The sequence below is a fragment of the Enterococcus sp. FSL R5-0957 genome (assembly GCF_038008005.1).
Classification (GTDB): Bacteria; Bacillota; Bacilli; order Lactobacillales; family Enterococcaceae; genus Enterococcus_B; species Enterococcus_B faecium.
In genome coordinates this window covers 2055172-2170514 of sequence record NZ_JBBOYG010000001.1, presented here as the reverse complement: position 1 = coordinate 2170514, position 115343 = coordinate 2055172, and the positions used below count along the sequence as shown (strand labels likewise).

The 115343-nt window shown below is 37.2% G+C and carries 107 protein-coding genes, 3 tRNA genes, 9 pseudogenes and 1 other annotated feature (2 of these 120 only partly in view); of the genes and pseudogenes, 81 read left to right on the top strand and 38 right to left on the bottom strand.

The genetic code is table 11. From position 1 onward, the window contains the following. From feoB to MKX69_RS10575, 11 genes are all read left to right on the top strand, one after another. Positions 1–871 carry the end of a ferrous iron transport protein B gene (gene feoB, locus MKX69_RS10625; protein ID WP_341010120.1) on the top strand. Its footprint begins 1262 nt before the window's first position, so only the last 871 of its 2133 coding nucleotides appear in the window; its start codon lies beyond the left edge, outside the window; its stop codon occupies positions 869–871. A gap of 1 nt (position 872) precedes the next feature. Further along, the gene (locus MKX69_RS10620; protein ID WP_002339871.1) at positions 873–1007 is read left to right on the top strand and encodes a hypothetical protein; all 135 of its coding nucleotides are present in this window, start codon (positions 873–875) and stop codon (positions 1005–1007) included. Between the two features lie 93 nt (positions 1008–1100). Then, positions 1101–1745 (top strand): GntR family transcriptional regulator, encoded by a 645-nt coding sequence (locus MKX69_RS10615; RefSeq protein WP_002287801.1) that lies wholly within the window; start codon positions 1101–1103, stop codon positions 1743–1745. A 186-nt stretch (positions 1746–1931) separates the two neighbouring features. Further along, positions 1932–3125, top strand: coding sequence for a quaternary amine ABC transporter ATP-binding protein (locus MKX69_RS10610; protein ID WP_341010116.1), 1194 nt, complete (start codon positions 1932–1934; stop codon positions 3123–3125). Continuing rightward, a complete protein-coding gene (locus MKX69_RS10605; protein WP_002327274.1) occupies positions 3118–4845 on the top strand; it encodes an ABC transporter permease/substrate binding protein in 1728 nt (575 codons plus the stop codon). Before MKX69_RS10610 ends, MKX69_RS10605 begins: the two co-directional genes overlap by 8 nt. Before the next feature lie 185 nt (positions 4846–5030). Further along, a complete protein-coding gene (locus MKX69_RS10600) occupies positions 5031–5990 on the top strand; it encodes an IS30-like element IS6770 family transposase (protein ID WP_002293280.1) in 960 nt (319 codons plus the stop codon). 316 nt (positions 5991–6306) lie between these two features. Beyond that, positions 6307–6504: a class II bacteriocin gene (locus MKX69_RS10595; protein WP_002304799.1), complete on the top strand. Its 198-nt coding sequence runs from the start codon at positions 6307–6309 to the stop codon at positions 6502–6504. A 1-nt stretch (position 6505) separates the two neighbouring features. Next, entirely contained in the window at positions 6506–6817 is a 312-nt protein-coding gene (locus tag MKX69_RS10590) for a bacteriocin immunity protein (RefSeq protein WP_002287810.1), read from the top strand. A 103-nt stretch (positions 6818–6920) separates the two neighbouring features. Then, a complete protein-coding gene (locus MKX69_RS10585; RefSeq protein WP_002294600.1) occupies positions 6921–7067 on the top strand; it encodes an EntF family bacteriocin induction factor in 147 nt (48 codons plus the stop codon). Positions 7068–7105: 38 nt separating this feature from the next. Then, positions 7106–8389 (top strand): sensor histidine kinase, encoded by a 1284-nt coding sequence (locus tag MKX69_RS10580; protein ID WP_010723651.1) that lies wholly within the window; start codon positions 7106–7108, stop codon positions 8387–8389. 14 nt (positions 8390–8403) lie between these two features. Next, the gene (locus MKX69_RS10575) at positions 8404–9156 is read left to right on the top strand and encodes a response regulator transcription factor (RefSeq protein WP_002325334.1); all 753 of its coding nucleotides are present in this window, start codon (positions 8404–8406) and stop codon (positions 9154–9156) included. A 703-nt stretch (positions 9157–9859) separates the two neighbouring features. Here the strand turns inward: MKX69_RS10575 and MKX69_RS10570 are convergent. Further along, complete coding sequence (locus tag MKX69_RS10570) at positions 9860–10075, bottom strand: Blp family class II bacteriocin (RefSeq protein WP_002307138.1); 216 nt, start codon at positions 10073–10075, stop codon at positions 9860–9862. 18 nt (positions 10076–10093) lie between these two features. Then, positions 10094–10330, bottom strand: coding sequence for a bacteriocin (locus MKX69_RS10565; protein ID WP_341010111.1), 237 nt, complete (start codon positions 10328–10330; stop codon positions 10094–10096). Between the two features lie 257 nt (positions 10331–10587). On the opposite strand from MKX69_RS10565, the gene MKX69_RS10560 reads away from it, so the two are divergent. Both MKX69_RS10560 and MKX69_RS10555 read left to right on the top strand, forming a co-directional pair. Next, positions 10588–12741, top strand: a complete 2154-nt coding sequence (locus MKX69_RS10560; protein ID WP_080306255.1) for a peptide cleavage/export ABC transporter — start codon at positions 10588–10590, stop codon at positions 12739–12741. A gap of 16 nt (positions 12742–12757) precedes the next feature. Then, a complete protein-coding gene (locus MKX69_RS10555; protein WP_341010106.1) occupies positions 12758–13408 on the top strand; it encodes a bacteriocin secretion accessory protein in 651 nt (216 codons plus the stop codon). Positions 13409–13692: 284 nt separating this feature from the next. Here MKX69_RS10555 and MKX69_RS10550 read toward each other — a convergent pair whose 3' ends face one another. The 4 genes and pseudogenes from MKX69_RS10550 to MKX69_RS10535 form a co-directional block, all read right to left on the bottom strand. Continuing rightward, on the bottom strand, positions 13693–14904 hold the full coding sequence (locus MKX69_RS10550) for a tyrosine-type recombinase/integrase (RefSeq protein ID WP_341010104.1): 1212 nt from the start codon (positions 14902–14904) through the stop codon (positions 13693–13695). A gap of 109 nt (positions 14905–15013) precedes the next feature. After that, positions 15014–15685 (bottom strand): DUF5067 domain-containing protein, encoded by a 672-nt coding sequence (locus MKX69_RS10545; RefSeq protein WP_320999145.1) that lies wholly within the window; start codon positions 15683–15685, stop codon positions 15014–15016. A gap of 133 nt (positions 15686–15818) precedes the next feature. Further along, a complete protein-coding gene (locus MKX69_RS10540; RefSeq protein ID WP_002293175.1) occupies positions 15819–16472 on the bottom strand; it encodes a hypothetical protein in 654 nt (217 codons plus the stop codon). Between the two features lie 103 nt (positions 16473–16575). Continuing rightward, positions 16576–16719 (bottom strand): annotated as a pseudogene (locus tag MKX69_RS10535) (DUF4177 domain-containing protein); the annotation flags it as partial. Positions 16720–16791: 72 nt separating this feature from the next. Here MKX69_RS10535 and MKX69_RS10530 point away from each other — a divergent pair. Next, positions 16792–17918 (top strand): IS3 family transposase gene (locus MKX69_RS10530; RefSeq protein ID WP_094850654.1). Its coding sequence is split into 2 segments (ribosomal slippage): positions 16792–17020 and positions 17020–17918, totalling 1128 coding nucleotides; the frame shifts between segments, so codons are not numbered across the junction. Positions 17919–17951: 33 nt separating this feature from the next. On the opposite strand, the gene MKX69_RS10525 is transcribed toward MKX69_RS10530, so the two are convergent. The 3 genes from MKX69_RS10525 to MKX69_RS10515 form a co-directional block, all read right to left on the bottom strand. Then, the gene (locus MKX69_RS10525; protein WP_341010101.1) at positions 17952–18239 is read right to left on the bottom strand and encodes a hypothetical protein; all 288 of its coding nucleotides are present in this window, start codon (positions 18237–18239) and stop codon (positions 17952–17954) included. Beyond that, positions 18236–19195: an IS30 family transposase gene (locus MKX69_RS10520; protein ID WP_002330482.1), complete on the bottom strand. Its 960-nt coding sequence runs from the start codon at positions 19193–19195 to the stop codon at positions 18236–18238. Before MKX69_RS10520 ends, MKX69_RS10525 begins: the two co-directional genes overlap by 4 nt. Positions 19196–19265: 70 nt before the next feature. Beyond that, positions 19266–19433 (bottom strand): hypothetical protein, encoded by a 168-nt coding sequence (locus MKX69_RS10515; RefSeq protein WP_341010099.1) that lies wholly within the window; start codon positions 19431–19433, stop codon positions 19266–19268. A gap of 79 nt (positions 19434–19512) precedes the next feature. Here MKX69_RS10515 and MKX69_RS10510 point away from each other — a divergent pair. After that, positions 19513–19608 (top strand): annotated as a pseudogene (locus MKX69_RS10510) (N-acetylmuramoyl-L-alanine amidase); the annotation flags it as partial. An 826-nt stretch (positions 19609–20434) separates the two neighbouring features. Beyond that, positions 20435–20508 (top strand) — tRNA-Ile (locus MKX69_RS10505). Between the two features lie 61 nt (positions 20509–20569). On the opposite strand, the gene MKX69_RS10500 is transcribed toward MKX69_RS10505, so the two are convergent. Both MKX69_RS10500 and MKX69_RS10495 read right to left on the bottom strand, forming a co-directional pair. Then, entirely contained in the window at positions 20570–21529 is a 960-nt protein-coding gene (locus MKX69_RS10500; protein ID WP_000222573.1) for an IS30 family transposase, read from the bottom strand. Between the two features lie 226 nt (positions 21530–21755). Beyond that, positions 21756–21828, bottom strand: a tRNA-Lys gene (locus MKX69_RS10495). Positions 21829–22208: 380 nt separating this feature from the next. Between MKX69_RS10495 and MKX69_RS10490 the strand changes: the two genes are divergently transcribed. The 7 genes from MKX69_RS10490 to MKX69_RS10460 all read left to right on the top strand — a co-directional run bounded on the left by MKX69_RS10490 (position 22209) and on the right by MKX69_RS10460 (position 29406). Continuing rightward, positions 22209–22778 (top strand): DUF1836 domain-containing protein, encoded by a 570-nt coding sequence (locus MKX69_RS10490; RefSeq protein WP_002322652.1) that lies wholly within the window; start codon positions 22209–22211, stop codon positions 22776–22778. Next, positions 22765–23625, top strand: a complete 861-nt coding sequence (locus tag MKX69_RS10485; protein WP_002299785.1) for a DegV family protein — start codon at positions 22765–22767, stop codon at positions 23623–23625. The genes MKX69_RS10490 and MKX69_RS10485 overlap by 14 nt, the downstream gene beginning before the upstream one ends. 189 nt (positions 23626–23814) lie before the next feature. Then, on the top strand, positions 23815–24519 hold the full coding sequence (gene yycF / locus MKX69_RS10480; RefSeq protein WP_002288850.1) for a response regulator YycF: 705 nt from the start codon (positions 23815–23817) through the stop codon (positions 24517–24519). A 4-nt stretch (positions 24520–24523) separates the two neighbouring features. Next, positions 24524–26359, top strand: coding sequence for a cell wall metabolism sensor histidine kinase WalK (gene walK / locus MKX69_RS10475; RefSeq protein WP_341010095.1), 1836 nt, complete (start codon positions 24524–24526; stop codon positions 26357–26359). Then, complete coding sequence (locus tag MKX69_RS10470) at positions 26356–27672, top strand: YycH family regulatory protein (protein ID WP_002318504.1); 1317 nt, start codon at positions 26356–26358, stop codon at positions 27670–27672. The genes walK and MKX69_RS10470 overlap by 4 nt, the downstream gene beginning before the upstream one ends. Next, on the top strand, positions 27673–28542 hold the full coding sequence (locus MKX69_RS10465; protein WP_002288853.1) for a two-component system regulatory protein YycI: 870 nt from the start codon (positions 27673–27675) through the stop codon (positions 28540–28542). 54 nt (positions 28543–28596) lie between these two features. Beyond that, positions 28597–29406, top strand: a complete 810-nt coding sequence (locus MKX69_RS10460) for an MBL fold metallo-hydrolase (protein WP_002288854.1) — start codon at positions 28597–28599, stop codon at positions 29404–29406. Between the two features lie 102 nt (positions 29407–29508). Here the strand turns inward: MKX69_RS10460 and MKX69_RS10455 are convergent, their stop codons facing one another. Then, positions 29509–30138: an NAD(P)-dependent oxidoreductase gene (locus MKX69_RS10455; protein ID WP_002288856.1), complete on the bottom strand. Its 630-nt coding sequence runs from the start codon at positions 30136–30138 to the stop codon at positions 29509–29511. Between the two features lie 169 nt (positions 30139–30307). Here MKX69_RS10455 and MKX69_RS10450 point away from each other — a divergent pair, with 169 nt between their 5' ends. Then, on the top strand, positions 30308–31600 hold the full coding sequence (locus MKX69_RS10450; protein ID WP_341010089.1) for a PTS sugar transporter subunit IIC: 1293 nt from the start codon (positions 30308–30310) through the stop codon (positions 31598–31600). Between the two features lie 75 nt (positions 31601–31675). Here the strand turns inward: MKX69_RS10450 and MKX69_RS10445 are convergent, their stop codons facing one another. After that, positions 31676–32338 carry a CPBP family intramembrane glutamic endopeptidase gene (locus tag MKX69_RS10445; RefSeq protein WP_002299792.1) on the bottom strand — a complete coding sequence of 221 codons (663 nt, stop codon included), beginning with the start codon at positions 32336–32338 and terminating at the stop codon, positions 31676–31678. 224 nt (positions 32339–32562) lie between these two features. On the opposite strand from MKX69_RS10445, the gene groES reads away from it, so the two are divergent. From groES to MKX69_RS10425, 4 genes are all read left to right on the top strand, one after another. Then, on the top strand, positions 32563–32847 hold the full coding sequence (gene groES, locus MKX69_RS10440; RefSeq protein ID WP_002318508.1) for a co-chaperone GroES: 285 nt from the start codon (positions 32563–32565) through the stop codon (positions 32845–32847). Between the two features lie 50 nt (positions 32848–32897). Next, entirely contained in the window at positions 32898–34523 is a 1626-nt protein-coding gene (groL, locus tag MKX69_RS10435; protein WP_002290607.1) for a chaperonin GroEL, read from the top strand. Between the two features lie 469 nt (positions 34524–34992). After that, positions 34993–35265, top strand: a complete 273-nt coding sequence (locus MKX69_RS10430) for a hypothetical protein (protein ID WP_002297679.1) — start codon at positions 34993–34995, stop codon at positions 35263–35265. 14 nt (positions 35266–35279) lie between these two features. Beyond that, on the top strand, positions 35280–36203 hold the full coding sequence (locus tag MKX69_RS10425; RefSeq protein WP_255343023.1) for a LacI family DNA-binding transcriptional regulator: 924 nt from the start codon (positions 35280–35282) through the stop codon (positions 36201–36203). A 139-nt stretch (positions 36204–36342) separates the two neighbouring features. Here MKX69_RS10425 and MKX69_RS10420 read toward each other — a convergent pair. Beyond that, positions 36343–37103, bottom strand: a pseudogene (locus MKX69_RS10420) (MerR family transcriptional regulator). Between the two features lie 221 nt (positions 37104–37324). On the opposite strand from MKX69_RS10420, the gene MKX69_RS10415 reads away from it, so the two are divergent. From MKX69_RS10415 to nadE, 3 genes are all read left to right on the top strand, one after another. Further along, positions 37325–37687 carry a DUF1827 family protein gene (locus MKX69_RS10415; protein WP_002297684.1) on the top strand — a complete coding sequence of 121 codons (363 nt, stop codon included), beginning with the start codon at positions 37325–37327 and terminating at the stop codon, positions 37685–37687. 638 nt (positions 37688–38325) lie between these two features. Then, on the top strand, positions 38326–39798 hold the full coding sequence (locus tag MKX69_RS10410) for a nicotinate phosphoribosyltransferase (RefSeq protein WP_002297685.1): 1473 nt from the start codon (positions 38326–38328) through the stop codon (positions 39796–39798). A gap of 11 nt (positions 39799–39809) precedes the next feature. Next, a complete protein-coding gene (gene nadE / locus MKX69_RS10405; RefSeq protein WP_002307174.1) occupies positions 39810–40634 on the top strand; it encodes an ammonia-dependent NAD(+) synthetase in 825 nt (274 codons plus the stop codon). Between the two features lie 59 nt (positions 40635–40693). On the opposite strand, the gene MKX69_RS10400 is transcribed toward nadE, so the two are convergent. Next, the gene (locus MKX69_RS10400) at positions 40694–41653 is read right to left on the bottom strand and encodes an IS30-like element IS6770 family transposase (protein WP_002293280.1); all 960 of its coding nucleotides are present in this window, start codon (positions 41651–41653) and stop codon (positions 40694–40696) included. A 370-nt stretch (positions 41654–42023) separates the two neighbouring features. Here MKX69_RS10400 and MKX69_RS10395 point away from each other — a divergent pair, with 370 nt between their 5' ends. Further along, a complete protein-coding gene (locus MKX69_RS10395) occupies positions 42024–43184 on the top strand; it encodes an NAD(P)-dependent oxidoreductase (RefSeq protein ID WP_002318646.1) in 1161 nt (386 codons plus the stop codon). Here the strand turns inward: MKX69_RS10395 and MKX69_RS10390 are convergent. Further along, a complete protein-coding gene (locus MKX69_RS10390; protein WP_002321042.1) occupies positions 43161–43301 on the bottom strand; it encodes a hypothetical protein in 141 nt (46 codons plus the stop codon). The two genes, MKX69_RS10395 and MKX69_RS10390, sit on opposite strands and share 24 nt — an antisense overlap. Here MKX69_RS10390 and MKX69_RS10385 point away from each other — a divergent pair, their 5' ends adjacent. Together MKX69_RS10385 and MKX69_RS10380 are read left to right on the top strand one after the other, a co-directional pair. Then, positions 43302–45161: an LTA synthase family protein gene (locus MKX69_RS10385; RefSeq protein WP_002318647.1), complete on the top strand. Its 1860-nt coding sequence runs from the start codon at positions 43302–43304 to the stop codon at positions 45159–45161. Positions 45162–45269: 108 nt separating this feature from the next. Further along, positions 45270–45704 carry a hypothetical protein gene (locus MKX69_RS10380; RefSeq protein WP_002297703.1) on the top strand — a complete coding sequence of 145 codons (435 nt, stop codon included), beginning with the start codon at positions 45270–45272 and terminating at the stop codon, positions 45702–45704. Between the two features lie 258 nt (positions 45705–45962). On the opposite strand, the gene MKX69_RS10375 is transcribed toward MKX69_RS10380, so the two are convergent. Both MKX69_RS10375 and MKX69_RS10370 read right to left on the bottom strand, forming a co-directional pair. Beyond that, a complete protein-coding gene (locus MKX69_RS10375; protein WP_002287277.1) occupies positions 45963–46124 on the bottom strand; it encodes a hypothetical protein in 162 nt (53 codons plus the stop codon). An 18-nt stretch (positions 46125–46142) separates the two neighbouring features. Continuing rightward, on the bottom strand, positions 46143–47165 hold the full coding sequence (locus MKX69_RS10370) for a lactonase family protein (protein WP_002318648.1): 1023 nt from the start codon (positions 47163–47165) through the stop codon (positions 46143–46145). A gap of 127 nt (positions 47166–47292) precedes the next feature. Between MKX69_RS10370 and MKX69_RS10365 the strand changes: the two genes are divergently transcribed. Together MKX69_RS10365 and MKX69_RS10360 are read left to right on the top strand one after the other, a co-directional pair. After that, the gene (locus MKX69_RS10365; protein ID WP_002294113.1) at positions 47293–47646 is read left to right on the top strand and encodes a PTS glucitol/sorbitol transporter subunit IIA; all 354 of its coding nucleotides are present in this window, start codon (positions 47293–47295) and stop codon (positions 47644–47646) included. 11 nt (positions 47647–47657) lie between these two features. Beyond that, positions 47658–48824 carry an AI-2E family transporter gene (locus MKX69_RS10360; protein WP_341010080.1) on the top strand — a complete coding sequence of 389 codons (1167 nt, stop codon included), beginning with the start codon at positions 47658–47660 and terminating at the stop codon, positions 48822–48824. Between the two features lie 91 nt (positions 48825–48915). Here the strand turns inward: MKX69_RS10360 and MKX69_RS10355 are convergent, their stop codons facing one another. Both MKX69_RS10355 and MKX69_RS10350 read right to left on the bottom strand, forming a co-directional pair. Continuing rightward, positions 48916–49536, bottom strand: a complete 621-nt coding sequence (locus tag MKX69_RS10355) for an NAD(P)H-dependent oxidoreductase (protein ID WP_002287272.1) — start codon at positions 49534–49536, stop codon at positions 48916–48918. A 191-nt stretch (positions 49537–49727) separates the two neighbouring features. Continuing rightward, positions 49728–50024, bottom strand: coding sequence for a rhodanese-like domain-containing protein (locus tag MKX69_RS10350; RefSeq protein ID WP_002287271.1), 297 nt, complete (start codon positions 50022–50024; stop codon positions 49728–49730). 203 nt (positions 50025–50227) lie between these two features. Between MKX69_RS10350 and MKX69_RS10345 the strand changes: the two genes are divergently transcribed. The 9 genes and pseudogenes from MKX69_RS10345 (at position 50228) to MKX69_RS10305 (ending at position 62217) form a co-directional block, all read left to right on the top strand. After that, positions 50228–50878: a TetR/AcrR family transcriptional regulator gene (locus MKX69_RS10345; RefSeq protein ID WP_002287269.1), complete on the top strand. Its 651-nt coding sequence runs from the start codon at positions 50228–50230 to the stop codon at positions 50876–50878. Between the two features lie 15 nt (positions 50879–50893). Beyond that, positions 50894–52621, top strand: a complete 1728-nt coding sequence (locus MKX69_RS10340) for an ABC transporter ATP-binding protein (protein ID WP_002287267.1) — start codon at positions 50894–50896, stop codon at positions 52619–52621. After that, positions 52618–54510 (top strand): ABC transporter ATP-binding protein, encoded by a 1893-nt coding sequence (locus MKX69_RS10335; protein ID WP_002287265.1) that lies wholly within the window; start codon positions 52618–52620, stop codon positions 54508–54510. Before MKX69_RS10340 ends, MKX69_RS10335 begins: the two co-directional genes overlap by 4 nt. 332 nt (positions 54511–54842) lie before the next feature. After that, a complete protein-coding gene (locus tag MKX69_RS10330) occupies positions 54843–55712 on the top strand; it encodes a VOC family protein (protein WP_002318651.1) in 870 nt (289 codons plus the stop codon). A 208-nt stretch (positions 55713–55920) separates the two neighbouring features. Beyond that, positions 55921–56946, top strand: a complete 1026-nt coding sequence (locus tag MKX69_RS10325; protein WP_010723700.1) for a serine hydrolase domain-containing protein — start codon at positions 55921–55923, stop codon at positions 56944–56946. Between the two features lie 38 nt (positions 56947–56984). Beyond that, positions 56985–57935: a mannose-6-phosphate isomerase, class I gene (manA, locus tag MKX69_RS10320; RefSeq protein WP_002287262.1), complete on the top strand. Its 951-nt coding sequence runs from the start codon at positions 56985–56987 to the stop codon at positions 57933–57935. A 93-nt stretch (positions 57936–58028) separates the two neighbouring features. After that, positions 58029–59731 (top strand): annotated as a pseudogene (locus MKX69_RS10315) (PTS transporter subunit EIIC). 1 nt (position 59732) lies between these two features. Then, complete coding sequence (locus MKX69_RS10310; RefSeq protein ID WP_341010072.1) at positions 59733–61766, top strand: BglG family transcription antiterminator; 2034 nt, start codon at positions 59733–59735, stop codon at positions 61764–61766. Positions 61767–61776: 10 nt separating this feature from the next. After that, the gene (locus tag MKX69_RS10305) at positions 61777–62217 is read left to right on the top strand and encodes a PTS sugar transporter subunit IIA (RefSeq protein ID WP_002287254.1); all 441 of its coding nucleotides are present in this window, start codon (positions 61777–61779) and stop codon (positions 62215–62217) included. A 199-nt stretch (positions 62218–62416) separates the two neighbouring features. On the opposite strand, the pseudogene MKX69_RS10300 reads toward MKX69_RS10305, so the two are convergent. After that, positions 62417–63241, bottom strand: a pseudogene (locus MKX69_RS10300) (ABC transporter permease); the annotation flags it as partial. Between the two features lie 97 nt (positions 63242–63338). Here MKX69_RS10300 and MKX69_RS10295 point away from each other — a divergent pair. Continuing rightward, on the top strand, positions 63339–64298 hold the full coding sequence (locus MKX69_RS10295) for an IS30-like element IS6770 family transposase (RefSeq protein WP_002293280.1): 960 nt from the start codon (positions 63339–63341) through the stop codon (positions 64296–64298). A gap of 8 nt (positions 64299–64306) precedes the next feature. Here MKX69_RS10295 and MKX69_RS10290 read toward each other — a convergent pair. Together MKX69_RS10290 and MKX69_RS10285 are read right to left on the bottom strand one after the other, a co-directional pair. Further along, positions 64307–64612: pseudogene (locus MKX69_RS10290) on the bottom strand (ABC transporter permease); the annotation flags it as partial. Between the two features lie 2 nt (positions 64613–64614). Next, entirely contained in the window at positions 64615–65292 is a 678-nt protein-coding gene (locus MKX69_RS10285) for an ABC transporter ATP-binding protein (protein ID WP_341010069.1), read from the bottom strand. A 263-nt stretch (positions 65293–65555) separates the two neighbouring features. Here MKX69_RS10285 and MKX69_RS10280 point away from each other — a divergent pair, with 263 nt between their 5' ends. The 3 genes from MKX69_RS10280 to MKX69_RS10270 are packed head-to-tail and all read left to right on the top strand — an operon-like array spanning position 65556 to position 68938. Then, positions 65556–67361 (top strand): PTS mannitol-specific transporter subunit IIBC, encoded by a 1806-nt coding sequence (locus MKX69_RS10280; protein WP_341010067.1) that lies wholly within the window; start codon positions 65556–65558, stop codon positions 67359–67361. Continuing rightward, positions 67337–67774 carry a PTS sugar transporter subunit IIA gene (locus MKX69_RS10275; RefSeq protein WP_002291499.1) on the top strand — a complete coding sequence of 146 codons (438 nt, stop codon included), beginning with the start codon at positions 67337–67339 and terminating at the stop codon, positions 67772–67774. The genes MKX69_RS10280 and MKX69_RS10275 overlap by 25 nt, the downstream gene beginning before the upstream one ends. A 12-nt stretch (positions 67775–67786) precedes the next feature. Next, complete coding sequence (locus MKX69_RS10270) at positions 67787–68938, top strand: mannitol-1-phosphate 5-dehydrogenase (protein ID WP_002318658.1); 1152 nt, start codon at positions 67787–67789, stop codon at positions 68936–68938. A gap of 61 nt (positions 68939–68999) precedes the next feature. On the opposite strand, the gene MKX69_RS10265 is transcribed toward MKX69_RS10270, so the two are convergent. From MKX69_RS10265 to MKX69_RS10255, 3 genes are all read right to left on the bottom strand, one after another. Continuing rightward, positions 69000–69698 carry a type 1 glutamine amidotransferase gene (locus MKX69_RS10265; protein WP_002287245.1) on the bottom strand — a complete coding sequence of 233 codons (699 nt, stop codon included), beginning with the start codon at positions 69696–69698 and terminating at the stop codon, positions 69000–69002. Continuing rightward, the gene (locus MKX69_RS10260; protein ID WP_002318659.1) at positions 69691–71043 is read right to left on the bottom strand and encodes a Mur ligase family protein; all 1353 of its coding nucleotides are present in this window, start codon (positions 71041–71043) and stop codon (positions 69691–69693) included. The genes MKX69_RS10265 and MKX69_RS10260 overlap by 8 nt, the downstream gene beginning before the upstream one ends. Before the next feature lie 222 nt (positions 71044–71265). Continuing rightward, positions 71266–72666: a TrkH family potassium uptake protein gene (locus MKX69_RS10255; RefSeq protein ID WP_341010064.1), complete on the bottom strand. Its 1401-nt coding sequence runs from the start codon at positions 72664–72666 to the stop codon at positions 71266–71268. Positions 72667–72826: 160 nt separating this feature from the next. Between MKX69_RS10255 and MKX69_RS10250 the strand changes: the two genes are divergently transcribed. The 4 genes from MKX69_RS10250 to lepB all read left to right on the top strand — a co-directional run bounded on the left by MKX69_RS10250 (position 72827) and on the right by lepB (position 75731). After that, complete coding sequence (locus MKX69_RS10250; RefSeq protein ID WP_002287242.1) at positions 72827–73564, top strand: epoxyqueuosine reductase QueH; 738 nt, start codon at positions 72827–72829, stop codon at positions 73562–73564. A gap of 124 nt (positions 73565–73688) precedes the next feature. Next, positions 73689–74168 carry a hypothetical protein gene (locus tag MKX69_RS10245; protein WP_002294107.1) on the top strand — a complete coding sequence of 160 codons (480 nt, stop codon included), beginning with the start codon at positions 73689–73691 and terminating at the stop codon, positions 74166–74168. Beyond that, entirely contained in the window at positions 74165–74932 is a 768-nt protein-coding gene (locus MKX69_RS10240; protein ID WP_002302142.1) for a DUF6681 family protein, read from the top strand. Before MKX69_RS10245 ends, MKX69_RS10240 begins: the two co-directional genes overlap by 4 nt. Before the next feature lie 229 nt (positions 74933–75161). Beyond that, entirely contained in the window at positions 75162–75731 is a 570-nt protein-coding gene (lepB, locus tag MKX69_RS10235) for a signal peptidase I (RefSeq protein ID WP_002294105.1), read from the top strand. A gap of 103 nt (positions 75732–75834) precedes the next feature. On the opposite strand, the gene MKX69_RS10230 is transcribed toward lepB, so the two are convergent. Beyond that, entirely contained in the window at positions 75835–76437 is a 603-nt protein-coding gene (locus tag MKX69_RS10230; RefSeq protein ID WP_002318661.1) for a class I SAM-dependent methyltransferase, read from the bottom strand. Positions 76438–76542: 105 nt separating this feature from the next. Here MKX69_RS10230 and MKX69_RS10225 point away from each other — a divergent pair, with 105 nt between their 5' ends. The 9 genes from MKX69_RS10225 (at position 76543) to upp (ending at position 84116) form a co-directional block, all read left to right on the top strand. Continuing rightward, positions 76543–76965 (top strand): GNAT family N-acetyltransferase, encoded by a 423-nt coding sequence (locus MKX69_RS10225; RefSeq protein WP_002339735.1) that lies wholly within the window; start codon positions 76543–76545, stop codon positions 76963–76965. Between the two features lie 147 nt (positions 76966–77112). Further along, positions 77113–77697 carry a thymidine kinase gene (locus tag MKX69_RS10220; RefSeq protein WP_002289675.1) on the top strand — a complete coding sequence of 195 codons (585 nt, stop codon included), beginning with the start codon at positions 77113–77115 and terminating at the stop codon, positions 77695–77697. Positions 77698–77699: 2 nt separating this feature from the next. Next, positions 77700–78773, top strand: a complete 1074-nt coding sequence (prfA, locus tag MKX69_RS10215; protein WP_002289676.1) for a peptide chain release factor 1 — start codon at positions 77700–77702, stop codon at positions 78771–78773. Beyond that, positions 78766–79605, top strand: a complete 840-nt coding sequence (gene prmC, locus MKX69_RS10210) for a peptide chain release factor N(5)-glutamine methyltransferase (RefSeq protein ID WP_002318663.1) — start codon at positions 78766–78768, stop codon at positions 79603–79605. Before prfA ends, prmC begins: the two co-directional genes overlap by 8 nt. After that, positions 79598–79777, top strand: coding sequence for a hypothetical protein (locus tag MKX69_RS10205; protein WP_341010059.1), 180 nt, complete (start codon positions 79598–79600; stop codon positions 79775–79777). Before prmC ends, MKX69_RS10205 begins: the two co-directional genes overlap by 8 nt. 21 nt (positions 79778–79798) lie before the next feature. Next, positions 79799–80824 carry an L-threonylcarbamoyladenylate synthase gene (locus MKX69_RS10200; protein ID WP_002318664.1) on the top strand — a complete coding sequence of 342 codons (1026 nt, stop codon included), beginning with the start codon at positions 79799–79801 and terminating at the stop codon, positions 80822–80824. Between the two features lie 174 nt (positions 80825–80998). Then, positions 80999–82243, top strand: a complete 1245-nt coding sequence (glyA, locus tag MKX69_RS10195) for a serine hydroxymethyltransferase (protein WP_002294099.1) — start codon at positions 80999–81001, stop codon at positions 82241–82243. A 162-nt stretch (positions 82244–82405) separates the two neighbouring features. Next, positions 82406–83353 carry an alpha/beta hydrolase gene (locus tag MKX69_RS10190; protein WP_002318665.1) on the top strand — a complete coding sequence of 316 codons (948 nt, stop codon included), beginning with the start codon at positions 82406–82408 and terminating at the stop codon, positions 83351–83353. Between the two features lie 133 nt (positions 83354–83486). After that, positions 83487–84116: a uracil phosphoribosyltransferase gene (gene upp, locus MKX69_RS10185; protein WP_002294095.1), complete on the top strand. Its 630-nt coding sequence runs from the start codon at positions 83487–83489 to the stop codon at positions 84114–84116. A gap of 138 nt (positions 84117–84254) precedes the next feature. On the opposite strand, the gene MKX69_RS10180 is transcribed toward upp, so the two are convergent. Next, entirely contained in the window at positions 84255–84497 is a 243-nt protein-coding gene (locus MKX69_RS10180; RefSeq protein ID WP_002294094.1) for a hypothetical protein, read from the bottom strand. Between the two features lie 120 nt (positions 84498–84617). Between MKX69_RS10180 and MKX69_RS10175 the strand changes: the two genes are divergently transcribed. Further along, positions 84618–84690, top strand: a tRNA-Thr gene (locus tag MKX69_RS10175). Between the two features lie 118 nt (positions 84691–84808). Here the strand turns inward: MKX69_RS10175 and MKX69_RS10170 are convergent. Both MKX69_RS10170 and MKX69_RS10165 read right to left on the bottom strand, forming a co-directional pair. Then, positions 84809–85447, bottom strand: a complete 639-nt coding sequence (locus MKX69_RS10170; RefSeq protein WP_002326001.1) for a CPBP family glutamic-type intramembrane protease — start codon at positions 85445–85447, stop codon at positions 84809–84811. Between the two features lie 122 nt (positions 85448–85569). Continuing rightward, positions 85570–86202, bottom strand: coding sequence for a pentapeptide repeat-containing protein (locus MKX69_RS10165; RefSeq protein ID WP_010723712.1), 633 nt, complete (start codon positions 86200–86202; stop codon positions 85570–85572). 350 nt (positions 86203–86552) lie between these two features. Here MKX69_RS10165 and MKX69_RS10160 point away from each other — a divergent pair, with 350 nt between their 5' ends. Together MKX69_RS10160 and acm are read left to right on the top strand one after the other, a co-directional pair. After that, entirely contained in the window at positions 86553–86852 is a 300-nt protein-coding gene (locus MKX69_RS10160; RefSeq protein WP_341010053.1) for a bacteriocin immunity protein, read from the top strand. Positions 86853–87351: 499 nt separating this feature from the next. Next, a pseudogene (gene acm, locus MKX69_RS10155) lies at positions 87352–89116 on the top strand (collagen-binding MSCRAMM adhesin Acm); the annotation flags it as partial. A 42-nt stretch (positions 89117–89158) separates the two neighbouring features. Here acm and MKX69_RS10150 read toward each other — a convergent pair. Beyond that, positions 89159–90285 (bottom strand): IS3 family transposase gene (locus tag MKX69_RS10150; RefSeq protein ID WP_094850654.1). Its coding sequence is split into 2 segments (ribosomal slippage): positions 89159–90057 and positions 90057–90285, totalling 1128 coding nucleotides; the frame shifts between segments, so codons are not numbered across the junction. Positions 90286–90364: 79 nt separating this feature from the next. On the opposite strand from MKX69_RS10150, the pseudogene MKX69_RS10145 reads away from it, so the two are divergent. Continuing rightward, positions 90365–91330 (top strand): annotated as a pseudogene (locus MKX69_RS10145) (Cna B-type domain-containing protein); the annotation flags it as partial. Between the two features lie 271 nt (positions 91331–91601). Here the strand turns inward: MKX69_RS10145 and MKX69_RS10140 are convergent. Then, complete coding sequence (locus tag MKX69_RS10140; RefSeq protein ID WP_002318671.1) at positions 91602–92087, bottom strand: prolyl-tRNA synthetase associated domain-containing protein; 486 nt, start codon at positions 92085–92087, stop codon at positions 91602–91604. 89 nt (positions 92088–92176) lie between these two features. Then, positions 92177–92411 (top strand) — a binding site (T-box leader). A 155-nt stretch (positions 92412–92566) separates the two neighbouring features. On the opposite strand from MKX69_RS10140, the gene MKX69_RS10135 reads away from it, so the two are divergent. The 7 genes from MKX69_RS10135 (at position 92567) to MKX69_RS10105 (ending at position 100824) form a co-directional block, all read left to right on the top strand. Continuing rightward, positions 92567–93208 carry an amino acid ABC transporter permease gene (locus tag MKX69_RS10135; RefSeq protein WP_002289240.1) on the top strand — a complete coding sequence of 214 codons (642 nt, stop codon included), beginning with the start codon at positions 92567–92569 and terminating at the stop codon, positions 93206–93208. An 18-nt stretch (positions 93209–93226) separates the two neighbouring features. Continuing rightward, the gene (locus MKX69_RS10130; protein WP_341010050.1) at positions 93227–93862 is read left to right on the top strand and encodes an amino acid ABC transporter ATP-binding protein; all 636 of its coding nucleotides are present in this window, start codon (positions 93227–93229) and stop codon (positions 93860–93862) included. Between the two features lie 17 nt (positions 93863–93879). Continuing rightward, the gene (locus tag MKX69_RS10125; protein ID WP_002318672.1) at positions 93880–94695 is read left to right on the top strand and encodes an amino acid ABC transporter substrate-binding protein; all 816 of its coding nucleotides are present in this window, start codon (positions 93880–93882) and stop codon (positions 94693–94695) included. A 563-nt stretch (positions 94696–95258) separates the two neighbouring features. Further along, positions 95259–96695, top strand: coding sequence for a glycoside hydrolase family 1 protein (locus MKX69_RS10120; protein ID WP_002289243.1), 1437 nt, complete (start codon positions 95259–95261; stop codon positions 96693–96695). 188 nt (positions 96696–96883) lie between these two features. Further along, a complete protein-coding gene (locus tag MKX69_RS10115; protein ID WP_002377145.1) occupies positions 96884–99331 on the top strand; it encodes a DNA translocase FtsK in 2448 nt (815 codons plus the stop codon). A 229-nt stretch (positions 99332–99560) separates the two neighbouring features. Continuing rightward, positions 99561–100628, top strand: coding sequence for a 23S rRNA (adenine(2503)-C(2))-methyltransferase RlmN (gene rlmN / locus MKX69_RS10110; protein WP_002293986.1), 1068 nt, complete (start codon positions 99561–99563; stop codon positions 100626–100628). Then, the gene (locus MKX69_RS10105) at positions 100618–100824 is read left to right on the top strand and encodes a hypothetical protein (RefSeq protein WP_002307236.1); all 207 of its coding nucleotides are present in this window, start codon (positions 100618–100620) and stop codon (positions 100822–100824) included. Before rlmN ends, MKX69_RS10105 begins: the two co-directional genes overlap by 11 nt. On the opposite strand, the gene MKX69_RS10100 is transcribed toward MKX69_RS10105, so the two are convergent. After that, positions 100821–101924 carry an iron-containing alcohol dehydrogenase family protein gene (locus MKX69_RS10100; protein ID WP_002339745.1) on the bottom strand — a complete coding sequence of 368 codons (1104 nt, stop codon included), beginning with the start codon at positions 101922–101924 and terminating at the stop codon, positions 100821–100823. The two genes, MKX69_RS10105 and MKX69_RS10100, sit on opposite strands and share 4 nt — an antisense overlap. A 552-nt stretch (positions 101925–102476) precedes the next feature. Here MKX69_RS10100 and MKX69_RS10095 point away from each other — a divergent pair. Then, a complete protein-coding gene (locus MKX69_RS10095; RefSeq protein WP_002293989.1) occupies positions 102477–103025 on the top strand; it encodes an aminoglycoside 6'-N-acetyltransferase in 549 nt (182 codons plus the stop codon). Positions 103026–103319: 294 nt separating this feature from the next. On the opposite strand, the pseudogene MKX69_RS10090 reads toward MKX69_RS10095, so the two are convergent. After that, a pseudogene (locus MKX69_RS10090) lies at positions 103320–103394 on the bottom strand (ribonuclease P); the annotation flags it as partial. A gap of 178 nt (positions 103395–103572) precedes the next feature. Here MKX69_RS10090 and MKX69_RS10085 point away from each other — a divergent pair. Continuing rightward, positions 103573–105237 (top strand): peptide ABC transporter substrate-binding protein, encoded by a 1665-nt coding sequence (locus MKX69_RS10085; RefSeq protein ID WP_002339749.1) that lies wholly within the window; start codon positions 103573–103575, stop codon positions 105235–105237. A gap of 69 nt (positions 105238–105306) precedes the next feature. Here the strand turns inward: MKX69_RS10085 and MKX69_RS10080 are convergent, their stop codons facing one another. Then, on the bottom strand, positions 105307–105654 hold the full coding sequence (locus MKX69_RS10080) for a DUF3899 domain-containing protein (RefSeq protein WP_002293992.1): 348 nt from the start codon (positions 105652–105654) through the stop codon (positions 105307–105309). 83 nt (positions 105655–105737) lie between these two features. On the opposite strand from MKX69_RS10080, the gene opp3b reads away from it, so the two are divergent. From opp3b to MKX69_RS10055, 5 genes are read left to right on the top strand one after another with little or no spacing between them, the layout of a single operon-like run. Continuing rightward, positions 105738–106679 (top strand): oligopeptide ABC transporter permease, encoded by a 942-nt coding sequence (gene opp3b, locus MKX69_RS10075; RefSeq protein ID WP_002293573.1) that lies wholly within the window; start codon positions 105738–105740, stop codon positions 106677–106679. Further along, entirely contained in the window at positions 106680–107723 is a 1044-nt protein-coding gene (locus tag MKX69_RS10070) for an ABC transporter permease (RefSeq protein ID WP_002293994.1), read from the top strand. It abuts the gene before it with no gap. 5 nt (positions 107724–107728) lie between these two features. After that, positions 107729–108799 carry an ABC transporter ATP-binding protein gene (locus tag MKX69_RS10065; RefSeq protein WP_002289332.1) on the top strand — a complete coding sequence of 357 codons (1071 nt, stop codon included), beginning with the start codon at positions 107729–107731 and terminating at the stop codon, positions 108797–108799. Then, positions 108789–109742 (top strand): ABC transporter ATP-binding protein, encoded by a 954-nt coding sequence (locus MKX69_RS10060; protein ID WP_002289330.1) that lies wholly within the window; start codon positions 108789–108791, stop codon positions 109740–109742. Before MKX69_RS10065 ends, MKX69_RS10060 begins: the two co-directional genes overlap by 11 nt. An 11-nt stretch (positions 109743–109753) precedes the next feature. Further along, positions 109754–110764 (top strand): RNA-guided endonuclease TnpB family protein, encoded by a 1011-nt coding sequence (locus tag MKX69_RS10055; RefSeq protein WP_002319647.1) that lies wholly within the window; start codon positions 109754–109756, stop codon positions 110762–110764. A gap of 284 nt (positions 110765–111048) precedes the next feature. Here MKX69_RS10055 and MKX69_RS10050 read toward each other — a convergent pair whose 3' ends face one another. Both MKX69_RS10050 and MKX69_RS10045 read right to left on the bottom strand, forming a co-directional pair. Beyond that, positions 111049–111870: an NUDIX domain-containing protein gene (locus MKX69_RS10050; RefSeq protein WP_002293995.1), complete on the bottom strand. Its 822-nt coding sequence runs from the start codon at positions 111868–111870 to the stop codon at positions 111049–111051. 96 nt (positions 111871–111966) lie between these two features. Further along, positions 111967–112245 carry a hypothetical protein gene (locus tag MKX69_RS10045; protein WP_002289337.1) on the bottom strand — a complete coding sequence of 93 codons (279 nt, stop codon included), beginning with the start codon at positions 112243–112245 and terminating at the stop codon, positions 111967–111969. A gap of 267 nt (positions 112246–112512) precedes the next feature. Between MKX69_RS10045 and metG the strand changes: the two genes are divergently transcribed. Next, positions 112513–114522 carry a methionine--tRNA ligase gene (metG, locus tag MKX69_RS10040; protein ID WP_002289325.1) on the top strand — a complete coding sequence of 670 codons (2010 nt, stop codon included), beginning with the start codon at positions 112513–112515 and terminating at the stop codon, positions 114520–114522. Between the two features lie 483 nt (positions 114523–115005). Here the strand turns inward: metG and MKX69_RS10035 are convergent, their stop codons facing one another. Further along, positions 115006–115343: the 3' portion of a hypothetical protein gene (locus MKX69_RS10035; RefSeq protein ID WP_002307249.1), read on the bottom strand. Its footprint extends 250 nt past the window's final position; the window shows 338 of its 588 coding nt (coding positions 251–588); its start codon lies off the right edge, out of view — the gene reads right to left on this strand; the stop codon is at positions 115006–115008.

Here is a 115343-nt window from a genome sequence, read left to right as displayed (position 1 = left end):
GATCATGGTCACAACCTTCATGCCTTGTTCTGCAAAGTTGCCGATTATTGCCTTAGTAGCAGGGGCCTTTTTTCCTCATCAATCTTGGGTAGCTCCTTCTGCCTATTTTCTTGGTATGACTGCAATTATTTTCACTGGAATCAGCTTGAAAAAAACACGTTTGTTTGCTGGAGATACAGCTCCTTTTATCATGGAATTGCCCGCATATCATTTTCCTCAATGGTCAGCGGTCCTAAGACAAACCTATGACCGCAGCAAGTCTTTTGTTAAAAAAGCAGGAACGATTATCTTTGTTTCTAGTATCGTGATCTGGTTCAGCTCTTCTTATAATTTTTATGCTCAACCTGTTTCTGAAGACCAAAGTATCTTAGCCTTTTTCGGGCGAATCCTGGCAGTTGTTTTTCAGCCGCTTGGTTGGGGAAACTGGCAAGGAACAGTCGCAGCGATTACAGGATTGGTCGCTAAAGAAAATATTATTGGCACATTTGGTATTTTGTTTGGTCATGCGGAAGTATCCGAAAATGGCAGAGAAATCTGGCAAGTGCTACAACACACATATACTCCCGCAGCAGCTTATTCATTGTTAGCCTTCAATTTACTTTGTGCGCCTTGTTTTGCGGCAATTGGGGCTATCCATCGGGAAATGAATGCCAAGAAATGGACTTGGATCGCCATAGGCTATCAATGCGGTTTAGCTTATTTAGTTAGTTTTGTGATTTATCAGTTGGGACACTTATTGGAGGGTGGACAGGTAGCGTTAGGGACGTATCTTGCTATTTTACTGATGATAGGACTCGTTTATGTTTTGTTCCGTCAGCCAAAATCCAAGAACCAGTTTTATACTATATTGTCATTAGAAGGAGAGGAATAGGATGGCGACATTTTTATTAAGTGTGTTAATCTTTGGAAGTGTAGGCGCCATTGTCTATACTCGTTTAAAATCCGGTAAGAATTGTGATGACTGTCAAACAGCTTGCCCAGTAAAAAAGGAACAGATCAAGCGATGATCAGTCGTTGCAAGAGGCTATTCTCCCCTTTTTTGCTTATTTTGCTAGAGCATAGTAAGATGAGGGAAAGTAAAAAAAGAAAGAGGAAAGAAAATGTCTGGAAAGAAAAAAATCGTCCGCCCGCGCTACCAGCAGATTGCTGTTGATTTAGCCGAACGTATCGTTGAAAACCGATATAAAGTGGGTGAGAAGATCCATGCCCGCTCAACACTTGCCAGTACGTACAATGCTTCTCCTGAGACTACCCGCAAGGCTATCAATGTGCTGGTAGATCTTGGAATCATGGAAGTACGGCATGGAAGTGGGGCATTTGTTGCTTCGAAGGAAAAAGCAAAAGATTTCCTATTGCAATATCAAGATGTACAATCCATCCAAGATACAAAAGCAGAAATCATGGCAAGTGTGGAGAAGCAACAAGATGAGCTGAATCATTTTTCTCAATTATTGGATCAGCTGGTCAATCAAACGAAGCGAATACATAAGATGAATCCTTTACTTCCGTTTGAATTATCTTTATCAGAAAAAGCAATGCATCTGGACCGTTCGATTAGCGAGTTGAATATCTGGCAGGCGACTGGCGCCACAGTTATCGCAATTTCTCATAATGAAGAACTGCTTGTTTCACCTGGCCCCTATGCTAAATTTACGGCAGGGGACATCGTTCATTTTATTGGAAATGAATATACGCTACAGCGTATGACAAACTTTTTTTACCCGGAGCATCAGCTTGCAGAATGATTGTGTGAAATATTAAAAAAATATTAACTTGGCTAAACCTTTTATTTACAAAGATTTAGCCAAGTTTTTTTCAGTTTGGACAAGCAAATTTCTTTCATTTTTGACAAAGTGACTACATGATGTTAACATAGTGTGGTCACTTTTTTCAGAAAGAAAAATGAATTTACATAAAAAAGGAGAATTTGTTTGGTAAAAGTAGAAGTAAAACATTTAACAAAGATATTTGGTAAAAAGACACAAGCCGCTTTAGATATGATGAATGATCACCAGCCGAAAACGGAGATTTTAAAGAAAACCGGTGCAACGGTTGGTGTGTATGACGTGAATTTTGACGTAAAAGAAGGAGAAATCTTCGTGATCATGGGGCTTTCCGGGAGTGGGAAATCCACATTGATCCGTCTATTGAATCGTCTGATTGAGCCAACTTCGGGCAGTATCTATATTGATGGAGAAGATGTATCGAAGTTAAGCAAAGAAGAATTGCGAGAAGTCCGTCGTCATAAAATCAATATGGTTTTCCAAAACTTCGGTCTGTTTCCACATCGAACGATCTTGGAAAATACAGAATACGGGTTAGAAGTCCGTGGTGTACCTAAAGAAGAACGACAAGAAAAAGCAGAAAAAGCATTAGAAAATTCTAGTTTGCTTTCATTTAAAGACCAATATCCTAGTCAGTTATCTGGTGGGATGCAACAACGGGTTGGCCTAGCCAGAGCTTTAGCAAATGATACTGAGATCTTGCTGATGGACGAAGCGTTCTCGGCTCTTGATCCGCTGATCCGTCGAGAAATGCAAGACGAATTACTGGACCTGCAAGCCAATGTTCAAAAAACGATTATTTTCATTACCCATGATTTGAATGAAGCTTTACGGATTGGGGACAGAATCGCCTTGATGAAAGACGGCGAAATCATGCAGATCGGAACAGGTGAAGAAATATTGACCAATCCAGCAAATGATTATGTACGTGAATTTGTGGAAGAAGTCGATCGTTCCAAAGTGCTTACGGCTCAAAACATCATGGTACCTGCATTGACGACGAATATCGAATCTGATGGACCAAACGTTGCATTGACAAGGATGCGTAATGAAGAAGTCAGCATGCTGATGGCTGTTGACAGAAAGAGACACCTGAAAGGGATCATCACTGCAGATCAAGCGTTAGAAGCTAGGAAGCAAAAACGTCCATTGATCGACTTCCTAGATGAAAATGTGACGGTGATCGGGAAAGACATGGTGGTAAGTGATATTTTCAATATTATTTATGACTCACCGACTCCACTTGCAGTTGTAGAGGATGGAAAATTAAAAGGTGTCGTCATCCGAGGTAGTGTGATTGAAGCATTAGCAGAAACAAGCGAGGTGAGTGAACATGAATAATCTATTGAACTATCAATTACCAGTGGCAAACTGGGTAGAAAATATCACAGAATGGTTTACGACAACTTTTTCTGGCCTATTTTCATTTTTACAAACGATCGGACAGGCAGTGATGTCGGGGATTACAAATTTACTGTTAGTGATTCCAGCTCCTTTGTTTATCTTGTTATTGACGATAGCAGCTTTCTTTATTTCTAAGAAACGTCCAGGACTTACGTTGTTCACATTAATCGGTCTATGGTTTATTTATAACCAAGGTCTATGGAATGATTTGATGAATACTGTCACACTTGTTCTTTTATCTAGTGTGATCTCGATCATCATTGGGGTACCATTAGGGATCTTGATGGCAAAAAGCAGTAAAGCCCAAAGTATTATCAAACCGATCCTTGACTTTATGCAGACAATGCCAGGATTCGTTTATTTGATTCCAGCAGTTGCATTTTTCGGTATCGGGATGGTTCCAGGGGTATTTGCCTCAGTCATCTTTGCTTTGCCACCAACCGTTCGTTTTACGAATTTAGGGATTCGACAAGTTCCTAAAGAATTAGTAGAAGCTTCTGATTCATTCGGGAGCACAAGTCGTCAAAAACTATTCAAACTAGAATTGCCTTTAGCTAAAAGTACGATCATGGCAGGGATCAATCAAACAACAATGCTGTCACTTTCAATGGTCGTTATTGCCTCTATGATCGGTGCACCCGGCTTAGGACGCGGCGTATTATCAGCATTGCAAAGAGCACAAGTCGGGAATGGATTTGTCAACGGCGTTGCATTAGTTATCTTAGCAATCATCATTGACCGTTTTACACAGCATTTGAACCAGCCAAACAATAAAAAAGCTGCAGGAGCAGCAACACAGAAAAGTAAAAAACGTCAAGGATTGATCATTGGTGCTGTAGTAGTAGTGATCTTAGGTGCGATTGGTATAGGGAGTTTTTCATCTGCCAAAGAAACAAAACGTATCAACTTATCTTATGTTGAATGGGATACAGAAGTTGCTTCAACAAATGTAGTCGGTGAAGTATTGAAACAAATGGGCTATGATGTAACGATGACGCCATTAGATAATTCAATCATGTGGAAATCTGTTTCAAATGGCGAGTCAGATGCCATGGTTTCAGCTTGGCTACCTAAAACTCATGGTTCACAATATGCACAATATAAAGATCAAGTCGAAGACCTAGGTGCCAATTTGACAGGAGCAAAAGTTGGTTTAGCAGTGCCAGCCTACATGGATGTAAATTCGATCGATGAGTTAACCGATCAGGCAGGTAAGAAAATCATAGGAATCGAGCCAGGAGCTGGTGTAGTTACGGCTGCTGAAAACACGATCCAAAAATATGACAACTTGAAAGACTGGAAAGTAGAGACATCTTCTTCAGGAGCAATGACCGTTGCACTAGGTCAAGCGATCAAAAAACACGAACCAATTGTAGTTACAGGATGGACACCTCATTGGATGTTTGCCAAATATGATCTGAAATACTTAGAAGATCCTGAAAACGGAATGGGAAGCGAAGAGCAGATCCATACGATGGTTCGAAAAGGATTGAAAGAAGACCAGCCAGAAGCTTACAAAGTATTAGACAATTTCCATTGGTCAGAAAAAGATATGGAAAAAGTTATGTTGGAAATCAACAATGGAAAAGATCCACAGCAAGCAGCAAAAGACTGGATCAAAGAGAACCAAGAATTAGTCGAAAGCTGGAAAAAATAAAAAGACAGACACGAAATAAATGGAGCTTCCAAAATTGGATCAAATATCCAAATTTGGAAGCTCCATATTCGTCTCTCTCTTTTTTGTCTCGCGAATTGTAAAATTAAGTTAGAAAAATAAAAAGGCATTTATGGTACACTCAAATTGTATTTCCGACGAAAGAAAACAAAGGAGTGTAACCATAAATGACCTACAAACATCTTACCATAGACGAACTGACAATGATAGAATCATATTATCTTCAACATAATAAGCCGGTTGAAATCGCTAACCGAATGGGACGTGCTATACAAACTATTTATAATGTAGTCAATAAGTTCAAGCAAGGCAAGACTGCTCTTGATTATTGGCACCAGTATAAAGAAAATAAGAAAAAATGTGGGAGAAAAGTCATTCAATTACCTGCTCATGAAGTAGATTACATTAAAGAGAAAGTCACTCTTGGTTGGACGCCTGACGTCATTATCGGGCGAAAAGAAAGGCCTGTTTCATGCGGTATGAGAACACTTTATCGTTTATTTTCTAAAGGAATATTTGATATTGACACACTACCGATGAAAGGTAAAAGAAAACCCAATGGCCATCAGGAAAAACGGGGAAAACAACAGTATCAGCGCTCAATCCATGATCGACCTGATAATTATCCTGATTTCAATTCTGAGTTTGGTCACCTTGAAGGTGATACGATCGTTGGCATTCATCATAAAAGTGCCGTCATTACTTTAGTTGAAAGATTATCTAAAGTCATTATCACGATTAAACCCAACGGCCGTAAGGCATTAGATATTGAAACTGCCCTTAATCAATGGTTTTCTCGCTTCCCTAAAAACTTCTTTAAATCTATTACGTTTGACTGTGGAAAAGAATTTTCTAACTGGAAAGCCATTAGTAACCAACATGATATTGATATATATTTTGCGGACCCTGGAACACCTTCTCAACGCCCATTAAACGAGAATTCTAACGGGATTCTGCGTCGTAATGGACTGCCGAAATCAATGGATTTTAGAGAAGTGAATCAGACATTTATTTCCAGTGTCAGCAATCAACGTAATCATATTCCAAGAAAATCATTGAATTACAGAACACCAATCGAAATATTTTTGAGCTATGTACAAGAAGCATTTTATTCTAGCTTAATTTGACAAATCATATCTATAAAAGAAGAGAATGCGTAGCTCATCTTCGAAACGTCCAAAGACGCCGACAAACTATTATGAATTTATGGGTGCGAGTCAAAGAGATCGATCGTAGGTATGAAAGACTAATGTGATTAAAGTTTATTATGTACGAAGTGCATTCTCAAAAAATATTAAAGAATATACATAGTTTATATACTTAAAAGTGATTAAATTCTTATTCAGGAATTATTTTGCTACGTTTCAAGAAGGAATTGTTTTTTGAAATTTAATGAATGTTAGAATAATAGTCTAAAAACATTAATTTAGGGGTGATTAGATTATGAAACATTTAAAAATTTTGTCTATTAAAGAGACACAACTTATCTATGGGGGTACCACTCATAGTGGAAAATATTATGGAAATGGAGTGTATTGCACTAAAAATAAATGTACGGTCGATTGGGCCAAGGCAACTACTTGTATTGCAGGAATGTCTATAGGTGGTTTTTTAGGTGGAGCAATTCCAGGGAAGTGCTAAAATGAAAAAAAATGCTAAGCAAATTGTTCATGAATTATATAATGATATATCTATAAGTAAAGATCCTAAATATTCTGATATTCTTGAGGTTTTACAAAAGGTATATTTAAAATTAGAAAAACAAAAATATGAATTAGATCCCAGTCCTTTAATAAATAGATTGGTGAATTATCTATATTTTACTGCTTATACTAATAAAATAAGATTCACTGAATATCAAGAGGAATTAATAAGAAATTTGAGTGAAATTGGAAGAACTGCTGGAATAAATGGTTTATATCGAGCAGATTATGGAGATAAATCTCAATTTTAATGATACTTATAATATTAAATATGTCTCAAAATTTTTTGATTAGAAAAATAGGTATATTGAATCAGTGCCATAAAAGTATTTATAGTTTGTAGGGGGAATCGTAATGGAAGAAAAAAATAGACTAAATGCTAAACAATGTTCAGATCAAGAGCTTAAAAAAATTAAAGGAGGTGCTGGAACAAAACCTCAAGGAAAACCGGCATCAAATTTAGTGGAATGTGTTTTTTCATTATTTAAAAAGTGTAACTAAAATTTTTTTATGATATCCTAAAATCAGGAGGGGATCTCTTGATTACTATCGATACAAAAGCTTATCTATTAAGAATGTTCGTGGGAAACTTTTTCTTTTTTCTCTTATTTTATATGACTAATACTGATCTTAACAAAAGAAAATATCTTTTTGTATGTTTATTGATACCACTCACTTTTTTTGTTGAATTATTTACTGATGTTTCCGCAGCTATACCTATAATCGGAAGTTATTTTATATTAAAGGAAAAGAAGAAAACTAATATAGTGCTTTTAAATAAATTACTATTATGTATGCTTATTGATGATTTCAGATCTATTATTACTTCCATGGTTATGACGTATATGTTTTCATTTGAAGGGATAAAAGGGTATGGTTATGTAGTATTCCAAATAATGCTTGATTCTTTGTTTTTGCTGATGTTTATTTGGTTATATAGAAAATTAGCTATAAATAGGATTGTTGAACAGTCCAGTTCTAAACTTACTGCTATATTCATGATTTATTTACTTACAATTGGTTTATTTGTTTCTTATGTTGCTCATCAATATCAAGTATTTGATCATTTTGTGTTTGGTGTCTTAATATTTTTAATCATTCAAATGTTTGTTGTTCTATTTTTATTTATTAGAATAACTATTAGGCAACGAGAACAATATGAACAGCAATTGAAAAGAAAAGAATTGGTTTATCTAAAAAAATATACTGATTTACTGGAAAAAGATCAAGAAAAATTTGCCAGATTTAGACATGACTATAAAAATTTATTGCTGAGTTTAAAAGAAATCGCTAATCAAAACCATGATTCGATATTGGAAAAAGAAATAAAAGAATTAGAGATCTATTCTAATTCTTATCTAACCAATAAGTTTGAATATCGTTATTTAAAAAATATAAAAAATGAATATTTGAAAAGTTTGTTGATAGCGAAGCTATACCAAGCAAATAACAATAAGATTTGTTGTAAATTCGAATGTCCAAGTACTATTATTGAAGTTCCTGTTCCAATATTTGACTGTATTAGGGTGCTTGGAATTATTCTCGATAATGCAATTGAAGCATGTATAGAGAGTCAAGATAAAGAACTGTCTCTAGCTATTTACCGAGATGACAAACAGATAGAAATTTCGATATCGAATAGTTGTAGAGAGATACTACTATCTATAGATACTCTAATGAAAAAAGGAATAACAACAAAAAAGGGACATCAAGGGTTAGGTTTATCTAGTATAGAGGAAATCAATAAAAAGAATCCCAATATGTTTGTGAACTATCAAAACGATCCGTATCAATTTACTACTCAAGTTATTTTGTTATTTTGAGGGAAGGAGGATTTATGAGTTATCCAATAATATTATGTGAAGATCAAATTATACAATTAAATCAGTTAGAACGAATTATTGATAATTTCATTCTTTTTCACGATGAAGTATTTAAGATAGTATTGAAAACACAAAGTCCGTTAGAAGTTAAAAAATACCTCAAACAATTCCGACCAAAGCAAGGAATATATTTCTTAGATATTGATTTAAATCATGAAGTTAACGGTATAGAATTAGCAGAAGTAATCAGAAAATATGATGTTCAAGCAAAAATCATTTTTACAACTACTCATGATGAGATGTTACCCGTAACAATAAAAAGAAGAGTTGAAACGTTAGGATTTGTAACAAAAGATCAAACACTAGATGAGTATCGAAACGAGATTGTTGAGTTATTGTTATTAGCGCAAGAAAGGATAGATGCAACAAAACAGGTTACGAATCAAGCATTTGTTTTTTCCATAGGTTCTCAAACATTTACTTTTGATATAAATGACATTTATTTTGTAGAAGCTTCAAAATTACCACATAGATTATCATTGTGTACTAAAGATGGGCAGTACGAATTTTATGGAAGAATTAGTGAGCTTGAAAAGAAATATCCTATGTTAACAAGAATTAGTCGAGCGTGTTTAGTAAATATCTTTAACGTTAAAGAAATAGATTTTAAAAAACGTTCACTATATTTTGATTCAGAGTTGGCCAGAAACTTTACTTTAGGGAAAGCACAAAAAATTAAGGAGAAGTTGAAAGAAAGCACTGTTTAGTGGTTTTTTCTTTAGGGAGATTGCATTTTTCTAATAAAATAAATTCCTTCACTAGTGCAAATTTTTCTGAATCCTATTAAAGTTGTACCAATTTTTATAGCTGTTATTAGTTACGTGCATAACAGCAATATTAGTTACTGGAGGAATATTTCTATGGTCTGGAACCAAAAAAGGGCCAAATGAATAGTTCTTTTCTTGTTTTTATTAAGTACCATAAAGGGGAATTAAAATTAAATGTATGGTGGAAGATGCGAAAGATTTGGCAAATTCTACTAATTTTTAGAAAGTGTTTTTCATTTTTTAGTTAAAAAATTTGTCCTGTCAAGTGCAATCCTATGATTGTACTTGATAGGATTTGAGATAATTACTTTCCTGTTTTTATAAATTTAACTTGCAGGAACAGGCTTTAATGCACATCCGACAAGTACATTACCAATACCTCCTGTAACGGCCGAAATAGGTCCTCCTGCAGCACCAACTACAGCGCTGCCAAGTCCTTTTGTAAAAATATCTCTACCATTACATTTTCAAAGAATTTTTATCTGACTTTAATAAAAGATAAAAATTTAATATAATTATAAAAACTAGCACAAGAAGCTTTAGTAAAAAGTTCTGTCCATTCCAAACTTTTGAAAAGATAAAGAACATACCTATGTTCGTAATCGACACAAACCAATCTTGAGGTTTGATATTTTTTAATTGTTTACGCACCGGTCCACATGCCGAATCCAGCACCTAATAAAGCTCCACCTACACCACAAGCAGCTATTGCATAAGGTCCTCCGGCTGAACAAAGTTTTACTCCTGCTGTTGCCCCAGAAAAAGTAGTGCCTAAAACTCCCACGGCACTCCCACCTTGAATATTTTTCAACTCTTCTGAAGATAATATAAATGTTGTTTTTGTGTTTTTAATATGCATAATACTTATTCTCCTTTTTTATTTTTTTCGAGCATCCCAGCCAGCTGCAGCACCTCCAGCGACAGCTCCATATAACCCTCCAACAACACCGCAAGCTGGTCCGCAAATTGCTGTTCCTAAACCTGCACCACCTACTGCCCCTTTGGTAAGTCCACCTACAACTTGCCCCAATTTTCCCCAAGCATTATTGCCTCCACCAACAGTTTGTGCATTTCCACAATACTTAGTTCCTTTACATTTTGCATGTTTAAACACGCTTCTTTAAATAATATTTTTTACGGTGCTACTGTAACATACGTATTTGATTAACAGTAAAAATCTTCCTGAAACTTATCAAGTTTATTCTTGAATAGTAAAATTTCCAAAATAAATTTGATTCAGGAATGAAAAAGTTAGTGTTCAAGAACTGTTTTCAAAGTTTTTGTGGAATTATGAGACAATATTTTCACTGTATTAAAGCTATATTGAGAATTTTTCTATAAAAATTTTTTAGAAGGAGTTGTGTTAGATAAGTGATAAAATCATTTCCTTTTGTGCAGCAACAAGATGAAAAAGATTGTGGTGTTGCTTGCCTTTCGATGATTTTAAAATATTTTAAAACTGATATCCCAATTCATAAATTACGGGACCTATCTGGGACTGATTTAGAGGGTACTTCAGCATTTGGATTGAAAAAGACATTTGAAAAATTGTCTTTTGATTGTATGGCTATTCAAGCAGATAGTGAGATCTGGAAAGAAAGAGATCTTATCTTACCATTAATTGCACATATATTGGTTGATAACAGCTATATGCACTACGTTGTAATTTATAAAACGAAGGGAAACGTACTATGGATTGCAGATCCCGCTAATGGAAAAAATAGAAAAACGATTGAAGCGTTTCAAAAAGAATGGACAGGTATTCTTTTATTACCTATGCCTAGAGAAACTTATATTCCTATTAAAGAAAAAGTAGCTGGATTAAGTTCTTTTTTGCCTATAATTTGGAAACAAAAAGGATTAGTATTCCACATCGTTTTAGCATCGATTTTCATTACGTTTTTTGGCATAGGAAGCTCATATTATTTTCAAGGTATTCTTGATTTTTTCATCCCTAATCAAGCACGTTCAACTTTAAATATAATTTCCATTGGCTTGATCGCTGTCTATTTATTTCGGGTATTGTTTGAATATAGTCGTAGTTATCTTCTTATTATTTTAGGACAGCGAATGAGTATGGCAATTATGCTTCAGTATTTCAAACATGTGTTAACTTTACCAATGAATTTTTTTGCTACGAGAAAATCAGGGGAAATTATTTCTCGTTTTCTTGATGCCAGTAAGATTATTGATGCTTTAGCAAGTGCTACGTTATCAATATTTTTAGATATTGGTATGGTGTTGCTTGTTGGGGTTACGTTAGCTATTCAGAATAGTACGTTGTTTTTAATCACTCTATGCTCTTTGCCTTTTTATGTAGTTGCAATATTCGCTTTCGTGAAAAGCTATGAAAAATCGAACAGGGAAGAAATGGCAGCCGGTGCAGCTGTAAATTCTAGTATCATAGAAAGTCTTAAAGGAATAGAAACAATTAAAGCATATAGCGGTGAAGAGAAAGTATATAACCGTATAGACCATGAATTTGTTAAATTAATGAAAAAATCATTTCGTACGGTTACGCTTGATAATATTCAACAAGGAATTAAACATTTGATTCAATTAATTAGCAGTGCATTAATTTTATGGCTAGGTTCTTATTTTGTTATGGATAATAGAATTAGTCTAGGTCAACTTATCACATACAATGCTTTACTAGTATTTTTCACAGATCCTTTACAAAACATTATTAATTTACAAGTGAAAATGCAAACGGCTCAAGTTGCAAATAATCGTTTAAATGAAATTTTCGCGATTGATTCAGAAAAATCGAACCAGTCTTTTGAATATATGCTTTCTGAACAATTATTTCAACAAGATATCACTGTAAAAAACGTTTCATTCTCGTATAGCATGAAGGCCCCAACGTTGAACGAAATTTCATGTACAATTCCTTCGCACAGTAAAACGGCTATAGTTGGAGTTAGTGGTTCTGGAAAATCAACTCTTGCAAAGTTATTTGTTCGTTTTTATGAAGCATCAGAAGGATCGATCCATTATGGAAACATTAATCACTTAGACATTCCTTTTCAGATATTACGCGATCGAGTGACATATTTGCCTCAAGAGTCATTTTTCTTTAGTGGAACAATCATTGAGAATCTTATATTCGGTTTAGATAGCCCACCAAGTTTCGAACAAATAATAGAAGTTTGTGAGATAGTCCAACTAAATGAATTTATTAATCAACAGCCATTACGTTACGAGACATTGTTGGAAGAAGGTGGAAATAATCTTTCAGGAGGGCAACGACAACGATTAGCCATAGCACGGGCTTTATTAAAAAATCCGGACATATTAATTTTAGATGAAGCAACTAGTGGATTAGATACCTTGTTAGAACATGCAATTATGAATTATCTCCTCAATTTAAAAGAAAAAACGATTATTTTTATTGCACATCATTTACCAATAGCAAAAACATGTGATCAAATTTTAGTTCTCCATGAAGGGCATTTGGTAGAAAAAGGAACGCACGATGAACTTCGTTTTGCCGATGGTATCTATCAAAAATTATGGGAAATCTAGGAGAGGGAAACAATTTATGCAGAATAATAATTGGTTCGAACATTCTAGTATCTATACTAAACAACATCATAGCTTCTACCATTGGGTGTTATACCCTGTAATTCTTTTTTTATGTATTATTGGATTGTTTTTAACCTTTGCTAAAAAAGAGGTTGTTATTCGGACAACGGCTCAATTGAACCCCGAAAAAATAGAGAAGTTACAAGTGCCATTAGAAGCTAAAATAATGGAAAACTTCCTAAAAGAAAATCAATTTGTTCATAAGGACGATGTGTTGGTTAGATTGGATTGTTCTTTAATAGAGAATGAAAAGGCTCAGATAGAACAAGAAAACCAACGTATTACTCAACAAATAAAGATGGCTCAGCTATTTATTGAAAGTATAAGTAAAGGAAAAAATTTGTTTTCAACGGATGACAGTTTTGGCTACAGTAATCAATTAAAGAGCATGTTGTCAGAAAAAGAATCACTCCGCTACGCTTTGAAGCAAAGTGAATTAAATGATCAAAAGCAATTAGAAGTATACGAAAAGACAAAAAGACAACTAGAAAAACAAATTGAGAGTTCAGATAGTAAATTACAAGAATGGCAACAAGTACAGGTAGCTTGGAGTAATAATCAATCATTAAAAGATTTTTCAAAAGAAATGAGCTACAGTGGACTTTGAGTTAAAAATAAAGAGCCCTAGTTATTTTGAAAAATAAAAAAAGAACAGCGTAAATGTTTTCGAAATGCTTTAGCACCAACATTTACCTGTTCCGTGGGTTTGGCACCCAATGGGCCGTGAGGGGCTCGAACCCGCGACCCGCTGATTAAGAGTTCGTTATTTAATGGTATTTTAAATGAAGATAAGCGAATTTACAGCATTTTTACATGCTTATATACCGCAAATTATCCCAAGTTTTTATATATCCTACCCGAGTTTATACCCGAAAATATAATTTTTTAATGTTATTTTATATCTTTTTTTAATAGTTTTTCAAACGCTGTAGTTGCTGTATCTTTTTCTTTGCGTAAGACATGGCCATAAACATTCATTGTAGTATTAAAATCTCGGTGTCCTAATCGTTTTTGAAGCTCTTTTGGGGTCATATTAGGGTCACTAAGCAAATAGGTAGCTGATGTATGTCTAATGTCGTGAAAACGAATGTGACGCAAATTGTGACGTTTGGTGAATCGTTTGAACTTCTTATACAGATAACTTCCACGTGGCAAAGTTCCATCTTGTTTTGTATCAAATATAAAATAGTGTTTTAATTTCTTTATATTTAATTTCCAACGAATTTTTTTATTCTCTTTGATTAATTCATCTAACATATCAAATAGATAAGCAGGACCGGTTACTATTTTTTCATCATCATCATTTTTCAAACCTGGAAGCAACCGAATATCTGATTTTCCATCTACTTCTGAAATCCGCTGATGAAATCTTATTTCTTGTTTGCCAAAGTCAATATCTTTTTCTTCTAAAGCTGCAATTTCTCCTTGTCTTGCTCCTGTAATAAATGCTAGAACAATTAAAGTTTTAATTTCTATGCTTTCCTCAAATGCTGCTTTTAACATTGCATGAATTTCTTCTTCCGAATAAGGTTCTTCGATATTCTTTTTTACGCCTTTTTCTTTTGGTATTTTTACATTTTCCACAGGATTTTCTTTAATTACTCCGTACTCATTTTTAGCCATCAAAAATAAGTTGTTAACGGCGTATAACATACGAAGCTTTGTATTTCTTGATAAAGGTTTATCAGAGTTTCTTCCAGGATCTTTTGTATTGATTCTTTGAGCATTAACAACAATTTTCTTTATCATGTATGGTTTGATATCGATTAGAGGGATAAAATCAAATTTATCAAGAAATCTATTCTCGATCATTCGCTTATAGTTATGATAAGACTTTGGCTCTAAATTTTTTTCGGCCTCTGAAAGCCATATTTTTCTATAAAATTCACCAAAAGTTATATTGAATAAATCCAACGAATCATCGGTCATTCCTTCGAATTGCTCTAACCAGATGTTCAATTCTTTATATGCCGCTCTTTTACTATTCGCTTTTATAGTTTTGCTTTTTCTTTTTGCCGAGCCATCAGGTTTGTATCCTAATACAGCTCTTAGTCTATATGTTTCGTTGTCTACTTGTTCTAAGTATCCTGTTACTTCCGACATAATTGAATCTACTCTCTTTCTCTGATACAATAGACACGTGAATAAGCCTATTGTGTAGGTTTGTTTTTTCTTAGAACACGCTAGCTTTGGTCGGTGGGCGTGTTTTTTGTTAATTTAGACTAACTATCAGTTCTTGATTTTCGCTTGCGGGGAAGTCTTCTCCGAGCTTAATTTTTACTTCGCCTTGAGTATTATTTAAAACGACTCCCGTGACGCATTGTACACTTTTACCCGGCAACAGTTCAGCGTCAGATTTAGCGTCTACTTCATCCGAAAAGTTATTTTGATTAGTTACAGCTTCATCATAAGCAGCGTCATCTTCGAGTGGGCTTCCGTCTTCGTTGTACATAGGATAGAGCGCCTCAGACACGTCAAAAGTACCTACACTAGATGTTAGATCATATTCGGACGTATCATCTTGCTGGCTAAAAGTGAGCATTGAAAACATATCGCTAGGCACCATATTTGCTTCTGTCTGATTGTCTAGCGTGTACCAAATAATCAATCCGTCTTCTCCGGAAAAATTGTCTTTTCCGACCTGCGTCTTATCGATAGTGAGTTTGTAACCAGGTCCAGTCAACGTTTTGTCTTTAAACGACATTTCAATCACATCTCTTTCGGATGTTTGTTGAGCCGATGCTTGGATTTCCGTAGTGATAGAGCCTGAAATTGTTGTAGTTGATTCCTCAGCGGTTTTATTGCCACCATCATTAGACGAGCAAGCCCCTAAAACAGCTAAACTCAAACCTAAAACCCCAACGCATAAAATAGACTTTTTCATTTTGTTTCCCTCTTTTCTGGTATAATATATTTGTGATCTCAGAAATGAGGTATGAGTCCGTGTTGCAGCACGGGCTTTTTTCTTTATAACTTTTTTAGAGATTATAGGCAAAATAGTAGGGCATAAAAATATATTATTGAATTCCGTATTTAGAAAATCCTAATTGAACTTCACCGGAAGTCTTTTGCTGTGTTGTACGCAATGCTTCTTCTTCAGACATTCCATTCTGTACTTTCCATGCAACAGGCGACATCCCGTATTTGTTAACAAAATCAGTAAGTGATAAAGTGTCAGCGTCTTGCTGAGCGCTTGTTTGTTGGTCTTCTGGATTTTGTTGAGATGCTGCTTGTTGTTCTTTCTGATCTTGACTGATAATATTGCCAGCATCATCTGTAGTCAATCCATTTTCATAAAGGGCCACGCCGAAAGCTTCCCACTCTTTGTTGGACCAATTTGCACGATCAGCTGGAGTTGACTGTAAAGTGCGTTGTTTCATCTGTTCATATGTTTCTTCTTGAGGTGCGGTTTGGATTGTACTCTGACTGGAGCTTATAACTGTTGGGCTAGGTTCCGCCGTAACTTGGTTGGAGCTTGTAACTGTTGAACTAGAATCTGTTTTAGATGTAGATTTGCTAGTAGATGAACTGGTTTCAGTTGTTTCTTTTGTTTTACTTATTTTTGTTTCTTGGTTAGAAGTGGCATCTGTTGATTCAGCTTTTTTATTATTTGAACAAGCTGAAAGTAGCAGAGCAGTACTTAACAACAACATAACGCTAACTTTTTTCATTTTTTACCCCTCTTTTCTTTGATTAATAAGCTGTAAATAAGCCTACTATAGGTTTAACATCCCACGTCCACAAACTTTGGTCGGTGGGGCGTGTTTTTTTATTTTAAAGACTTTCGAAAACTAAAGTAGCTTGGATTCTATCGCCACCACCGAAACCTTTACTACCACCGTTTGTAGTGGAAATAGTGTGTAATCGATAACCTTTAGAACACTGTCTATTTATAGTGTTTTCAAGTTCTGTGGTGTTAGTATCAAATCTTAGACAGCTTTTCGTAGAGACAAGAATAAATTAAACTTATCTACGAGAGGATGAATTTTTATGACCCGATATGAAGAAAATTTTAAACAAATGATTGTTGAACTGAATCAAACTGGACGTTCTGTTCGAGGGTTAGCGAAAGAATATGGCTTATCTGAAGCAACGATTTACAAATGGAAGAATTTATATTTACCTGATCAGTCCACAGGACTGACTGGAAAAGAAGTAGCTGAACTGAGAAAAGAAAATGCTCGTTTAAATGAGGAACTTGAAATCTTAAAAAAAGCCGCAGCCATATTCTCTCGGAAAACCTAAATTCGCTTGTTCAATTTATTGAAAAATGGTGTAAGGATTACACTGTTTCTTTGTTGTGTCGGTTATTAGAAATCCCTAGAAGTGTCTATTATTTTTATAAGAATAAACCGTTGACAGCTACAGAAATCAGAAATAATAAGTTGAAAAAGAAGATTTCAACAATTTTTTTTACGAATAAACAACGCTATGGTGCCACAAAGATCCATCAAGTTTTATTAAAAGAAGGGATTTCAGTATCTCTTAAACATGTCCAAAAGCTAATGAAACAATTAAATTTAAGGTCGATTGTAGTTAAAAAATATAGACCTCAAAGGTCTAATAAACCGATCATTTCAAAAGAGAATCTCTTAAATCAGGACTTTTCTACTGAAACGATCTGTGAGAAATGGGCAGCTGACATTACGTACATTCCTACTAAGAAAAATGGTTGGTGTTACTTATCTTCAATCATGGATTTACACACGAAAAAAATTATTAGTTATACATTTTCAAAACGAATGACTGTGGATTGTGTCATTCAAACATTGAATAAAGCAAAAATACATTATCACATTCCAGAAGGAATGATTCTACACACTGACTTGGGCAGCCAATACACAGCAAGAGAAGTGGAACAATGGCTTAAAACCAACAAAATAAGGCATTCTTATAGTAGAAAAGGAACACCTTATGATAATGCTGGAATCGAATCTTTCCATGCCTCATTGAAAAAAGAAGAAGTCTACACGACTAGCTACTCAGATTTTGAAGAAGCAAATCGAGCGCTATTTAGCTACATTGAAGGATTTTATAACCGAAATCGAATCCATAGCTCGATTCACTATCTAACCCCACAGGAATTTGAAGAATTAGCAAAAGAAAAAATGGCTTAACCGTCTCTACTAAAATGTGTCCAAGATATTGACTCAAATCCATTCTGTATAGGCAATTTTTAGTGCATCACCAGGCTCAATAGTTTTAGAGTAACCCATAGATTTATATATAAGTTCACTATCGTTTTTCATATCTTTAAATTTCATGATGTCAACTTTCATGGGCACGTTTGCAGGGAAAACTAGAACAATTTTTGTGGGACTTTCATCTAATGCTATTTCATCATAAATATTCTGAGGTAAATATTTTCTTTGCGTATCTATAGAGTAGAATTCTAGAGACACATCTTCATAGTATGTTTTATTTTTCTTAATTGTCAAATTAAGTTAGACAAATCATCAATACTTACGTAACTCAAAAATACTTCCAAAGGTGTTCGATAATCCAGTGATTTTCTAGGAATATTATTTCGTTTAGATGTGACAGATTGAATAAAAGATTCATCTACTGAATTGAAATCCATAGATTTCAATAAACCATCTCTACGTAACAATCCGTTAGAATTCTCGTTTAGGCCTCTTTGAGACGGTGTTCCTGGATCAGCGAAATAAATGGCAATATCATTGGCATTACTGATTTGTTTCCAATTTGAAAATTCCTTTCCACAATCAAAAGTGATGGATTTGAATAGATTTTTCGGTACAGATTCAAACCAATGATTTAATTTTTTTTCAATATCAATCGCTTGTCTACCACACGGTTTCAATGTAATGATAACTTTTGATAATCGTTCAACTAAGGTAATTACAGCACTTTTATGTTTCAGACCTACGATAGTGTCACCTTCAAGGTGACCAAACTCATTTGAGAATTGGCTATAATCTTTTTCACGTTCATGAATAGAGCGGCGGAAAGCTTGTTTTCCACGCCTTTCTTGATGTCCATTCGGTTTACGCTTGCCTTTCATCGGTAAGTCAGAAGGATTAAATAGCCCCTTTTTGAACATACGATAAATGGTACGAGCAGAACAACGAATAGGAAACGCTGCACGACCAACAATCACATCGGGTGTCCATCCTTGAACAACCTTTCTTTGAATATATTCTGATTGTTCCTCGGGTAAAACAAGCGGGCGTCTACCACAGTTTGATTTGTTTTTCTTATACTGTTGATAGTATTCTAAGGCTGATTTTCCTTGCTTGAAGAATAGGTATACTTTATGGATCGTTTGTCTTGAACGATTCAAGCAATGCGCAGTTTTCGCAACAGATTGATTTATTTTGAAATAAGACTCTATCATTACAAGTTCATCCGTTGTAAGATGGGTATAGGTCATTTGTACTCACTCCTTATAATTCTTTGGTCAGAACTATTTTGAGTGTAGCACAAATGGCTTTTTTAGTTGTCTAGCTTAATTTTACAATCGGCGTTTTTAAAAAACCAAATATTACAAAAACGATAGCTACAATAGTTAAGATTAATTCTAAGATATCTTTGGGTGTGTATTCTTTACCTAAATACCAATATAAAAAATTATTTACTGTTTTTATTAATTTATGTTGTTCCTCTGACATTCTTTCACCTTCCAATTCACAAATTTTATTTTATCATAACAAAATAAATTCGTAATTAGCCTATTAGAAAAATATATGCATGATGCGTGCAACGAATGATCCAAAAGGGAACACGCAAGGTGGGGCGCAAGATTTTCATGATAAACGGTGGTACTTGAATATTCCACAACGATGAATACAAAAAAATCTCGCTCATTGATCTTGGGCGAGACTTTTTACATATAAAGTAGTGTCTGACTTATTGTTATTTCAGTCTAAATATTCTATACTATTTATTGCAAGTAGATATACGTTTGGTTAAATCCCTTTGCTAGTCTTAGAAAGGGGATGATGCCATGAACGATTGTTTTTTATTGTAAATGTCTATTTATCCCTAGAAAGGATAAATATCTCAATTGGATATTAGTGCATTTTTAAAAAAAGGAACTACGATTACTTTTAGTGGTATCGCAAGTTACTTATTAAAATTGCCGCCGTGGTTGTGTGTATTTCTAAGTTTCCTTGTGTTTACCGCATTTATGTGGCACACATTGCTTAATGCTCCGGAACACTTTTGGAAATCATATGATAAACGCCATACTAAAAAATAAGTATTTCTGATGTGAGTCTTCCTTAATCCATCCGCTCACAGATAGAAAATTGAGAATCTAAACAATAAAAAAACCATTGATCTCGGAAATCAATGGCAAGGTTATAGATTCTAGACACTAGAATTCAAGACTAAGCTAGGGATTGAACAGATTGGATATCCGTGCAAGTGCTTGTAGGCCATGTTGACAGCATGGTCTTTTTTTTTGCTTACAATGTCATTCTATACTACGTAAAAAAAAGCGTCAATAATTTTTTACTACAAAGCTAAGCAAATGAATATTAAATATACTCTGTTTTTTCATTTAAAGTTGTGCAATAATAAATTAGCCATCACAACAGAAAGAATGAAATCCCATTATTATCTAGTCTATGTCCATTCTTTTTGTTTGCAGGAGTTGTGGTGGCTTTCCGTACCCTTAGCTCAGTTGGTTAGAGCAGACGGCTCATAACCGTCCGGTCGTAGGCTCGAGTCCTACAGGGTACATATATACCAAAAGCACTCATCAATTTAATTGGTTGAGTGCTTTTTATTGTTATCTTAATTGTCAAATTAAGTTAGACAAATCATCAATACTTACGTAACTCAAAAATACTTCCAAAGGTGTTCGATAATTCAGTGATTTTCTAGGAATATTATTTCGTTTCGATGCGACAGATTGAATAAAAGATTCATCTACTGAATTGAAATCCATAGATTTCAATAAACCATCTCTACGTAACAATCCGTTAGAATTCTCGTTTAGGCCTCTTTGAGACGGCGTTCCTGGATCAGCGAAATAAATGGCAATATCATTGGCATTACTGATCTGTTTCCAATTTGAAAATTCCTTTCCACAATCAAAAGTGATGGATTTGAATAGATTTTTCGGTACAGATTCAAACCAATGATTTAATTTGTTTTCAATATCAATCGCTTGTCTACCACACGGTTTCAATGTGATGATAACTTTTGATAATCGCTCAACTAAGGTAATTACAGCACTTTTATGTTTCAAACCTACGATAGTGTCACCTTCAAGGTGACCAAACTCATTTGAGAATTGGCTATAATCTTTTTCACGTTCATGAATAGAGCGACGGAAAGCTTGTTTTCCACGTCTTTCTTGATGTCCATTTGGTTTACGCTTGCCTTTCATCGGTAAGTCAGAAGGATTAAATAGCCCCTTTTTGAACATACGATAAATGGTACGAGCAGAACAACGAATAGGAAACGCTGCACGACCAACAATCACATCGGGTGTCCATCCTTGAACAACCTTTCTTTGAATATATTCTGATTGTTCCTCAGGTAAAACAAGCGGGCGTCTACCACAGTTTGATTTGTTTTTCTTATACTGTTGATAGTACTCTAAGGCTGATTTTCCTTGCTTGAAGAACAGGTATACTTTATGGATCGTTTGTCTTGAACGATTCAAGCAATGCGCAGTTTTCGCAACAGATTGATTTATTTTGAAATAAGACTCTATCATTACAAGTTCATCCGTTGTAAGATGGGTATAGGTCATTTGTACTCACTCCTTATAATTCTTTGGACGGAACTATTTTGAGTGTAGCACAAATGACTTTTTTAGTTGTCTAGCTTAATTTTACAATCGGCGTTATTAAAAATTAAAAAACTAAAATACATACCCGAATTTCATACCCGAAAAATAAAAAATGCCATCACGTACATTCTTTTCGAAACTACCGAAGTAGCCAAGAATGTACTGATGACGTGGGTTTGGCACCCAATGGGCCGTGAGGGGCTCGAACCCGCGACCCGCTGATTAAGAGTCAGCTGCTCTACCAACTGAGCTAACGGCCCGTACAAAAAGTACTTAATAATAGTAGCACTAAGAATTTTAAAATGCAAGACTACATTTAAAGAAAATCAGAAAAATCTTTACTTCCTTATAGGAAATCATTCATAGATTATTCACATTTGCTCGCTATTATATAAGCATACCAACAAACAAAGTTCTTGCAAGAGAACAAACCCTAACACTTTTTTCATTTTTTACTCCTTTCCCGCCGTCTCCCCGGCGGGTCTCCTGTTCTTAACGATAAAAGACAAGAAGGCTTAGCCTTCTTGTTTTTTGTTTTCATGGAATCCCGCTAATCAAATTACCTAGTTAAAGCAACTAGATTGAATGTTTATCATAAGTCTGATATCATGTTTATGAAATGAAAAAAGGAGCGGTTATGATGGAAAAAATGCGTCAGCAATTAATGGAGTGGGGGAAGGAACTGGAAACATTCCGTCTGCCTCACTGGGAAGAACTCCCTGACTTAGAACTTTATATGGACCAAGTCAGAACGTTAGTTGATCGTTATCTTTCACCTGTGATACAAGGAGAAAAGCATCCATTGCTTACCTCTTCTATGGTAAACAATTACGTTAAACTAGGTTTGATACCAGCACCAGTTAAAAAAAGATATAACAAAGAACACGTAGCATTTTTACTTGCAATCACTACGTTGAAACAAGTATTGACTATTCCTGAAATCAAAGAAGGGATATTGTTCCAAGGAAAAACAGTAGGAATTCGTGAAGCCTATAATCTATTTTGCGATGAACAAGAAGCAGCTGTGTGGATGGTCAGCCAATTAGCACAAGGTAAATCTCATCCGCAAAAATTCGACCAGGCAACCCCTGTAGAATATATTGCTGTAAGAGCGGCAACTTTATCGTTTGCAATGAAACTTCTTGCGGAAAAAACGATTGTTCTAGAAACCGAATATTTAAAAGAGGAGAAAACAAATGAAAAACAATAAAATCGCAATTTTAGTAGATTCAGGTACGGATGTGCCAGAAGAATTGATAAAAAAATACGAGATGTATATGATCCCATTGAAAATTATTTATAAAGATCAGGTATATACAGATAAAATTGACATTACCCCTGAAGAGATCTATCAACGTTTGCCAGAGGAAATCCCTGGTACATCTTTGCCGGATGGTGAGTCGATCACAGAAATCTTTGAGCAAATCAAAAAAGACGGTTATGAAAAGGTACTTGCGGTAACAATTTCCAGTGGATTGAGCGGGACATATAATGTGGTTCGTTTAATTGCACAACAGCAAGAAGAATTGGAAGCATATGTACTAGATACGAAAAATATTGGTATTGGTGCAGGTTTTTCTGCGATCCAAGCAGCAAAATGGCTGGAAGAAGGAGTAGAATGGGATCAACTGATCAGTAATCTGAATGAGTTAGTCGAAAGAACAAAAGTTTTCTTTAATGTTGCGACATTGGAATATCTTCAAAAAGGTGGACGAATCGGTTTAGTTGCTTCTATTGTAGGAACCGCTTTAAAACTTAACCCAATCATTTCATGTAATGAAGAAGGGATTTATTACACAGTAGGAAAAGCTAGGGGACGTAAAAAAAGTTTGGATAAAACGGTTGCTTACGTCAAAGAAAAAATCGGTAATGCAAAGGTCTTCAACTTAGCTGTTGCCCATGGGGATGCGAAAGAAGAAGCAATTGAAATGGAAGCGAGACTTAAAAGAGAGTTCCCACAAGCAAACCAAATCTACTTTGGCCAGATTTCTCCGGCATTAGTAGTCCACACTGGTCCGGGATTATTGGGTGTCGGTATACAAGTTTTAGAAGGATAAATCAAAAAAAGGAAACACTGAGGTGAAAATCAGTGTTTTCCTTTTTTATTGAAGTTAGAACAAAAAATAATAAAGTATTTTGCACTTTCATTTTAATTTTCTCTTTTGTTTTATAGGCAAAGATGAAACAAAAGCAGAAATACGGTATAATGAGAAGGTATGACAATAATATATAAGAGGTGGCTCTTTATGAAAAAAGTTTTAGTTGTCGATGATGAGAAGCCGATTTCGGATATCGTCAAATTCAATTTAGCCAAAGAAGGCTATGATGTTTATACTGCATATGATGGGGAAGAAGCCTTGGAAAAAGTTGCTGAGGTAGAACCTGATTTGATTTTACTTGATTTGATGCTACCTAAAATGGACGGCTTAGAAGTTGCTCGTGAGGTACGCAAAACTTATGATATGCCGATCATTATGGTAACAGCCAAAGATTCTGAAATTGATAAAGTCCTAGGCTTAGAGTTAGGCGCCGATGATTACGTGACCAAGCCATTTTCCAACCGAGAATTAGTTGCACGTGTCAAAGCAAATCTTCGTCGCGGTGCCACGGCTGCGAAGGAACCAGAAGAGGCAGCACCTGCGGAATTGACGATTGGTGATTTGACGATCCATCCAGAAGCTTACATGGTGACGAAACGAGGAGAAACAATCGAGTTAACACATCGTGAATTCGAACTACTCTTTTACTTGGCGAAGCACCTTGGACAAGTGATGACAAGAGAACATTTATTACAAACGGTTTGGGGTTATGATTATTTTGGAGATGTACGAACAGTGGATGTAACTGTACGTCGTTTGCGTGAAAAGATCGAAGATAATCCAAGCCATCCAAATTATTTAGTGACACGTCGTGGTGTCGGTTACTATTTGCGTAACCCAGAACAGGAGTAATTGGATGAAAAGAAAAGTCCGCTTTTTTCGATCAGTCAATTTTAAGATCGCTATTACCTTTATTCTGATTTTATTGATCTCGATCGAAATTATTGGTGCCTACTTTATACGTGGTTTAGAACGTTCCACGATCAATACATTTATTAAAGATATGAATCAAACGGTGGAATCATTAGCAACAACAATCAGCCCGGAATTGAATCGAAAAGATAATGCAGATGATGAAGAGGTAAATGCGAATATCAAAAGATTTATTGAAAACAGTGCGACTAGCGATATCATCGAAATACGGGTCGTTGACGAAAAAGGGATCATCCGAGGAACAACCGATGTCAATGAACAAAGCGCTGTGGGAAAGAAAAATGATTATGTTGATATCAATGATTTCACGACTAAACGTTATGTTGCTTTAGATAACGACGATAAACGGGTGAATATCAATGTTCAACCGATCCTGTCCCCGACCGGCGATGCCGTTATCGGGGCTCTTTACGTCAAAAGTAATATCGAACAAAAATATTCGGAAATCAATAACACAGCAGTCATTTTCTTTACTGCCTCACTAATTGCGGCATTTATTTCAATGATCGTATCTGTTTTAGTTGCTCGTTCGATTACACAGCCGATCGGTGAAATGAGAGAACAAGCCATTCGAATCGCTAGAGGAGACTACAGTCGGAAAGTCAAAGTGCATGGACAAGATGAACTTGGACAGCTGGCTGATACCTTCAATCAGTTAGCTGAACGTATTGAAGAAGCTCAAGATACAATGGAAGCTGAACGCAATCGTTTGGATAGCGTGCTATCCCATATGACAGACGGCGTCATTGCGACAGATCGCAGGGGTAAAGTCATTACGATCAATGATATGGCTGTTTCCTTGCTAGATATCAAAAACGAGGAAGCAATCGGACAATCGATTTTGACACTTTTAGATATCGAAGAAGAATATACGTTGCGGAAATTATTAGAAGATCCAAACGAAATGGTACTTGACCGTTCAACCAGTACATTGGAAAGTGATCAGATGATCTTGCGAGTAGACTTTTCTATGATCCGTCGCGAATCAGGTTTTATCAGCGGATTAGTAGCTGTCTTGCATGATGTGACAGAACAAGAAAAAACAGAACGGGAACGTCGTGAATTCGTCTCTAATGTTTCCCATGAACTTCGTACACCGTTGACAAGTATGCGTAGTTATATCGAAGCATTGAGCGAAGGTGCGTGGAAAGACGAGGAAGTAGCACCAAATTTTTTGAAGATAACGCTAGATGAAACAGACCGAATGATTCGAATGATCAATGACCTCTTAAATCTATCTCGCATGGATACAGGTAATACCCAGCTTCAATTAGAATATGTCAATTTCAACGAGTTAGTGAATTTTGTTCTTGACCGGTTTGATATGATGGTGGGAAATCAGGAAAAAAATTATAAGATACGTCGTGAATTTACGCAAAGAGATCTTTGGGTCGAAGTAGATACAGATAAAATCATCCAAGTAGTCGATAATATCATGAATAACGCGATCAAGTATTCACCAGATGGGGGAACGATTACTTGTCGCTTATTAGAAACGCATAATAACGTGATTTTAAGTATCACCGATCAAGGATTGGGGATTCCTAAAAAAGATCTGAACCGAGTGTTCGAGCGGTTCTATCGAGTAGATAAAGCACGTGCAAGAGCACAAGGTGGGACAGGACTTGGATTAGCTATTTCTAGAGAAGTGATTAAGGCGCATCGAGGCGCTATTTGGGCAGAGAGCAAGGAAGGAAAAGGGTCGACTTTTTATATCTCGCTGCCATATGAACCTTATGAGGAGGAATGGTGGGAATGAGAATCTCTGAAAAAGTCGTTCGTATAGGACTCATTTTGATGGTTGCGTTAAGCATATACTTCTCTTATGCAATCTGGCTGAGCCCAGCAGGAAAAAGTTCAATCAACGTAGATGAGACAAACACTCAAATGATCGAGTCTCAAAGCAATCGAAAAACTTCCGAAGTCTTTCTTCCACTTCATGTTACATGGCACCATTCGGGAACGATCCAAGAAACCAACAGTGAAAATCTCGTGTACCGATTGCAATTGATCATCGATAAAGCAAGATTTGGAAAGCTTTCTGAAGTAGTTTCAGGAGACAAATCACAGTTTGAACAGGTGAAAAATCTGAACTCTGGTTTTGAGTTGGCCTATAATGCGCCTTTTTTGCTAAGAGAATACAAGGAAGCATTTGATTTAGATTTAGATGTGTCGAACTTGGCAAAAGAAAGCGAAAATATGTATTTTACTAGAATACAATTCGATCAAGGAAATAAAAAAATCCGATTTTTGAATTATTCGAACCATCTCGTATATGAAGCGAATATTTCGTTGAATTGGACAGATATCAATAAAGAATTAACAGCAAAAGACACAAAATGGACAGAAATGACAACAGAACCATCGACGATCGACACGCAATATGCTACGAAACATTCGATCAAACTGAAAAAGTATAGTTATATCCTGTCACAGCAACCCTATACACTTTTTAGAAATGCTTTTTTCCAGAAACCAGATAGCGTGAAGAATAATGATGAAAGCAATGAATTGATTTTTTACGGTGGGAATGAAACAATGTCTATCCATTCGGAAACGCAAGTAGTTGATTTTCGTGGAGAGCTGCCAGAGAAAAAAGAAAATGCTAGTGTATTTTCTGAAAGTTTCCCCTATATTAGCAAATTAGGCAGTTCTTTAGGGAACCTCAGATATTTTGACCGCAGTGACAATACGATCGATTATCGGATATTCGTGGAAGGCTTCCCGGTTTTTGGGACAGACAGCAGAGGACAGATTGGTGTGGAAGTTGGCGGTGAAACGAATGGTTCTGTGCAAGTGAATATCCAAACCAGTTTGAATACGATTCAAGTGCCGATACCTTCAGACGAAGAAGTAGAACTTGCAAGTACGAATGAAATCATCCAGCAGTTAAAAGCTAAGGGAGCAGATAGCAACAAGATTGGTTCAGTGATCGTTGGCTATACATGGCAAAATGTCAAAGAAACGAATCGTGTCGTTGATCTCTTACCTGAATGGTATGTGAAATATAAAGATAACTGGTATTCAGCTAACGACCTTCTGGAAAAATTACCTGGATTGGAGGCGAATTAATTGGATTTCAAAAAAATCGAATGGATATTTTTCGTCGCTTTTTTAGGGTTGAATGTGTTTTTATTCAGCAGTTATCATGACGCGGTATACCAAGAAAACAATGTCATTCGCTCTAATCAGACTGAATCAATCCAACAACGTCTGGCTAGCGACGATATCACTTACACGGGGAAGATTTCGTCTGAGAACAAGCAAGGCTATTATCTTAGCGCGGAGCAGACCAATCTTAGCACTTCATTAGCGAATTATCGCAAGGCTGGTAAAAGCGGCTTGCTGGCAAGTGGTGTGTTTTTAGACGGTGATGTTTTGACGAAATCTTTATCCAGTTCAGATGCTGAAAAGAACGTGATCGATCCAGATAAAATTAGTAGTTCCTTGGAAGATTTTTTATCTAACAAAGACAATATTTTATTCGGTAATGATTATGTGTACACGAAAAATTTTTCTCATTTAGAAGAAGAACCACTAGAAATCCAAGCAAGCCAAGAGTATGAAGGCATCCCATTCAATGATGATACAGCAAAAATCGTTCTTTCTTTAGAAAAAAACGATAATGATTATAGCATCACGAAATACATGCAGACGCATTTATCTGATATCGAGCAGCTGCGCGAAAAGACGGAACTGTATACGGAAGAGGAAGCAATCAATACATTGTACATCAATAACAAAATACCAAGAGGATCAAAAATTTTATGGCGTCAGCTAGCTTATTCCTGTATTCTGAAAGTCCGGGAAAAAAATGTGTATGTTCCTGTTTGGCATGTAGCGATCGAAACAAGCGATAAAGTGGTCCAAATCGAGAGCGTCAACGCTTTCAGCAATACGATCGTGACAAACAATACTGTACCAAAAGTGGAAGATCAATAAAAAAGCGAGTATAATGAAAAAAGTTTACAAAGTAAGAAGGGAAGTAGGAGTCAAATGGCTGAAGAAAAACCAGCTTTTAAAATCAGTATCCTAGCAAGTGGAAGTTCGGGTAATTCACTTTATATCGAAAGTGAAAAAAAACGGCTTTTGGTCGATGCAGGACTTAGCGGTAAAAAAATCACTTCCTTGATGGCTCAAATTGATCGGACACCGGACCAATTAGATGGAATACTTGTGACGCATGAACATCGAGATCATATACATGGCGTGGGTGTCTTGGCTCGTAAGTATCATTTGGATGTTTTTGCCAATCAGCAGACTTGGGAAGCGATGGAACCACTGATTGGAAATGTACCAGTGGAACAAAAACATCTATTTGAGATGGGGAAAGTCAGAACATTCGGCGATATCGATATTGAGAGTTTCGGCGTCTCCCATGACGCAGCGGCTCCGCAATTTTATCGTTTCCATAAAGAAAATCGGTCATTCGTCATGTTGACGGACACCGGATATTGCAGTGATTATATGCGAGGTGTCATTGAAAATGCCGATGGTTATTTGATGGAAAGTAATCATGATCTTGAGATGTTACGCATGGGACCTTATCCGTGGAATTTAAAACAGCGTATTTTAGGAGATAGAGGACATCTTTCCAACGAAGACGGTGCACTTGTCATGACTGATGTGATCGGTAATCGGACCAAACGAATCTATCTTGGCCATCTTAGCAAGGAAAACAATATGAAAGAACTTGCTCATTTAACAATGGAAAATGTTTTGAAAGAAAAAGATTTTGGCGTTGGACATGATTTTGAAATCTATGATACAGATCCAGATGAAGCAACTGAGCTATTTTCGATTTAAACAGTTCAATCAATAAAAATATAAAAAGCAGAAGATAAAATCAATCAGGGTTGGTTTTATCTTCTATTTTTATTTTTTTAGCATATTAAAAAAATAACCGTATTATCGACTGACTACACTGATGTGTTGCTTTTCATGTTTCTCATCCAGTATCTCATCTACTAATGCAATCGCGTAATCTGCCATGCTGATCGTACTGTCGCCAGCAGCGTTTCTTTGTAAATAATCATCACTTAACAAATAAGTACCTGTACGTTTGCCATGTGGATCAAATAAAGAAGCTGGACTGATATAAGTCCAATGTAGATTTTTAGATTGTTTCAATTTTAACAATCCTTCGTACATATTGAAAGCTGTTGGATAGAAGGGTGCATTTTTAGGTACTTGGTCAATCATACGAGTCGTCTTTTCTGTATCTAAGAATAACGAAGAGGCACCCCCAACGACAATTAAGCGTGTATCGGTTCCTTCAAGCATCTCAATCAAATGGGACAAAGAAGTTTGATGCATTTCTTCTTTTCCTTTGGGAGCGTTGAAAGCATCAACGACAACATCAAAAGATGCAAGATCAGTAGTTGTCAACTCAAATAAATCCTTTTGTATAAACGGAACATCTGATGGCAATTTTTCTGGATGACGCACGATTGCCGTCACGTCTAAATCTCTGGACAATGCTTCGTCTAAAATAAATGAACCTGCATGACCAGTAGCTCCAATGAGTGCAATTTTCATAAAAAACCTCCTTTTTTATTCCTGTCCATTGTAAGCAGTTGCTGAATATTCGTCAAAGAATCCGATTTTTGAAAAGCTCAGTGCGCATTCCTTTCATGGTTCGTGATCATTGGGTATAGTTAAATTAAGAAAACTGATTGATAAAAATAGAAGTTGAAGGAGATAAGAAATGAAAGAGTGGTTAGATCGTGCCTTTTTACCAATGATAACATCTGTTGTGAATCTTAGACCCTTAACTGCTTTGCGTAATGGAATGACTTACACGATCCCAATAATTATTGTTGGCTCGCTGTTTTTCTTATTTGCTCATTTTCCTGTGGATTACATCGCTCAGTGGATAGACAAAGCAGGATTTTCTATGTATTTTACACAAGTATACCAGGCTACATTTGATGTGATAGCCTTTTGGATCGTTTTTGCCATTGCATACGCTTATGCAAAAGAAGAAGATATCGATCGCTTACCAGTCGGCATAGCAGCCTTATCTGCTTATCTACTGCTTATTCAGCCACTAAATACTCAGATAGATACTGTCTGGACAGGTGCTGAAGGGATACTAGGAGCAGTTACAACTGGGCTCATCATCGGATGGGGCTATGCACGTTTAGTAAGACTTGCGAAAGGGTGGAAGCAAAGAGAGAAGATACCTGAAAATGTTTGGCAGTCTTTTACTTCATTGATTCCAATCATTGTTATAGTCACTTTTACGCTTATCGGTTCAGCGGTTTTTCAACAGTTGTTCAGAATGACTGTTGTTCAAGGAATATGGACATATGTCCAGCTTCCCATTCAATCGTTCATAGACACGTTGTTTGGTGTGCTTTTATTAGGTTTTTTTGTTCCGTTTTTATGGTTATTTGGTCTTCATGGATCTGCGATGGTCAATGGGTTGGTTAGTCCCATCTTGCAAGCGAATTCATTAGCAAATGCAGAAATCTTAGCCTCAGGACAAGAGTTGACGGTGGCAAATGGCGGACATATCGTTACTCAGCAATTTCTCGATCAGTTCATGACGGTTACGGGTGCTGGGTTGACGTTAGGGGCTGTATTTTTTATGACGGTTTTTGCGAAATCGAAGAAATACAGAGAATTAGGAAATATTGCTCTTTTACCAGCCTTTTTCAACATCAATGAATCGATTATTTTTTCCACACCGATCGTGATGAACCCGATGATGGCTGTTCCTTTTATTTTCGCACCGGTCGTTTCAGGATTGATTACCTATTCCGCTTTATATTTTGGATTCGTTCCTTTATTTACAGCAGTCCAAGTCCCTTGGACAACACCGCCGATCCTCTCGGGTTTTTTAGTAGGCGGAGTGCCTGCAGCGATTTTACAAGGTATCGTGTTGTCAATTAGTTTTTTCATTTATTTCCCATTTTTGAAAAAAATAGATTCTGCAAACTGCAAAAAGGAAAGACAGACAAAAAATGATGGAGCAGCAGAAAAGATGAACGACTAAAAAACAAAAATACTCCTGTCGCTTTAGATTGGGAAAATCACCAATCTAGGATGACAGGAGTATTTATAGTCATGTTTATACTAGCCCTTTTTGGACAGCTAATTGAACAAGAACAACTAATGTGTTCATTCCTACGTGTGTGATCATCGATGTCCAGATCCGACCAGTTGCTTTGTACTCTAGGCTGAAGAAGAAACCTAGGAAAAAGTAGATTAGCAGATGACCATCATTATGAGCAAACGCAAACAGCAAAGAGCTGATCACTGCTCCGACCCAAAAATTTGAATATCGACTGATGATCCCCAGTATACTGCGGCGGAATACGAACTCTTCCATGATGGGTCCAGCAACAGTTGTCGCCAAAATAAAAGCGGGTGCTTCCATGATCATCTGGATGATATTTTGTGTATTCTCGGAAGGGGTTGCTTCGCCAAACAATACAGATTCTAACATGACAGCGATGCTTTGCAGAATCAATGCGACAAAGATTCCAACCAATCCATAAATAACAATCTTTGGAGCAGAAGCTTTTTTTACCGCTGATTCGATCGCTAAGGGTTCACGTTGCTTAAAATAAAAAATAGCTAGGACAACGGCGCCTAGTATATACATGACTGCAGTTGCTGTGATCAATTCAGACGTAGATTTTACAAGTCCTATCGAAGCTAGGATCAAGGGTGAGATAAAAATTAAACCATAGCAAAAAATGCTGAGGAAGCTATATTTTTTTAAAGACATGTAATTCCTCCTTTTAAGGGATAACAAGCATGCAAGGCAAGCTTATATCGATTGATTTCAATTATATCATAATTTCAATAAGCAGCTGTCAGAATAAAATTTCTTTTCTTTGATTTAAAAGCTTGCAAAAAAGAGGGAGAATGAGTATTATTAAAAATGTAGGTTAGCACTCGAAGGTTAAGAGTGCTAACAGATTAAAAAAAGAGTTATCGGAGGGATTTATCGTGTTAAAACCATTAGGTGATCGCGTCATTATCGAAGTCGCAAAAGAAGAAGAAAAAACTGTCGGAGGAATCGTTTTAGCTTCTGCTGCTAAAGAGAAACCCCAAACTGGGACAGTTGTTGCAGTCGGTGAAGGCCGTTTGTTAGAAAACGGTGAAAAAGTTCCTGCCGCTGTAAAAGCAGGCGACCAAGTTATGTTCGAAAAATACGCCGGTACAGAAATAAAATACGAAGGAAAAGAATATCTGATCGTCGCAGGAAAAGATATCATGGCGATTGTTGAGTAAATTTTGAAGATAAAAAAATAATCAAAAATAATCAATGAGGTGAATCAATCATGGCAAAAGAATTGAAATTTGCAGAAGACGCACGCGCAGCTATGTTACGCGGGGTAGATAAATTAGCAGATACAGTGAAAGTAACATTAGGACCTAAAGGCCGAAATGTCGTACTAGAAAAATCTTACGGCTCTCCATTGATCACAAATGATGGTGTGACGATCGCAAAAGAAATCGAATTAGAAGATCATTTTGAAAACATGGGTGCAAAACTTGTATCAGAAGTAGCATCAAAAACAAATGATATTGCAGGAGACGGTACAACGACAGCAACTGTTCTGACACAAGCAATCGTTCGCGAAGGTTTAAAAAACGTAACTGCAGGTGCTAATCCTCTAGGCATTCGTCGCGGGATCGAATTGGCAACAAAAGCAGCAGTCGAAGAATTGCATAATATCTCAACTGTTGTTGATTCAAAAGAAGCCATTGCACAAGTAGCAGCTGTTTCTTCGGGTTCTGATAAAGTTGGACATTTGATTGCTGATGCAATGGAAAAAGTTGGAAACGACGGTGTCATCACAATCGAAGAATCAAAAGGGATCGAAACAGAACTAGATGTTGTAGAAGGTATGCAGTTTGATCGTGGTTACTTATCACAATATATGGTAACAGATAACGACAAAATGGAAGCTGTTCTAGAAAACCCATATATCTTGATCACAGACAAAAAAATCTCTAACATCCAAGATATTCTGCCATTGTTAGAACAAATCTTGCAACAATCACGTCCATTGTTAATTATTGCTGACGATGTAGATGGTGAAGCATTGCCAACTCTTGTATTGAACAAAATCCGTGGAACATTCAACGTAGTAGCTGTAAAAGCTCCTGGTTTCGGCGATCGTCGTAAAGCAATGCTTGAAGATATCGCTATTTTGACAGGTGGTACAGTAATTACTGACGATCTAGGTTTAGAATTGAAAGATGCAACAATCGAAAACTTAGGAAATGCTTCTAAAGTTGTTGTAGATAAAGACAATACAACGATCGTAGAAGGTTCTGGAGAAAAAGAAGCAATCGAAGCTCGTGTGCAATTGATCAAAAACCAAATTGCTGAAACAACTTCTGATTTTGACCGCGAAAAATTACAAGAACGCTTAGCTAAATTAGCAGGTGGTGTAGCTGTTGTTAAAGTTGGTGCAGCTACTGAAACAGAATTGAAAGAATTAAAATTACGCATTGAAGATGCATTGAATGCTACACGTGCCGCAGTAGAAGAAGGAATGGTCTCAGGTGGTGGTACAGCTCTAGTGAACGTTATCAGCAAAGTTTCTGCTGTAGAAGCAGAAGGAGATGTGGCAACAGGTATCAAGATCGTTGTTCGTGCTTTAGAAGAACCAATTCGTCAAATCGCTGAAAACGCTGGTTATGAAGGATCAGTGATTGTTGATAAATTGAAGAACGTGGAACTAGGCACTGGTTTCAATGCTGCTACTGGAGAATGGGTAAACATGGTTGAAGCAGGTATCGTAGACCCAACTAAAGTAACACGTTCTGCCTTGCAAAATGCCGCTTCCGTTTCTGCCTTGTTATTAACGACAGAAGCAGTCGTTGCAGACAAACCAGAACCAGCAGCGCCAGCAGCTCCTGCAATGGATCCATCAATGATGGGCGGTATGATGTAAGAAAAAGCAACTTGCTTATCTACAACTGATCATTAGTGAAAGACAGATAAAAAGAGGCTGGAACAGAAGCGTTTAACTCCAAGAAATAAGAAGAAATTCACGAAAATTGCTTTTCAAATTTTTGTGAATTTCAGCTTATTTCCGAAGGAGTTGCTTCTGCTTCCGCCGTTTATACGTGTTTAGAGCGTGAGACAAAAGTGTTCTTTACTTTTGTCCCACGCTCTTTTTTGTGTGTAATTATAATGAAAATAGTTATTTTTAATAGTTATAATATTTTATAGTTATTTATTTTATCTATTAAAACTAAATATAAAGATATATTTACAGTATCATTATAATGTATTCAATTTAAAATAAGAGACTTTGGTAATAATGAAAGAGGAATAAAACTTTTCTTTGGCAAAACAAACTCCTTGCTATGAGACGCGTTTCATACACTATACTCAAAGTATCAAAAGGAGGGCTTGCAATGAATACTTATGTAGAGATAACAGATGGCACAACGAACAATTATTTTTATGCGTTTGTCGAGTTCAAGGGATCCGTATTAACGTTGTACAGTTTTCAAGGGTTGAATAGGAATATAGTAAAAGAAATACCAATGAATGAAATCGAAACTTTGACAAAAGATATATATTGGGGCGGGCAGCGGATCAGTTTTTCGCATGAAGGAAAAATGTATCAGTTTTTTGAATGCGGTCCAGCTGTGGTAGACTATTTACAAGAAAATCTTTTTGTATAGGTGGCGAAGCAGCAGTGGCAAACATTCGAGATATCGCAAAGCTCACAGGTTATTCAGTTTCTACTATTTCACGTGTAATCAATGGACATCCATATGTAGATGAGGAAAAAAGGAAAGAAATACTTGCGGTCATGAAAGAAGTCGATTATATCCCTAATGCAAATGCCAGACAGTTAAGTTATGGAAAAACGAAAAGCATTGGAGTGATTCTGCCTTATACCAATCATCCGTATTTTGATCAGTTGATCAGTGGGATCATTGAAGCAGCGTTTGATTATGATTACAAAGTGACACTTTTACCGACGGGCTATCAGAAAGAAAAAGAGCGAAGGTATCTTGAAGAATTTGCAGCTAAAGCTTTCGATGGATTGATCATTACGTCTCGTGCCAATACACTAGATGATTTATTGGCATATCAAAAATATGGACCTCTAGTTTTTTGTGAAGAAATCAAGGGAAAACAGGCAAGTTGTGTCTTTATTGATCGAGAACAATCAATTACAGAAGGCCTTACTTATTTGAAGCAGCAAGGTATAAAGCAATTGGGCATCACGTTGGGGCGAAGTGGCAGGCTAAGTTATAACTCAAAAATCACTTTGCAGCTATGTCATCAACTTTTTCCATCTTTTGATGAATCACTTGTTTTTTGGGATTGTATAGATGCAGAGAAAGGAAAACAAGCAGGCTTCTTTTTTAAAGAGCTTGGAGTTGATGGTGTCTTTACAAATTCGGATATGGTTGCAGCAGGCATCTTGCAAAGCTATCTGCAAGATAAGACACCAGTGGTGATTGGACGCGATAATTTGCTGATCAGCGAGCTTCTTGGTTTCCCAACCATCGACCACCATCTGGAAGCTTGCGGAGAAATGGCATTTCAATTGTTTCTTACAGAAAAAAAGGATAAAGTGAAAATACCTTATATGTTTATTCAACGATGAATATATTTAAAGTAGGATGAAAAAACTTGTGAAAGAATGGAGCAGACACCAAAAGTTAGCATAAAAATCTAACTTGGGTGTCTGCTGTTTTGTTATTAGGTCATTTTACGTGTACTTTTTTGTTGGATCATGTAAAAGATTACGCCTTTTTTTGGATAATTTCATTTAAAGCTTTTGCTGCACCATGACCCTTCGCTCGTCATAATAGTCATAATATGCAGTGAACCGTTCATCGGCTTCGTACATCATTCCTAGTCCTTTATGCGCTTTTGGCTGATATTCAGGCCAGCTGTAAGATAACCACTTCTTATGAGCTTGGAAGATACGGTCTGCTAAGCTTTCATCTTCTGGTTCTTTTAAGTAAAGAGTGAGATCAAATAACATCTGCTTTTCAACAGTTTGCATTTCTTCATACGTTTCTTTATCCATATTCATCCATTTTTCATTGGATGCTGTAACCTTTTTTTTCCCGTATTTTTGTCGAATCTCTTGTCCATAGGATTCTTCATTTTCTTTCAACTTTTGTTGTTTAAACCCTTCAAATTTTTCTTTGTCACTCATTTTTCTTCCTCCTTCGTACATATCAAGTGTCTGTTGGACAGTTGTCAAGAGGGTATCGATTTGTGCCCGTTTTTCCAGCAACATTTGCTGATGCTTGATTAAAGCTTTCTGGTGGTCAAAAGATGGATTGTCTAAGACCTCTTGGATATCCTCCAACTTGAATGCCATTGTTCGATAAAATAAGATGTGTTGCAGACGATCGACTTCTTTTTTGCCATAAATCCGATAACCTGAAGAATTGATCCTAGCTGGTTTTAGCAGTCCAATCTCATCATAAAAGCGCAAGGTTCTCGGACTGACTCCTGATATCTCTGACATTTTCTTTATTGTGTACTCCATTATTTTTCCTCCTGACAAATGTAAGCATAATCCTTTACGTAACGAGAAGGTCAAGAAAAAATTGTATTTTTTTCTCATGAAATTATGTTATACTATTAAGTGATAAAAGGTAAATCCTTTTGTCTTTAAAGGTTCAATTGTAACCGATTCCTTAATGCTAGGAAAGATGGTAACATAACTTAGATTGGATCTAAATCGACTATATAGAAAAGAGGAATGAGATGAAGCTAATCGAAACACCTGTGAATAGTAATTTAAATATTAAGACATTTTATCCTAAAGTAGTGGAATTCTTTTTTGGGAATACAGCTATTAATTATTACAAATTATTTTCGTTAGATCGAACACAACTGCTATTGGTAGACACATATGATAAAAAGCAAGTCGTGATGATCAATACGAAGAAAAAAATCACAAGGCAAGAAATCGACTATGCGATTCATCACGTTTTAAAAATGACACGAGAAGATGTCAAAGTCCATGTAGGAGTGAAACAGGAGCTAGAACGTGCCGGAATACAATTCAAACGTCCAAATAAAGATATTGTAGTGATAGAACAAAAAAATACGAAGATTTCTATTTAATAACGACTAATAATCATCTTTATGGTAACCTGCTCCATATCTAACGTATACAATAAAAAACAAGGCGAGACTGATTGATGTCTCGCCATTTTTGTTTCCATTCTATTGACAGCTGCTTTCTTACTTTTGTTTTTTTTAAAAAACGTGTGATATTTTTTCCGCGAGTTTTTTCAACGCAAGGTATATCTTGTCATAATTCGCCTTTCCAAAAAAATTCAATACATAATAAGTTATATCCGTTTCTTTGGGGATAAGAAGCAAAAAAGGAAAGATGTATTATTTGCTTCAAAAACTTTTGCCATTGATTATGTTGTAGAGACATTTGGTTATATTCGTTCAATCATCGGTATCTTAACGGCTACGATTGTAGTAGGAAAAGCTACTTATTTTATCAAGTAAGAAAAATAGAAAACGCTAATTACTTCGTGTCTCGGATACATTGAATAAAATAAGTATTCTTTCTCGTTTAGGTTAAATACCAATAAGAAAGGATAGTTTTAGCAGATGGAGTTCATTTTTAGCAAGAAATATCCGTAAAACATGTGCTTTTTCAGAAAAAATGGAAGATTTCTTTTCCTATTAATTTTTTTTGTTATAATGGGTAGGAAATGAAAACTTGCCAAGAGGAGTAATACAAGATGAATAATACTTACCCAGACGACAGTTTGACGCTGCATACGGATCTATATCAAATCAATATGATGCAGACATACTGGGAATTAGGTCGAGCTGATTTACATGCTGTTTTTGAATGTTACTTTCGAGAAATGCCTTTTAACCACGGATACGCGGTTTTTGCAGGGTTGGAACGGTTAGTCAATTATTTAGAGAATCTGACGTTCAATGATTCCGATATTGCTTACTTGCGTGGATTAGAAGTCTATCCTGAAGGTTTTTTGGAGTATTTACAAAATTTTGAATTTAAAGCAACAGTTCGTTCTGCTCGTGAAGGAGAACTAGTTTTTGCAAATGAACCATTGATCCAAGTGGAAGGGCCTTTAGCGCACTGCCAATTAGTAGAAACAGCACTGTTGAATATGGTCAATTTCCAAACGTTGATCGCGACAAAAGCAGCTCGTATCAAATCTGTCATCGGAGAAGATCCACTATTGGAATTTGGAACTAGACGGGCACAAGAACTGGATGCAGCAGTCTGGGGAACTAGAGCGGCATATATCGGCGGAGCAGATGCAACAAGCAATGTACGTGCTGGGAAGATATTTGGGATACCAGCTAGCGGGACCCATGCTCATTCGTTAGTCCAATCTTATGGAAATGATTATGAAGCATTTATGGCCTACGCTAAAACCCATAAAGACTGCGTGTTCTTAGTCGACACTTATGATACGTTGAAATCAGGTGTGCCAAGTGCGATTCGCGTGGCGAAAGAATTAGGTGACAAAATCAACTTCCAAGGCGTACGCATCGACAGTGGAGATATGGCCTATATATCTAAGCGTGTTCGGGAACAATTAGATGCAGCCGGATTTACGGAAGCAAAAATCTATGCTTCGAATGACTTGGATGAAGCAACGATTTTGAATTTAAAGATGCAAAAAGCTAAAATTGATGTATGGGGTGTTGGGACAAAATTGATCACAGCCTATGATCAGCCAGCCCTTGGTGCAGTATTCAAGCTAGTATCGATCGAAGATGATGAAGGAAACATGATGGATACGATCAAGTTATCAAGCAATGCAGAAAAAGTAACTACTCCAGGGAAAAAACAAGTGTGGCGCATCACTCGAAATTTTGATGGGAAATCTGAAGGAGACTACGTTACATTATGGGATGAAGACCCTCGAGAAGAAGAAGCTATCTTCATGTTCCATCCAGTGCATACGTTTATCAATAAAACTGTTCGAGACTTTACAGCTCGCCCAGTTTTACAAGATATCTTTATCGAAGGAAAAAGAGTTTACGAATTACCTGCACTAAACGAAATCAAAGAATATACAAAAGAAAATCTAGATTCACTATGGGAAGAGTATAAACGAGACTTGAATCCGCAAAAATACCCAGTCGATCTGTCTACTGAATGCTGGAACCATAAAATGGCTATCATGGAACGAATGAAAAAAAGCGTAGCAGAACTTCATACAGAAGCATAGGAGGAGAATAAATGAGCCTGCAGACAGAAATTATCAATGAATTAGGTGTCAAACCAACAATTGATCCAAAAGAAGAAATACGTAAAAGTATTGACTTTATGAAAGCATATTTGAAAAAATATCCGTTTCTTAAAACTTTTGTACTAGGTATCAGCGGCGGCCAAGATTCTACTTTAGCAGGCCGTTTGGCGCAACTAACGATGGAAGAAATGCGTGAAGAAACAAAAGATGAAAACTATCAATTTATCGCTGTTCGTCTTCCTTATGGTGAACAAGCAGATGAAGAAGATGCAAAAGCTGCTCTTGACTTTATCCAGCCCGATGTTAGTCTGCGAGTAAATATCAAACCAGCTGTTGATGCACAAGTACAAGTATTAAGCGAAGCAGGTGTGGAAATCAGCGATTTTAATAAAGGAAATATCAAAGCACGTCAACGTATGATTACGCAATATGCCGTAGCTGGAGAAAGAGCAGGAGCCGTATTAGGGACAGATCATGCTGCAGAAAACATTACTGGATTCTTCACGAAATTTGGTGATGGTGGAGCCGACATTTTGCCATTATTCCGTTTGGACAAACGACAAGGGAAACAATTGCTTCAAGCATTGAATGCACCGGAAAAATTATACACAAAAATTCCGACTGCAGATCTTGAAGATGGGAAACCAATGATTGCAGATGAAGTCGCACTAGGTGTCACATATAATGAAATTGATGATTATCTAGAAGGAAAAGAAGTTCCCGCTCAAGCACAAGAAAAAATCGAAGCATGGTGGAACAAGACACAACATAAACGACATTTGCCAATTTCCGTTTTGGATGATTTCTGGAAATAACAATAAAGCAAAAACAGCCGTCCCTTCATAGGGATTGGCTGTTTTTGTTTTATGATTTGTCAAATTAAGCTAGAATAAAATGCTTCTTGTACATAGCTCAAAAATATTTCGATTGGTGTTCTGTAATTCAATGATTTTCTTGGAATATGATTACGTTGATTGCTGACACTGGAAATAAATGTCTGATTCACTTCTCTAAAATCCATTGATTTCGGCAGTCCATTACGACGCAGAATCCCGTTAGAATTCTCGTTTAATGGGCGTTGAGAAGGTGTTCCAGGGTCCGCAAAATATATATCAATATCATGTTGGTTACTAATGGCTTTCCAGTTAGAAAATTCTTTTCCACAGTCAAACGTAATAGATTTAAAGAAGTTTTTAGGGAAGCGAGAAAACCATTGATTAAGGGCAGTTTCAATATCTAATGCCTTACGGCCGTTGGGTTTAATCGTGATAATGACTTTAGATAATCTTTCAACTAAAGTAATGACGGCACTTTTATGATGAATGCCAACGATCGTATCACCTTCAAGGTGACCAAACTCAGAATTGAAATCAGGATAATTATCAGGTCGATCATGGATTGAGCGCTGATACTGTTGTTTTCCCCGTTTTTCCTGATGGCCATTGGGTTTTCTTTTACCTTTCATCGGTAGTGTGTCAATATCAAATATTCCTTTAGAAAATAAACGATAAAGGGTTCTCATACCGCATGAAACAGGTCTTTCTTTTCGCCCGATAATGACGTCAGGCGTCCAACCAAGAGTGACTTTCTCTTTAATGTAATCTACTTCATGAGCAGGTAATTGAATGACTTTTCTACCACATTTTTTCTTATTTTCTTTATACTGGTGCCAATAATCAAGAGCAGTCTTACCTTGCTTGAACTTATTGACTACATTATAAATAGTTTGTATAGCACGTCCCATTCGGTTAGCGATTTCAACCGGCTTATTATGTTGAAGATAATATGATTCTATCATTGTCAGTTCGTCTATGGTAAGATGTTTGTAGGTCATTTATGGTTACACTCCTTTGTTTTCTTTCGTCGGAAATACAATTTGAGTGTACCATAAATGCCTTTTTATTTTTCTAACTTAATTTTACAATTCGCGGAATTAAGAAGAGATTGACGAAATTTGCTTTTCAACTTTTTTGAAATTTAGTCTTATTATCAATGTCAGCTAACGGAACACCATTTATCAAGATATCTCACCCTCAATATTTTGCTCTCGAAAATAAGGCTTATGGCAGTAACTTGTCATAGCCTTATTTTTATCACTAATCCTACTCTGCTCTAACTGCTCTTTTTGCTTCTAGGAAGTCAAATGGTAAACAGTTGTCTAATTGCAGAAATTTCGAGATACTTGTTAGTAAGGAGGGGGTTTTATGTATCACGTTCATTTGATTGATGCTATTCCAGAACAAGAGATAGAAAAGTTACAAGGGGAATATTTCAAAATAATAGATGATTTGCCAGCCGAAGGAATAGTTATTCGTAGTACGAAAGTGAAAGATGAATGGCTTACACCAGATTTGCTAGCAATTTCAAGAGCTGGTGTTGGGGTGAACACGATCAACGTTGAAAAAGCTTCTGAAAACGGGACGATCGTCATGAATACACCAGGTGTAAATGCTAATGCAGTAAAAGAGCTTGTTTTGTGCTGTTTGCTCTTATCTTCCCGTCCGATAATCGAAGCAAGTCGTATGGTACAAACACTAACAGGTCCTAATATTTTAGAACAGGCAGAAAACAAAAGAAGTGCTTATGTGGGACGAGAATTGCAAGGCAAAACCATCGGTCTTCTTGGTCTTGGAGCGATAGGCACAAAAGTAGCGCTAAGTTGCTATAGCTTAGGGATGGATGTCTTGGGTTATTCTATCCGCGATGCCCAGTTGGATTATGTTCGGCAAGCAGATTTAGAAACAGTTCTTTCTACCTCGGATTACATCGTAGTCATGCTGCCGTTGACAGAAGATACAAAAGGATTGATCGATCAGGCGAATATAGAAAAAATGAAAAAAGATGCTGTACTTATCAATGTAGGAAGAAGTGAAATTGTTGATAAATATGCTGTTATGCAAGCATTGGAAAAACAACATCTGGCCAAATACGTGACTGATTTCCCAGAAGAAGAGTTCTTAGAAAATGACCGTATACTTATGTTGCCTCATCTAGGGGGATCGACTCAGGAAGCTTTGGCAGACAGCGGACGTTTGGCAGTTGAAGCCTTAAAAGATTATCTTTTGTTCGGTACGGTTAGAGAAGCGGTCAATTATCCATCCGCACGAATGTTTTTCCAAGCGCCGTTTCGATTCACTATATTTTATCAAAAGAAAACCAATATATTAGCAGAGATATTTTCTCTGCTGAATGAGAACGAGCTAGCGATCGCAGATATATCGCGTAACCATAAGAATGAGCATGTCTACATATTGATTGACATAGACAGTACTGCTTTTGAACAGCTCAATCAAGTGAAACAACAGCTAGAAAAAATTTCTGGAGTACGAAAGGTCCGCTTATTAAAGAAACCAGAAAGGCCATAAAGAAAGAGAATATTTGGATTTCATTAATTCTTCTTTCCGTTCTTTACTTTCGAATTTCGTACAACTAAAATAAGAGAAGCAACATTCTTTTATTGATAGAAATGAAGGAGCAAGCATTTGAAAAGATATATAAGCAGACTTTCGACCAAACAGAAAAAGATTTTAAAAGGAACAGCAGCGATCATCAGTATCTTTTTTCTTGTTGTTTTTAGTAATTTATTTTTGCAGTGGTGTCAAAATGATCTATCCGTAGACCTTGCGTTGAAATTTGCTTTTTCTTGGCATACGGAAAAATTCTTCTTAGCCTGTCTCGTCTTGCTGATCATTCTTATTTTTCTGATTGCACTAGCAGGATCTGTCCCTTTAGGTTCCCTTACGTATGTCGTAGCCATCGGTGTATTAGGTTTTGCAAATTATATGAAAATGAGTTATCGGCAAGAACCGATTTATCCAGACGATTTGAAGATGATCACTGAAATCGGATTGCTGAAAGATATGACCGGCACTATGCTGTTTACAGTGATCTTAGCTGCCGCAGGAACCGTGCTAGGATTGTTTTGCTGGTACATGTTTCGAAGCCTGAAAAAAGGAAGGCGATTCCAATTGATCCGATTAACGACACTGCTTGTGGCAATTGGACTGCTAGGGTATATCAGTAATTTCAACAATCCCGATAATTTGTTGCGAAAAGCATATAATAAAACGGCACTATGGATACCTTACAGCCAGAAAATGAACTACTATAACACTGGTTTTATCGGTGGGTTTTTGTACAATCTGAAGGTAGAACCAATGGATGAACCTGAAGGATATTCGAAAGAAAAGATCAAAGAAATCACTGAAAAATACCAGAAGCTAGCCGATGAAAAAAATAAAACTGTAGAGGAAGAGTCGCCGAACATCGTGTTCGTGATGAGTGAAAGTTTCTCAGATCCTAGTCGATTAAACGGCGTAGAAGTATCTGGTGAGCCATTGGCAGATTATTATGAAGTAGCTGATCAAACATATAGTGGCAATATGCTTTCTCAAAACTATGGCGGTGGAACAGCAAATATCGAATTTGAAGCATTGACTGGTTTTTCTATGGCGTTATTTAATGCGCAACTCACCACCCCTTACACGATGCTTGTACCAAAAATGGATCAGCTTCCTTCTATCGTTTCAGCGTTAAACGCACAATCATACCAGACGACAGCGATCCATCCATACAATACTTCGATGTATAAAAGAGAGGATGTTTATCAGACATTAGGATTTGACCAGTTCATCAGCGAGCGTACGATGACCTATACGGATACGATAGAGAATAATCCATATATTTCTGATGAGTCAGCTTACAAAGAAGTAATGACACTTCTCAAGGAAGAAAAAACACCTCAGTTCATTCATTTAGTCACGATGCAGACACATATGCCTTACAATGGAAAGTATGATAGACTGGGCTATTCTGCAGAAATTTCAGATGGAAGTAGGACGCTTGACTTAGAGAATTATCTGCAAGATATTTCCTATAGCAGCACGGCACTGAAGCAGTTCACGGAAGAATTGAAGAATCTTTCTAGAAGGACTTTAGTTGTTTTTTGGGGGGATCATCTGCCAGGGATTTATTCAGATACCATCCAAGCCAAAAATGATAAACAAACATTGCATGAAACACAATTCTTGATGTTTGACAGCAAAGGGAAATTAGAAAAGCAAACGACTCAAGATGCAATCACCAGTCCGTTTTATTTTGCAGCGAATCTAATGGAACAGACGAATCAGACAACAAATGGCTTTTATCAGCTGCTTTTATCATTAGAACAGGAACTTCCGGCGTTTGAACGAGAACTGTACTATCAAAACGGACAGTGGTATAAAGAAGCGCAATTCAATCGCTCGCAACAAGAGATTTACGACGAATATCAATTGATCCAATATGACATTGTCGCAGGGAAACAATATAGTTTAGCAGATGGTTTCTTTGAGCACGAATAAGAATGGCGAGCTGTATAGAAACCATTAAATTTTTTCAAGTACTTGTCATTTGAGGATAAAAACAAGTAGAATAAATAATAACAACAATGGAGAAGTAGGAAAACGAACATGTTACCGAATATTGGCTATTATGTGCAGTCCATCGATCAAATCGTCAAGGAAACAGAAGCAATCGGAGAAGGAATGCATCCGAAATATGAAGTGATCAGAAACGCAATCGATGAAGGAAAAACAAGTGACCTGGACAAATCGACTCTTGAAGAGATCATCCTGTTATTTGAAGAAGGAACAAAAAAATATCGGGCAATGCTTAAGAAAGTCAGTACTTTGCGTCCACCAGCAAAAGCAATGGGCATTCATAAAAATTTTGAAAAAGCTTATCTTTCATATGTAGCAGGCTGTGAAGAAATGATCCAAAGTATCGATCTTGAATCAGGGGTAGATGAAGATCTATTCAATACATCTGAAGCAAAACAAGACCAAGCGACAGACCAATTGACAGCTGCCATCCAAAAAATGACTAATTTGTTGTTGAAAAAATAAAAGAAATCTTTGATAACAATAAAAACTAGAGTTATCTAATATAAATGTAATATTACCTTTATGATAGAGTGATCAAAATCCTTTATGATAATGACATACCTATAACCAACAACAACCTTGTACTTACTCAAAATCGAGTAAATACTCCTTTTCCGTCGAGTCTAACCATCTCGGCGGTTTTTTATTTGTAGAAAAGAACATCAGGATAGACGGAAAAGTCTTGTCCTGATGTTCTTTTCAGATAGTATGGAAAGCTGATTAGTTTTCTACATTCTGTACATATTGTTCAAAGTAGTTCTGTAAATCGGCTTTGAGTTTCTGATATTCCTCTTCGCTATACTCTTTATCTTCGATTTTCCCATCAAAGAAAGGAATATTTAGTTCTTCCCGTAGTCTGTCTAATACGTCTTGCTGATTCATTTCATTCTCCTTTTCTTACTAACGATCAAAATAAACACAGACACATTCTGGTGCATAGACATCTTTTTTCAGTAATTCCAGTAATCCTGTTTCAGGATGACGGCGATATAATGTCAGATTATCGGTATTCTGATTGGCACACACGACAAAATTATTGCTTGGATCTAGTGCGAAATCGCGGGGAAAATCCCCTTCTGTTGAGATAATTTGCTTGTTTTGAATGTGGGAACCATCTTCAAAAACTGCGAATACAGCAATCGAGTTATGTCCTCGGTTAGAAGCATAAAGGAACTTGCCATCATTTGAAATGCGGATAGCTGCCCCTCCATTTTCACCGTCGAATTCTTCTGGCAAGGTCGATATTTTCTGTAATTCTTCAAAAGCACCTGTTTCTTTATTATAAGAAAGCACGCGGACTGTGCTGTCTAATTCACCAAATAAATAAGCGAATTGTCCATTTGGATGAAAGACAAGATGGCGAGGGCCTGTTCCTGGCTCTGCAGTGAAGGTAGTTACAAGATTCAATTTGCCGTTTTCGGACACATCATAAGTATACACACGATCTGTACCAAGATCACATACGACTAATCGTTGGTCAGGAGTCAGATCCGTATAATGGACATGCGCATGATCTTGGTTTTTATGAGGACCTGTCGTTTCTTGATGGAATATTGAATCTGCTGCTTTCAGTTCGCCATCTCCTAATATATGGTAGACATTTACTTCACCTTTATGATAGTTCGCCCCGTATAGTAATTGACGTGCTTCATCAACCGCTACATAACACAAAGGAGCGCCAGACTCTGTTACCGCATTCAAAAAATGAAAATCCTTATCGTACGCACCGGCACCACCTAATCCATCCACACTAGTAACTGTGTAAAGATTGCCAGCTTTACTTTTTGCTACATAGGTAGGGCTATTTTCTTCAACAGCTAATGAAAGGTTGGCTAATTCTTCTTTTTCTGTATCAAGGTCGATCGTATAGATTCCTTTACTTTCGCGACGCGTATAGGTTCCTAAAATTATCTTTTCGATCATATGAGCTGATTCCTCCTAATTGTAATGAAATAGTTTTCGTTTTTATTCTATCACATAATTATTCCACACGGCTAAAGAATGAGAATGTGTTATACTGTTTTTGAAAGCAATTAAAGGAGAGAGTGCAATGATTCAGGCAAAGATTACAGAAATTGGGACAGAAGCAATAAACAAGGAAGAACCCATGCTGATTTTGTTCGATAAAACAGCAACAGCTGCCTTACGAAAATATTCGGTGATTCAAGAAGTATCAAAAGACGAACCTTTTTCTTTGAAAGCAGGCGGAACAATTGCTTTTGATGATCAGGTATATACGATCGATTATGTCGGTCCGATGGCCAATGGGAATTTAGAGACAGTAGCTCACGTATCATTGATTTTTGATGCTTGTCCAGAAGAAGGACAAATTGCAAATGGAATCTATCTTCATCCGCATAGACTGCCTGCTATTGGTTTGGGAAGCCAAATTTTTTATAACTAACAGGAGGAATTATGGAAGGAAAAAATAAGAAGAACAGACCGGTGTCGTGGTTTTGGCGCTGGTTTTTAAATAATCAAGTAGTCATAGCCTTACTTGTTGTATTGTTAATATTGCTGATCGTCTTTTTATTTACAAAAGTTTCATATTTGTTTGCACCAATCTGGCAATTTTTAGCAATCGTAGGTCTGCCTATCATTTTAGCAGGAATCTTGTATTACTTGATGAATCCGGTAGTTGATTACTTTGAAAAGCGAAAAGTACCAAGGCTTTACAGTATCATTGGGCTGTTTGCTTTGGTTGTTGCACTAATCGCATGGGGGAGCGTAGTGATCATCCCTAAGATTCAGGAACAAACAGTGAGCTTCATCAGTAACTTCCCTCAATATGTAGATACGATTGATAATAAATTAACCGAGATTTTGCGGGACCCGCTGTTCAACCAATTTCGCGAACAGTTGGAAACAGCAGGTGATAAGTTCATGAATTCGGCAGGCGATATGATCCAAGATATATCTAAGAGTACAGTTCAGAGTCTTGGAAGTTTTGTCGGCGCGGTAGCGACTATTTTAGTGGCTCTGCTGACGATGCCGTTTATCTTATTTTATCTATTGAAAGACGGTAAACAATTAGCACCTTATTTTGTCAAATTTTTACCGACACGCATGCAAAAACCGACGTTGAATGTGCTGAGTGAAATGAATAGTCAAGTTTCTTCTTATATAAGAGGACAACTAACTGTGGCTTTTGCTGTGGCAATCATGTTTATGATTGGTTTTGCGGTCATTGGTTTAGAGTATGCTGTCACGTTGGGGATTATTGCGGGTTTTTTGAACCTGATCCCTTACTTAGGATCATTTTTAGCGATGATTCCGGCTATCTTTTTAGCCATTGTAGCAGGTCCATTCATGATCATCAAAGTACTGATCGTTTTTGCAGTAGAGCAGACAATAGAAGGACGCTTGATCTCTCCATTAGTACTAGGGAATCAGTTAGCAATCCATCCAGTAACGATTTTATTAGTTCTGCTGACTTCTGGGAAATTGTTCGGAATCATCGGTGTGATCTTGGGGATTCCTGTTTATGCAGCAGCTAAAGTAGTGATTACTCATGTTTTTGAATGGTACACAACAATCTCTTCTCTTTATGAAGAAAATCCGTTGAAAAAGCAGAAAGAATAACAAAAAGAGACAGATGGGAAAATATCCAAGGCACAAATGCTGCTTTGAAGATTTTTTCCTCTGTCTCTTTTGTATGCATTTATCTCAATTTTTAAAATGATTTACCTAAAGCAGCAGCTTTATCTAATGCATTTTGCATCAACTCATCTGCACGGTCAGGGTCATAATCGATTCCTTCGATGAATAGCTGATCTACTTGATCGATGCCTACAAAGTTTAAAATACCTTTTACATATTGAGAGGCAAAGTCTTGTCCGTTGTATACACCGCCATTAGATTGGATGTGCAGTGCTTTTTTACCTGTCACTAATCCTTCTGGCCCGTTTTCTGTATAGCGGAACGTTTTTCCAGCTACATTGACGGTATCGAACCAAGCTTTTAATTTTGTTGGGATATTTAGATTCCATAAGGCGTTTGCGATAACGATTTTATCAGCAGCAAGGAACTGATCAGTCAATTCATTGAAACGAGCAATTTTTTGTTGTTGACTTTCTGATAAGGAAGTGAATTCTGCACCAGCACGTAATGCTTCCCAACCTGATAATAATTCTTCATCGATTTCCGGAATATCATCGCGATAAAGTTCCAAAACAGTCACTTCATCATCTGGATGATTTTCTTTATAACTTGTTAAAAAAGACGTCAATGCCTTAACTGTGCGCGATTCTTCTGCAGTTAGGGGATGACCTTTGACTACTAAAACAGATGCCATATGCTTACCTTCTCCTTTTATTGCTATGATTGTTATAACTATGACTAACAAAATCAGTTTACTCGAAAAAGAAAAGGCTATCAAGTCATATTGATAAGGTTGAAGAATAAATAACTAAAAAAAGACAGGATATAAAAGAGGCTGTGACACGATTTTTTGTCACAGCCTCTTTTGAATCTAACAAGCAATATTCAAGCAACACTCGACTGAAGAGCTTCCATCCCACCAATGATATAAACAGCACGAAAACCATTAGCAGTAAGTTGATCGGCTAATGCTTCTGATCGCCTGCCTGTATAGCTTAGAATATAATAAAGTTTCTTTGGATCTAGATTTTTTAATTGTCTTGGCAAGATAGCAGCGGGGATAGAAAGCGAGTGGCTTAAGTGGTTTTTTGTGTAATCTAAGGTATTTCTTGTATCTAAAACGATGCTGTCAGCATCGAGAGGCAATTTATTGAAGTCTTGGACACTAATTGATTGGGCCATTTATCTCATCCTTTGTTTAGTATGTGGCTATTTTAATGGGCAACTCTCATTAATTCAAATGGAAGGATTCCTCTTATCACTTTTTTAATGTATCGGATGATAATGAAAAAAACTATGCAAATGTCTTGCAAAACAGGTAGGAGGTGTTATAATGACATCGCGTCATATGACAATGTGTCATCTTGAAAGAAAGGAGGATCCATATGCCGACACAGACATTTTTCCATTTGCCTAAAGAAAAACAAAAAAGACTAATCGAGGCTGCGAGAATCGAGTTTTCTAGAGTACCCTTAAAAGAAGCTTCGATTGCTAATATCGTCAAATTAGCGGATATCCCTAGAGGCAGTTTCTATCAGTATTTTGAAGATAAAGAGGATCTTTATTTTTATTACTTTGAGACAATGAGACGTGACAGCTCTAAAGATATGTTACAACTAATGAAAGAATCCGATGGTGATCTATTCAAAGGATTCGAATCCTATTTTTCTAAAATGATTTATGAGATTTTGGAAGGCGAGAATGCTTCTTTTTATCGTAATTTGTTTATGAACATGGATTACCGTGCCTCAAGAAAAGTCGCTCCTCATACGAGTCGCCAAAAAACGCCTCACGATCCACATAAAGAACACAAACAAGATGCAAAAGAGTTGCTTGAATTGATTGATCGGACGAAGCTGAAAGTAAAAAATGATCATGAATTGGAATTACTGATCCAATTAGTGATGAATACTGTATTTACAACAATTGCGCATTCGTATCGCTTATTTTCAACATCTGAAGATTACTCAGTAGAGCAAGCAATCAGTGAATTCAATTTGAAACTTTCTTGGCTGAAAAACGGAGTATATAAATAGAAAGAAGGGAACTAGATGCTAAAAATCGTAAAACGGATCTCCTTGACTTCAGCAATTGCAGCTGCAGTTTTCATGGTGATCCAAGTACTGGCAGATTTATATTTGCCGACACTTACCTCCAATATTATTGATAAAGGGGTAGCGCAAGGAGATGTCGATTATATTTGGCATACAGGTTTTGTGATGATCGGCTTTTCTTTGATCAGTATCTTAGCTGCTATCGCAAATACATTTTTTGCTACTCGTGAATCACAGAAACTGGGTAAGCAATTGCGTACGGATGTCTATAAAAAATCAGAGAGTCTGACAAAAGATGCGTTTGATAAATATGGAACGGCCTCTTTGATCACAAGAACGACCAATGATGTGACTCAAATCCAAATGGTTACACAAATGTTTTTACGTATGATGATCAATGCACCAATCACGTTGATTGGCGCGAGCATACTTGCTTATCAAAAAGATCATCAGTTGACAAAAATCTTCTTAGTCGTCATCCCAGTAATGATTATTTTGATCGGCGGAATCATGTACTTTGCTGTTCCATTATTCAAAAGTATGCAAAAGAAAACTGACCGTTTAAACCTGGTATTTCGAGAAGGATTGACAGGGGTCAGAGTGATTCGAGCATTCGATAAGACACGCTTTGAAGAAAATCGTTTTGATTTAGCGAATAAAGATTATACAAATACGGCAATCAAAGTTAATACGATCGTCGCATTGATGATGCCGATGATGACATTGATCATGAGCGGTACAAACGTAGCAATCACTTGGTTTGGTGGACACTACATAGCAGATATGACTTTGGAAGTCGGTAATCTGATTGCATTTATGACTTATGCGATGCAGATCTTGATCAGCTTTATGATGCTTTCCGCTATTTTTATCATGGTGCCTCGTGCACAAGCTTCAGCTGACCGTATTAATGAAGTGTTGGATGAAAAAATCGGTATCCATGACCCTGAAAATCCTAAAACAGTTTCTTTTGCTGGAAAAAACGCAACATTGGCCTTCAATCATGTCAATTATCGATATCATGGAGCAGAAAAACTTGCATTGGAAGATATTGATTTCCAAGCCAAGTCGGGCGAGATCGTCGCAATCATAGGGGGGACTGGTTCAGGTAAAACGACCTTAGTCAATTTGATCCCTCGATTATATGACATCGAATCTGGTTCGATCCAAATAAATGGAACGGACATTAGTGACATGACTCAATATAATTTGCGAGAATTAATGGGCTTTGTTCCTCAAAAAGCAGTTCTGTTCTCTGGAACGATCCGAGACAATATGCAGTATGGTAAGCCGGATGCAACAGATGAAATGATTTGGAAAGCATTAGAAATCGCACAAGCTAAAGATTTTGTTTCAGAGATGGAAGATGGCTTAGATAGCCATGTGGAACAAGGAGGAGGAAACTTCTCTGGTGGACAAAGACAGCGTCTGGCAATTGCACGGGCATTAGTCAAAACAGCAGATATCTATGTGTTTGATGATTCCTTCTCAGCGTTGGATTTCAAAACGGATGCCAATCTTCGCCAAGCATTGAAAACGAATATGAAAGAAAGTATCACCGTTTTAGTTGCTCAACGAGTAAGTACAGTAATGGATGCAGATATGATCCTTGTGCTAGATGAAGGAAAACTGGTTGGCAAAGGAACACATGAAGAACTATTAGCAACAAACGAAACTTATCAAGAAATCGTTCATTCACAACTAAGAGAGGAGGACTTAGCATGAGTAAAACAAACACACGTCCCTCTCATGGACCAGCAGGCGGTCCAGGACATGGTGGACCTGGCAGAAATCTCGGTGTAAAAGGTGAAAAGCCTAAAAATTTCTGGGGAACGGTACGCCGATTGTTTGGCTATATGTCTAAACGTATGGTTGCGATCATCGCTGTATTTGTACTAGCAATAGCAGCCGTGATCTTCCAAATCCAAACACCAAAGGTCTTGGGGAAAGCAACCACAGAAATATTCAAAGGTGTAATGGCTGGCGCTCAACAGATGCAACAAGGCCAACAAGTAACAAAATTTCCGATAGACTTTGATAAAATCGCGCAGATCATTGCGACAGTAATCGTGATGTATTTGATTTCTGCTGTATTCAACTTTTTACAGCAATTTATTATGACACGTGTTTCCCAACGAACAGTTTATGAATTACGTCATGATTTGGAAGCCAAAATGAATCGTGTACCGATTTCCTATTATGATACACATACAAATGGGGATATCATGTCTCGAGCAATCAATGATATGGATAACATCGCAAGCACGCTGCAGCAAAATTTGACTCAATTTGTAACTAGTGCAGTCACATTGATTGGGGTCATCGTGATGATGCTTTCAATCAGCTGGCAATTGACGTTAGTCGCGTTATTGATGATCCCTTTAAGCTTGATCATCGTGATGATCGTAGCGCCGAAATCACAAGTGTTTTTCGCAGATCAGCAAAAAAGTTTAGGTTTATTGAATAACCAAGTAGAAGAAACATATGGTGGTCATACCATTGTTAAAACATTCAATCATACTGAAAAAGACCAGGAAGTATTTGAAAAAGAAAATCAGAATCTGTATGCCGCTGGTTGGAAAGCTCAATTTATTTCGGCAATCATCATGCCGTTGATGAATTTCGTTAAAAATCTAGGCTATGTGTTCGTCGCTGTACTAGGCGGAGTAAAAGTTGCAAATGGGAACATGACATTAGGGGATGTTCAAGCGTTCTTGCAATATACAACACAGTTCTCTCAACCAATCACTCAACTTGCAAGTTTGATGAACACTATCCAATCAACAGTTGCTTCAGCCGAACGGGTATTTGAAGTGTTGGATGAAGAAGAGATGTCCAATGAAAAATCTGGCCTTCCAGAAGAAAAAGATACACCATACAAAGTTCGTTTTGAAAATGTTCAATTCGGCTACACACCAGATAACTTGCTAATGACTGATTTTAACTTGGATGTCAAACCTGGTGAGATGGTCGCTATTGTAGGTCCGACTGGTGCAGGGAAGACGACACTGATCAACCTTCTTGAACGGTTCTACGATGTTTCTGGAGGTAGTATTCGTTACGATGGTGTAGATACCCGTGATCTTTCACGTGATGAATTGCGCGCACAGTTTTCAATGGTACTGCAAGATACTTGGCTGTTTACAGGAAGTATCTATGACAATATCAAATATGGGAACGACGATGCAACAGACGAACAAATCATTGAGGCTGCTAAAGCTGCTCACGTAGACGATTTTGTTCGTAAATTGCCAGAAGGATATAACACTGTATTAAACGAGGATGCAAGCAATATTTCGCAAGGGCAGCGTCAGCTAATCACAATTGCGCGGGCATTCTTAGCAAATCCAGATGTCCTGATCCTTGATGAAGCAACATCTAGTGTAGATACACGAACAGAAATACTGATTCAAAAAGCGATGAACCGCCTATTGGAAAACCGGACAAGTTTCGTTGTTGCTCACCGCTTGTCTACAATACGCGATGCAGACAACATTATTGTGATGAATCATGGTTCGATCGTAGAAACAGGAAACCACGATACATTGATGGAAAAAGACGGATTCTATGCAGATCTTTATAACAGTCAGTTTTCTGAAGAAGAAGCTTCATAGAATAGTACAAATTTATTATTTTTTTTAGGGGCTGTGACAAAAGTCGTGTCACAGTCCCTTTTTCCGAATAAACGGTGTTCAATCAGCTGTCCCTCGGTATTAGCTCAAAAAACGGCAAAATATGAGGAGCTATTTTTGTTTGGCTGTTCTTATTACTTGATGCAGAACAGCTTTTTCACAACCTCTTTTTATAAGAGTTTTTACTCATTAATTTACAAAAAACAAGCAAAATGCGAATTTTCTTACATTTTTTTAACAAAATCAAAGTTATTGCTTGAAAGAAGAAGAATCCATCGTTAAAATAAAGCTTGACGTAGAGGGGAGCAAGAAATATGAAAGATTTTCAATTGGGGGCTGCCACCTATTTAAAAAGTGTAGCCATTCGGGTGAAAGACCGAGATAAAATGATTGATTTTTACAAGAACGTTGTTGGCTTTGATTTGAAAAGAGAAGAAAACGAATTAGCCATTTTAGGAACAGAAGAAGCTGGAAGTGAAATGTTGCTGCTGGAAGAAAGTCCTAGAGCGAATGATCACATGGGGGAGATCAAAAAGCTGAACCGTTTTTCATTGATTATCCCTAGCACAGAAGAAATGGCAGATATCCTTTGTCGTATCCGTAAAATGAATTATCCAATCAAAGAAGCTTTAGAAGATCATGGACGTATGGGGATTTTGCTCGTAGACCCAGAAGAGAATGAATTGGAAATTTACCATGAAGAGAATAAGAACGACCAAAGAGAAATTCCGGAAACAATGGATCAAGAAGCATTATTAAGAAAATCTGAAGAAAAATTCAGTAAACTATCAACAGGTTCTTATTTTGAAAAAATCCATTTAAATGTTACTAACTTAACAAAAGAACGCCAATTTCTTAATCATGTACTTGGTTTGAAGGTACATAATGAAGAAGAGGGCATCCATGTATTGAATGAAGGAGATTTCCATGTTGGTTTGACAGAAGCTAGCGGAGGCGCAATTGATTTGCCTACAGATGAATTGATTGGACTTGATTTTCTGAAATTCATGATCGATACTGAAAGCATGGAAGGACTGATTGCTCACTTGCAGCAACTATCAGTTGATTTCTTCTTAGACAAAAAGCACACAGTACTCACAATCTATGATGCTATAGGAATCGAATGGTGGTTCGTCAGTGAGCCAAAAGAAAAGAATAAAACTGACATTCGATGCGACGCTTAACTTTTTCTTTCTTAACGATTGTCGCATGTCTCGTCATTTTATGAACGGTCATACTATCGCTTATTCTAGAGATAGAAAGAGAAAATAGTATACCGGAGGAAACTGCGCGGTTTTTCGCGCAGTTTTTTTGTGTAAAAAAGGTTGATTCCTCATAGATTAAGCTTTAAGCTTGGACTGTAAGAATCTGATAGAAAAGCAGGAGAAAAAGATGTATCCACACACGAAACAGCTTATTTTGAAAAAGATGGAAGAAGGATTTTATCCAGGTGTAGCAGTCGCCTTCATAAAAGAAAATCAAGTAGAAACATTTACAGCTGGCTTTGCCCAAGTCGTTCCTGAAAAGCAGCTGATGACAGAAGATCTGTTGTTTGATGCAGCCTCACTGACGAAAGTCGTTGCAACCACTTCATTAGTTTTACGTCTATTAGAAGATGGAAAGATAGAACTCGATCAACCGCTTCATAAATATCTTCCTGAATTTGAAAATCAGACAATCACTTTGCGTCATTTACTGACACATACTTCTGATATCAAAACATGGATACCAAACAGAGATAAGCTATCTCAGGAAGAATTGATCGCCGCTTATTTGAAGCTAGAACCAGGTGAGCAACTAGGAAAAGAAGTAAAATATACAGATGCCGGAACGATTCTTCTTGGATTGATGCTGGAAAAAATTTACCAAGAAACTGCAGTGGAAATCTTTCAAGAACAAGTATTGGAACCATTAGGAATGATGAACAGCTTATTTCTTCCTTTTCCTTCCAAAAAAATCGTTCCCACAGAACAACTGCCTTCGGGTGAGGTTTTGCGTGGACAAACTCATGATCCGAAAGCAAGAGTTTTAGCTGAACATGCAGGGAATGCTGGGCTCTTTATCGATTTGAACGACAGCATTACTTTTGTCCAAATGTATTTGAACAAGGGAAAAATCCGTAATGGTCGGTTTTTAGAAGAAGAAACGATTGATTCTTTACTGCAAGATCAAACACCGAAAAAAAATGGCTATCGTTCTCTAGGGTGGGATTTAAAAAAAGATGTAGAAGACGGTCATGCGATTCTTTTTCATACTGGTTATACAGGTACGTTTTTCTTGATTGATATAAAAACACAAGAAGCGTTGATATTTTTGTCAAATCGCGTACATCCTGTCGATCATCGTGCGGAGTACCTAACGTGCCGAGATGAAATTGTTGAAAACTTTTTGAAAGAGAAAGCGGTATTACCGAAATAATGCTATAATAGCTATGAAAAATGAGAGGAGTTTGAATTATGCAGGAACCTATGTTTTTAAAACCAGTTTTTCAAGAGAAAATTTGGGGAGGAAGCCGTTTACGTTCAGTCTTCGGTTTTGATATCCCTAACGATAAAATCGGAGAAGATTGGGCGATCAGTGCGCATCCTCATGGTGTCAGTGTAGTAGAAAATGGCGAATTCAAAGGGAAAAGATTAGATGAACTATGGTCAGAACACAAGGAATTGTTTGGCCATCCTTCAGAACCAGTGTTTCCATTATTGATCAAGATCTTAGACGCAGAAGATGATCTATCTGTACAAGTACATCCAGATGATGCCTATGGGATGAAACATGAAGGTGAATTAGGAAAAACTGAATGCTGGTATATCATCGATGCTGAACCTGGTGCAGAAATCATCTATGGTCATCATGCGAAGACAAGAGAAGAACTAGCTGAGATGATCAAAGATGGGCGCTGGGATGACCTTTTGAAAAAAGTACCAGTTAAAAAAGGTGATTTCTTTTATGTACCAAGCGGAACGATCCATGCTATTGGTAAAGGAATCATGATTTTAGAAACACAGCAAAGTTCTGACACGACTTACCGCGTGTATGACTACGACAGAAAAGATGCGCAAGGACAAACAAGAGAGCTGCATATCCAACAATCGATCGATGTAACAACTGTCCCTGCGAAAACACCAGAATTACAAATCAAAGAAGTCCGAAAAGGGAATTCATCGATCGTCACTTATTTAGAAACTGAGTTTTTCAATGTATATGAGTGGGATATTAAAGGAATCACATCTTTCAAAAAACAAGCCCCTTATACATTGATGACGGTAATCGAAGGAGCAGGAGACCTTGTCGTTGACGGAAAAACATATCCATTAGAAAAAGGAACAAGCTGTATTATTCCAAATGGCGTTTCTGAGTGGGCGGTCCAAGGTGAACTAGCAATCATTGCGTCTGAACCAGGCAAATAGTTCCCAGATAGCTGAAAGCAGCAGACGGTTTTTCGTTTGCTGCTTTTTCTACATAAAATCCGTCCATCAATAAATAGAAGTATGGTGAAAAAGATGGAATACAAATGGAAAGCAAACAACAGCAGTCGCGTGTCTATGAAACAACTGAGAAAAGCTGGACATCACTTAAATGAAATGATCATGCCAAATCTAAGTCTGTTTATCGCTTGGGGAATCTTGTCATTAGCAACAAAAGGTGTGTCTGGCGATTTGCACACCACATTAGAAGAGGTATGCCATTGGATGATCCAGCTGCTTTTACCCATCTTGATCAGTTATTCAGGCGGGAAATCGGTAGGGGGACAAAAAGGGGCAGTCGCCGGTGCAATTGCTTCTTTAGGGTTGATCGCTCGTTCCAATGCTCCACAAATCGTAGGAGCGATGATTATCGGGCCGCTTGCCGGCATCGTATATGAACAATTTGTTTCTAGATTCCATGTGAAATTCAAGGCTGGATATGAAATGCTTGTCAGCAACCTACTAGTAGGACTGACTGGTAGCGTTATTTGTATAATTGGAATCGTTTTTATTGAACCAGTTTTAAATAGTGTTCACTTGTTGCTCGCCTCCGTTGTGTCTTGGCTAGTCACAATGAATCTGTTACCACTTGTCAGTCTGATCTTAGAACCTCTAAAAGTACTATTTTTCAATAATGCAATCAATCATGGTGTATTGACACCTTTAGGAATCGAATTCTCACAAACAGTCGGGTACTCTTCCTTATTTTTGATGGAGGCAAATCCTGGACCTGGTTTAGGGATCTTACTTTCTATCCTTTGTTTTGCAGAAAAACAGGAAAAAGTAAATGCGAGTGGAGCATTGATGATCCATGCGATTGGCGGGATTCACGAAATCTATTTTCCATTTGTCTTGCTGCGACCGTATCTATTTTTAGCTGTAATGGCTGGTGGGGCAAGCGGCACGTTGATATTTCAATGGTTAGATACGGGATTAGCTGCACCTGTATCGCCTGGATCACTACTCGTGATTTTTGCCAATGCGCCTTATCCACAACTAGCTGGGGTAAGTATAGGGATAGCAATCAGTACATTTGTGACCTTCATTTGTGCAGCGATACTATTGAAATTACCAAATAAAGAAAAAGAGAACAAAACGGTCAAAGAAAGGGGAGAAATCTTGGAACCATCTATCATTCATTCCGTCATTTTTGCTTGCGACTCAGGTATGGGATCAAGTGCTATGGGAGCCGCCCTGCTGAAAAAGAAATTAGCAGCAGAAAAAATCGATCTTTCTGTCGGATACAGCTCTATCTATGAATTGAATAACCAAGTAAATCAGCTGGTTATCGTGCAACATGGACTAGCGGGTCTTGCAAGAGAAAAAGTACCTCAAAGTCAAATCTATGTACTGGATCACTTTTTGGAAACAGATATCTTGCTGTCACGAATAAAAGAAGCGATCCAATTTCCAAAGCGGGAAGAAAAAAAGAGATAGCAGATATCACAGAACAAAAAACGTCGCCTGCTAATATTGTATTTTTGTATAAAAACAACAGACGCGGCTCACAAACTATGGGCATGACGATTTTAAGTCAATTAGCAAAAAAAGCGAAAAAACAGTTTGTTATCTCAAAAGAATCAATAGAAAAAATCAAAATCCAAGAAGAAACGATTTATATCGCACAAAGAGAACTAGCTGTAACTGAACAGCTAGAAGAAAAGATCCCTCGGCTAGTTCTAGTTGAACATTGGGTAGCTACGAATGAATACGAAAAACTCGTGAAGGGAGAAATATAAGATGTATTTATCGCCCAGAGAAAAACAATTATTAGCAGAATTTCTCAGTAGCCCGTCACCTGTATCTATCCAAAAAATGATGAATTTATTGAAGGTCAGTAAACGGACTATTTACCGCGAATTAGATAATCTTGAAGTCTCATTGAAATCGGTAAATGCTTCTTTGAAAAAAGCAGCTAGAGGCTCATTTGTCATTGAGGCATCAGAAGAAGTATTAGAGCAATTAAAAGAAAATACAGATGGGAAAAGTAATGACTTATCCACTGCTAAACGACAACACGCGATTTTAGCCGAGTTGTTACTGACGACAGAGCCGTTGAGTCTTGCTCATTTCATGGAATCATATCGCATCAGTAATACCACTTTTTATGCAGATATCAAACAGTTGGAAGAAAGTATTCGCCAACTGCCTTTGGAAATCATTCGGAACCAGGGATACGAGATCGAAGGACCGGAAAAATACCGCCGGCTTCTGACAGCGAATGTATTAGAATTAGAAATCAATGAATATGAACTTTTTCATAGTATTTCTTTCGATGTATCACTGAATTATTTTTTTCGATTCGTTGATCCGCAACATCTATCTCTTGCACGCAAAGTAATCGGGGAAGAATTAATCCAAAAAAAGACCAATCTAAGTGATAGAAAGCTTGAACATTTGGTTTTGATGCTGACATTGACGATGGAGCGTGTGACGAAAAATCATTTACTGACAAATGAGACATATAATGGTCTGGCAAACAAAGAATTACTACAGACAGCTAAACGATTGTTTTCACGGATCGCTTCTGAGACAAAACAACTTTATCCAGTAAATGAGATCGTCTTTTTTGCAGGATTATTAAATGACTTCACGAACTCATTTGATCAGAATTTCTTTGAAGAGACGTTCGATACACAGCTTGCTTATTTAGTAAAACAACTGATTCAAGAAGTAAGTGAAGAGACGAATGTCCATTTTTATGAAGATGAAACTTTGTACAAAATGCTGTTGACTCATTTATCTGGTGTGTTTTCAAGAGCCGTTTTACAAGAAGAGACACTGACCAATCCGATTTTAGAAAAAATCATGGTTCAATACGAGGAAGTTGCGAATGCAATCCGTAAAGCAGTAGAGCGGATTTTTCAAGAAAAAAAATTATCCGAAGAAGAGATCGCATATATGGTCCTTCATTTTGCAAATTCATTGGAAAAAAGTCCGAAAGAAAGCAATATCAGTATTGCAGGATTTTCGCCAAGTGGATTAGCTTCTACTAGCATGTTGGAACTACGATTGAAAAGGTATTTTCCCTTCATCCAACAAATTCATTTCTATCGGATTGCTGATTTAAAAAAAATCGATTTACAAGAAGAATATGATGTTGTTATTTCTACATCTATTTTACCAGGATACGGTGGAAAATATATTTTAGTCTCCCCGCTACTGCTAGAAGATGAAGTCAAGCAGCTAAAAGAAGCTTTTTCGCATATTGAGAAGAAAAAAAGGCAAAAAATTACGTATAACAGCAATAACGAGTGGATGATAGAAGATACTTATGAGGAAACAATGCATTTCATGGATCAAATCAATCAATTACTCGGTCGTTTTTTTATCCAAGAACTGGATAATCCTGAGACGATTTCCGAAACGATTCGCAGCTTATTTCCTTATTTTCCTGAAGGACTAGTAACGGATGAAGAGGTGATTCATCGCCGATTGCTTAAGCGATATGAACAAGCACCTATCGGTATTCCTCATACAGATATGGGGTTATTCCATACATCCAGCTCATTGATTTCTAAACCGATCTTTTGTATTTTCAATTTGAAACATCCGTTGACCATTGAAGGGATGGATAGACAGCCAGTCGATTTGTCCCGTATGTTAGTTATGCTGGCGCCTTCGCCAATCCAAGAAAAAGACGGGATTCTTTTAGGAAAGATCAGTGGAGCAATCATCATGAATGACTTGAACACCGAGATCTTCCGCTCAGGAAATAAAGAAATCGTTTATCAGTTGCTAGCGAAAATCCTGATTGAAGAAATAAAGAAATGAAGGTGAAAAGATGATCCAGCTACCAGCAGAAAAAATATTGCTCGATCAATCCTATCAAAATTGGAAAGAAGCGTTGACCGAGATCGGCCAGTGGATGACCCAACAAGGGGGAATCAAACCGGCATATATCCAATCAATGATCGAAAGACAAGAAAAAGCGAGTGTCTATATCGGGAATTTCGTAGCCTTGCCACATGGGACTGACAAAGATGAAGAAGTAGTAGAAGAAGGAATCTATTTAGTCCAAGTGCCTGATGGTGTGGACTTTGGAACAAAAGAGGAACCAAAAATCGCGACACTCTTATTTGTAGTGGCTTTAAAAAAAGAACATCAGTTAGCGGTGCTCCAAGATTTAGCCTTTTTCTGTTCAGACATCGACCAAGTAATGGCGCTCAGTGATGCGGAAACCATTGAAGAAGTCCAAATGATTTTTGAACATGGACATATATAACCAATGTTCACAGTAAAAAAAGCTGCCTTGCATCAAGTAATAACTTCAACCAAGATAAAAATAAGAGGAGCTATTTTTGTTGGGAGGTTCTTATTACTGCGGATGCAAGCTTTTGAAAACTATTTATTCTAGAAAACCGTTTATTTGAAATAGGGGACGGTGACAAGGTTTTTGTCACCGCCCCTATTATTTTTGTGTTTTAATAGCTCTTTTTTATATAGATAGTGCCCATACCTATGAATAATAAAACGATACTCCATATACCAAGTGTCAAGATACCATTCATGAAAGTAACCTGTTCTGAAGCTAGTGGCGAGAAAATATCTCCTCCTATGATCACATTTTGAAAATCAACATAAGAAGTTGGCAAGTAATGACTGATTGATTCTATCCATCCAATCGAAGAAAACAAGCGATACTCTGCTAAGAAAAGACAAAGAAGTGTACCTAAAAGATTGACTAGAGAATGTTCAAATAAAGCAGATAGAAGAAAACTGATTGTACTTAAAAAGAGCACCCACAACAACAGGAACAGAAAGCTCTGGAAAAGATACGCATACATCGGAAGGATTCGTATCTCCTGACCAATGATCGTTCCTACAGGATAACGGAAGTCTCCCAAACCATTTTTGATTATTACTAGTATAGAGACGATCAAAAATGGCATCACGAGACTTAGCATAGCTGCACCATAATAAACGGTAAAACGGATGCTATGTTTCTTTACCATACTATCCGATAATAGATTGACTAGAGAGATTACCTGCTTTCTTTTTTCATAAGAGATGATGGAAGAAAGAAATAAGGGGGTTATACATAAAATCAAAAAACTAGAAATCATTCCTGAAAAAATATTTTCATAGTAATTCGCTAAAGGGAGATGCGCTGGCAAGTCAAAAATAGAATATCTTTGGATCTGATGTTCTTTCATATAACGGAGCAACTCGACACGTTTTTGTTGTTCAATGATTGGAATTCCTTGTCTTTGACCAGAAATCAGTCGATCCAATATATCTTTTTCATAACGCGAATTGTAAAATTAAGTTAGAAAAATAAAAAGGCATTTATGGTACACTCAAATTGTATTTCCGACGAAAGAAAACAAAGGAGTGTAACCATAAATGACCTACAAACATCTTACCATAGACGAACTGACAATGATAGAATCATATTATCTTCAACATAATAAGCCGGTTGAAATCGCTAACCGAATGGGACGTGCTATACAAACTATTTATAATGTAGTCAATAAGTTCAAGCAAGGTAAGACTGCTCTTGATTATTGGCACCAGTATAAAGAAAATAAGAAAAAATGTGGTAGAAAAGTCATTCAATTACCTGCTCATGAAGTAGATTACATTAAAGAGAAAGTCACTCTTGGTTGGACGCCTGACGTCATTATCGGGCGAAAAGAAAGACCTGTTTCATGCGGTATGAGAACCCTTTATCGTTTATTTTCTAAAGGAATATTTGATATTGACACACTACCGATGAAAGGTAAAAGAAAACCCAATGGCCATCAGGAAAAACGGGGAAAACAACAGTATCAGCGCTCAATCCATGATCGACCTGATAATTATCCTGATTTCAATTCTGAGTTTGGTCACCTTGAAGGTGATACGATCGTTGGCATTCATCATAAAAGTGCCGTCATTACTTTAGTTGAAAGATTATCTAAAGTCATTATCACGATTAAACCCAACGGCCGTAAGGCATTAGATATTGAAACTGCCCTTAATCAATGGTTTTCTCGCTTCCCTAAAAACTTCTTTAAATCTATTACGTTTGACTGTGGAAAAGAATTTTCTAACTGGAAAGCCATTAGTAACCAACATGATATTGATATATATTTTGCGGACCCTGGAACACCTTCTCAACGCCCATTAAACGAGAATTCTAACGGGATTCTGCGTCGTAATGGACTGCCGAAATCAATGGATTTTAGAGAAGTGAATCAGACATTTATTTCCAGTGTCAGCAATCAACGTAATCATATTCCAAGAAAATCATTGAATTACAGAACACCAATCGAAATATTTTTGAGCTATGTACAAGAAGCATTTTATTCTAGCTTAATTTGACAAATCATATAATGATAAGTTGCTTCGACCATTTGCTGGACATTCCCTGTGTTTTTTGCATGTAAGATTGCTTCGATCAGTTTGTTGCTTTTCTCTAAACTTTCCACAAATTCTTTCTCATTCTCATCTTCTTTCAACGTTTCAATCAAACGTTGCATCTCTTCATAGTTATGATTCAGTTCATCGAATTCTGTATAAGCAAGTTTATGATCAAAAAAAAGTGGGAATGCAAAGAGCACGACCAACAATAGAGGAAATAAAAAGTTTACTTTGTTTTTTAGTAAGAGATTGCGTTCAAATGTAAGTAAAGACATAGTTACACCTCATATAATTTACGATAAATAGCTAAAATCTCTTCCATATTTGAGGATTCTGTGACGATTTCTCCATTTTTTAGAAAACATGCTTTAGAACAAATCGATTGGATATTCGCGATAGCGTGGGAAGAAAGAAGAATCGTCTTCCCCTCTTTCTGCCATTGTCTGATGAGGCTATTCAAGATATCAATACTTCCTGGGTCTAATCCGTTCAACGGTTCATCGAATAACATGACAGATGAATCACTGATCAAGTAAGCAGCAAGCAAGACATGTTGTTTCATTCCTAGAGACATTTTTCCAATCGGCAAAGTAAGGTACTCAGTCATCTTCAATCGTTGGAAAACAGTTTGGCATTCTACTTTGCTCTGCCAATAGTATTTGATCAAAGTCAAATAATCAACAGCCGATAGATAGTCGGATAACTGATTCGTTGATTCTAGAAAAAAGAAAGGCCGGCGATAATCTGTATAAGCAGTAGGAGAGATGTTGTGAAGGGACAATTGATCATAAGTTGTTGGTAGCAGTTGGGCAATGCCATTCAGCAAAGTTGTTTTGCCAAATCCGTTCGGGGCAATCAAAGCAGCTACTTCTCCTGATTCTACTAAAAGATTCAATTGTCGAATCACACGTTTTTTACCACGTTTCATGTTCATGTTTTTGATCAGTAATGTCATAGATAGGCCTCCAATATAAAATTTAATAACATAATAGAATGAAAAACATCTAAATGAAATGCTAACAAAAGTTATTGTTTGCATATTATAAAAAAATTAAAATAACAGTTTTATTTAAAATTGAAGTTTTCTGATACCGAAATCTTTTTATTTTGCTGACATACTCAAACCTTTGGCACAAAGTTTCGTGCCAAAGTACGACTATTTCTCTTTTTAGTAAGCGGATACAATTAGAGTATCAAAAGGAGAGAGGGAGAGACAAAATGGAACGGACGATTCCCAAAAACAACATTTCGCTAAAAGCGAGGGTACAAAAATTAGGCAGTACTTTATCAAGCATGGTCATGCCAAATATTGGAGCACTGATTGCCTGGGGTGTATTAACGGCTCTATTTATCCCAGATGGTTATTTACCAAATGAGGCTTTCGCTACCATGGTAAGCCCAATGCTAACTTATCTGATTCCTTTATTGATCGGTTATACTGGCGGAAAAGTAATTGCTGGTGACCGCGGATCAGTTGTTGGGGCAATTGCAACGATGGGTGTGATTGTCGGAACAGATATTCCAATGATGCTAGGCGCAATGATCATGGGACCTCTTGGTGGATATGCCATCAAGAAGTTTGATCAGCTGTTCCAAAAACGGATCAAATCCGGTTTTGAAATGTTGGTCAATAATTTTTCAGCTGGTCTTATCGGTTTTGGATTAGCGTTATTAGGTTTTTCTGCGATTGGTCCAGTTGTCGATGCATTGACTCAAGCAATGGCAAAAGGTGTAGAGATCATTTTATCTGCCCATTTGATTCCATTGACAAGTATTTTTATTGAACCAGCAAAAATCTTATTTTTGAATAATGCAATCAACCATGGGATTTTAACACCATTGGGAACTGAACAAGTAGCAGAGGCTGGAAAATCTATTCTATTCTTGCTTGAAGCAAATCCTGGTCCAGGACTTGGCGTATTACTTGCTTTTACTTTGTTTGGCAAAGGAGCAGCAAAATCTTCAGCACCAGGAGCCATGATCATTCACTTTTTAGGCGGGATCCATGAAATCTATTTTCCTTACGTTATGATGAAACCGTTATTATTCTTATCAGTTATAGGCGGAGGAATGTCAGGAAGTTTCATTTTCCAATTGATGGATGCTGGACTAAGAGCGCCAGCTTCTCCAGGGTCGATCATTGCGATTCTAGCGATGACACCGTTCAATTCTTACCTTCCTGTTATTTTGGGCGTGATTGTTGCCGCAGCTGTTTCGTTTGGTATTTCTGCAGTAATTTTGAAAGCGGATGCGAAAGATACAAATGAAGACTTTGAAAAGTCTGTGCAAGAGACAAAAGCAGCTAAACAAGCATCTAAAGGTGCCCAAGGTATTCCTCAAGGAACTGCGCTATCTGGCGTACAAAAAATCATTTTTGCTTGTGATGCAGGGATGGGATCAAGTGCGATGGGCGCTTCGATCTTGAGAAAAAAAGTACAGGAAGCAGACTTGCCTCAAACGGTGACTAACCAAGCAATCAGCCAACTGACAGATGACTCGAATACATTGATCGTTACTCAAGTCGAACTACAAGAAAGAGCAAAACAAAAAGCACCGAACGCGCGTTTTGTCTCAGTAGAAAACTTTTTGAATTCACCTCGATATGATGAAATCATTCAAGAATTGAGCAGCAAACAGGAACCATCAGTTTCTGAAATCAAGAACGAGCCAACAGAAGAGTTTCTTTCAGCAAACATCAAACAAATTAAAGAGATTCTACTTGTCCACGATGATCGTTCGGGATCAGCAACAATGGGGATGACCGTGCTCAAAGATATATTAGACAAGAACCATTTAACTATCCCGTTACGAAAAGTCAACATCCAGGAGTTAAAAGGGGAGCCTGATTCACTGATCGTAGCCAAAGAAAGTTTAGCGGAAAAAGTACAGATGGCTGCGCCTCAATCCATTCATTTATCAGTCAACAGCATGGTCAATCCGCAAAAATACGAATCGATTGCACAATATTTGAAACAGACAGCTCAAGGGAGGAAAACAGCATGCAAAGTTTGCCATTCGACATGATCGAGCTCAATCGATCATTTAAAACCAAAGAAGAAGCGATCCGCTATTGCGGTCAAAAGCTTGTAGAAGCAGGATGCGTTGATGAGGAATATATCGATGCCATGGTAGAAAGAGACAACATGTTATCTGTTTACATGGGGAATTTTATCGCGATTCCTCATGGAACAGATGAAGCAAAAAAATATGTGAAAAAATCCGGCATTTGTGTCGTACAGGTGCCAGACGGTGTCAATTTTGGTACGGAAGAAGAAGAAAAGATTGCGACTGTTTTGTTCGGTATAGCAGGAGTCGGCGATGAGCATCTGCAACTTGTACAGCAAATCGCACTTTATTGCAGTGATATGGACAATGTTGTCCAACTAGCAGACGCGCTCAGCAAAGAAGAAGTAACGGAAAATCTAGCAATTGCTTAAGGAGAGAGAAAAATGAGAGCAGTACATTTTGGTGCAGGAAATATCGGTCGAGGATTTATTGGAGAAATTTTGGCAGCTAATGGATTTGAGATTACTTTCGTAGACGTGAATCACACGATCATTGATGCTTTAAATGAAAGAAAAGAATACGAAATCGAATTAGCAGATGAATCAAAAGAAAGAATCACTGTAAAAAATGTCAAAGGAATCAACAATCAAACAAATCCAGAAAAAGTAATCCAAGAAATCGCTGAAGCAGATTTAGTCACTACCGCCATTGGCCCGAATATCTTACCTTTTATTGCCGAGTTGATTGCAAAAGGTATCCAAGAAAGAGAAATGGAAGGAAACACAACACCTTTAGATGTCATTGCCTGTGAAAACATGATTGGCGGTTCAGCATTTCTAGAAAAAGAAGTGTATAAATATCTTCCAGAAACATCATTTACTGACAAATATATCGGCTTTCCAAATGCAGCAGTCGATCGAATCGTCCCATTACAACACCATGAAGATCCTTTATTCGTCCAAGTAGAACCTTTCAAGGAATGGGTCATTGACGATAGCCAAAGAAAAAATAAAGAAATCCAATTAAAAGGGGTTTTATATGTAGATGATCTAGAACCATATATCGAACGCAAACTATTTAGTGTCAATACTGGTCATGCGACTGTCGCTTATACAGGTGCCTTATTAGGTTATCAGACCATTGATGAAGCAATGCAAGATGCGTTAGTTGTGGCACAATTAAAATCAGTTCTGCAGGAAACAGGAAGTTTGCTGATTGCCAAATGGGGGTTTGATGCAGAGCAGCATCATGCGTATATTGAAAAAATCATTCATCGCTTCCAAAACAAAAATATCTCTGATGCGATCACACGTGTCGCTCGGACACCATTACGTAAGTTAGGTTATCAAGAACGGTTTACACGGCCAGTGAGAGAACTACAAGAACATAACTTGACTTGTCCACATTTAACGGCAACAATGGGTATTATTTTTAATTACTATGATCCTGAAGATGAACAAAGCCGTCAACTGCATGAAATGAAAATCCATGAAAACTTAGAACAATTGATCCAAGAAGTCACAGGAATCAATGATCCGAAAACAATCGGGAATATCAAGCAAAACGTGAACCGTTATGCCAAGCAAGTCGCTTAAAATAGGATACGAAAAAGGGGAATGTGACGCAAATTTTGTCACATTCCCCTTTTTCGAATAACTAGGCTGTTTGTCCTTCAAGATAGGGCAGGTCCAACTCTTTACCGTAACGTTGTTCTAAAGCTAGGCGGATCAAGCGAGCTGCCAGGTTCTCATTTCTTGCAAGGATAGGTCCATGGAAATAAGAACCGAAGACATTTCGGTAAATGACACCTTCAGATTGGTCTTCGCCATTATTTCCTTGACCTTGTACCACTTTCCCCAAAGGTCGTTCACCTTCACCTAAGAAAGTCCGACCATTGTGGTTTTCAAATCCATAATAAGTTTCATTGAATTCTTCGTTATGGATAACGATATCACCGATAAACCGGTTATTTTCCTGACTTAACGTGTAGTGATCCAGTGCACTGATTCCTTGGATCTTTTCTCCATTAGCTCCCATGTAGTAGTGACCTAGCAATTGGTAGCCACCACAAATGGCTAACATGACGCCATCATTTTCGATATAGTTGATCAAAGAATCTTTCTTTTTCTGGATGTCTTTTGAAATGATTAATTGCTCAAAGTCTTGACCACCGCCAAAGAAAACCAAGTCATATTTATCAGCATCAAAAGGTTCATGTATACTAACGATCTCCGTATGGCAAGAAACCCCCATTTTTTCTGCTATATATTTCAACATCAAAAGGTTTCCGTTATCACCATATGTGTTCATCAAATTTCCATAAAGGTGGGCGATATTGAGTTCATAATTAGCCACGGTTCATTCCTCCTTTGATAAATCCTTGAGCAGCTAGTTCTTTACGAAGCTGCAATACAGCAGTGTAAGTAGCTAAAATATAGACATGCTCAGTTGGCAATTCTTTGATTTTTTCGATTACTTCTGGTAATTCTTTTGTTTCTGTCAATTTATTTTCTGGAATCCCGGCAACTTTTAGACGTAAAGTCATATCTGTATGACGGTCTCCTCCAGAAATAACAGCTGGGATATCCATATCAGCAAAGTTTTCAAAATTACCATCCCAAATCCAGCTGACATCGATTCCGTCTGCGTAATTGGCATTTAATAAAGCCACTAAAGAAAATGGATAAGGAGCTAGACCAATCATATCGATTACTTGATTGATACCTACAGGATTTTTGACAAGTACTAATGTACATTTTTTCCCATTGATATTGATGACTTCTTGTCGGCCGAACACTTTCTCGTCATATCCTAAACCTTGTTTGATTTTATCAGGATCGACATTGAAGTACTCTGCCACTGCAGTAGCTGCTAAAGCATTGTAGACATTATACATACCGCCAACTTCGATTCCGTATTCATGACCATCGATCACGAAATCTGCTGACACATTGTCCATCCGTACCATATCAGTTAATCGATAATCCAATTCAGGACGTTTGAAGTCACAATTTGGACAGTAATATTTCCCTAAGTTTGCATAAGTGATCATTTTATAATGCAAGATGTGATGACAATTTGGACATAAGACACCGTCTGTATTGTAATGAGCCATTTGTTCACGATCTTCTTCATGGTCAAAGCCATAATATTTTCTAGGATTGACTGTTTCGATAGAATTGAAGATTGGTGAATCACCGTTACTGATAATCGTTGCATTTGGTGACTTTGCGGCACCGTCTACAATCATTTTATAGGTCGTATAGATTTCTCCATACCGATCCATTTGATCACGGAAAATATTTGTAAATAAGAACAGTTTTGGTTTCATATATTCTGTGACTTTGCTCAAACTTGCTTCATCTATTTCTAGGACAGCAAACTTTTTCTGTCCTTTTTTTGGTTTTGCCTGCAAGAAAGTCGATACAATTCCCTGTACCATATTCGCACCAGTAGGGTTGGTTAGAACTTCATCGAATTGCTGGCGCAAAATATTGACTGTTAAAGCGGTAGTCAATGTTTTACCGTTTGTTCCGGTGACAACGACGACTTGGTAGTCTTTTGCCAAACTATCTAGTATATGTGGATCGACTTTCAGCGCTAGTTTACCTGGTAAACTTGATCCGCCTTTAAAAAAAGTTTTTAATGCCCATTGCGACGTTTTTCCAACTGCAATCGCAAAATGACTGCGTATTCCCATTATGTAACCTCCAAAAACGATTTGCTGACGAATAAATTCAACTAATCATACCATATGTTGAAAAAAAGGTTAAATTGCTTTTCTTATTCTTAAGAAAAGGTTACGGCTGAAAGTGCATGAAATCGGACAAAATCGCATGATTTAACAAAAAAACAGCTTGAAACAAAATGATTGTTTCAAGCTGCTGTGATTTTATTATTCCCTCTTACCTATATTCCCATTTTAACCGATAATAATTTTCTCGCTTGGATATTCATAGCCTAGATCTCGTGTTTCTTTTGGTACGAATAACATCAATGTATATAGCATTCCGATCCGCCCAATAAACATCAGTGCAGCAATCGTGATTTTGCCCACAACAGACAAGTCTCCGGTAATCCCTAAAGATAAACCAGTTGTTCCAAAAGCAGAAGTTACTTCGATGATGATCGAGATTAGCGTTTGTTCCTCTGTAGCAGATAAAAAAACGATACAAAAGAAACACATACCAAGAGAAAGCATAAAGACAACGACTGATTTTCGCACATCATCTTGATCGATTCTCCGTCCAAAAATATTGATGTTATCTTCACTTTTGAGGAAGGAATATAGATACAAACCGATGATTGCTACAGTAGTTGTTCGAATCCCGCCACCTACAGAACTAGGACTGCATCCGATAAACATCAGTAAAGAAAAAATGATCAGTGTTGTGATTTGAAAATCACCCAAATCGTGAATCTGCAGACCAGCATTACGAGTCGTAATCGAATAAAACATCGAATTGATCCATTTGACACTCATATTGGAATCTTGGAATAAATGGTCCTTTTCCAATAGATAAATCAAGACAGTTCCCCAAACAAACAAGATAACAAAAGCTAACACAGCTAATTTGGTAAACAAGGAAAAACGAAACGGAAGCTTCGCATTGGAACGTTTGTATAATAGCCATTCCCGGCACTCCATCAATACAGGAAAACCAATTCCTCCGACAAAAATCAAAAACATGATCAGGATCAAGAAAAAATAGTCATGTGCAAAGGGCTTGATGGAATCCCCAGTGACGTCAAACCCAGAGTTCGTGACAGCCGATATCGCCTGATAAAAACCGTAAAAAACGGCATCACGCCAACGATTAAAATAGCCTCTGTAATAAAAATAAATAGAAAAGAATGTCCCAAAAAGTAATTGAAACCAGATTAAAATAGCAAAAGTGATCCGAATCAGTCGGACGATACCAGACAAACGCGGTTGATTCATATCCGTCATGATCAGCTGTCGCTGTTTCAGTGTGATTCGTCGTTTAGAAAAAATGACAAAAGCAGTAGAAATCATCATGATCCCCAAACCACCAACTTGAAATAATATTTCCAGCAGTATAATACCGTTATCATTGAACACAGAATTGATATCAAAAGTCGATAGTCCAGTCACACTCACTGTACTGATTGCCATGAACAGCATGTCCACAAAAGAAACATGGCTATCTGGTTCGCGAAAAATCGGCATATAAAATAGAACGAGTGATAAGACCGTCATCAATATATAATAAAAAACGATGATTTGGATCGATGAGAAATGATTGGCAGCAAACTTCTGTCCTCGCCGCTGCAGCCTTCGAAAGAATAAATCAACATGCACAGTACTATCCTCCTGACAATAGTCGTTTCTACCAGTATACAAGGGGAATTAGGAATACTCAAAGAAATTATTAAACAGATAACAATACAGCTTTCGATTAAAATAGAAATGGCTTATAATAAGGCAAATCCTAGAAAAAAGAAGGAGGAGGAATAACAAATTGATTAATGCTCAACAAATCGTAGAGAAAATGAAAAATCAAAAAATAAATTATGATACAGTTCTGAAAAAAATGATCATGCAATGGGAGAAAGAAGAAGTAAAGCCTAAGATATTAATACATACATGCTGTGCTCCTTGCAGTACGCACACATTGGAATTCATGTCTCAATATGCAGAGATTACGTTATTTTTTTCAAATTCGAATATTCATCCTAAAAGTGAGTATTTGCGAAGATTACATGAACAAAAACGATTTGTAGACCAATTTAATGAGAAAACTGACCATCATGTTGCGCTAATCGTTGATGAATACCGTCCAAATGAATTCACCAAAATGGTTTTAACAAACCATCTTGAAAACGAAAAAGAAGGTGGTGCTCGCTGCAGTGCATGCTTCAATATGCGATTAGATCTTGTTGCGCAAAAAGCGCAAGAACTAGGATACGATTACTTTGGAAGTGCCCTGACCATCTCGCCAAAGAAAAATGCAGCTTTGATCAATCAGATCGGAATGGATATCCAAAAGATTTACGGGACACAATACTTGCCAAGTGATTTCAAGAAAAACAAAGGCTATGAACGCTCTTTGCAAATGTGCAAAGAGTATGATATTTATCGCCAATGTTATTGTGGTTGCGTGTTCGCTGCCAAGCAGCAAGGATGCGATCTGAAAGAAATCAATCGGGAAGCAAAAGCTTACTTAAAAACATCAACCGTAGTTTTTGAGGAAAATTAAAGAAATCTTTCGGAAAAACGTAAGAAAAAAATAAAGAATTTATGGTAGAAATAAGGTAGACTGTATAATTTGTCCGTAGTAAAGTAAGGAAACAAGAATAAATTTCAATGAAGGAAGAGATAAGATGCGAAAAGTAGCACCTATTTTGAAGCCAATCGCTGTATTAACAATCTCGACGATTGTCGCGACTACTACAGGTATTGTGAATAGTTCCAGCTACCGTGCACCAAGTTCAAGTTCTAGTACTGTAGAAGAAACAACACCAACTACTTCAGTCTCGACATCTGAACCAACAACAACGGAAAGTTTGAATGAAACCACTACGACAAGTACATGGGACGATACAACAACTAGTTCGTCGTATGATGAGACATATACAACTGACAGCTCAAGCGAAACAAGTAATACGGTACCAGATGGCACTCCATCGGATTCAACCAATCCAAGTACAAGTCCGGATACAAGTGCTAGCTCCGAAACGATACCAAGCAGTACGACTGTAGATGATAACACGCAAAATGATGATGCAGCACGTACAGCACAGCAAAACCAAGATTCAGGAAATACACAAACGTATAACCAGCAAGCAGGTGATTCTCAATGACATTTTTACTAGACCTTATCAACGGGGTGCATAAATTCCTTGGCTATTTAGACATCAGTCCTAAATATCTTAACCGTGGATATACGATTTTAAGTGTGATTCCCACGCTTTATTTATTGAGAATTGTTTATGGACTTTGGCAAAACCAAAACTATCTTCAATTTTTCTTATATGGACTTGCATTTCTAGTGCTTGTTTATTTTACTGTTTTAAATGTATTTTATTACTTTTTAGATAAAAACACGAAAGCCGATGTCACTCAGCTTTTTGTGAAGTATTTACCTGATGAAGCGTTCAACATCCAGACAGAAGAATCGATAGATAATGGAAATTCGATCGATAAAGTGAATACACAAGAGGTCATGGTTTCTTATGACGAAGATTATCAATTGAAATTAGCCGAGAATATGCGGTATTTGATTGGAAATGGTGAGATCAAAACAAATGAACTCGGTCGCATGGATGGATTTCTGGTCGACAGAAATACATTGTATCCTTATTACTATGTCAAGAAAACAGGAGAGAAAGAGTATGTTCTAAATATTGGACGAAGCTACTCGGACATGGAAAAAGTAGGGACCATTCGACTTGACTCAACAGAAGACACATTGGAACCTGTAGGATTGTTCATCGTCGGCGGTGATTTTGTCAAAGACGGGTTACGCTATCATGAGCCTTATCGTCTGAAATTGATTGCAAAAAAGGCACAGTCGCAGGAAGAACCAGTGGTTTATAGTCGTAGCCAAAGAAGAAGACATTCATAATGTGATGAAACGCCGTGTATCAGTGGTTGCGATAAAAACGTTTATTCGGAATAAGGGGGATGTGACACGTCTTTTGTCACGTTCCTTTTTTATATAACGAGAAAGATAAGACGAACACATCACTTATTCTTTCCTTTCATTTATAAACATTGTAGAATAAAGAAAGTACAACGAAGTATTGTGAAAAAACGTAATAAATAACGAGGAAAATACAAGTAGGAGGTAAGCTGTGAAAGAATTTTTGAAAAATTGGGGGATTTTGATCCTTGTATTAGCGGCTATTTTATTAGCTAGAGTGTACGTGTTTACACCAGTTACTGTAAACGGGCATTCGATGGACCCTACATTAAGTGATGGACAACGATTGATTTCATCTAAGATCTCAAACTATGAACGAATGGATATTATTACTACAAAGGAACCGGGGGATGAAGAACGGATGATTGTTAAACGGATCATCGGTATGCCTGGAGATACAGTCAAGATGGAAAATGACCAGTTGACCATTAATGGCAAAAAGTATGATGAACCTTATCTGGATGAGTTCAAAAAAGAATTTTCAGAAGATAAGTTACAAGGAGAATATGCTTATAGCTCAGGATTCCAAGCACAAGCAGAAAGTTCATCCACCTTTACGAGTGACTTTGAATATACTGTGCCAAAAGGAAAGTATCTTGTTCTAGGCGATAACCGCTTGATTTCAAAAGACAGCCGAATGTTTGGGTTAGTCGACAAAGATATGATCCAAGGAAAAGTTGTTTTCCGTTATTGGCCTCTTTCAGAAATCAAAATCATGTGATAAAAAAATAAAAAGAAGCTGTGACATGTTTTTTGTCACAGCTTCTTTTTCCGAAAATTCCTTCTTATTTCTTGGAGTTGCTCACTTTTTTTGCAATCTCATTTTAAGCTTTTTGGCTGATGGATAAGAAAAGCGAAGCGTTTTTGTTCATAAATAGCTTTTCCCCACGATGGAAGGTATGACTAGTAGCAGAGACAAAGCCCGTTTTTTCCAATCGATTATTCAATTCTTCTTGGCTAAAGCCATTATGGACTTTCGGATGACTAATTTGTTCATTCTTGTCAAAGTCTACGATGATCAATTGACCGCCAGGAGCTAAAATTTCATAAAGTTTTGTAAGAATATTCTCCGTATCAGGAATGTGTAAAAGTACAAGTGATAGAAGGATGAGATTAGCTTGGACAGCAGGAAATTCGACAGAAGCATCAGCGTGGATCGTTCGGACATTTTTCAGATCTGCTGCTTGGATCTTTTCTTCTGCCATTTTCAGCATAGTTTCCGAAGCATCGGCAATGATCAGTTCTTCGAATCTTTCCGCAAGCGGTAAACTAACAAGCCCAGTTCCGCCTCCGTAATCCAGCAGGACTTTTTGGTGGCTGTCGCGCGGTAGATAGGTAGTTAGTTCTTCGCGAATAATCTTGGCTAATGCTTGACGGTCAGGGGAATCATAATTGTTAGCGATGGAATCAAAAATATTTTTTGTCATCAAATAGCTCCTTACGTAAAACTTTGAAATTTTAACTTATTATAGCACGTGAAAAGAAAGAAAGCATGCTATACTCAATTCAAAAAGGGAGAATCTAGAAAGAATATGCCGATATCGTTTGTAAAAGATAGAGAGGAAAAAGGAAAGTGTGTCCGAGAAATATTACTAGACTTGCCTGAGTGGTTTGGGCTTCCTGAATCAACGGAAAAATATATCGAGGAATCAAGTAAACTACCTTTATGGTGTGAAAAAAGAAAAGAAGAATATTTAGGCTTTATCACTCTTTCACAGACAAGTGAAGATACTGCCGAAATCTATTGTATGGGAATAAAAAAAGACTATCATCACCAAGGATTAGGAACAAAACCTTTTAAAGAAGCAGAAGGTTACGCAGCAAAACATTACAAATATTTGCAAGTGAAGACTGTAGACGAGGGGCACTACTCTATATATGATCAAACTATTTGTTTCTACGAATCATTAGGATTTTCAAGGTTGGAAGTTTTTCCAAATTTATGGGATGAATAGAACCCATGTTTAGTTCTTGTCAAAAAATTGGAACAAAAGTGAGCAATAGATTTAATACTAATCTGTGCTTGATGAAAATTCTCACTGTAAAAAATGCTGAAAATCAAGTATAATACCATAGGAACAAACTGGAAGGTGAAAAAGAGCATGGCACAACTATTTTTTAAGTATGGCGCAATGAATAGCGGCAAGACGATCGAGATCCTAAAAGTCGCACATAATTATGAAGAACAAAATAAGCCAGTTGTCTTAATGACAAGCGGTATTGATACAAGAGATGGTTTAGGCGTTGTTTCAAGCCGAATCGGACTGAAACGTAATGCGATGCCGATATTTGAAGAAACAGACGTATTTGACGTAATTCAGAAAATGGAAAGCAAACCCTATTGTGTGCTGATCGATGAAGCGCAATTCTTAAAAAAGAAACATGTCATTGCTTTTACGAGAATTGTGGACGAATTGGATATTCCGGTTATGGCATTTGGTTTGAAAAATGATTTTCGAAACGAGTTATTTGAAGGATCAAAATATTTATTGCTTTATGCAGACAAAATCGAAGAAATGAAAACAATCTGTTGGTTCTGCCACAAAAAAGCAATCATGAATTTACATTATATTGATGGAAACCCTGTTTATGAAGGCGATCAAGTGCAAATTGGCGGAAATGAAGCTTATTACCCCGTTTGTCGAAAACATTACTTTCACCCATCAATGATTACAGAAGGAGAATAAGCATGTACGATCAATTACAAGCAATTGAAGACCGTTATGAAGAGCTTGGAGAACTTTTAAGTGACCCAGAAGTGATTTCTGATACAAAGCGTTTTATGCAGCTTTCAAAAGAAGAAGCAAACACGCGCGAAACAGTCGAAGTTTATCGTCGTTATAAAGAAGTAGTACAAGGAATCACCGATACAGAAGAACTGCTTGGTGAAAAACTGGATGATGAAATGGCTGAACTAGCAAAAGAAGAATTATCTGAATTAAAAAAAGAAAAAGAAGTCTTAGAAGAAAAAATCAAGATCTTGCTTTTACCAAAAGATCCAAATGACGATAAAAATATCATCATGGAAATCCGTGGAGCAGCAGGCGGAGACGAAGCAGCATTATTCGCTGGCGATCTTTTCAATATGTACCAAAAGTATGCTGAAGCACAAGGCTGGAAAACAGAAGTGATGGAAGCTAACGTTACCGGAATCGGTGGATATAAAGAAGTGATCATGATGATCACCGGAGACAACGTATATTCGAAATTAAAATATGAAAGTGGTGCGCACCGCGTCCAGCGTGTTCCTTCAACTGAATCGCAAGGGCGTATCCATACTTCCACCGCAACAGTTGTCGTGATGCCAGAAGCTGAAGAAGTAGAGATCGATATTGAAGACAAAGATATCCGTACAGATATCTATCATGCTTCAGGTGCTGGCGGACAGCACGTCAATAAAACAGCATCTGCTGTACGTTTGACTCACTTACCAACAGGGATCGTTGTTGCTATGCAAGATGAACGTTCTCAAATCAAGAACCGTGAAAAAGCAATGAAAATCTTGCGTGCTCGTGTGTACGATAAGATCCAGCAAGAAGCACAAAGCGAGTATGATGCCAATCGAAAATCAGCAGTCGGAACTGGGGATCGTTCAGAACGGATCCGGACGTATAATTTCCCGCAAAATCGTGTGACTGATCATCGTATCGGATTAACTATCCAAAAATTAGATCAGATTTTAGCAGGGAAATTAGATGAGATCGTTGATGCATTGATCATGTATGATCAAACATCAAAACTGGAAGCTATGCAAAATGGGTAAAATGACCTATCGAGAAGTCCTGTCACGGGCTTCTTCTTTTTTAGAGGATCATGGGAAAGAAGCATATAGTATCCAATTTTTATTTTTGGAACGAAAACAATGGAAAAAACTTGATTGGCTCCTTCATATGAACGAAGAGATTTCAGAAGAAGAACAGCGGTTGATCGAAACCGATCTGCGACTTCTGCTTGCAGATCATCCACCTCAGTATTTGCTAGGATATGCAGATTTTTATGATCATCGGTTAAAGGTAACTGAAGCAACACTGATCCCTCGACCAGAAACAGAGGAGTTAGTCGAATGGTGTTTAGACGAGACGCCTGATGTACCGTTAGAAGTGATAGATATTGGGACAGGGACTGGAGCAATTGCTATTAGTTTGAAAGCAGCAAGAAGAAATTGGCATGTATCTGCTGTGGATCTTTCAGAAGAAGCATTAGAAGTAGCGAAAGAAAATGCTCAGAAAGAAGGAACGAAAATCAGTTTTTATCATGGAGATACATTAGGACCAGTAATGGATCAGCAATTTGATGTGATTATTTCTAATCCGCCGTACATCAGTCGGAATGAATGGGAACTGATGGATGAAAGTGTCCGGTCATTCGAACCTAAAATAGCCCTTTTTGCTGAGAACGATGGATTAGCTATTTATGAAAAAATAGCAGTTGAAGCACCAAGCGTACTAAAATCAAATGGAAAGATTTTTTTAGAAATCGGATTTCGCCAAGGTGAAGCAGTAAAAAAAATATTTCAGCAAGCATTTCCAGATAAAAAAGTGGCGATAAAAAAGGATCTTTTTGGCAATGAACGAATGATCCAAGTTTATGGTTGAAGTTGTGGATGAAAAATTTTTTATTTGTTTTTTTATTATAAAAAAACACTTATTTGACAAGGATGTAAACAACTTTTTGGTTTATCAACAAGTTTATCCACTATTGACAAATAGATTATCCACAAACAGTGGAAAACTTGAGGATAAACTCAGACAAAATAAGAATGTATGAAAAAGGGGTTGTGGATAAACTGTGGAAACGAAACGATATGATGAAACAGAATTGCAAGAGGCAGCCGAAGCACTGAAAGAAGGAGAACTTGTTGCTTTTCCTACCGAAACAGTATACGGATTGGGCGCCAACGCTCTTTTACCAAACGCTGTCAAGAAAGTGTTTTCTGTAAAAGGGAGACCGCAAGATAATCCATTAATCGTCCATGTCGCCTCTTTTGAACAAGTAAAAGAGTATGTGGACAACTTTCATCCGGCAGCAGAGAAGATTGTGAAGAACTTCTGGCCTGGACCACTAACTTTGATATTTAAGATCAAAAAAGACACTTTGCCCTCAGTTGTGACGGGAGGATTATCCACAGCTGCATTTCGTATGCCGGATAACAAAAAAACACTAGAAGTAATCGAACTTTCCGGTGTTCCGCTTGTCGGTCCAAGTGCAAATACGTCGGGAAAACCAAGTCCAACGACTGCAGATCATGTATATCATGATCTACAAGGAAAAATTACCGGGATTATTGATGATGGAGCTACGCGAATTGGTGTAGAATCCACTGTTCTTGATTTAAGTGATCCAACAGCCATGCCTATGATTTTACGACCAGGTGCAGTAACGAAAGAACAAATCGAAGCAGTCATCGAATCTCCTGTTGCTATTGATCAGCATCTTGTAAAAGAAAATGAAACACCAAAAGCGCCTGGGATGAAATACAAACACTACTCACCCGATACACGTGTTCTGATGGTCAGAGATGGCGATTGGTCAACTGCAGTTCAATGGGCAAAAAATAAGAAGATCCGTGCAGGTGTCATAGCAAGCCCCGAAATTGCGGATCAAGTGCGGACAGATACTGCAGCTGTTTATATGTATAACGACAACTCAGTAGAAGCGGCGGCTAAAGGATTGTTTGCAGGTCTAAGAGGATTAGATGAACCAACACTTGGATTAGATTTGATTTTTGTACAAGTATATCCAGAAACTGGATTGGGGAATGCTTATATGAATCGCTTGAAAAAAGCAGCAGGACAAAATTATTTTGAAAAATGATCAATTGGTTATTGTCGCATTCTTTTAGTATGATACAATGCTATCAAGTAAATCTTCTATCAGTGAACGAAAAACTAAGCGTAACTAATCGTAATAGAAGAGATACGAATATTTGGCAATTTGTTTTTGATGGGAAAAATAAAATTGTAGGAAAATAAAAAGGAGCTGTTGTTTGTGGTAGATTACAAAACGTTTGATCCTGATCTTTGGGCTGCGATCGCCAAAGAAGAAGAAAGACAAGAACATAATTTGGAGCTGATTGCCTCTGAAAACTTTGTCTCCGAAGCAGTGATGGCTGCACAAGGAAGTATCTTGACAAATAAATACGCAGAAGGTTATCCAGGGCATCGCTATTATGGTGGGTGTGAATTTGTCGATATCGTTGAAAATTTAGCGATTGACCGTGCAAAAGAATTATTCGGAGCGAAATTTGCGAACGTCCAGCCTCACTCCGGCTCTCAAGCCAACACGGCTGCTTATCTCGCTTTGGTAGAACCAGGGGACACGATCTTAGGAATGGATCTTTCCGCAGGCGGACATCTAACACATGGATCACCAGTCAACTTCAGTGGCAAAACCTATCACTTTGTTGCTTACGGTGTTGATCCGACAACAGAAGTTATTGATTATAATGTGGTACGTATTTTAGCTAGAAAACATCAACCAAAATTGATCGTAGCAGGTGCCAGTGCTTACGGACGAACGATCGACTTTGCGAAATTCAGAGAAATCGCAGATGAAGTAGGCGCAAAACTGATGGTAGATATGGCACATATCGCAGGATTAGTAGCAGCAGGACTTCATCCTAATCCAGTTCCTTATGCAGATATCACAACGACTACCACTCATAAAACATTGCGTGGCCCTCGAGGCGGCATGATTTTGACAAACGATGAAGCATTAGCAAAAAAAATAAATAGTGCGGTATTTCCTGGTATTCAAGGCGGCCCTCTAGAGCATGTGATTGCAGGTAAAGCAGTAGCATTCAAAGAAGCATTAGATCCTGCATTTAAAGAATATAGTGAACAAATCATCGCCAATGCAAAAGCAATGGTCAAAGTGTTCAATCAAGCAATTGGAACCAGAGTCATTTCAGGGGCGACAGATAATCATCTGATGTTGATCGATGTTCGCGAGTTAGGTATAAATGGAAAAGAAGCAGAGAGCATTTTGGACAGTGTGAATATCACGGTAAATAAAAACTCGATTCCTTTTGAAACACTAAGTCCATTCAAAACAAGCGGTATTCGAATCGGCACGCCAGCAATCACTACTCGCGGGTTCAAAGAAGAAGATGCTGTAAAAGTGGCTGAACTAGTTGTCAAAGCATTACAAGCAAAAGATGATAACGCTCAACTAGACGAAGTCAAAACAGGTGTACGCGAATTAACTGAAAAATTTCCGTTGCATAAAAAATAAAAATTTAAATTCCATTAGTAAACAGAAAAGTTCAATGTTGGGCTTTTCTGTTTTTTTCTGTTTATTTTTTGGGAAAACGGATTCTTTGACAATATCGGTGATGCTCTCTAGTATATGAGGTGTAATTTTAGTCTTCACACTAAATCTCAGGGAGGAAAAGTCATGACTGATCGTATCTCGTTAGAAAAGGAAGCAGTAGCATTCAGTGATGCAAATGCGCCTCATCCGCGTATCTATGAACTAGCACCGGAAGAAGGAAGAGCTTTACTAGAAGAAGTACAAGAATCACCTGTGAACAAATATTCCGTCGATATTGAAGACTTGATGGTGGATACTGGCGAATGGGGAAAACTCAATATTCGTCTCGTACGACCAGAAGGGAATATGAATAAATTACCAGTTATTTTTTATATTCATGGAGCAGGCTGGGTTTTTGGCAGTGCTCAAACCCATGATAAATTGATCAGAGAACTTGCGGTTCGTACGAATTCCGTCGTTGTCTATCCAGAATATAGTCGATCACCAGAAGCAAAATATCCAACAGCAATTGAACAAAATTATGCTGTGTTGCAACAGCTGAATAAATTAGCCAAGTCAAAAAATCTGGATCTCGAGAATCTAATCGTTGCAGGAGATTCAGTAGGTGGTAACATGGCTACAGTCATGACGATCTTAACAAAAGAACGAAAGGGCCTCCCAATATCCAAGCAATTGCTGTATTATCCAGTCACAAACGCTGATTTTGATACAGATTCCTATCATGAATTCGGAGAAAACTATTTTTTGACAAGAGAAGGAATGATGTGGTTTTGGGACCAATATACGACGAATGAAGAAGAGCGTGCTGAAATCACAGCTTCGCCTTTGAGAGCAAATATAAATGAACTAAATGATCTTCCTCCAGCAATGATTTTAACGGGAGAAGCGGATGTATTAAGAGATGAAGGTGAGGCTTATGCGCGCAAACTTCGTGATGCAGGGGTTCCTGTTACACAAGTACGCTTCCAAGGAATCATCCATGATTTTGTCATGGTAAATGCTATGGATCAGACAAAGGCAACGCGTGCAGCAATGGCATTATCTACTTCTTGGATCAAGAAAAAAGAATAAGCTTTGCTTGTCCGCAGGAAAACTTCTTTTCAAAAACGGATTTTCTTAGGAAAAATGGCGAGTTTGACTAGTCAATCACTTGATTTTGTTTTACAATTAAAAAGAAACGACAGAACAAAGGAGAGCTTAAAAAATGGGCAAATTTCAAGTGATCGATCATCCATTGATTCAACACAAACTAACTATTATTCGGGACAAAAACTGCGGAACAAAGGTTTTTCGTGAAGTAGTCGATGAAATCGCTATGTTGATGGCATATGAAGTATCACGGGATATGCCATTGGAAGACATCGTGATCGAAACACCGATCACTGAAACAACACAAAAAACGTTGTCTGGTAAAAAAGTAGCGATTATTCCAATCTTGCGCGCAGGTATTGGAATGGTTGACGGTATCTTGGAATTGATTCCAGCTGCTAAAGTGGGACATATCGGTCTTTATCGAGATGAAGAAACATTGGAACCACATGAATATTTCGTCAAACTTCCAGAAGACATTGATGCACGTCAGTTGTTTGTAGTAGATCCAATGTTGGCAACAGGCGGATCAGCAATCATGGCAATCGATGCATTGAAAGAACGTGGCGCGTCGAACATCAAATTTGTTTGTTTGGTAGCAGCACCTGAGGGAGTAAAAGCTTTGCAAGAAGCGCATCCTGATATTGACATCTATACAGCTTCTCTAGATGAAAAATTGAATGAACATGGTTATATCGTTCCTGGACTAGGGGATGCGGGTGACCGTTTGTTTGGTACAAAATAAGTAAATACGAAAAAGGGTGTGACACAGCTTTTGTCACATCCTTTTTTGGTCATTTTTAATGTTTGATGCAGAACAGCTTTTTCACAGCTTTCGTTTGCATATAAAAAAACCATCCCAAAAATGCAGAGATGGTCAAATTCAAATCTTTTTTAGTTCTTTGTAGTTAACGATTACTACACCCTTACTTTGCGTCATCAAGTTCGCATTTTCTGCAGTTTCATCAATCTCAACAACAGCGGAATTTTTCAATTGCTTTGAAATCGTTCCAGTTTGCGACTTGCCGTGAATTGTGAACATTACGTGAGTATTGATCTTGAATTTTTCACCAATTTCCGATGGTACGATAGTTGTATCAAATTTTCCAAAAGTTGCCATTTTCATAAAACCTGCCTTTCACATCAATTATACCACGTTTTATGAAAAATATCATGAAATTAAACTAATTTTCCATCGGACTCTTTACAATCAGCCAAATAGAGTATATAATTTCTTTTGGATAAGGCCAGCTTAGCTCAGTTGGTAGAGCAACGCACTCGTAACGCGTAGGTCGTAGGTTCGATCCCTATAGCTGGCATTAAAAGAGAAGACAGATGTATCAAGGATTTTTAATCCATTGATACATCTGTCTTTTTGTTTAAAGGAAATAAAGTATGCTTTCTTAGCAATAGAGCATGTATTATTTCTATAAAAATTTAGGAGAATAAAACGACTAGCAATATAGCTGTGAAATCAAATATCACATGAACTGCCCAACTTGTAATGATCGAGTTGCTTTTAATGGCAGCTTGGTTGAATAACAATCTTGCCACCCCTTGTATCAAAAGGATGTGTGCTACAGTGTGTAAAATATTTCCATTATCATAAGTACTGTAATGGATAAATCCAAAGATGATTGCTGACAAGAAACTAGCGACAGGAATGCTGAACTTACTAGAAAAAATAGCGAGAAAATACACTGAGAACAATTCTTCTCCAAGTATCATGATAGGCAAAATAATAAATAATAACGGGCTGAAAGCCTCATTTATTGGATTGCCTGTTAAACCCCATTTCAAAATTTGTTGCAAAAATACCGAGACTGCGGCACTGATTACTACATTGATAAAAAAATATTTGGCTATATTTTTGACAGGAGCGACAGGTTTCGAGAACATATTTTTCGTATCTTTTTTACCAAAAACAAGTATAAATGCTATAAATCCAGTGATAGTTAAAGAAAAAATGCTAATGATGGATGGCGCAAATAGCAACCCTAACAAACCGAGTACAACGACAATAGTGCCCAATATCCCTTTTTTTAGTTCTATTTTTTTTCCTAAAATGTTATTCATGATAATAACTCCTACTATTCAGTTTTTGAAGATAGAGTCAGTATACATGAAGAGTTAAAATAGGCAATGTTTTTTTATGAATATTTGTATTGCTAAAAATTTATTTTATATATTCATTTTGATTATACTACTTTTATTTGTAAAAATTTTCTAGCAAAACCAAGTGCTTGCAACTGATTAAGCGTACAATTTTTTAGATGTTCCGGGCGTACTTCAATCATTTCAAAGGAGTTGTTACTTAAATCAATATTTTTTAAATCAGTATCAAAAAAGCTAGCATTTTCTAGATCATTAGTATAAAACATTGTTTTAGTGAGGGAACAGTCTACAAAATCTGCGCTTGATAAGACAGAGTGCTCAAAGTTACTTTCTTTTATGTTTGAACCAGATAAATTTACATAGTCCATTTTACAATTCTCGAATAACGTGTTCCCAATATAACTTTCCATCAATTTAGTACCTGTTAATTTACAATTGACAAATTTCACGCGATGCAACATGCTTTTTGTCAATATACAGCCTGAAAAATCACAGTTTTCGAATATACAGTCGGTAATCTCCATTCTTTGAAAATCATTGGAAGCAAAAAATGCATGCTTGAAAATAGATTTGTAAATAATTGGATGGCAGATTATTTGGTTTTCGATGACCTCTTTTTGTGAAAGGATATTATACAGTTCAAAATCTTCGTTTTCATAGATATGGAAAAAGGATCCTTTATTCACGCTTGCGTCATTAACTTTAGGAAAAATCATATTTAATTACCTCCATTTTCATAAATTCATATTAACAAAAGCTAAACCAACTTACATTAGCAGAAAATGAGATAGGTTTTCGCCTTTTTCGATAACGATAGTGTCGCTATCTCTTGAAACGTTCTTAGAATTGCCCTGAGAGACACAAATTAGGCGTAATTCTAATAAAAATCTTAGAATAAAAATTTTTACTGATTTAATTTAGAATGTTTTTAAAATAAAAATCGTTGCCATAACAGTGTATTGAAAGGTTTTAACAAATCAGTAATGATTTAAAAAAATCTAGATGTAGCGTATACTTTGTTTATAGAATGTAGTGGGAAGAAATATATTTTTGGGAGGAAATTGTGATGTCTAAAAGTGAAGAAATAGAAAACATGGTACTAAAATTATATGATCTCGTTTTAAATCCAGAGATCAAAGAAAAGGAACGTATACTTTTGATAGACGCAAAGACATGCTTAGAAAAAGGTCAGTATTATCCTAAAGTCATAAATAATTTGGAACGTAGTTTACGTCCGTTAGCAATCAGGGGAGAATTGTCTAAACCAGTATCACTGTTTTATATGGAGATATCAACAATAGGAAAATTTGAAAAAGAATTAGGTCGAGGAATGGCTTCGGCACCGATTACTTTTGGGCATTTATAAAAACGGGTTATTCATCTCAATGAATTAAAAAGTAGAGTCAATCACATAATGCAGGCTAGGTTCATTTATTTGAACGGAGTCTGTATTTTTTAATTCTTAAATAAAGAAACAACTGTTTTTATATTGTGTTTTATCCTTTGTTTAACATAAAAACAGCTATTATAAAATAATAATGTTAATTAAAAGTGTATTTTATGAAACTATCGTTATTTATTAATGTTGCATTTTTGTAAGCCAAGAATTGGAAATATAGCTTGAAAAAATGAAAGCAATAAGTAAAATAAAGTGAACATATGTGAAAAAATAATTATTATTAGGAAAAACTTTATATAAAAGTTTTTTTGGCATATTTATTTTTTCTAAATGTTTGTAAAATAACTATCTATTTGATGGTTGAAAGGTTGGAAATGAAATGAGTGAGGGAGGATTTGAGAACAAGGGTTTTTGAGTACTAATATAGTATGGATTATTTTTAGTTAAAATAGGGGAGATAGAAAAAATGAAAAAGTGTAGAAATATTATTTTATCATTGTTATTTATTATTACTAATATAACATCACTGATTCCTGTTCATGTCTATGCGGATGCAGGTAGAGATATCAGCAGTAATGTCACTTCGTTGACCGTGGATCCAACAAATATTACAGATGGAGGAAACATAAAAATAAAATTCTCGTTTGACGAAAAAAAAACAAAATATCCAGCCAGGTGATTATCTTTGGATCAATTGGTCAAGTGAAGGAAATATTCGCGGTGAAGGATTCCAAAAAGAAATCCCACTAATGATTGAAAATAAAAATGTTGGAACTTTAACGGTCAGAAAAGATTCTGCGCAGGTTGTGTTTAATGAAAATATTAAAAACCTAGACTCAGTAGAAGGTTGGGGGCAATTTGAGATACAGGCCAGAAACGTAACCGATACCGGTGAAGAAAATACGGGACCATTCACCGTGACGAGCGGTGATAAAACAGCTACTGTAATGTGACAAAGCCAGCTTCTGGTTCTTCTTCTAGCGTTTTTTATTATAAAACAGGAGACATGCTACCTGAAGATACTAAGCACATTCGATGGTTTTTGAATATTAACAATAACGGCACTTATGTTGAACAACCAGTTAAAATCAGTGATGAAATCCAAAGTGGACAAAGATTAGATCCAAGTACGTTTGAAATTAATCAAATACACTTAGGTGAACAGAAGGTTTATAGAGGAGAAGAGGGAATCCAACAATTTTTACAAGATTTCCCCGGCGCTACATTTAATTTTTCAGTAACTGATAATTACATTGAAATAACTATACCAAAAAACTTTGTCAATCTTAGGAAAATAATGGTGAGTTATAAGACGATCATAGAAAACCCAGAACAAATAAATTTTGAGAATCATTCGGAAGCTTGGTTTAAAGAATTTAATAAACCTGCTGTTGATGGAGAAAGTTTCAATCATACAGTTAAAAATATTTCAGCTTCTGGTGGAGTCAACGGTACAGTTAGAGGCGAATTGAAGATTTTCAAATATATTAATGACACAGAGATTGGTATCCCAAATGTGACTTTCGAATTAAGACGAGCAGATGAACAGCCTATTCAAGGACAGTCTAGTATCCTGTTGACTTCGAATGAACAGGGAGAAGCTAGTATCAAAGGCCTGCAAGTAGGAGACTATGTTGTAAAAGAAAAAGAAGCACCCAATTGGATTGATTTTGATCCACTAAGTTCAAATGAACTCAAATTCTCCATAAACGAAAATGATACAGAGGGAGTCAGTTTACCTATTTATAACAAGAAAAAGGTTACGAACATCACAGCAACTAAAATTTGGAACGGTGGAACCACTCCAAGACCGAGTATTTATTTTTTAATTATTCAGAGCAAGTACAAACAATTGGGAACCAGTTCCTGATGCAGAAACAAAACGATTAGACAATGGAATAACTTCAGTGACTTGGGAAGATATCCAACAGTATGATGATAGTGGAAACGAATATACGTTTAAAGTGCAAGAAGTAGATCAAAACGGAAATGATTATGTCCCTTCAGGTTATCAAAAAATTGAAAACGGGCTAGTCGTTACAAATGAGAATAAAGAAGTCATTTCAGTCTCAGGACAAAAAACATGGGAAGACAATGAGAACCAAGACGGCAAACGACCGACGACGATCACAGTAAATCTATTAGCCGACGGTCAACCGATCCAACACAAAGAAGTAAGTGAAAAAGATGATTGGCGCTATCGTTTCACGAATCTGCCAAAATACAGAGACTGGATTTGAGTCAATATCTTGGACACATTTTAGTAGAGACGGTTAAGCCATTTTTTCTTTTGCTAATTCTTCAAATTCCTGTGGGGTTAGATAGTGAATCGAGCTATGGATTCGATTTCGGTTATAAAATCCTTCAATGTAGCTAAATAGCGCTCGATTTGCTTCTTCAAAATCTGAGTAGCTAGTCGTGTAGACTTCTTCTTTTTTCAATGAGGCATGGAAAGATTCGATTCCAGCATTATCATAAGGTGTTCCTTTTCTACTATAAGAATGCCTTATTTTGTTGGTTTTAAGCCATTGTTCCACTTCTCTTGCTGTGTATTGGCTGCCCAAGTCAGTGTGTAGAATCATTCCTTCTGGAATGTGATAATGTATTTTTGCTTTATTCAATGTTTGAATGACACAATCCACAGTCATTCGTTTTGAAAATGTATAACTAATAATTTTTTTCGTGTGTAAATCCATGATTGAAGATAAGTAACACCAACCATTTTTCTTAGTAGGAATGTACGTAATGTCAGCTGCCCATTTCTCACAGATCGTTTCAGTAGAAAAGTCCTGATTTAAGAGATTCTCTTTTGAAATGATCGGTTTATTAGACCTTTGAGGTCTATATTTTTTAACTACAATCGACCTTAAATTTAATTGTTTCATTAGCTTTTGGACATGTTTAAGAGATACTGAAATCCCTTCTTTTAATAAAACTTGATGGATCTTTGTGGCACCATAGCGTTGTTTATTCGTAAAAAAAATTGTTGAAATCTTCTTTTTCAACTTATTATTTCTGATTTCTGTAGCTGTCAACGGTTTATTCTTATAAAAATAATAGACACTTCTAGGGATTTCTAATAACCGACACAACAAAGAAACAGTGTAATCCTTACACCATTTTTCAATAAATTGAACAAGCGAATTTAGGTTTTCCGAGAGAATATGGCTGCGGCTTTTTTTAAGATTTCAAGTTCCTCATTTAAACGAGCATTTTCTTTTCTCAGTTCAGCTACTTCTTTTCCAGTCAGTCCTGTGGACTGATCAGGTAAATATAAATTCTTCCATTTGTAAATCGTTGCTTCAGATAAGCCATATTCTTTCGCTAACCCTCGAACAGAACGTCCAGTTTGATTCAGTTCAACAATCATTTGTTTAAAATTTTCTTCATATCGGGTCATAAAAATTCATCCTCTCGTAGATAAGTTTAATTTATTCTTGTCTCTACGAAAAGCTGTCTAAGATTTGATACTAACACCAGACGGGCAAGAAATCATCTATACTGTAACGGAAGACAACGTGCCCGAATACAGTACGACAATTGAAGGGTATAACATCAAAAACAGTTATACACCGGGTAAAACTAGTTTAAGCGCTACTAAAGTATGGGATGATGGAAATAACCAAGATGGGTTACGACCTCAAAGTATCCAAGTCCAGCTGTATGCTAATAACCAAAAAGTAGGCGAAGCAGTAGAACTGAGCGAGGAGAATCACTGGACGACCACGTGGAACGAATTGGCAGAAAAGGCGAAAGGTCAAGCTATCACTTATCGAGTGGAAGAGTTGACCAAAGTAGCTGGCTATACCAGTGAAGTTAAACAAACAAAGGATGGAAACATCGTTATTACCAATACCCATGTACCAGAAACCAAAGAGGTTTCTGGACAAAAAACATGGGAAGACAATGAGAACCAAGACGGCAAACGACCGACGACGATCACAGTAAATCTATTAGCCGACGGTCAACCGATCCAACACAAAGAAGTAAGTGAAAAAGATGATTGGCGCTATCGTTTCACAAATCTGCCAAAATACAGAGACGGGCAAGAAATCATCTATACTGTAACGGAAGACAACGTGCCCGAATACAGTACGACGATTGACGGGTATAACATCAAAAACAGTTATACACCGGAAAAAACAAATATATCTATACCAGGTAGCCATATAACACCGTGGAAAAATTTTCCAGAGAAGACAGAGAGAGAGAAAATTAGAAATCTATTCTCTCAAAAATTGCAAATATTTGCTCATACAGGAGAATCCAGCGAACAAAGAACCAATTATATTAGTAAGAGAGCTGTACCTAAACAGATAACAAATAAATCAAAAAGCATTCTTCCTAAAACAAGTAGTAAAAAATCTAGTTTTGCTGTAATCATTGGTTTATTGATAGTAACTATCTGTGCTGGGATATTCTTACAAAAATATAAAAAAGTTTAGTTAGAATATAATATTTTTTGTTAAATATGACTGAAATCAAAAGAATAAAATTCCGATTTATAATCGAAAAAAGAAGCATTTTTATATATGCTTCTTTTTTCGTAGAATCAATAAATATGGATTTGGCTAACTATGGAAGAATACTCGTATTAGTTTTCAGCGTTCATACTAGTTGTTACATTGTTTGATTGGCCAAAAGAATTTCTGATATATTTTGTGCTAAATAAAGAAAAAGACGCTTGAATTGGGAAATAAGAAAACTACTCTATCATTACAAATTTTCATAAACTGGCAGATGTTCTAAGTAAACAAGTATCTTTTCAAAGTCGGAAAAATCCATGATCAACGTAGTGGTATTGATATTTGGATGAAAGCCTACGGTATCTTGACGATCAATAGCAGCATCGATCACGACTTGGATTTTTTTCTCTTTGTCGTGCATCAATGCTAATGGAGTCACTGTACCTGCTGGAACGCCTAGGAGGTCAGGAAGCTGTTCTTCAGAAACAAAAGATAAGCGGTTTTCTTTTAATTGTTCAGCTAGTTCTTTTAAATCGGCATGCTTTTCATCAGGCAAGATGACAAGATAGATTTGTTTTCCTTTTCTTGATTTCAATAATAGATTTTTTACTTGCGGACCAGGTAGGGAAAAAAGGACATTTTTGACTGACGTAATCGCAGGATGATCGACTTTTTGAAAAGAGATACCCAGTTTTTTTAGTAGTTCATAAGCTTCTTGTTCGGTTGCACGACTCATCGCGCATCACCCTCCTTTTTTTATTAGTGTATCATAAAAAAGAGTTGACAAATGAAAAATAATCATGTAAATTACACGTAAAGTTAAAACAAATGACATCGAAAAGAAGAGTAGCCGTTAGGTGTTTTTAGAGAGTCTCTGGTTGGTGGAAAGAGGCAGCAGTTAACCGTGAAACACATCTTGGAGTCGATTTTCTGAAGCGTATAGTAGGAAAATCCGGGGAGCCCGTTACAGCTGCGGTCGTTGCTAGATGACCAGATAAGGCTGGCTTTTCCGTGAGGAGCCGGTAAAAAAAGGTGGAACCACGTGATTAACGTCCTTTGATCTTCGGATCAAAGGACTTTTTGTTTTCATCTGAACGGCAACGACTGTGTGAGGTTTTTTCTGCAAGGAAAAAATAAACAGAGGTGGAACCACGTATAATACGTCCTCTTGGCATTTGCCAAGAGGATTTTTTTATTTTAAAGGAGGAAAAGAAGATGGAGTATTTGATTGAAGTTATGCCGCAATTATTAGTAGGAGCACTCACAACATTGAAATTATTTTTATTTACCTTGATTGGCTCATTACCATTAGGGATTGTTTTAGCATTAGGATTGTCTTTGCATTTTAAGCCGCTACGCTACTTGCTTCAAACATATGTATGGGTTATGCGGGGAACACCGCTGTTGTTGCAACTGATTTTTATTTTTTATGGGTTGCCGACGATTGGGATCGTTTTTGATCGTTTCGAAGCAGCACTCATTGCCTTTATCTTAAACTATGCAGCTTATTTTGCAGAGATCTTTCGTGGAGGGATACAATCGATTCCTCAAGGTCAATATGAAGCAGCGCAAGTTTTGCAATTAAGTCCCTTTCAAACGGTGACGAAAATCGTCATCCCACAAGTGACAAAGATTGTTTTACCTTCTGTAGGGAATGAAGTTATCAACTTGGTCAAAGATTCTTCCTTGATCTATATATTAGGTTTAGGTGACGTAATGCGTGCTGGGAAAATCGCGATGGAACGCGACGCGACTTTACTGCCTTTGCTAGGCGTGGCAATCATCTATCTTACATTGACTGGTATTCTAACAATCGTAATGAAACAAGTTGAAGGAAAATTAAATTATTACCGCTAACTGATAGGAGGAAGAAATATGATTGAATTGAAGAAAGTGAACAAAGCATTTGGTGAAAAAAAAATAATCAAAGATTTGAATCTGATCATTCCAGATGGGAAAACATTAGCTATCATAGGTCCTTCCGGTGGCGGTAAAACCACGCTTTTACGTATCTTGGCTGGCTTAGAAAGTTCTGACAGCGGAGAATTTTATTTAGACGGTGTACCGTTCAACCCATTCGAGCTTAAAATGAAAGAACAAGTTGTAGGAGTCGTATTCCAAGACTTCCAGCTATTTCCACATCTGAATATTTTTGAAAACATTACCTTAGCACCAAAAATGGTATTGAAACAGACAAAAGAAGAATACACCAAAAAAGCAGAAGAATTAGCGGCTTCATTAGGGATTGGTGATTTATTGAATAACTATCCTTATCAGCTTTCTGGCGGACAAAAACAGCGGGTAGCGATTGCCAGAGCATTGGCTATGAATCCACGGGTATTGGCTTATGATGAACCAACAAGTGCTTTAGATCCTGAATTACGCCAGCAAGTCGAGCGTTTGATCCTATCATTGAAAGAAGATGGGGTAACCCAAATTATTGTCACCCATGATTTAGTATTTGCAGAAAATGTCGGTGATCAATTACTAAAAGTTTCCCCAATTCATTAAGAAAGGAGAAGATAGAGATGAAAAAAAACAGTTTTCTATTCGCTTTGATCGCAGGTCTTCTTCTTTTTGCAGGCTGTTCGAACAAAAAAACTTCAGCAGATAATTGGGCGACTATCAACGAAGAGAAAAAAATCGTTATAGGTTTAGACGATACATTTGTTCCTATGGGATTTAGAGATAAAGACGGGAAGCTCACAGGATTTGATATTGATTTAGCCAAAGCAGTCTTTGAACAATATGGGATTACGGTAGACTTTCAGCCCATTGACTGGTCAATGAAGGAATTTGAACTGAACAATGGAACGATCGATTTGATATGGAACGGCTATTCCAAAACGCCGGCAAGAGAAAAGAAAGTGCAATTTACAAAACCTTATATGGAAAACGATCAAGTGCTGATCACACCTAAAGAATCAGGAATCACAAACTTTGGACAAATGAATAATAAGAGATTAGGTGCGCAAAATGGGTCATCTGGTTATGATGTATTTACGAAACAACCAGAAGTATTAAAAGAGATAGTCAAAAACCAAGATGCTGTTTTGTATGATAGTTTTAATGAAGCATTGATCGATCTGAAAAGCAGACGGGTCGATGGTCTGCTGATGGATAAAGTATACGCAGACTATTATTTGAAACAAAGAAACGAACTAGAAGACTTCAACATAACAAAAGGTTCTTATGAAAGTGAGGATTTTGCAGTTGGTGCACGCAAGTCAGATAGTACATTAGTGAAAAAAATCAATGAAGCCCTAGATCAACTAGAGAAAACAGGTGAATTCCAAAAAATATCCGATAAATGGTTTGGCGAAGATGTTACGCCGAGAAATTAACAAATAGGGGACTGTGACAAAAGACGTGTCACAGTCCCTTTTTCCGAATAAACAGTGTTCTCCTGCCAACTCCTTGTGACTCGGAGCTGAATGGCAGGCTCACAACCTCTTGGTAAACGGTGTTCAAAAGCCAGTTTCTCGGTATTAAGCCAAATTTATGCAAAAATGTAGAAAGCCATTTTCACAAAATTTTTCTTACTACTCGAAACTAAGCGACTTTTTCACAACCTCTTGGTAAACGGTGTTCAAAAGCTTGCATCTGCGGTAATAAATCCAGCCAAGTAAAAACATAAGAAGCTGTTTTTACTTGGCTGTTCTTATTACTTGATGCAGGGCAGCTTTTTCACAACCTCTTATACACGGTGTTCCAGAAGTAGCTTCTTCGAAAAATAAGCCGAAATTTTACAAAACTTTGAGAAGCAATTCTCGTACATTACTTCTTGTTTCTTGAAGCTGACCACTTCTGTCACAACCTCCTTTACATAATTTTATTTTGTTGTGGAAGGGGTTTCGTGTTATTCTAAAAGAGGAACGATTGAAGGTTATAGGAAAGGAAGAGATGAATGGAACACAAAGAACTTACCTCATTTCCAAAAGATTTTCTGTGGGGCTCTGCTTCTGCAGCGTATCAAGTAGAAGGAGCTTGGCAAGAAGATGGGAAAGGAGAATCAGTCTGGGATCGATTTGTTCGGATTCCAGGAAAGACATTTAAAGGAACGAACGGTGATTTGGCAGTAGACCACTATCATCGTTATAAAGAAGATATTGCTTTAATGAAAGAACAAGGTCTGAAAGCTTACCGCTTCTCTGTAGCTTGGACACGGATTTTTCCTAATGGACGAGGAGAAGTCAATCAAGCTGGGCTCGCTTTTTATGAGAGATTGATCGACGAATTGATTGAAAACGATATCGAACCTATGTTGACTTTATATCATTGGGATCTTCCACAAGCATTGCAAGATGAATATAATGGTTGGGAATCACGTCAGATCATTGAAGATTTCACTCATTATGCAGAAACATTATTTGAGGCATTCCGCGGGAAAGTCCATTACTGGATTAGTTTGAATGAACAAAATATCTTCACTTCATTAGGTTATTTGTTAGCAGCACATCCGCCAGGTGTGACAGACCCGAAACGAATGTATGAAGTTAACCATATTGCTAATTTAGCAAATGCATCTGTCATCAATAAATTTCACGAGTTAGAAATGCCTGGGAAAATCGGACCAAGCTTTGCGTATACGCCAAATTATCCAATTGACAGTAATCCTGAAAATGTTCTGGCTGCTGAAAATGCTGAAGACCTGATGGCCAATTATTGGATGGATGTCTATATGTGGGGAAAATATCCGATTGCTGCCATGAGGTTCTTAGAAGAAAAAGGATGGGCACCAACGATTGAAGCTGGCGATGCAGAATTGCTAGAATCTGCTAAACCAGATTTTCTTGGGATCAATTACTATCAAACGGCGACGAATGCATTCAATCCATTAAACGGAGTTGGTGCAGGAAAAATGAATACGACAGGAAAAAAAGGTTCATCAGAAGAAACTGGAGTTCCTGGAATGTATAAAAAAGTTGAGAATCCATTTGTCGAACGAACAAATTGGGACTGGGAGATTGACCCAGAAGGATTAAGGATCGGACTGCGTCGTATCACAAGCCGTTACCGCATGCCGGTACTGATTACGGAAAATGGCTTAGGAGAGTATGACAAGTTGACAGAAGATAAACAAATCCATGACGACTATCGAATCAATTACTTACAAAGCCACGTCAAAGCCATCAAAGAAGCAATTTCGGATGGAGCAGAAGTCCTAGGCTATTGCACCTGGTCTTATACAGATTTGCTTAGCTGGCTGAACGGTTATCAAAAGCGATATGGATTTGTATATGTTGATCAAGATGAAACACAAGAAGGATCTTTGGAACGATATAAGAAAGACAGTTATTACTGGTACCAAAAACTGATTGAAGAAAATGGAGAGAACCTTTAGTTCACATACTTAAAACAAGAAGGTACGGCTGGATATGGCCGTGCCTTTTTTTGATAAAATCGTTTAGAAATTAAGAAAAACTGTAAAACAAGCTGAAAAATGAAAGAAAGCGTCAGTTCTTTCAAACAAAACTTTAGTTCCCTTGCTTTTTTTTGTATAATGAAACTTGATGAAATGAGGGATAATAAATGGCACAAAAGAAACGGCCTACTAAAAAAAGGAAAAAGACGAAAAAAACGAAAAAGCAAAAACAGCAGCAGGAACAAATGCTGACGATTGGTGTTGGGTTTACCTTGATTTTATTTGCTGTCTTCGGCTTTTTAAAATTAGGTTTTTTAGGAATATTGATTGCAAACGGCTTTCGGATCATTGCAGGAAATACTTACCAAATCCTCTGTCTTTTATTAGCCGTCTTAGGATTTTGGATTGTCATTAAGAATACAGAGTTTTCAATTGGTAAAAACCGACGCTGGTTTGGCGGCATACTCTTTTATTTCGGTATCTTATTATTGTTACATGCCCATTTATTTGGCAAACTCCATACTGGGGAACCAAATATCATGGGGACGACATGGGATTTGTTAGCCAGTGATATAAAACAAAGTCAAGTAGACAATAACGTTGGTGGTGGGATGATTGGAGCAATCCTTTATCATTTTACTTACTTCTTGATTGCACAGCCTGGAAGTTATTTAGCAGCAGTGCTATTACTGGCAGGAGGAGCATTCCTGTTCAGTAATCTGGAAGGCTATCAGCTGTTAAATAGTATCCAATCAATTGGAGAACGAGTACAGGGATTATTGGAAGGTGATCCTGCCAAGCAAGCTCGAAAGCAAGCGGCAAAGGAAGAGAGAATGAAACAGCGCGCAGAAGCGAAAGAAGCAAGGCGCTTAGCTGCAAAAGAAGCTGCAGAAAAAGAAGCTGCAGAATATGAGAAGAAAAAAGCGGTGAGCCAGCAAAGGGAAAATACTGCTGATGAATGGCAGGAACCAGAAAATACAGAGCCGGAGCAGCTAAGTTTTGTTCCAATCGACAGTTTTCAAGAAAATATCCATCCTGCGAATCTAGAGAAACCAGTACCAGATACACCAAAACAGACCAATACAGCAGAAGGTTTTTCAGATGAGTTGCCAGAGGATGACGGTACCTCATTAGAATTTGAGATTGAAGCAGAACAGGAAAACCAAGACTATGAATTACCGACAGTTGATTTGCTTGATTCTATACCAACTGTGGATCAAAGTGATGAGTATAAAAAAATTGAAAAAAATATCGGCGTATTAGAACAAACTTTCCAAAGTTTCGGTGTCGATGCCAAGGTCGTCAAAGCCAGCTTAGGACCATCCGTCACAAAATTCGAAGTCCAGCCGGCTGTAGGGGTAAAAGTAAGTAAAATTGTGAACTTAACAGATGATATCGCGCTTGCTTTAGCGGCGAAAGATGTCCGGATGGAAGCACCGATTCCAGGTAAATCACTGATTGGTATTGAAGTACCAAATGGAAAGATCAGTATGGTTTCCTTTAGAGAAATCATCGAAGCACAACCAAACCACCCAGATAAATTACTAGAAGTACCTTTAGGACGTGATGTTTCTGGACGGGTACAAACGGCTGATCTTTCGAAGATGCCTCACTTACTCGTGGCTGGTTCGACTGGTAGTGGGAAGTCAGTAGCAATTAATGGGATCATCACAAGTATATTAATGCGTGCTAAGCCCCATGAAGTAAAACTGATGATGATCGATCCGAAAATGGTTGAATTGAATATGTACAACGGCATACCTCATCTGTTGACGCCGGTCGTGACGAACCCTAGAAAAGCAGCGCAAGCCTTACAAAAAGTAGTACAAGAAATGGAAGAACGATATGAAAAATTCGCGGCAACCGGAGTAAGAAATATTTCTGGTTACAATGAATTTGTTCAACAGAAAAACTTGGAAAACGGAACGAAACATCCAACCTTACCATTCATCGTAGTGATCGTAGATGAATTAGCTGATTTGATGATGGTAGCCAGCAATGAAGTTGAAGATGCGATTATTCGTTTAGCGCAAATGGCTCGGGCAGCGGGGATTCATATGATCCTAGCTACTCAACGTCCAAGTGTGGATGTTATCACAGGAATCATCAAAGCAAATGTACCTTCCAGAATGGCATTTGCGGTATCAAGCGGTACAGATTCTCGGACGATCATTGATTCTAATGGGGCAGAAAAGCTCTTAGGGCGAGGAGATATGCTATTCTTGCCAATGGGTGAGAATAAACCGATCCGTGTGCAAGGAGCATTCATTTCTGACCACGAAGTAGAACGGGTCGTTCAATTTGTTACAGATCAGCAAGAAGCTCATTATGAAGAGAAAATGATGCCGACAGATGAAGTTGAAACGACAGGTGCTCCAGAACAGCCACAAGATGAGCTGTTTGAAGAAGCAAAAGCACTTGTCATTGAAATGCAAACGGCAAGTATTTCCCTTCTCCAAAGAAGATTTCGGATCGGTTACAACCGAGCAGCACGTTTAGTAGATGAACTGGAAGCTCATGGAGTTGTTGGCCCGTCAGAAGGAAGCAAGCCTCGGAAAGTATTCATTGAGCAGGAAGAAACATCAGAAACGTTGCCGGACGATAATGACATGTAAAACTTGTGTGATGAAGGGTTGAAAAACGAATAACCAATAAAAAGACAAGGCATGATGATACCAAAAGAAAAAATGGTTTTTTTCCATCTTTTCTAATACGGTATGATGTCTTGTCTTTTTAGTTTTTGTGAGATTAAAGTTCTATTCGATTTATTTGTGAAGTATTGCATTAAGGAAATGAATCATGTATAGTATGTAGCGAAACTTTGAGAAAAAGAGGGAAAATACTTTGGAAAAACAGTCCATTTATGGCTTGACGAATGAAGAATTAATCAATTGGTTTATAGAAAACGGCGAGAAAAAATTCCGAGCTGCCCAAGTTTGGGAATGGTTGTATCAAAAACGTGTAAGTAATTTCACAGAAATGACGAATCTATCGAAACAATTGATCGAAAAATTATCGGAGCATTTTATCATCAATCCTCTAAAACAGATGGTCGTCCAAGAAGCTTCGGACGGTACAGTAAAATATTTGTTTGAACTCCCTGATAAAAACATGATTGAGACTGTACTGATGAGACAAGAATATGGCTTGTCAGTTTGTGTGACGACACAAGTAGGATGTAATATCGGCTGTACATTTTGTGCAAGCGGGCTGCTCAAAAAGAACCGTGATCTGACTGCTGGAGAAATTGTTGCGCAGATCATGATGGTCCAACATTATTTTGATGAGCGCAATCTTGGCGAACGCGTTTCACATGTCGTTGTAATGGGGATCGGTGAGCCATTTGATAATTACGACAATGTAATGGACTTTTTGCATATCATCAATGATGCCAAAGGATTGGCAATTGGTGCTCGGCACATTACAGTTTCCACTAGTGGATTAGCACACAAAATCAAGGAATTCGCTAATAACGGCTTGCAAGTCAATCTGGCTATTTCCTTGCACGCGCCGAATAATGAGGTGCGAACATCGATCATGCGGATCAACCGAAGTTTCCCAATTGAGAAATTGATGGAAGCTGTGGATGAGTATTTAGAGAAAACAAACCGTCGAATCACGTTTGAATATATCATGTTGAATCAAGTAAATGATAGACCAGAGCATGCACAACAATTAGCAGATCTATTAAAAGATAAGAAAAAATTAGCATATGTCAACTTGATTCCATATAATCCAGTCAGTGAACATGATCAATATTCTCGCAGTCCAAAAGCTGATGTATTGAGATTTTATGATGTATTGAAGAAAAACGGCGTAAACTGTGTGATACGTAAAGAACATGGTACAGATATTGATGCAGCTTGCGGACAATTGCGAAGCAAGCAAATGAAAAAAACAGTTGCCAAATAATCGTAGCCTACTCGTTTTTTCAATTACCATAAAAGGAGCAGTTTTCTTAATTAAGGAACTGTTCAACTTAAATAAGAGAAAAGATTCTATAGCGAAAGCTATAAAGCTTTTTTTGACAAGAAAAACCCTCATCAAGCAAAGAAATGTCCTCAATTTGATGACAGCCTGCTTGATGGGGGTTTTAGCAATTATTTAACTGATTTTCTTATATCCTTGCTGGCTTTCTTGTGTAGCATGATAAGTTTCTACGTCAAGAATGGCCTGTTTAAATTTTTCTCGGGTGATTTCATAAGGCACATGTTTAATATCATTTGTTGCCATGGCTTTATCTAAGATTGCTTCTAAATCGGTCGTGACATTGAGATTCATGTCGGTTAACGATACTGGAAGTTGGTTCTTTTTCATAAACACATAGATTTTATCAAACAAATCGAACTGCTGATCCATCATCAATAAGGTCAGTACACCATAACTGACAGATGCTCCGTGAAGGTATCCCTCCATTTTTTCTAGAACAGTCGTACCGTAATAGAATGAGTGTGCCATAGCAGAATTATAGTTATTGTTAACTAAAACAGAAACCAATCCGGTAGTAACAATGATATCCGAAACGACTTGTTCAATTGCATATGAGGGACGATCGTCGGCACTATCTTTCAATGCTTGCGTACCATAAGTCAAGAGACGATCAATGCACATTTTTCCGATTTGGATTCCTAATCTATCCGTGTAGCCTAGATCATCGCCACGAGCAGAAAAAGTAGATTCGACTTCTTTGGATAAAGCATCGCCAATACCTGCCCATAAGTATTTATCAGGTGCTTCGGCAATAATTGCTGTATCAATGAAGGTGTGTACAGGTGGTTTTGAAGGAAAGAAGAGTCCGTCCATTACGCCTTCTTCGTTATAGATGACACATACCGCAGTGACGGGCGAACAGTTCGAACCAATAGTGGGAAAGGTGAAGACTGGTTTAGCTAGTTTTTCACCAATGACTTTTACAGTATCGCAAGCACGGCCACCACCGACTGCAAACAGGACATCTGCTTTTTGGACACTTTCATGCTGGATCAACTGTTCAATATTTCCATAAGTTGAATTACCCCCGTACCAGAGACTGGCGACAACCTCTATTTCCTGTGTCAAAGCTACTTTTATTTTGTTTTCTGCCTTTGAAAGTGCAGTCTTCCCTCCAATCAGCACTACTTTTGTCCCATATTCTTTGACGATTCCATTTGCTTTTTCATACGCATCTGTTCCAATGGTATAATTTGGTAAGAAAACACTTTGATTCATATTCATTTCCTTCTTTCTTCGTTGAAACGGGTTAAAATTTTAAAGAGTGATCGATCTGACTGCGGCTGTAGATGGAGTAGAGGTGAACCTAAGAGAGGATAAGTGATGAATAAGGTGGCATGAACACCTTGAAATCATCAATAAGTATCCTAAAAACGAACAAGTACAAAAACATTGAAAACGACAATAATGTATTTTTGTTCCTCTTAGTATTTCTACCGATTCCCTTTGCTTTTTTGTAATTATCTAAAAATTCTAAAAATTAAGATTATTATATGAAAACAGGTTTTATTTGTCAATTCATAATTGGTTTTTTTTAAAGCAAAAGATAATCTATATCATGATGAACAAACAGAGTTTTTTCCTCCAATTGATGGCTTTCCTGATCTTTCCTATTTTGAATAAAGTGTTTCTGTATAATTTTTTTATTTTATAAGTAAGATAAATAATGAAAGAATAGAGATACTGATTGGTAGCTAAAGATTTTTGAGCGAGAACATTTCGTTTTTTCAAAAGGACTGTTAGAATAAGCAAGAACAAGGGGGAAGACGTATGATAATCAGTGAATTTGACCGTAATAATCCAGTATTGAAAGATCAGCTTTCTGATTTACTGAGACTGACTTGGCCGGAAGAATATGGAGACAGCTCGGCAGAAGAAGTAGAAGAAATGATGAATCCAGAACGAATCGCGGTAGCAGCGGTAGACCAAGATGAGTTAGTAGGATTTATTGGTGCAATCCCTCAATACGGTATCACAGGTTGGGAATTGCATCCATTAGTTGTAGAAAGCTCCCGACGAAAGAACCAAATAGGTACTCGATTAGTCAATTACTTAGAAAAAGAAGTAGCTTCCAGAGGAGGAATCACGATTTATTTAGGTACGGATGATTTAGACCATGGAACAACGTTAAGTCAAACGGACCTGTATGAGCATACATTTGATAAAGTGGCTTCCATCCAGAACCTTCGTGAACATCCGTATGAATTCTATGAAAAATTAGGTTATAAAATCGTAGGTGTCTTACCAAATGCAAATGGCTGGGACAAACCGGATATTTGGATGGCAAAAACGATTATTCCTCGACCAGATTCTCAATAATAAAAAGAGGTTGTGACAGAAGTAATCAGCTTCAAGAAATAAGAAGGAATTTACGAAAATTACTTCTTGAATTTTTGTGAAATTCCAACTTATTTCCGAAGAAGCTACTTTTGGAACACCGTGTACCAGAGGTTGTGAAAAAGCTGTCCTGCATCAAGTAATAAGAACAGCCAAACAAAAATAGCTCCTCCTATTTTTCGTTTGGTTGGGCTTATTACCGCAGATGCAAGCTTTTGAACACCGTTTATTCGGAATAAGGGACTGTGACAAGACTTTTGTCACAGTTTCTTTTTATTTATTCTTTTTTATCTTTGTATGGCAATAATAGACAATATAACGAAAATTATTTAATGGCTTTTGGAAGACCATGGAAAACCTTGTACAAAGCTATTTTTTCTGAAAAATTCCTTGAAACCTCACGAAAAAATCATTATTTTATGAAAAAGACAAAAAAAAGTATTGATTTTTTAATAATTATTCATTAAACTCTTAAACAACTTCAGAAAATATTAATTATTCTGAAAATTCCAATAAAGGGGTACGTAAAATGAAAAAGAAATTTACATTTGGTTTGGTTGCGGTATGCGGCCTTGTACTTGCTGGATGTTATGGCGGCAGTTCAGCCACAAGCAACAGTAGTTCAGCAAAAAGCGGTTCAGCAGATGGAGGAGGCGTATTTAACTTAGTCGTGCCTCAAGAAATGCCTACAGCTGACTTATCAGTTGCAACAGATACAATCAGTTTTACAGCATTGAATAACGTTTATGAAGGAATTTACCGTCTTGATGAAGACAGCAAACCACAGCCGGCAGGAGCTAGAGAGTTGGCAGAAGTCAGTGAAGACGGATTAACTTACAAAATCAAATTACGAGAAGACGCAAAATGGTCAAATGGTGATCCTGTTACAGCAGCGGATTACGTTTATGGCTGGCAACGAACAGTAGACCCAGCTACAGCTTCTGAATATGCTTACCTGTATGCGCCAGTTGAAAATGCAGAAGACATCACAGCTGGAAAGAAAGATAAATCAGAACTAGGGATCAAAGCAGTTGGTGACTATGAATTAGAAATCAAATTGACGAAACAAACACCATATTTCCAATATCTGCTTGCTTTCCCATCATTTTTCCCACAAAAACAATCCGTAGTGGAAGAAAATGGGGATGCCTATGCATCTGCAAGTGATAAAGCTGTTTATAATGGACCATTCACATTAGAAGATTTTGATGGACCAGGAACAGATACAGAATGGACTTATAAGAAAAATGACCATTACTGGGACAAAGATACAGTAAAACTTTCTGAAATCAAAGTCAGTGTAGTAAAAGAATCTTCTACTGCATTGAACTTATTCAAAGATGGCCAAGCAGATGACGTGATCTTGTCTGGTGAGTTAGCACAGCAAAACGCAAACGATCCAGCTTATACTTCTGTTAAAGAAGCGCGGACAAGCTATATCGAATTCAATCAACGTGAAAAGAATTCACCATTCAACAATGTGAACCTAAGAAAAGCTATTTCTTATTCTATCGATCGTGAAGCTTTAGTAAAACAAGTACTAGGTGACGGATCAGTTGTCTCTACAGGATTGATCCCATCAGATATGGTAAAAAGTCCAACAACGAACGAAGACTTTGCAAAAGAAGCTGGAAAATTAGTTTCTTATGACAAAGATAAAGCAAAAGAATATTGGGAAAAAGCGAAAAAAGAATTGGGCGTTGATTCTTTAGAATTTGATTTGATGGCTTCTGATGATGATTCATCGAAAAAAGTAATCGAATATGTTCAAAACTCAATCCAAGAAAACTTGGATGGCGTAACAGTCAAACCAACACCTGTTCCATTCTCTGTACGTCTTGACCGCTCAACTTCGGGTGATTTTGACGCAGTACTAGGCGGATGGGCTGCTGACTATGCAGACCCAAGCAGCTTTACTGATTTGTTTGTCACAGGTAATTCATACAACCGTGGTCGCTGGAGCAATGCAGAATATGACGAAGCAGTTAAAGCAGCTTCATCAACAGACGCTGGCGATGAACAAGCCCGTTGGGATGATTTCCAAAAAGCAATCAAGATCATCTCTGATGATATGGGTGTCGTTCCGGTGTACCAAAAAGCAGAAGGTCACCTAGTGAATGAAAAAATCAAAGGTATCGTTCACCATGCGGCAGGCGCTTCATGGGATTACAAATGGACATACGTTGAAGAATAATCGTTAATACCGTGAGCATGAGAAAAAACGAGGCTGCGGCAAATGTCGCAACCTCGTTCTCATATTCACTTATCCTAACAAAGAAAAAAGCATGAAAATAGCAGAAAGAGCAATTAGTATTCCGGCAATGATCAGCCAAAAGCTGTACATACCGTAGCTGGCAGACGAGAGCGAGGAAAATTCTGGTTTTTTCTTTCGGTTCCTTGTTCGTGCAAGATGGACCGATCGCTGAAAATGATCGAAGAAACCCGAAGAAAAGACCCATAAAAAACCGCCGATAATCAGAAACGGCAATGACCATAAGAATAGATCATTAGATAATTGAATGAGTGTAAAGGAATGGTTGATGAGATTTTTTATTAAAATAACCAGAATCAGTAGAAAAGCTACTGCGTAGGGGATAGATTTTTTTTTCATTTGATTGCTCCTTTATTTTTGGTTCATTATCTAATAATGTAGCGAAACATCTGTCAGAAGTCAAAAGCTAGGGGGAAACATTAGTGAATAGTTATATCAAATATGTATTAAAACGTGTCTTTTTCATGATCATCACGCTTTGGTTAATTGCAACAATCACCTTTTTCTTGATGCAATTGCTGCCGGGCACGCCATATACGAATCAGGAACGTTTGAGTCCTGAAACAATTGAGATGCTAAATAAACAAGTCGGTTTGGATAAACCAGTTATCGTACAATATGGGATTTATCTTTCTAATTTGCTTCAAGGAGATTTTGGAATTTCCTTCCAATTTAAAAACCAGCCAGTCGCACATTTGTTAGCTGGAAGAATCGGACCATCCTTGCAGTTAGGTTTACAGGCAATTATCTTTGGAACAGTCCTAGGAACGATTTTAGGAACGATCTCTGCCATGAAGCAAAATACATGGGCAGATACATCTTCTACACTCGTAGCGATATTAGGTCGTTCCATTCCAAACTTTGTATTTGCTGTTTTATTACAATATATCTTTGCAATCAAATTACAAGTTTTGCCAATCGCAAAATGGGATGGCTTTGTGTACACAATCTTACCAACAATTGCGTTGGCCATGTCGCCGCTTGCTGACTCTGCTCGGTTTATCCGTACGGAAATGGTGGAAGTACTGCATAGTGATTATGTGGAATTAGCAAAAGCAAAAGGATTGAGCCGTTGGGAAATCGCCTTTAAACATGGTCTTCGAAATAGTTTGATTCCATTGATGACTTTATTAGGACCGTTAGCTGTAGCATTGATGACCGGATCACTGGTGGTAGAAAATATCTTTGCTATTCCTGGTATCGGGGAACAATTCGTTAAGTCAATCACAACAAATGATTATCCTACGATCATGGCTGTAACGATCCTTTACTCATTTATGCTGATCTTTGTTATTTTGATCGTGGATCTGTTGTACGGTCTAGTTGATCCAAGAATTCGTGTTTCAGAAGGGAGCCGAGGATAAATGGAAATGATACCAAAGCGTTATGAAACAGTCGCAGATATCCCTGCGGATGAGTTTCTTCCATTACAAAAAAATACCGAAGAAGAACGTGAACAGATTACTGCACCTTCTTTGAATTTTATCCAAGATTCATGGCGCCGTTTAAAGAAAAACAAAGCTGCCGTTATTTCAATGGTTTTACTATTGGTCATCATTTTGATCTCTGTGATCACAATCTTTGTTTCTCCTCATGATCCAACTGCCCAAAACGTGGCTTATATCAATTTGCCTCCTCGTATTCCGGGAATCAATATCGATGGATTGAATGGAAAAGCAATGGTCGGTGGTGAACTTGTTGATAAATATGCTCAAGCAAACGTCCCTTCAAACGTAAATTTCTTTTTAGGAACAGATGGTTTGGGACGTGATGTATTAAGCCGCTTATTTATGGGAACGAGAATCTCGTTGCTGATCGCATTTATTGCTGCATTACTAGATGTAACGATTGGTGTAGCTTACGGGTTGGTTTCTGGTTTGTTAGGCGGACGTGTCGATAACGTGATGCAACGTTTTTTGGAAATCTTATCAGGAATTCCAAACCTCGTTGTCATGATTTTGATGTTGGTCGTTTTTGAACCAGGAATTTTTTCAATCGTGGCTGCTATGGCCATCACAAACTGGATACCAATGGCACGTATCGTTCGTGCACAAACAATGAAATTAAAAGATCAAGAATATGTTTTAGCTGGATTGACATTAGGTGAATCAAGAATGAAAATTGCATTCAAACATATTTTGCCGAATATCTCTAGTGTCATTATTATTCAAATGATGTTTAGTATTCCATCTGCTATTTTCTTCGAAGCCTTTTTAAGCTTTATCGGTTTAGGTCTTACGCCTCCGTCAGCTTCATTAGGAACGATGTTGAGCGAAGGGTACAAGACATTCCTGTATCTGCCTTATCTATTATGGATTCCGGCAGTAACTTTATCGGTTATCATGATTGGCTTTAACTTACTTGCTGATGGATTGCGTGATGCCTTTGATCCTAAAATGAAAGAGTGAAGACGATGACGAAAATTTTAGAAGTGAAAGACTTAGAAATCTCTTTTGATACGTATGCTGGAAAGGTACGAGCGATTCGCGGTGTCAATTTTCATTTGAATAAAGGAGAAACATTGGCGATCGTTGGGGAATCTGGAAGTGGAAAATCAGTGACGACCAGAAGCATCATGCGCTTGCTGTCAAGCAACGCCAATATAGATGCTGGTCAAATCCTCTTTAAAGGTAACGATATCGTTGGAAAATCAGAAAGAGAGATGCAAAAAATCCGTGGTAAAGAAATAGCGATGATTTTCCAAGATCCAATGACCTCTTTAGATCCGACGATGCCCATTGGGAAGCAAGTCGCTGAGTCCCTTAGAAAGCATAATAAAGTTTCAAAAAAAGAGGGACAAAAAGCTGCATTAGAATTGCTTAAATTAGTTGGAATACCCGAAGCTGAGAAACGTATCAACAGTTATCCACATCAGTTCTCAGGAGGTCAGCGTCAACGGATCGTGATCGCGATTGCACTGGTATGTTATCCGGAAATCCTGATTGCTGATGAACCTACAACAGCGCTTGATGTGACTATTCAAGCACAGATTTTGGAGCTGCTGAAAGAAATTCAGACAAAAATCGATACATCAATTATCTTTATCACTCATGACCTTGGTGTAGTAGCGAATGTCGCTGATCGTGTCGCTGTCATGTATGGAGGAAGAATCGTTGAAGTTGGAACATCGGAAGAAATTTTCTACAACCCGCAACATCCCTATACTTGGGGACTGCTTGGTTCAATGCCGACATTAGATAGTGCGAACGATCGATTGTATGCTATTCCTGGTTCTCCACCGGATTTATTGAACCCGCCAAAAGGAGACGCATTCTATCCAAGAAATGAATTCGCGATGAAAATCGATGCAGAACAAGAACCACCATTTTTTGAACTATCAAAAACACACAAGGCAGCAACTTGGCTACTTGCTCCGCAGGCACCCAAAGTGACACCGCCAGAAGAAATCCAACGTCGCTGGGCTATCTTTAAAGAGAAACAAAAACATACTTACGGTCAAGGAGGAATTGCTGATGCCAAATAAACTACTTGAAGTTAAAGGATTGAAACAGTATTTCAATGTAGGAAAAAAGAATGAAGTACATGCTGTAAATGACATCAGCTTTCACATCTATGAAGGAGAAACATTCGGTTTAGTTGGAGAATCTGGAAGCGGAAAATCCACTACTGGCCGTACGATCATTCGCTTGAATGAACCTACTGATGGTGAGATATTATTCGACGGTCAAGATATAACGAAGATCAAAGATAAAAAAGGTTTGACGAAATTCCGGCATGATGTTCAGATGATTTTCCAAGATCCATATGCTTCGTTGAATCCTCGGATGAAAGTCAGAGATATTATCGCCGAAGGAATTGATGTTAATGGACTAGCTAAATCATCTGAAGAGCGTGCAAAAAAAGTCGATGATCTATTGAGAACTGTTGGATTGAATCCAAGCCACGGTACTCGTTATCCTCATGAATTTTCAGGTGGGCAACGCCAGCGTATTGGTATTGCACGAGCATTGGCAGTAAAACCGCGTTTTATCATTTGTGATGAACCAATTTCTGCACTAGATGTGTCGATCCAAGCCCAAGTGGTCAATTTGTTGCAAGATCTCCAAAAAGAACATCAATTGACCTATCTATTTATTGCACATGATTTGTCGATGGTTAAACATATTAGTGACCGAATCGGTGTAATGCATAACGGCTTGTTATTAGAGATGGGAACAAGTGATGAAATCTATAATCACGGTGTCCATCCTTATACAGAAAGTTTGTTATCTGCTATTCCTCTACCAGATCCAGACCATGAGAGAAAACGCAGAAGAATCAAATATCAACCTGAACCAGATGACGGACAAGTACGTCAACTTCGTGAAATCGCACCAGAACATTTTGTCTATGCAACTGAGCAGGAAGTCCCATATTACGCAAAAAAACTAAAACGACAAAAGGAATCTCTTCTGGTTGCTAACTAGGAGGGACATAGATGCTAAAAGCTTTTAAATTCCGTATGTATCCGACAGAAGAACAAAAACAGCAATTGATTCGTACTTTTGGATGTGCTCGATTTACCTATAACCATTTGCTGAAAAAGCGGCAGAAAAGTTGGCAACAAACAGGAGTAGCCAATTTTTCGCTTACACCCGCTACATTAAAAAAAGAATACCCATTCTTAAAAGAAGTAGACAGTCTTGCTTTAGCAAATGCACAGCTTAATTTGGATCGGGCTTTTCGCAATTATTTCAAGGGACGTGCCAGCTTCCCAAAGCTTAAAACGAAAAAAAGTATGTGGCAATCTTATACGACCAACAACCAAACCCGTACGATCTATCTGGAAAATGGCTACTTAAAGTTACCAAAACAAAAAGAACTAATCAAAATAAATCAGCATCGGCCAGTTGAAGGATCGATTCGCTCCGCTACGATTTCTGCTCGATATAATGAAGAATTTTATGTCGCACTACTTTGTGATGTTTCGTCAGTAAAAAAAGAATCTTTAGCTAAATGGATCGGGATCGCCTATCATCCGAAGACATTGATCCAAACATCTCGTCCTCTAGAAGTAACTTTACCAAAATTTCACCAGACAGAAGAAAAGCTGCAACATGCACAGCGGAAATTGAATGTGAAAGTCCGCTCCGCTCACCATAGAAAGATCAGGTTAGATCAGGCAAGCAATTATCAGAAACAAAAGAGAAAAGTAATGGATCTTTATCTGAAACAAAAGAACCAGCGAGAAGATTATCTTGAACAATTATCTGGGAAATTGGTCAAACAATATGACTACTTATTTGTAGAATCTTTTCCAAAAGAAGAAGCACATGCTGATTTTTCTATTCATGACTGGCATAAATTAATAACAAAATTGCGTTATAAGTCCCAATGGTATAATAAAAAATTTCTTTTGATCAATACCGACGGAGCAGAAGAAAGCAATTCCGTAAGAAAGAGCCAAGTAGTAGAAGAAATGGGCAGACATTCGGTTATCAAGGGATAAAAAATGAATGAAACTGATAGGAGCGTTAGGGTTCGCCTTGTTAATAAAAAGTCTTAATGACTTTTGTTTCTAGGAATTTTTCTTTTGAAGAAAAGCTCACTAATTATGACAAACCAATAAAACAATAGCAGAAAAAGTTCGTACGAGCTTTTTCTGCTATTGTTAATTTTTTATTCAGAAAGTTTACGAATACATCAAAATTCTGAAACAAAAAACGTAACTCGCAAAGAGTTGTTTTTGCGTTTTTTCTTGAATGATTAGGTCTGAATCTTTTGTTCACAACCTTATTCATGGTGCCCCGGCTTGAGCTGATAGATTTTTGAAGGACGGCCGATTCCTACAGGACGTTCACCGATCTCATCGAAATATTGGAGCATAGCTTTCTTAAAATTGGAATGATCGATCGTTTTATAATCGATCCCTAAGAATTTAGCAAATACTTTTCGAGCTTCCGTAATCGTGAAATCTTTACCTAAAACTTGTAGAACTTGCGGCTCGTGTTCCATTTTATTGACTACACGGTTGAATGCTTTCAAGATGATTTGACTATGGTCAAAAGCCAAAGTATCTTTGCCAGAAGACTCTCCAGTGACTAAATCAAGCGAGATAGCCACTTCTCCGCTAGATAAATGGATCTTGTTACTATGACGTTCTAGTGTGAACCAGCGTACTTCCTTGGCATCATCTCCGGCGATTAGCGGTTCTTCTCCAATAAAGGCTAAGTAGCTGACTGTGACGACCCAGCCTCGCGGATCTCGATTAGGCGTACTGAATGTATGCAGTTGCTCAATATTTTCTTTTGAAATAACCACACCAGTTTCTTCCTTTGTTTCTCTTAAGACGCTTTCTCCAGTTGACTCATCCTTTTGGACAAAGCCACCAGGCAATGCCCATGAATTTCGATAAGGATGCCCTTTTCTTTGGATCAACAAAACTTTCAGCTGATCTTCTTCTTTGTTATAGCACATCAGTACGATATCGACAGTCAAAGAGGGCTTGTCATATTCTGGACGTTCCTGTTTTTGATACCAGTTAAGAAATTCTTCTTCACTAGCTTCATGTTCATAATATAATTTTTCTTCTTCTTTAGAAGCAAAACGGTTCATCTGACCACCTCCATTGACAGTAAAAGTACTTTTTACCTTATTGTAGCAGACTCTGAAAAAAAACCAAGGATTTACTTGGAAAATCTAGGTTATCATTTAAATATGAAAAATAAATGGAAGTATGAGATTGAATAAAAAGAAAAGCAGATAAAACGGCAATACTTTATACCGCTCTTCACGAATGGCAAAGAAGCCACAAATAACGATATATACGTCAATGATAAAACGCAAAATCCAAGCTGCTGTCATAAAACTGTTCAAATGCCCATGGAGGTTAAAATAACCATACATACGAATATAAAAATAGCTGAATATTAAATGTGCTAATGAAAGAAAAGCAATACTAAGTGTAAAAAAAAGATGTTTCTTCTGCATGATTGTTCCAGTCCCTTACTAAGATAGATAGTCTTTATTATACCATGTGTGAGAGGAGAAATAAAAAGCCGTTTTTTACTAGATATGAAACAAAACAAAAACCTGCATTTATTCAACCTATTCATCCTTTTAAAGGATAGATTGAACGTAGATAGAAGTCGTTTATCCAGTCTTTTTCATTTTGAAAAAAAGCTAACAGCATGCTTTTTTTATGGTATACTAGCAAGGAAACGAATTCGCATCATGCGATAAAGGAGGAAGAGCCCCGTGGCAGAAAAGGAAACTTTTTATATCACTACGCCAATCTATTATCCAAGCGGCAAACTTCATATCGGCAACTCGTATACTACGATTGCATGTGACGCAATTGCTCGTTATAAACGGTTGATGGGCTTTGATGTGTTTTATCTTACTGGAGTGGATGAACATGGTCAAAAAATCGAAACAAAAGCAGAAGAACTAGGTGTAAAACCGCAAGAATATGTAGATAAAATGGCGGCTGATGTCAAGAAATTATGGAAAACGCTTGATATCAGTTATGATAAATTCATTCGAACGACAGATGATTACCATAAAGCAGCTGTTCAAAAAATATTTGATCGTTTATTAGAACAGGGAGATATTTACTTAGGTGAATATGAAGGCTGGTACTCTGTTTCTGACGAAGAATTCTTTACAGAAACACAACTTGCAGAAGTGTACAAAGATGACGAAGGTAATGTGATCGGTGGTAAAGCGCCAAGTGGACACGAAGTAGAATTGGTAAAAGAAGAATCATACTTCTTCCGCATGAGCAAATACGCAGACCGTCTGTTGGAATACTATGAAGAACATCCCGAATTCATCCAGCCAGAATCTCGTAAAAACGAAATGATCAACAACTTTATCAAACCAGGATTAGAAGATCTTGCAGTTTCAAGAACAACCTTTACTTGGGGGGTACCAGTCAAGAGTGATCCGAAACATGTGGTGTATGTATGGATCGATGCATTATCCAATTATATTACTGCACTAGGATATGGCTCCGAAGATGAAAGTCTATTCGAAAAATACTGGCCTGCAGATGTTCAGATGGTCGGTAAAGAAATCGTTCGCTTCCATACGATCTATTGGCCAATCATGTTGATGGCTCTTGATTTGCCTCTACCTAAAAAAGTATTTGGGCATGGCTGGCTATTGATGAAAGACGGAAAAATGTCTAAATCAAAAGGAAATGTCGTTTATCCTGAAATGCTTGTGGAACGTTATGGTTTAGATGCACTTCGTTATTATTTGCTTCGTGCTGTTCCGTTTGGGTCAGATGGTGTCTTTACGCCAGAAGATTTTGTTTCCCGTGTCAATTATGATCTGGCAAATGATCTAGGGAACTTATTGAATCGAACGATTGCTATGATCAACAAATATTGTGATGGACTCGTTCCTGACTATGCCTCACTTGTCACTCCATTTGACAGTGAACTGTCTACGACGGCTGCTAACGTTGTCGGACGTTACCATGATGCAATGGAAAAAATGGAATTCAATACAGCGTTGGCTGAAATCTGGGTGCTGATTTCTCGTGCAAATAAATACATTGATGAAACAGAACCATGGGTATTAGCAAAAGACGAAGAAAAGAAAGCTGAATTGAATAGTGTCATGATCCATTTAGCTGAATCTTTGCGTATCGCAGCGATATTACTTCAGCCAATCATGACAGAAACGCCAGAGAAGATCTTCAATCAACTAGGATTGGACTCTGAAACAATGAATCTTGAAGGATTACACTTTGGCGAATTTCCTTCAGGAACAAAAGTAGTTGCAAAAGGTACACCAATCTTCCCACGTTTAGATATGGAAGAAGAAGTTGCTTTTATTCAAGAAAAAATGTCTGAAGGTACTCAAACAAACGAAGATACAGTCAAATGGGATCCAGAAGAAACAGAACTTGTTTCAACGAAAGAAAAACAAATCAAATTTGATGTATTTGAAAAAGTAGAACTAAAAGTAGCAGAAGTCATCAACTGTCAAAAAGTAGAAGGGGCAGATAAGTTGCTGCAATTCCGACTAGATGCTGGAGACAGCCAAGACCGTCAAATCTTGTCAGGAATCGCTGAATTTTATCCTGATCCAAGCGAATTGATCGGGAAAAAAGTCGTCATTGTAGCAAATCTGAAACCACGAAAGATGCGTGGACAAATCAGTCAAGGAATGATCCTTTCTGCAGAAGCACCAGATGGCTCTTTACAAGTGATCGAAGCACCAAAATCCATGCCAAATGGCTCAGAAATCGCATAGAAATTCAAAGGGGGTATGACACTAGTTGTGTCATACCCCCTTTTTCCGAAATTTGAGAAGCAATTTTCGTAAATTCCTTCTTATTACTCGAAGCCAATCATATAATACAGAAACAGAGAACTATCCAAAATAAATCCTAGAAAAAGAAGTACGAGCTTCGCTGATTTTTGTTAATTTAGAATAATACTAATAGGATAGGAATCGTAAAAACAGAAAAAAAGCATAATGATAAAGGGTCGGGCAGATTTTAATTGATTCATCTGGTACTCTTTTTTATTATCCTTACATTCATAAAGTTTGAATGCAATGACTTTGTTACATCTATATTTATATCTAACAGTAGCGTTGATGTGTTAATTCTAAGTTCTATCACTTTATGTTCAATTAGTTTGTGTTCTTATATGTGTGATTGAAAATATAGATAAAAAAACAATCATCGGTTTTGACTTTGATGATTGTTTTCTTTATTTTGTAAAAATCCTATCACTTGATTTTATGGTAACCTTTTATTTTTGTCTTCAAACGGCTTGGTAAGAGAGCAGTAAGCAGTGCAAATGGGATCGAAAAGACATACCAGAAAATCGTACGTCCGATACCATAATGTTGATAGAGCTTTGTCAACATCACGTGTAACAAGATCAACCCTAAAAGCAAGGAGCCAGCTATAAACCAATGATTATCCCAATGCATGACTTCACTAAGTGCCATCACTCCAAAAGGATAGAAATAAAAATAGATCCCAACTAAGGTCATCCGCCAGTTCTTTGTAAATGTTCCGATATTCAATAAAAAGAAAATCGCTGAAAGCAAAATACCGATAG

Excerpts from the sequence above, each read along its gene's own strand:
- MKX69_RS10515 (WP_341010099.1), bottom strand. The coding sequence starts at position 19,433 with ATGTCAGAGGAACAACATAAATTAATAAAAACAGTAAATAATTTTTTA.
- MKX69_RS10550 (WP_341010104.1), bottom strand. The coding sequence starts at position 14,904 with ATGTCGGAAGTAACAGGATACTTAGAACAAGTAGACAACGAAACATAT.
- nadE (WP_002307174.1), top strand. The coding sequence starts at position 39,810 with ATGAGCCTGCAGACAGAAATTATCAATGAATTAGGTGTCAAACCAACA.
- MKX69_RS10115 (WP_002377145.1), top strand. The coding sequence starts at position 96,884 with ATGGCACAAAAGAAACGGCCTACTAAAAAAAGGAAAAAGACGAAAAAA.
- MKX69_RS10305 (WP_002287254.1), top strand. The coding sequence starts at position 61,777 with ATGATCCAGCTACCAGCAGAAAAAATATTGCTCGATCAATCCTATCAA.
- MKX69_RS10095 (WP_002293989.1), top strand. The coding sequence starts at position 102,477 with ATGATAATCAGTGAATTTGACCGTAATAATCCAGTATTGAAAGATCAG.
- MKX69_RS10295 (WP_002293280.1), top strand. The coding sequence starts at position 63,339 with ATGACCTACAAACATCTTACCATAGACGAACTGACAATGATAGAATCA.
- MKX69_RS10220 (WP_002289675.1), top strand. The coding sequence starts at position 77,113 with ATGGCACAACTATTTTTTAAGTATGGCGCAATGAATAGCGGCAAGACG.
- MKX69_RS10365 (WP_002294113.1), top strand. The coding sequence starts at position 47,293 with ATGATTCAGGCAAAGATTACAGAAATTGGGACAGAAGCAATAAACAAG.
- MKX69_RS10240 (WP_002302142.1), top strand. The coding sequence starts at position 74,165 with ATGACATTTTTACTAGACCTTATCAACGGGGTGCATAAATTCCTTGGC.
- MKX69_RS10375 (WP_002287277.1), bottom strand. The coding sequence starts at position 46,124 with ATGAATCAGCAAGACGTATTAGACAGACTACGGGAAGAACTAAATATT.
- MKX69_RS10390 (WP_002321042.1), bottom strand. The coding sequence starts at position 43,301 with ATGCTTGCTCCTTCATTTCTATCAATAAAAGAATGTTGCTTCTCTTAT.
- groL (WP_002290607.1), top strand. The coding sequence starts at position 32,898 with ATGGCAAAAGAATTGAAATTTGCAGAAGACGCACGCGCAGCTATGTTA.
- MKX69_RS10180 (WP_002294094.1), bottom strand. The coding sequence starts at position 84,497 with ATGAAAATGGCAACTTTTGGAAAATTTGATACAACTATCGTACCATCG.
- MKX69_RS10395 (WP_002318646.1), top strand. The coding sequence starts at position 42,024 with ATGTATCACGTTCATTTGATTGATGCTATTCCAGAACAAGAGATAGAA.
- MKX69_RS10360 (WP_341010080.1), top strand. The coding sequence starts at position 47,658 with ATGGAAGGAAAAAATAAGAAGAACAGACCGGTGTCGTGGTTTTGGCGC.
- MKX69_RS10335 (WP_002287265.1), top strand. The coding sequence starts at position 52,618 with ATGAGTAAAACAAACACACGTCCCTCTCATGGACCAGCAGGCGGTCCA.
- MKX69_RS10555 (WP_341010106.1), top strand. The coding sequence starts at position 12,758 with ATGCAGAATAATAATTGGTTCGAACATTCTAGTATCTATACTAAACAA.
- MKX69_RS10575 (WP_002325334.1), top strand. The coding sequence starts at position 8,404 with ATGAGTTATCCAATAATATTATGTGAAGATCAAATTATACAATTAAAT.
- MKX69_RS10190 (WP_002318665.1), top strand. The coding sequence starts at position 82,406 with ATGACTGATCGTATCTCGTTAGAAAAGGAAGCAGTAGCATTCAGTGAT.
- MKX69_RS10370 (WP_002318648.1), bottom strand. The coding sequence starts at position 47,165 with ATGATCGAAAAGATAATTTTAGGAACCTATACGCGTCGCGAAAGTAAA.
- MKX69_RS10055 (WP_002319647.1), top strand. The coding sequence starts at position 109,754 with ATGCTAAAAGCTTTTAAATTCCGTATGTATCCGACAGAAGAACAAAAA.
- MKX69_RS10355 (WP_002287272.1), bottom strand. The coding sequence starts at position 49,536 with ATGGCATCTGTTTTAGTAGTCAAAGGTCATCCCCTAACTGCAGAAGAA.
- MKX69_RS10470 (WP_002318504.1), top strand. The coding sequence starts at position 26,356 with ATGAGAATCTCTGAAAAAGTCGTTCGTATAGGACTCATTTTGATGGTT.
- MKX69_RS10125 (WP_002318672.1), top strand. The coding sequence starts at position 93,880 with ATGAAAAAAAACAGTTTTCTATTCGCTTTGATCGCAGGTCTTCTTCTT.
- MKX69_RS10070 (WP_002293994.1), top strand. The coding sequence starts at position 106,680 with ATGGAAATGATACCAAAGCGTTATGAAACAGTCGCAGATATCCCTGCG.
- MKX69_RS10605 (WP_002327274.1), top strand. The coding sequence starts at position 3,118 with ATGAATAATCTATTGAACTATCAATTACCAGTGGCAAACTGGGTAGAA.
- MKX69_RS10245 (WP_002294107.1), top strand. The coding sequence starts at position 73,689 with ATGCGAAAAGTAGCACCTATTTTGAAGCCAATCGCTGTATTAACAATC.
- MKX69_RS10065 (WP_002289332.1), top strand. The coding sequence starts at position 107,729 with ATGACGAAAATTTTAGAAGTGAAAGACTTAGAAATCTCTTTTGATACG.
- MKX69_RS10400 (WP_002293280.1), bottom strand. The coding sequence starts at position 41,653 with ATGACCTACAAACATCTTACCATAGACGAACTGACAATGATAGAATCA.
- MKX69_RS10445 (WP_002299792.1), bottom strand. The coding sequence starts at position 32,338 with ATGTCTTTAAAAAAATATAGCTTCCTCAGCATTTTTTGCTATGGTTTA.
- MKX69_RS10540 (WP_002293175.1), bottom strand. The coding sequence starts at position 16,472 with ATGAAAAAAGTTAGCGTTATGTTGTTGTTAAGTACTGCTCTGCTACTT.
- MKX69_RS10460 (WP_002288854.1), top strand. The coding sequence starts at position 28,597 with ATGGCTGAAGAAAAACCAGCTTTTAAAATCAGTATCCTAGCAAGTGGA.
- MKX69_RS10350 (WP_002287271.1), bottom strand. The coding sequence starts at position 50,024 with ATGGCCCAATCAATTAGTGTCCAAGACTTCAATAAATTGCCTCTCGAT.
- MKX69_RS10045 (WP_002289337.1), bottom strand. The coding sequence starts at position 112,245 with ATGCAGAAGAAACATCTTTTTTTTACACTTAGTATTGCTTTTCTTTCA.
- MKX69_RS10450 (WP_341010089.1), top strand. The coding sequence starts at position 30,308 with ATGAAAGAGTGGTTAGATCGTGCCTTTTTACCAATGATAACATCTGTT.
- MKX69_RS10595 (WP_002304799.1), top strand. The coding sequence starts at position 6,307 with ATGAAACATTTAAAAATTTTGTCTATTAAAGAGACACAACTTATCTAT.
- MKX69_RS10050 (WP_002293995.1), bottom strand. The coding sequence starts at position 111,870 with ATGAACCGTTTTGCTTCTAAAGAAGAAGAAAAATTATATTATGAACAT.
- MKX69_RS10160 (WP_341010053.1), top strand. The coding sequence starts at position 86,553 with ATGTCTAAAAGTGAAGAAATAGAAAACATGGTACTAAAATTATATGAT.
- MKX69_RS10380 (WP_002297703.1), top strand. The coding sequence starts at position 45,270 with ATGTTACCGAATATTGGCTATTATGTGCAGTCCATCGATCAAATCGTC.
- MKX69_RS10165 (WP_010723712.1), bottom strand. The coding sequence starts at position 86,202 with ATGATTTTTCCTAAAGTTAATGACGCAAGCGTGAATAAAGGATCCTTT.
- MKX69_RS10430 (WP_002297679.1), top strand. The coding sequence starts at position 34,993 with ATGAATACTTATGTAGAGATAACAGATGGCACAACGAACAATTATTTT.
- manA (WP_002287262.1), top strand. The coding sequence starts at position 56,985 with ATGCAGGAACCTATGTTTTTAAAACCAGTTTTTCAAGAGAAAATTTGG.
- MKX69_RS10600 (WP_002293280.1), top strand. The coding sequence starts at position 5,031 with ATGACCTACAAACATCTTACCATAGACGAACTGACAATGATAGAATCA.
- MKX69_RS10570 (WP_002307138.1), bottom strand. The coding sequence starts at position 10,075 with ATGCATATTAAAAACACAAAAACAACATTTATATTATCTTCAGAAGAG.
- prmC (WP_002318663.1), top strand. The coding sequence starts at position 78,766 with ATGGGTAAAATGACCTATCGAGAAGTCCTGTCACGGGCTTCTTCTTTT.
- MKX69_RS10080 (WP_002293992.1), bottom strand. The coding sequence starts at position 105,654 with ATGAAAAAAAAATCTATCCCCTACGCAGTAGCTTTTCTACTGATTCTG.
- MKX69_RS10225 (WP_002339735.1), top strand. The coding sequence starts at position 76,543 with ATGCCGATATCGTTTGTAAAAGATAGAGAGGAAAAAGGAAAGTGTGTC.
- MKX69_RS10275 (WP_002291499.1), top strand. The coding sequence starts at position 67,337 with ATGCAAAGTTTGCCATTCGACATGATCGAGCTCAATCGATCATTTAAA.
- MKX69_RS10100 (WP_002339745.1), bottom strand. The coding sequence starts at position 101,924 with ATGAATCAAAGTGTTTTCTTACCAAATTATACCATTGGAACAGATGCG.
- MKX69_RS10545 (WP_320999145.1), bottom strand. The coding sequence starts at position 15,685 with ATGAAAAAGTCTATTTTATGCGTTGGGGTTTTAGGTTTGAGTTTAGCT.
- yycF (WP_002288850.1), top strand. The coding sequence starts at position 23,815 with ATGAAAAAAGTTTTAGTTGTCGATGATGAGAAGCCGATTTCGGATATC.
- MKX69_RS10140 (WP_002318671.1), bottom strand. The coding sequence starts at position 92,087 with ATGAGTCGTGCAACCGAACAAGAAGCTTATGAACTACTAAAAAAACTG.
- MKX69_RS10135 (WP_002289240.1), top strand. The coding sequence starts at position 92,567 with ATGGAGTATTTGATTGAAGTTATGCCGCAATTATTAGTAGGAGCACTC.
- MKX69_RS10230 (WP_002318661.1), bottom strand. The coding sequence starts at position 76,437 with ATGACAAAAAATATTTTTGATTCCATCGCTAACAATTATGATTCCCCT.
- MKX69_RS10330 (WP_002318651.1), top strand. The coding sequence starts at position 54,843 with ATGAAAGATTTTCAATTGGGGGCTGCCACCTATTTAAAAAGTGTAGCC.
- MKX69_RS10120 (WP_002289243.1), top strand. The coding sequence starts at position 95,259 with ATGGAACACAAAGAACTTACCTCATTTCCAAAAGATTTTCTGTGGGGC.
- MKX69_RS10285 (WP_341010069.1), bottom strand. The coding sequence starts at position 65,292 with ATGACATTACTGATCAAAAACATGAACATGAAACGTGGTAAAAAACGT.
- MKX69_RS10490 (WP_002322652.1), top strand. The coding sequence starts at position 22,209 with ATGGAAAAAATGCGTCAGCAATTAATGGAGTGGGGGAAGGAACTGGAA.
- MKX69_RS10170 (WP_002326001.1), bottom strand. The coding sequence starts at position 85,447 with ATGAATAACATTTTAGGAAAAAAAATAGAACTAAAAAAAGGGATATTG.
- MKX69_RS10520 (WP_002330482.1), bottom strand. The coding sequence starts at position 19,195 with ATGACCTATACCCATCTTACAACGGATGAACTTGTAATGATAGAGTCT.
- MKX69_RS10410 (WP_002297685.1), top strand. The coding sequence starts at position 38,326 with ATGAATAATACTTACCCAGACGACAGTTTGACGCTGCATACGGATCTA.
- MKX69_RS10485 (WP_002299785.1), top strand. The coding sequence starts at position 22,765 with ATGAAAAACAATAAAATCGCAATTTTAGTAGATTCAGGTACGGATGTG.
- MKX69_RS10310 (WP_341010072.1), top strand. The coding sequence starts at position 59,733 with ATGTATTTATCGCCCAGAGAAAAACAATTATTAGCAGAATTTCTCAGT.
- MKX69_RS10260 (WP_002318659.1), bottom strand. The coding sequence starts at position 71,043 with ATGGGAATACGCAGTCATTTTGCGATTGCAGTTGGAAAAACGTCGCAA.
- MKX69_RS10340 (WP_002287267.1), top strand. The coding sequence starts at position 50,894 with ATGCTAAAAATCGTAAAACGGATCTCCTTGACTTCAGCAATTGCAGCT.
- MKX69_RS10060 (WP_002289330.1), top strand. The coding sequence starts at position 108,789 with ATGCCAAATAAACTACTTGAAGTTAAAGGATTGAAACAGTATTTCAAT.
- MKX69_RS10615 (WP_002287801.1), top strand. The coding sequence starts at position 1,101 with ATGTCTGGAAAGAAAAAAATCGTCCGCCCGCGCTACCAGCAGATTGCT.
- walK (WP_341010095.1), top strand. The coding sequence starts at position 24,524 with ATGAAAAGAAAAGTCCGCTTTTTTCGATCAGTCAATTTTAAGATCGCT.
- MKX69_RS10280 (WP_341010067.1), top strand. The coding sequence starts at position 65,556 with ATGGAACGGACGATTCCCAAAAACAACATTTCGCTAAAAGCGAGGGTA.
- MKX69_RS10270 (WP_002318658.1), top strand. The coding sequence starts at position 67,787 with ATGAGAGCAGTACATTTTGGTGCAGGAAATATCGGTCGAGGATTTATT.
- prfA (WP_002289676.1), top strand. The coding sequence starts at position 77,700 with ATGTACGATCAATTACAAGCAATTGAAGACCGTTATGAAGAGCTTGGA.
- upp (WP_002294095.1), top strand. The coding sequence starts at position 83,487 with ATGGGCAAATTTCAAGTGATCGATCATCCATTGATTCAACACAAACTA.
- MKX69_RS10620 (WP_002339871.1), top strand. The coding sequence starts at position 873 with ATGGCGACATTTTTATTAAGTGTGTTAATCTTTGGAAGTGTAGGCGCC.
- MKX69_RS10325 (WP_010723700.1), top strand. The coding sequence starts at position 55,921 with ATGTATCCACACACGAAACAGCTTATTTTGAAAAAGATGGAAGAAGGA.
- MKX69_RS10455 (WP_002288856.1), bottom strand. The coding sequence starts at position 30,138 with ATGAAAATTGCACTCATTGGAGCTACTGGTCATGCAGGTTCATTTATT.
- MKX69_RS10500 (WP_000222573.1), bottom strand. The coding sequence starts at position 21,529 with ATGACCTATACCCATCTTACAACGGATGAACTTGTAATGATAGAGTCT.
- MKX69_RS10590 (WP_002287810.1), top strand. The coding sequence starts at position 6,506 with ATGAAAAAAAATGCTAAGCAAATTGTTCATGAATTATATAATGATATA.
- MKX69_RS10345 (WP_002287269.1), top strand. The coding sequence starts at position 50,228 with ATGCCGACACAGACATTTTTCCATTTGCCTAAAGAAAAACAAAAAAGA.
- MKX69_RS10130 (WP_341010050.1), top strand. The coding sequence starts at position 93,227 with ATGATTGAATTGAAGAAAGTGAACAAAGCATTTGGTGAAAAAAAAATA.
- MKX69_RS10415 (WP_002297684.1), top strand. The coding sequence starts at position 37,325 with ATGAAGCTAATCGAAACACCTGTGAATAGTAATTTAAATATTAAGACA.
- MKX69_RS10205 (WP_341010059.1), top strand. The coding sequence starts at position 79,598 with ATGGTTGAAGTTGTGGATGAAAAATTTTTTATTTGTTTTTTTATTATA.
- MKX69_RS10585 (WP_002294600.1), top strand. The coding sequence starts at position 6,921 with ATGGAAGAAAAAAATAGACTAAATGCTAAACAATGTTCAGATCAAGAG.
- MKX69_RS10085 (WP_002339749.1), top strand. The coding sequence starts at position 103,573 with ATGAAAAAGAAATTTACATTTGGTTTGGTTGCGGTATGCGGCCTTGTA.